This window comes from Vibrio sp. DNB22_10_4 (genome assembly GCF_052879755.1).
Map to the genome: position 1 here is coordinate 1 of NZ_JBNNXW010000012.1, position 112,534 is coordinate 112,534.

At 45.7% G+C, this 112,534-nt stretch carries 100 protein-coding genes and 1 pseudogene; 39 read left to right on the forward strand and 62 right to left on the reverse strand.

What is annotated here, in order from left to right:
* Nucleotides 1-335: 335 nt before the first annotated feature.
* Nucleotides 336-1,595: a malic enzyme-like NAD(P)-binding protein gene (locus tag ACVA6Q_RS19875; protein ID WP_446648675.1), complete on the reverse strand. Its 1,260-nt coding sequence runs from the start codon at nt 1,593-1,595 to the stop codon at nt 336-338.
* A 351-nt stretch (nt 1,596-1,946) separates the two neighbouring features.
* Nucleotides 1,947-2,165, reverse strand: a complete 219-nt coding sequence (rpmE, locus tag ACVA6Q_RS19880) for a 50S ribosomal protein L31 (RefSeq protein ID WP_006071169.1) — start codon at nt 2,163-2,165, stop codon at nt 1,947-1,949.
* A 283-nt stretch (nt 2,166-2,448) separates the two neighbouring features.
* Between rpmE and priA the strand changes: the two genes are divergently transcribed.
* The 5 genes from priA to hslU all read left to right on the forward strand — a co-directional run bounded on the left by priA (nt 2,449) and on the right by hslU (nt 8,832).
* Nucleotides 2,449-4,650, forward strand: a complete 2,202-nt coding sequence (priA, locus tag ACVA6Q_RS19885; protein ID WP_446648676.1) for a primosomal protein N' — start codon at nt 2,449-2,451, stop codon at nt 4,648-4,650.
* 292 nt (nt 4,651-4,942) lie between these two features.
* The gene (cytR, locus tag ACVA6Q_RS19890) at nt 4,943-5,950 is read left to right on the forward strand and encodes a DNA-binding transcriptional regulator CytR (RefSeq protein ID WP_112461353.1); all 1,008 of its coding nucleotides are present in this window, start codon (nt 4,943-4,945) and stop codon (nt 5,948-5,950) included.
* A gap of 81 nt (nt 5,951-6,031) precedes the next feature.
* Nucleotides 6,032-6,580, forward strand: a complete 549-nt coding sequence (locus ACVA6Q_RS19895) for an SPOR domain-containing protein (RefSeq protein ID WP_446648677.1) — start codon at nt 6,032-6,034, stop codon at nt 6,578-6,580.
* 158 nt (nt 6,581-6,738) lie between these two features.
* The gene (gene hslV, locus ACVA6Q_RS19900) at nt 6,739-7,281 is read left to right on the forward strand and encodes an ATP-dependent protease subunit HslV (RefSeq protein ID WP_446648678.1); all 543 of its coding nucleotides are present in this window, start codon (nt 6,739-6,741) and stop codon (nt 7,279-7,281) included.
* Between the two features lie 213 nt (nt 7,282-7,494).
* A complete protein-coding gene (gene hslU, locus ACVA6Q_RS19905; RefSeq protein WP_446648679.1) occupies nt 7,495-8,832 on the forward strand; it encodes an HslU--HslV peptidase ATPase subunit in 1,338 nt (445 codons plus the stop codon).
* 253 nt (nt 8,833-9,085) lie between these two features.
* Here hslU and ACVA6Q_RS19910 read toward each other — a convergent pair whose 3' ends face one another.
* Nucleotides 9,086-9,388, reverse strand: a complete 303-nt coding sequence (locus ACVA6Q_RS19910; protein WP_446648680.1) for a GIY-YIG nuclease family protein — start codon at nt 9,386-9,388, stop codon at nt 9,086-9,088.
* Nucleotides 9,389-9,578: 190 nt separating this feature from the next.
* On the opposite strand from ACVA6Q_RS19910, the gene ACVA6Q_RS19915 reads away from it, so the two are divergent.
* Nucleotides 9,579-10,496 (forward strand): 1,4-dihydroxy-2-naphthoate polyprenyltransferase, encoded by a 918-nt coding sequence (locus ACVA6Q_RS19915; protein ID WP_446648681.1) that lies wholly within the window; start codon nt 9,579-9,581, stop codon nt 10,494-10,496.
* Nucleotides 10,497-10,575: 79 nt separating this feature from the next.
* Complete coding sequence (rraA, locus tag ACVA6Q_RS19920) at nt 10,576-11,094, forward strand: ribonuclease E activity regulator RraA (protein WP_446648682.1); 519 nt, start codon at nt 10,576-10,578, stop codon at nt 11,092-11,094.
* 89 nt (nt 11,095-11,183) lie between these two features.
* Here the strand turns inward: rraA and ACVA6Q_RS19925 are convergent, their stop codons facing one another.
* The 20 genes from ACVA6Q_RS19925 to ACVA6Q_RS20020 form a co-directional block, all read right to left on the reverse strand.
* Nucleotides 11,184-12,350, reverse strand: coding sequence for a nucleotide sugar dehydrogenase (locus ACVA6Q_RS19925; protein ID WP_446648683.1), 1,167 nt, complete (start codon nt 12,348-12,350; stop codon nt 11,184-11,186).
* Nucleotides 12,351-12,361: 11 nt separating this feature from the next.
* Nucleotides 12,362-14,275: a polysaccharide biosynthesis protein gene (locus ACVA6Q_RS19930; protein WP_446648684.1), complete on the reverse strand. Its 1,914-nt coding sequence runs from the start codon at nt 14,273-14,275 to the stop codon at nt 12,362-12,364.
* A 77-nt stretch (nt 14,276-14,352) separates the two neighbouring features.
* Nucleotides 14,353-14,904 (reverse strand): sugar transferase, encoded by a 552-nt coding sequence (locus ACVA6Q_RS19935; RefSeq protein WP_446648685.1) that lies wholly within the window; start codon nt 14,902-14,904, stop codon nt 14,353-14,355.
* On the reverse strand, nt 14,901-15,809 hold the full coding sequence (locus ACVA6Q_RS19940) for an NAD-dependent epimerase/dehydratase family protein (RefSeq protein ID WP_446648686.1): 909 nt from the start codon (nt 15,807-15,809) through the stop codon (nt 14,901-14,903). Before ACVA6Q_RS19940 ends, ACVA6Q_RS19935 begins: the two co-directional genes overlap by 4 nt.
* A gap of 1 nt (nt 15,810) precedes the next feature.
* Complete coding sequence (locus ACVA6Q_RS19945; protein ID WP_446648687.1) at nt 15,811-16,656, reverse strand: glycosyltransferase; 846 nt, start codon at nt 16,654-16,656, stop codon at nt 15,811-15,813.
* The gene (locus ACVA6Q_RS19950) at nt 16,646-18,928 is read right to left on the reverse strand and encodes an NAD-dependent epimerase/dehydratase family protein (RefSeq protein WP_446648688.1); all 2,283 of its coding nucleotides are present in this window, start codon (nt 18,926-18,928) and stop codon (nt 16,646-16,648) included. Before ACVA6Q_RS19950 ends, ACVA6Q_RS19945 begins: the two co-directional genes overlap by 11 nt.
* A gap of 1 nt (nt 18,929) precedes the next feature.
* On the reverse strand, nt 18,930-20,045 hold the full coding sequence (locus ACVA6Q_RS19955; protein WP_446648689.1) for a hypothetical protein: 1,116 nt from the start codon (nt 20,043-20,045) through the stop codon (nt 18,930-18,932).
* 80 nt (nt 20,046-20,125) lie between these two features.
* Complete coding sequence (locus tag ACVA6Q_RS19960) at nt 20,126-20,776, reverse strand: hypothetical protein (protein ID WP_446648690.1); 651 nt, start codon at nt 20,774-20,776, stop codon at nt 20,126-20,128.
* A gap of 31 nt (nt 20,777-20,807) precedes the next feature.
* Nucleotides 20,808-22,013 (reverse strand): oligosaccharide flippase family protein, encoded by a 1,206-nt coding sequence (locus ACVA6Q_RS19965; protein ID WP_446648691.1) that lies wholly within the window; start codon nt 22,011-22,013, stop codon nt 20,808-20,810.
* The gene (locus tag ACVA6Q_RS19970; RefSeq protein ID WP_446648692.1) at nt 22,000-22,668 is read right to left on the reverse strand and encodes an SGNH/GDSL hydrolase family protein; all 669 of its coding nucleotides are present in this window, start codon (nt 22,666-22,668) and stop codon (nt 22,000-22,002) included. Before ACVA6Q_RS19970 ends, ACVA6Q_RS19965 begins: the two co-directional genes overlap by 14 nt.
* 14 nt (nt 22,669-22,682) lie before the next feature.
* Entirely contained in the window at nt 22,683-23,627 is a 945-nt protein-coding gene (locus ACVA6Q_RS19975) for a Gfo/Idh/MocA family oxidoreductase (RefSeq protein ID WP_446648693.1), read from the reverse strand.
* Between the two features lie 9 nt (nt 23,628-23,636).
* A complete protein-coding gene (locus tag ACVA6Q_RS19980; protein WP_446648694.1) occupies nt 23,637-24,599 on the reverse strand; it encodes a Gfo/Idh/MocA family oxidoreductase in 963 nt (320 codons plus the stop codon).
* The gene (locus tag ACVA6Q_RS19985; protein ID WP_446648695.1) at nt 24,592-25,293 is read right to left on the reverse strand and encodes an acylneuraminate cytidylyltransferase family protein; all 702 of its coding nucleotides are present in this window, start codon (nt 25,291-25,293) and stop codon (nt 24,592-24,594) included. The genes ACVA6Q_RS19980 and ACVA6Q_RS19985 overlap by 8 nt, the downstream gene beginning before the upstream one ends.
* Nucleotides 25,294-25,297: 4 nt before the next feature.
* The gene (locus tag ACVA6Q_RS19990; protein WP_446648696.1) at nt 25,298-26,344 is read right to left on the reverse strand and encodes a nucleotidyltransferase family protein; all 1,047 of its coding nucleotides are present in this window, start codon (nt 26,342-26,344) and stop codon (nt 25,298-25,300) included.
* Nucleotides 26,341-26,982, reverse strand: coding sequence for an acetyltransferase (locus ACVA6Q_RS19995; RefSeq protein ID WP_446648757.1), 642 nt, complete (start codon nt 26,980-26,982; stop codon nt 26,341-26,343). The genes ACVA6Q_RS19990 and ACVA6Q_RS19995 overlap by 4 nt, the downstream gene beginning before the upstream one ends.
* A gap of 22 nt (nt 26,983-27,004) precedes the next feature.
* Complete coding sequence (gene neuB / locus ACVA6Q_RS20000; RefSeq protein WP_446648697.1) at nt 27,005-28,078, reverse strand: N-acetylneuraminate synthase; 1,074 nt, start codon at nt 28,076-28,078, stop codon at nt 27,005-27,007.
* Between the two features lie 7 nt (nt 28,079-28,085).
* Complete coding sequence (neuC, locus tag ACVA6Q_RS20005; protein WP_446648698.1) at nt 28,086-29,279, reverse strand: UDP-N-acetylglucosamine 2-epimerase; 1,194 nt, start codon at nt 29,277-29,279, stop codon at nt 28,086-28,088.
* Between the two features lie 13 nt (nt 29,280-29,292).
* Nucleotides 29,293-30,444 carry a LegC family aminotransferase gene (locus ACVA6Q_RS20010; protein WP_446648699.1) on the reverse strand — a complete coding sequence of 384 codons (1,152 nt, stop codon included), beginning with the start codon at nt 30,442-30,444 and terminating at the stop codon, nt 29,293-29,295.
* A 12-nt stretch (nt 30,445-30,456) separates the two neighbouring features.
* The gene (locus ACVA6Q_RS20015; protein WP_446648700.1) at nt 30,457-31,647 is read right to left on the reverse strand and encodes a UDP-N-acetylglucosamine 4,6-dehydratase; all 1,191 of its coding nucleotides are present in this window, start codon (nt 31,645-31,647) and stop codon (nt 30,457-30,459) included.
* Between the two features lie 254 nt (nt 31,648-31,901).
* A complete protein-coding gene (locus ACVA6Q_RS20020; RefSeq protein ID WP_446648701.1) occupies nt 31,902-33,254 on the reverse strand; it encodes an MBL fold metallo-hydrolase in 1,353 nt (450 codons plus the stop codon).
* 324 nt (nt 33,255-33,578) lie between these two features.
* Between ACVA6Q_RS20020 and ACVA6Q_RS20025 the strand changes: the two genes are divergently transcribed.
* From ACVA6Q_RS20025 to wecA (ACVA6Q_RS20035), 3 genes are all read left to right on the forward strand, one after another.
* Nucleotides 33,579-33,803 (forward strand): hypothetical protein, encoded by a 225-nt coding sequence (locus ACVA6Q_RS20025; protein WP_446648702.1) that lies wholly within the window; start codon nt 33,579-33,581, stop codon nt 33,801-33,803.
* A 332-nt stretch (nt 33,804-34,135) separates the two neighbouring features.
* Complete coding sequence (gene wecA, locus ACVA6Q_RS20030; RefSeq protein ID WP_446648703.1) at nt 34,136-35,227, forward strand: UDP-N-acetylglucosamine--undecaprenyl-phosphate N-acetylglucosaminephosphotransferase; 1,092 nt, start codon at nt 34,136-34,138, stop codon at nt 35,225-35,227.
* A 218-nt stretch (nt 35,228-35,445) separates the two neighbouring features.
* Nucleotides 35,446-36,525: a UDP-N-acetylglucosamine--undecaprenyl-phosphate N-acetylglucosaminephosphotransferase gene (gene wecA, locus ACVA6Q_RS20035; protein WP_446648704.1), complete on the forward strand. Its 1,080-nt coding sequence runs from the start codon at nt 35,446-35,448 to the stop codon at nt 36,523-36,525.
* Nucleotides 36,526-36,586: 61 nt separating this feature from the next.
* Here wecA (ACVA6Q_RS20035) and ACVA6Q_RS20040 read toward each other — a convergent pair whose 3' ends face one another.
* The 27 genes and pseudogenes from ACVA6Q_RS20040 to ACVA6Q_RS20170 form a co-directional block, all read right to left on the reverse strand.
* The gene (locus tag ACVA6Q_RS20040; RefSeq protein ID WP_446648705.1) at nt 36,587-36,910 is read right to left on the reverse strand and encodes a nucleotidyltransferase family protein; all 324 of its coding nucleotides are present in this window, start codon (nt 36,908-36,910) and stop codon (nt 36,587-36,589) included.
* Nucleotides 36,900-37,310 (reverse strand): HI0074 family nucleotidyltransferase substrate-binding subunit, encoded by a 411-nt coding sequence (locus ACVA6Q_RS20045; RefSeq protein WP_446648758.1) that lies wholly within the window; start codon nt 37,308-37,310, stop codon nt 36,900-36,902. Before ACVA6Q_RS20045 ends, ACVA6Q_RS20040 begins: the two co-directional genes overlap by 11 nt.
* A 96-nt stretch (nt 37,311-37,406) precedes the next feature.
* The gene (locus ACVA6Q_RS20050) at nt 37,407-38,420 is read right to left on the reverse strand and encodes a transposase (protein ID WP_446648706.1); all 1,014 of its coding nucleotides are present in this window, start codon (nt 38,418-38,420) and stop codon (nt 37,407-37,409) included.
* 80 nt (nt 38,421-38,500) lie between these two features.
* On the reverse strand, nt 38,501-39,346 hold the full coding sequence (gene galU, locus ACVA6Q_RS20055) for a UTP--glucose-1-phosphate uridylyltransferase GalU (RefSeq protein WP_446648707.1): 846 nt from the start codon (nt 39,344-39,346) through the stop codon (nt 38,501-38,503).
* 145 nt (nt 39,347-39,491) lie between these two features.
* Nucleotides 39,492-40,661: a nucleotide sugar dehydrogenase gene (locus ACVA6Q_RS20060; RefSeq protein WP_446648708.1), complete on the reverse strand. Its 1,170-nt coding sequence runs from the start codon at nt 40,659-40,661 to the stop codon at nt 39,492-39,494.
* A 320-nt stretch (nt 40,662-40,981) separates the two neighbouring features.
* Nucleotides 40,982-42,898 carry an acyltransferase family protein gene (locus ACVA6Q_RS20065; protein WP_446648709.1) on the reverse strand — a complete coding sequence of 639 codons (1,917 nt, stop codon included), beginning with the start codon at nt 42,896-42,898 and terminating at the stop codon, nt 40,982-40,984.
* A 3-nt stretch (nt 42,899-42,901) separates the two neighbouring features.
* Nucleotides 42,902-43,639 (reverse strand): WecB/TagA/CpsF family glycosyltransferase, encoded by a 738-nt coding sequence (locus ACVA6Q_RS20070; protein WP_446648710.1) that lies wholly within the window; start codon nt 43,637-43,639, stop codon nt 42,902-42,904.
* Between the two features lie 13 nt (nt 43,640-43,652).
* A complete protein-coding gene (locus ACVA6Q_RS20075; protein WP_446648711.1) occupies nt 43,653-44,582 on the reverse strand; it encodes a glycosyltransferase family 2 protein in 930 nt (309 codons plus the stop codon).
* Nucleotides 44,545-45,471: a hypothetical protein gene (locus ACVA6Q_RS20080; RefSeq protein WP_446648712.1), complete on the reverse strand. Its 927-nt coding sequence runs from the start codon at nt 45,469-45,471 to the stop codon at nt 44,545-44,547. The genes ACVA6Q_RS20075 and ACVA6Q_RS20080 overlap by 38 nt, the downstream gene beginning before the upstream one ends.
* A 370-nt stretch (nt 45,472-45,841) precedes the next feature.
* Nucleotides 45,842-47,035 (reverse strand): glycosyltransferase family 4 protein, encoded by a 1,194-nt coding sequence (locus tag ACVA6Q_RS20085; protein WP_446648713.1) that lies wholly within the window; start codon nt 47,033-47,035, stop codon nt 45,842-45,844.
* A gap of 89 nt (nt 47,036-47,124) precedes the next feature.
* A pseudogene (locus tag ACVA6Q_RS20090) lies at nt 47,125-47,553 on the reverse strand (ISAs1 family transposase); the annotation flags it as partial.
* 17 nt (nt 47,554-47,570) lie between these two features.
* A complete protein-coding gene (locus ACVA6Q_RS20095) occupies nt 47,571-48,965 on the reverse strand; it encodes an oligosaccharide flippase family protein (protein WP_446648714.1) in 1,395 nt (464 codons plus the stop codon).
* Between the two features lie 17 nt (nt 48,966-48,982).
* The gene (gene rffA, locus ACVA6Q_RS20100) at nt 48,983-50,113 is read right to left on the reverse strand and encodes a dTDP-4-amino-4,6-dideoxygalactose transaminase (RefSeq protein ID WP_446648715.1); all 1,131 of its coding nucleotides are present in this window, start codon (nt 50,111-50,113) and stop codon (nt 48,983-48,985) included.
* On the reverse strand, nt 50,100-50,672 hold the full coding sequence (locus ACVA6Q_RS20105; protein ID WP_446648716.1) for an acyltransferase: 573 nt from the start codon (nt 50,670-50,672) through the stop codon (nt 50,100-50,102). The genes rffA and ACVA6Q_RS20105 overlap by 14 nt, the downstream gene beginning before the upstream one ends.
* Before the next feature lie 7 nt (nt 50,673-50,679).
* Nucleotides 50,680-51,762 carry a TDP-N-acetylfucosamine:lipid II N-acetylfucosaminyltransferase gene (locus ACVA6Q_RS20110; protein ID WP_446648717.1) on the reverse strand — a complete coding sequence of 361 codons (1,083 nt, stop codon included), beginning with the start codon at nt 51,760-51,762 and terminating at the stop codon, nt 50,680-50,682.
* 2 nt (nt 51,763-51,764) lie between these two features.
* Nucleotides 51,765-52,643 carry a glucose-1-phosphate thymidylyltransferase RfbA gene (gene rfbA / locus ACVA6Q_RS20115; RefSeq protein WP_446648718.1) on the reverse strand — a complete coding sequence of 293 codons (879 nt, stop codon included), beginning with the start codon at nt 52,641-52,643 and terminating at the stop codon, nt 51,765-51,767.
* Nucleotides 52,643-53,731 (reverse strand): dTDP-glucose 4,6-dehydratase, encoded by a 1,089-nt coding sequence (rfbB, locus tag ACVA6Q_RS20120; protein WP_446648719.1) that lies wholly within the window; start codon nt 53,729-53,731, stop codon nt 52,643-52,645. The genes rfbA and rfbB overlap by 1 nt, the downstream gene beginning before the upstream one ends.
* 376 nt (nt 53,732-54,107) lie before the next feature.
* Nucleotides 54,108-55,082: a Wzz/FepE/Etk N-terminal domain-containing protein gene (locus tag ACVA6Q_RS20125; protein ID WP_446648720.1), complete on the reverse strand. Its 975-nt coding sequence runs from the start codon at nt 55,080-55,082 to the stop codon at nt 54,108-54,110.
* A gap of 21 nt (nt 55,083-55,103) precedes the next feature.
* The gene (locus tag ACVA6Q_RS20130) at nt 55,104-57,734 is read right to left on the reverse strand and encodes an SLBB domain-containing protein (RefSeq protein ID WP_446648759.1); all 2,631 of its coding nucleotides are present in this window, start codon (nt 57,732-57,734) and stop codon (nt 55,104-55,106) included.
* A gap of 168 nt (nt 57,735-57,902) precedes the next feature.
* The gene (locus tag ACVA6Q_RS20135) at nt 57,903-58,421 is read right to left on the reverse strand and encodes a porin family protein (RefSeq protein WP_446648721.1); all 519 of its coding nucleotides are present in this window, start codon (nt 58,419-58,421) and stop codon (nt 57,903-57,905) included.
* A gap of 552 nt (nt 58,422-58,973) precedes the next feature.
* Nucleotides 58,974-61,142, reverse strand: coding sequence for a polysaccharide biosynthesis tyrosine autokinase (locus tag ACVA6Q_RS20140; RefSeq protein WP_446648722.1), 2,169 nt, complete (start codon nt 61,140-61,142; stop codon nt 58,974-58,976).
* 96 nt (nt 61,143-61,238) lie between these two features.
* Nucleotides 61,239-61,679, reverse strand: coding sequence for an arsenate reductase/protein-tyrosine-phosphatase family protein (locus ACVA6Q_RS20145; protein WP_446648723.1), 441 nt, complete (start codon nt 61,677-61,679; stop codon nt 61,239-61,241).
* A gap of 52 nt (nt 61,680-61,731) precedes the next feature.
* Complete coding sequence (locus tag ACVA6Q_RS20150; protein ID WP_446648724.1) at nt 61,732-62,847, reverse strand: polysaccharide export protein; 1,116 nt, start codon at nt 62,845-62,847, stop codon at nt 61,732-61,734.
* Nucleotides 62,848-63,225: 378 nt separating this feature from the next.
* Nucleotides 63,226-65,421: a YjbH domain-containing protein gene (locus ACVA6Q_RS20155; RefSeq protein WP_446648725.1), complete on the reverse strand. Its 2,196-nt coding sequence runs from the start codon at nt 65,419-65,421 to the stop codon at nt 63,226-63,228.
* The gene (locus tag ACVA6Q_RS20160) at nt 65,414-66,223 is read right to left on the reverse strand and encodes a capsule biosynthesis GfcC family protein (RefSeq protein WP_446648726.1); all 810 of its coding nucleotides are present in this window, start codon (nt 66,221-66,223) and stop codon (nt 65,414-65,416) included. Before ACVA6Q_RS20160 ends, ACVA6Q_RS20155 begins: the two co-directional genes overlap by 8 nt.
* A gap of 59 nt (nt 66,224-66,282) precedes the next feature.
* On the reverse strand, nt 66,283-66,924 hold the full coding sequence (locus ACVA6Q_RS20165; RefSeq protein ID WP_446648727.1) for a YjbF family lipoprotein: 642 nt from the start codon (nt 66,922-66,924) through the stop codon (nt 66,283-66,285).
* A gap of 150 nt (nt 66,925-67,074) precedes the next feature.
* Nucleotides 67,075-67,302 (reverse strand): hypothetical protein, encoded by a 228-nt coding sequence (locus tag ACVA6Q_RS20170; RefSeq protein ID WP_446648728.1) that lies wholly within the window; start codon nt 67,300-67,302, stop codon nt 67,075-67,077.
* A gap of 254 nt (nt 67,303-67,556) precedes the next feature.
* On the opposite strand from ACVA6Q_RS20170, the gene rfaD reads away from it, so the two are divergent.
* Nucleotides 67,557-68,498: an ADP-glyceromanno-heptose 6-epimerase gene (gene rfaD / locus ACVA6Q_RS20175; RefSeq protein ID WP_446648729.1), complete on the forward strand. Its 942-nt coding sequence runs from the start codon at nt 67,557-67,559 to the stop codon at nt 68,496-68,498.
* Between the two features lie 45 nt (nt 68,499-68,543).
* On the opposite strand, the gene ACVA6Q_RS20180 is transcribed toward rfaD, so the two are convergent.
* A complete protein-coding gene (locus ACVA6Q_RS20180) occupies nt 68,544-68,783 on the reverse strand; it encodes a hypothetical protein (protein ID WP_446648730.1) in 240 nt (79 codons plus the stop codon).
* 222 nt (nt 68,784-69,005) lie between these two features.
* Between ACVA6Q_RS20180 and ACVA6Q_RS20185 the strand changes: the two genes are divergently transcribed.
* The 8 genes from ACVA6Q_RS20185 (at nt 69,006) to ACVA6Q_RS20220 (ending at nt 78,098) form a co-directional block, all read left to right on the forward strand.
* Nucleotides 69,006-70,775, forward strand: a complete 1,770-nt coding sequence (locus ACVA6Q_RS20185) for a polysaccharide deacetylase family protein (protein WP_446648731.1) — start codon at nt 69,006-69,008, stop codon at nt 70,773-70,775.
* Nucleotides 70,772-71,785 carry a lipopolysaccharide heptosyltransferase II gene (gene waaF / locus ACVA6Q_RS20190; RefSeq protein ID WP_446648732.1) on the forward strand — a complete coding sequence of 338 codons (1,014 nt, stop codon included), beginning with the start codon at nt 70,772-70,774 and terminating at the stop codon, nt 71,783-71,785. The genes ACVA6Q_RS20185 and waaF overlap by 4 nt, the downstream gene beginning before the upstream one ends.
* A gap of 73 nt (nt 71,786-71,858) precedes the next feature.
* The gene (locus ACVA6Q_RS20195; RefSeq protein ID WP_446648733.1) at nt 71,859-72,704 is read left to right on the forward strand and encodes a glycosyltransferase; all 846 of its coding nucleotides are present in this window, start codon (nt 71,859-71,861) and stop codon (nt 72,702-72,704) included.
* Nucleotides 72,701-73,681, forward strand: a complete 981-nt coding sequence (locus tag ACVA6Q_RS20200; protein ID WP_446648734.1) for a glycosyltransferase family 2 protein — start codon at nt 72,701-72,703, stop codon at nt 73,679-73,681. The genes ACVA6Q_RS20195 and ACVA6Q_RS20200 overlap by 4 nt, the downstream gene beginning before the upstream one ends.
* Before the next feature lie 2 nt (nt 73,682-73,683).
* Nucleotides 73,684-74,088, forward strand: a complete 405-nt coding sequence (locus ACVA6Q_RS20205) for a GtrA family protein (RefSeq protein WP_446648735.1) — start codon at nt 73,684-73,686, stop codon at nt 74,086-74,088.
* A gap of 19 nt (nt 74,089-74,107) precedes the next feature.
* Entirely contained in the window at nt 74,108-75,526 is a 1,419-nt protein-coding gene (locus ACVA6Q_RS20210) for a 3-deoxy-D-manno-octulosonic acid transferase (protein WP_446648736.1), read from the forward strand.
* Nucleotides 75,526-76,803 (forward strand): lipid IV(A) 3-deoxy-D-manno-octulosonic acid transferase, encoded by a 1,278-nt coding sequence (waaA, locus tag ACVA6Q_RS20215; protein WP_446648737.1) that lies wholly within the window; start codon nt 75,526-75,528, stop codon nt 76,801-76,803. Before ACVA6Q_RS20210 ends, waaA begins: the two co-directional genes overlap by 1 nt.
* A 29-nt stretch (nt 76,804-76,832) precedes the next feature.
* Nucleotides 76,833-78,098: an O-antigen ligase family protein gene (locus ACVA6Q_RS20220; protein ID WP_446648738.1), complete on the forward strand. Its 1,266-nt coding sequence runs from the start codon at nt 76,833-76,835 to the stop codon at nt 78,096-78,098.
* A 3-nt stretch (nt 78,099-78,101) separates the two neighbouring features.
* Here ACVA6Q_RS20220 and ACVA6Q_RS20225 read toward each other — a convergent pair whose 3' ends face one another.
* From ACVA6Q_RS20225 to ACVA6Q_RS20235, 3 genes are read right to left on the reverse strand one after another with little or no spacing between them, the layout of a single operon-like run.
* The gene (locus ACVA6Q_RS20225; RefSeq protein WP_446648739.1) at nt 78,102-78,767 is read right to left on the reverse strand and encodes an acyltransferase; all 666 of its coding nucleotides are present in this window, start codon (nt 78,765-78,767) and stop codon (nt 78,102-78,104) included.
* Nucleotides 78,767-79,477 carry a 3-deoxy-D-manno-octulosonic acid kinase gene (locus tag ACVA6Q_RS20230; RefSeq protein WP_446648740.1) on the reverse strand — a complete coding sequence of 237 codons (711 nt, stop codon included), beginning with the start codon at nt 79,475-79,477 and terminating at the stop codon, nt 78,767-78,769. Before ACVA6Q_RS20230 ends, ACVA6Q_RS20225 begins: the two co-directional genes overlap by 1 nt.
* Before the next feature lie 40 nt (nt 79,478-79,517).
* On the reverse strand, nt 79,518-80,315 hold the full coding sequence (locus ACVA6Q_RS20235) for a glycosyltransferase (RefSeq protein ID WP_446648741.1): 798 nt from the start codon (nt 80,313-80,315) through the stop codon (nt 79,518-79,520).
* Nucleotides 80,316-80,501: 186 nt separating this feature from the next.
* On the opposite strand from ACVA6Q_RS20235, the gene ACVA6Q_RS20240 reads away from it, so the two are divergent.
* The gene (locus tag ACVA6Q_RS20240) at nt 80,502-81,554 is read left to right on the forward strand and encodes a glycosyltransferase family 9 protein (RefSeq protein WP_446648760.1); all 1,053 of its coding nucleotides are present in this window, start codon (nt 80,502-80,504) and stop codon (nt 81,552-81,554) included.
* Nucleotides 81,555-81,584: 30 nt separating this feature from the next.
* A complete protein-coding gene (locus ACVA6Q_RS20245; protein ID WP_446648761.1) occupies nt 81,585-82,370 on the forward strand; it encodes a glycosyltransferase family 2 protein in 786 nt (261 codons plus the stop codon).
* Here ACVA6Q_RS20245 and ACVA6Q_RS20250 read toward each other — a convergent pair.
* Nucleotides 82,339-83,373 (reverse strand): glycosyltransferase family 9 protein, encoded by a 1,035-nt coding sequence (locus tag ACVA6Q_RS20250; RefSeq protein ID WP_446648742.1) that lies wholly within the window; start codon nt 83,371-83,373, stop codon nt 82,339-82,341. The two genes, ACVA6Q_RS20245 and ACVA6Q_RS20250, sit on opposite strands and share 32 nt — an antisense overlap.
* Before the next feature lie 123 nt (nt 83,374-83,496).
* Between ACVA6Q_RS20250 and coaD the strand changes: the two genes are divergently transcribed.
* Nucleotides 83,497-83,991: a pantetheine-phosphate adenylyltransferase gene (gene coaD, locus ACVA6Q_RS20255; RefSeq protein WP_446648743.1), complete on the forward strand. Its 495-nt coding sequence runs from the start codon at nt 83,497-83,499 to the stop codon at nt 83,989-83,991.
* Between the two features lie 180 nt (nt 83,992-84,171).
* Nucleotides 84,172-85,578 carry an ArnT family glycosyltransferase gene (locus ACVA6Q_RS20260; protein WP_446648762.1) on the forward strand — a complete coding sequence of 469 codons (1,407 nt, stop codon included), beginning with the start codon at nt 84,172-84,174 and terminating at the stop codon, nt 85,576-85,578.
* An 88-nt stretch (nt 85,579-85,666) separates the two neighbouring features.
* Here ACVA6Q_RS20260 and pyrE read toward each other — a convergent pair whose 3' ends face one another.
* Both pyrE and rph read right to left on the reverse strand, forming a co-directional pair.
* Nucleotides 85,667-86,308, reverse strand: a complete 642-nt coding sequence (gene pyrE / locus ACVA6Q_RS20265; protein ID WP_353497612.1) for an orotate phosphoribosyltransferase — start codon at nt 86,306-86,308, stop codon at nt 85,667-85,669.
* A 250-nt stretch (nt 86,309-86,558) separates the two neighbouring features.
* Nucleotides 86,559-87,275: a ribonuclease PH gene (gene rph / locus ACVA6Q_RS20270; RefSeq protein ID WP_353497611.1), complete on the reverse strand. Its 717-nt coding sequence runs from the start codon at nt 87,273-87,275 to the stop codon at nt 86,559-86,561.
* A gap of 172 nt (nt 87,276-87,447) precedes the next feature.
* On the opposite strand from rph, the gene ACVA6Q_RS20275 reads away from it, so the two are divergent.
* Complete coding sequence (locus ACVA6Q_RS20275; protein WP_446648744.1) at nt 87,448-88,314, forward strand: YicC/YloC family endoribonuclease; 867 nt, start codon at nt 87,448-87,450, stop codon at nt 88,312-88,314.
* Nucleotides 88,315-88,499: 185 nt separating this feature from the next.
* On the opposite strand, the gene ACVA6Q_RS20280 is transcribed toward ACVA6Q_RS20275, so the two are convergent.
* Entirely contained in the window at nt 88,500-89,870 is a 1,371-nt protein-coding gene (locus tag ACVA6Q_RS20280; protein WP_446648745.1) for an NCS2 family permease, read from the reverse strand.
* 257 nt (nt 89,871-90,127) lie between these two features.
* On the opposite strand from ACVA6Q_RS20280, the gene ACVA6Q_RS20285 reads away from it, so the two are divergent.
* From ACVA6Q_RS20285 to recG, 7 genes are all read left to right on the forward strand, one after another.
* Entirely contained in the window at nt 90,128-92,914 is a 2,787-nt protein-coding gene (locus ACVA6Q_RS20285; RefSeq protein WP_446648746.1) for a response regulator, read from the forward strand.
* Nucleotides 92,915-93,079: 165 nt separating this feature from the next.
* Nucleotides 93,080-93,703 carry a guanylate kinase gene (gmk, locus tag ACVA6Q_RS20290; RefSeq protein ID WP_446648763.1) on the forward strand — a complete coding sequence of 208 codons (624 nt, stop codon included), beginning with the start codon at nt 93,080-93,082 and terminating at the stop codon, nt 93,701-93,703.
* 274 nt (nt 93,704-93,977) lie between these two features.
* Nucleotides 93,978-94,250 (forward strand): DNA-directed RNA polymerase subunit omega, encoded by a 273-nt coding sequence (rpoZ, locus tag ACVA6Q_RS20295; protein ID WP_006071268.1) that lies wholly within the window; start codon nt 93,978-93,980, stop codon nt 94,248-94,250.
* 45 nt (nt 94,251-94,295) lie between these two features.
* Nucleotides 94,296-96,413 carry a bifunctional GTP diphosphokinase/guanosine-3',5'-bis pyrophosphate 3'-pyrophosphohydrolase gene (gene spoT / locus ACVA6Q_RS20300; protein WP_353497607.1) on the forward strand — a complete coding sequence of 706 codons (2,118 nt, stop codon included), beginning with the start codon at nt 94,296-94,298 and terminating at the stop codon, nt 96,411-96,413.
* A 62-nt stretch (nt 96,414-96,475) separates the two neighbouring features.
* On the forward strand, nt 96,476-97,162 hold the full coding sequence (gene trmH, locus ACVA6Q_RS20305; RefSeq protein ID WP_446648747.1) for a tRNA (guanosine(18)-2'-O)-methyltransferase TrmH: 687 nt from the start codon (nt 96,476-96,478) through the stop codon (nt 97,160-97,162).
* Nucleotides 97,163-97,258: 96 nt separating this feature from the next.
* Nucleotides 97,259-97,543 carry a GIY-YIG nuclease family protein gene (locus tag ACVA6Q_RS20310; protein WP_418641865.1) on the forward strand — a complete coding sequence of 95 codons (285 nt, stop codon included), beginning with the start codon at nt 97,259-97,261 and terminating at the stop codon, nt 97,541-97,543.
* 844 nt (nt 97,544-98,387) lie between these two features.
* Complete coding sequence (gene recG, locus ACVA6Q_RS20315) at nt 98,388-100,466, forward strand: ATP-dependent DNA helicase RecG (RefSeq protein WP_446648748.1); 2,079 nt, start codon at nt 98,388-98,390, stop codon at nt 100,464-100,466.
* 12 nt (nt 100,467-100,478) lie between these two features.
* Here recG and envZ read toward each other — a convergent pair whose 3' ends face one another.
* Both envZ and ompR read right to left on the reverse strand, forming a co-directional pair.
* The gene (gene envZ, locus ACVA6Q_RS20320) at nt 100,479-101,813 is read right to left on the reverse strand and encodes a two-component system sensor histidine kinase EnvZ (protein ID WP_446648749.1); all 1,335 of its coding nucleotides are present in this window, start codon (nt 101,811-101,813) and stop codon (nt 100,479-100,481) included.
* Nucleotides 101,814-101,893: 80 nt separating this feature from the next.
* A complete protein-coding gene (gene ompR / locus ACVA6Q_RS20325; RefSeq protein WP_006071277.1) occupies nt 101,894-102,613 on the reverse strand; it encodes an osmolarity response regulator transcription factor OmpR in 720 nt (239 codons plus the stop codon).
* Between the two features lie 353 nt (nt 102,614-102,966).
* On the opposite strand from ompR, the gene ACVA6Q_RS20330 reads away from it, so the two are divergent.
* Complete coding sequence (locus tag ACVA6Q_RS20330; protein ID WP_446648750.1) at nt 102,967-103,830, forward strand: helix-turn-helix domain-containing protein; 864 nt, start codon at nt 102,967-102,969, stop codon at nt 103,828-103,830.
* 61 nt (nt 103,831-103,891) lie between these two features.
* On the opposite strand, the gene greB is transcribed toward ACVA6Q_RS20330, so the two are convergent.
* Nucleotides 103,892-104,377 carry a transcription elongation factor GreB gene (greB, locus tag ACVA6Q_RS20335; RefSeq protein ID WP_006071280.1) on the reverse strand — a complete coding sequence of 162 codons (486 nt, stop codon included), beginning with the start codon at nt 104,375-104,377 and terminating at the stop codon, nt 103,892-103,894.
* Nucleotides 104,378-104,659: 282 nt separating this feature from the next.
* On the opposite strand from greB, the gene ACVA6Q_RS20340 reads away from it, so the two are divergent.
* The 6 genes from ACVA6Q_RS20340 to ACVA6Q_RS20365 all read left to right on the forward strand — a co-directional run bounded on the left by ACVA6Q_RS20340 (nt 104,660) and on the right by ACVA6Q_RS20365 (nt 110,684).
* Nucleotides 104,660-105,193 carry a hypothetical protein gene (locus tag ACVA6Q_RS20340; protein ID WP_446648751.1) on the forward strand — a complete coding sequence of 178 codons (534 nt, stop codon included), beginning with the start codon at nt 104,660-104,662 and terminating at the stop codon, nt 105,191-105,193.
* Nucleotides 105,194-105,666: 473 nt separating this feature from the next.
* The gene (locus ACVA6Q_RS20345; RefSeq protein WP_446648752.1) at nt 105,667-106,401 is read left to right on the forward strand and encodes a hypothetical protein; all 735 of its coding nucleotides are present in this window, start codon (nt 105,667-105,669) and stop codon (nt 106,399-106,401) included.
* 60 nt (nt 106,402-106,461) lie between these two features.
* Nucleotides 106,462-107,121, forward strand: a complete 660-nt coding sequence (locus tag ACVA6Q_RS20350; RefSeq protein ID WP_418641860.1) for a fimbrial biogenesis chaperone — start codon at nt 106,462-106,464, stop codon at nt 107,119-107,121.
* A gap of 11 nt (nt 107,122-107,132) precedes the next feature.
* Nucleotides 107,133-109,463: a fimbria/pilus outer membrane usher protein gene (locus ACVA6Q_RS20355; protein ID WP_446648753.1), complete on the forward strand. Its 2,331-nt coding sequence runs from the start codon at nt 107,133-107,135 to the stop codon at nt 109,461-109,463.
* Between the two features lie 3 nt (nt 109,464-109,466).
* Nucleotides 109,467-110,168, forward strand: coding sequence for a winged helix-turn-helix domain-containing protein (locus tag ACVA6Q_RS20360; RefSeq protein WP_446648754.1), 702 nt, complete (start codon nt 109,467-109,469; stop codon nt 110,166-110,168).
* A 36-nt stretch (nt 110,169-110,204) separates the two neighbouring features.
* Complete coding sequence (locus ACVA6Q_RS20365; protein WP_446648755.1) at nt 110,205-110,684, forward strand: hypothetical protein; 480 nt, start codon at nt 110,205-110,207, stop codon at nt 110,682-110,684.
* A 91-nt stretch (nt 110,685-110,775) separates the two neighbouring features.
* Here the strand turns inward: ACVA6Q_RS20365 and ACVA6Q_RS20370 are convergent, their stop codons facing one another.
* A complete protein-coding gene (locus tag ACVA6Q_RS20370; protein ID WP_418641856.1) occupies nt 110,776-111,363 on the reverse strand; it encodes a YjaG family protein in 588 nt (195 codons plus the stop codon).
* Between the two features lie 65 nt (nt 111,364-111,428).
* Here ACVA6Q_RS20370 and ACVA6Q_RS20375 point away from each other — a divergent pair, with 65 nt between their 5' ends.
* Nucleotides 111,429-112,355 (forward strand): D-2-hydroxyacid dehydrogenase, encoded by a 927-nt coding sequence (locus tag ACVA6Q_RS20375; protein ID WP_446648756.1) that lies wholly within the window; start codon nt 111,429-111,431, stop codon nt 112,353-112,355.
* Nucleotides 112,356-112,534: the final 179 nt, after the last annotated feature.

Consider the following 112,534-nt stretch of genomic DNA (forward strand, 5'->3'; position numbering starts at 1 on the left):
GCGCGCCTGCGTAGGCAGGGGTCTACTCATAGCGCGCACCAAGCCTCAGGAAGATTCCTGCCTGCGCAGGAATGACGCACGCTATAGAGTCACCACGATCAAAATTATCGTCATCCCAAAGCTATCGTCACCCCACTAGCCGCGCGCCTGCGTAGGCAGGGGTCTACTCATAGCGCGCACCAAGCCTCAGGAAGATTCCTGCCTGCGCAGGAATGACGGGAGTGGTGGGCATATCACGTTAAAAATATTACAGTGTGTGATGCCATGACCGCCCAATAAAAAAGAGGGTCATCTAGACCCTCTTTCATTAAATACGTTTCGTGTTCGCCACAACCTTAAGCCATATAGCTATCAGGCAACTCAATGCGCGCCACACCCGACTCCACGGCCGCTTTCGCGACCGCTTTAGCTACGCGAGGTAACAAACGCGGATCCATCGGTTTTGGAATGATGTAGTCTTTACCAAACGTTAACGATTCAACGCCTGCAGCATCGAGTACGTCTTGTGGTACCGGCTCTTTCGCTAGCTCACGAATCGCATCTACCGCAGCCAGTTTCATCTCATCATTAATCTCACTCGCACGCACATCTAGCGCGCCACGGAAGATAAACGGGAAACACAGCACGTTGTTAACTTGGTTTGGATAGTCTGAACGACCCGTACCCATAATCAGGTCATCACGAACCAGGTGTGCAAGCTCCGGTTTAATTTCTGGATCAGGGTTTGAACAAGCAAACACAATTGGCTTGTCCGCCATCAGCTTAAGTGCTTCTGGTGGCAGCAAATCAGGACCCGATACACCAAGGAATAAATCCGCACCTTCAATTACATCTTCTAGCGTGCGCTTGTCGGTGTTATTGGCAAACAGCTCTTTATACTCGTTAAGATCATCACGACGCGTGTGGATCACACCTTTGCGATCCAGCATGTAGATCTTCTCACGCATTGCACCGCATTTGATCAAAAGCTCCATGCAAGCGATCGCCGCAGCACCAGCACCTAAGCAGACAATCGTCGCTTCCTTAAGATCTTTACCCTGCAGCTCAATCGCATTGAGCATACCTGCTGCGGTAACAATCGCAGTACCGTGTTGGTCATCGTGGAATACAGGCACATCACAACGCTCAATTAGGCGACGCTCAATTTCGAAACAGTCAGGCGCTTTAATATCTTCTAGGTTAATACCGCCAAACGTATCTGAGATGTTGGCAACCGTGTCGACGAACTCATCGATCGTGCGGTGTTTGACTTCGATATCAATAGAGTCCAAACCAGCAAAACGCTTAAACAGCAGGGCTTTGCCTTCCATTACGGGTTTAGAGGCCATTGGCCCTAGGTTACCAAGACCTAAAATAGCGGTGCCGTTAGAGATCACCGCAACCATATTGCCCTTTGCGGTGTACTTATAAACGTTCTCAGCATTTTGCGCGATTTCACGTACTGGCTCAGCCACACCTGGGCTATAGGCCAATGCTAGGTCGGCAGCAGAGTTAGCGGGTTTAGTTAACGCTATTTCAATTTTTCCAGGGACGGGGTTGGCATGGTAATCAAGCGCTTGTTGGCGAAATTCGTCGATTTGATGATCATCGGACATGGTTAGCGATCCTGCATTTTTGAGACTGAATGGTATTGTTTTTTATGAGTATAAACCCGTTAATTTTTATTAGCTTTGCTTCTAAAGGGTTACATACACAGAGTGGGTACATTTGAACGGAGAGGAGGTATCTCAGATGTTCAATACTCTGGCAAAGTTATACTTTACAAAAACAATACTACGCGACTTCATCACGGTTTTGAATGGATGGACGAAATGAAAGCAGGAAAAAATTGGAAGTGAGTGCCAAAATCACTGAACTAAGATTGACACACAAAATGGACGAAACTGTCGCCTCAGAAATGCAAAAAGGACGCCGAAGCGTCCTTTTTTAATCTGCAAAAGTAATAATTACTTCTTGCTAGATAGAGCACCGAAACGCTTGTTAAAGCGATCAACACGGCCGCCAGTATCAACGATACGTTGCTTACCAGTGTAGAATGGGTGGCACTTGTCACATACGTCTAGGTGGATAGAATCTTTACCTAGAGTAGAGTTGAATTCGAATGTGTTGCCGCAAGAGCAAGTTGCTGTTACAGCTTTGTATTCTGGGTGGATACCAGCTTTCATGGGAAACCTCAATAATTTAGGCCGTGTCGCCATCCGATTCTAAGCCGGACACCACACGTAGTTAATAGATAGTCGATACCATCGCTTTGCATTCCAATAAGAAAGCAAGAAGCCATGCCATCAAGGCGCAGTATAGTAAAGAATAGTGCCAAGGGAATCAACTAAAATTGCGACTTTTTTCGCCACCTTCGGTGAGTCTGCGCCGATAAATTGATTCCACAGTCTATACAAGGCAGCCTATACCGTTAGAATAGACCTCTTCTTTATCAATACCGACCTCATTATGCGCCCAAATGTCGCTCGCGTGGCTTTACCCGTACCACTCGACAAACAGTTTGACTACCTAGTTCCAGCCCACCTATTTCCTGTGGTCGGCGGACGTGTGTCTGTCCCTTTTGGACCAAAGACCCTGGTCGGTATTGTGATCGCGTTCAGCCACGAATCTGAATTCCCGATAGAAAAACTTAAGCCAATAAAAGCGGCACTCGACAGCTCACCTGTCTGGTCTAAACCGCTGTTCGAGCTTATCTCATGGTGTAGCCTTTATTACCAATATCCGCTTGGGGACACGTTAAGTAATGCCCTACCCGCAGCACTACGCAAAGGGAAGGCCGCAGAGTTTGCAGCGACTGTTGAATGGCACATCACAGAGTCGGGGAAAAATCAGCTCATCTCTGGTTTCGGTCGCGCAGTCAAGCAAGCCAAAGTCATGAGCATGCTCGAATCAGGTCCGTGCTCGCATCAAACTTTTGTCGATAGTGATGTGAGTACAAGTGTGCTTAAAACACTGACGGAAAAAGGCTGGATCGCATCAATCGAGAAACAGACAAAGTCCACCACTTGGCCTGAGGCGATCTGTAACGATCCGCTTGATCTTCGCTTAAATGCCGAACAAGCCGTGGCTATTGCTTCGGTCAATAGCCAGAACGAGTTTGGCTGCTATCTGCTTGAAGGGGTCACCGGTTCAGGCAAAACCGAAGTCTACCTGCAGATGATTAAGCCCGTGTTAGAGCGTGGCAAGCAAGCTTTGGTTCTCGTGCCGGAAATTGGTCTCACGCCACAGACTATCAACCGCTTTCGCAAACGCTTTAATGTGCCGATTGAAGTCATCCACTCCGGGCTCAATGACACCGAGCGCCTAAATGCTTGGTTAAGTGCACGCGATAAGGTCGCTGGCATTGTTATTGGCACCCGCTCGGCGCTGCTGACACCGTTTGCCGATCTCGGCATCATTATTGTCGATGAAGAGCACGACACGTCCTACAAACAACAAGATAGTCTTCGTTATCATGCTCGCGATGTGGCTGTGATGCGCGCTAACAAAGAGCAGATCCCAATCATCTTAGGATCCGCAACGCCATGTATCGAAACGCTGCAAAACGCACTCGCTGGAAAGTACCATCATTTGATCCTCAGTCAGCGCGCAGGACTCGCCGTTCCGACCACAAACAAGGTGATTGATGTCAAAGGTCAGTTTCTCGAAGCTGGACTCTCGGCACCACTTATCGCTGAGCTACGCCGCCATTTAGAGGCGGGCAACCAAGTCATGTTGTTCTTGAACCGACGAGGGTTTAGCCCAGCCCTAATGTGTCACGAATGTGGCTGGACCGCAGAGTGTCACCGATGCGATGCGTACTACACCTATCACCAATCAAGCAATGAAATTCGCTGCCACCACTGTGGCTCGCAGCGCCCGATTGTGCATCAGTGTGAGGGCTGTGGATCGCATCAACTGGTCACTGTAGGCGTGGGGACTGAGCAGTTAGAGGCTCAGCTTGAGAGCTTATTTCCCGAATACAATACCATTCGTATCGACCGCGATAGCACTAGGCGCAAAGGCAGCCTAGAAGCCGCATTGGACGCTATCAAGAAGAATGAATATCAAATATTGATTGGTACCCAAATGCTCGCCAAGGGGCACCACTTCCCCAATGTAACGCTTGTGGCGCTGTTGGATGTCGATGGTTCACTGTATAGCAGTGACTTTAGAGCCTCAGAAAGGCTCGCCCAGCTCTTCATCCAAGTCGCTGGTCGCGCAGGTCGTGCCAGTAAGCCAGGTGAAGTACTGCTACAAACTCACCACCCAGAACATCCATTGCTGCAAAGCTTGCTGCATAAAAACTATCGCCACTTTGCCGAAACAGTCATTGACGAGCGTAAGCTAGCCAAGTTGCCGCCATTTAGTTTTTTGACTTTGGTTCGCGCCGAAGCCAACAACAGCAATGAAGTCGAGAACTTCCTAAGGCAGGTACGTTACTCATTGGAAGCTCATCCACTCTTTGATAACGCTTGCATGGTACTGGGCCCAACCCCTGCGCCCATAGCGAAACGCGCAGGAAAAGCGCGATGGCAACTGGTGCTGCAAGTACCGAGTCGCCCACAAATGCAGAAGATCATCAGCGCGGCCAAACCTGTCATTGCTCAATTGCCTTTGGCAAAAAAAGTGCGCTGGTCACTGGATGTAGAGCCGCAAGACCTCAGCTAGATACCCATTGTTAACCTAAAACACCAAGCAAAATGGTTAATGACAAAACCATAAGCGGTGTTAGTTGTGATATGCTTCACAATTATTTTGCAAAATCTGTTAATCAGGCCGTAACTTTCATTCGAGAAATGAATAATATTTAGTATTGGTTCATGATTGTAAAAATAGATCTTATAAATCTATTTACTAGATAAATTAATCATTTAACACAGGAATAACCTACAGGGAAAGATAACAATAAATAATAGACCTTCCCTATTGGTTCAGACATACAGAGAGAGGACACACGTTTATGGCGACAATGAAGGATGTTGCCCAGCTTGCAGGCGTCTCAACGGCTACGGTTTCGAGAGCTTTGATGAACCCAGAAAAAGTGTCATCTTCTACGCGTAAACGTGTTGAAGATGCTGTTTTGGAAGCTGGATATTCTCCCAATTCACTCGCACGCAATCTTCGCAGAAATGAATCCAAAACCATAGTGACGATTGTTCCCGACATTTGCGACCCGTATTTTTCCGAGATCATTCGTGGTATTGAAGATGCCGCAATGGAACATGGTTACCTCGTGTTACTGGGTGATAGTGGTCAGTCGAAAAAACGTGAAACCTCTTTTGTAAATCTCGTGTTTACTAAACAGGCCGACGGTATGCTGCTACTCGGTACTGACCTGCCGTTTGATATCAGTAAGCCTGAGCAAAAAAACTTACCACCGATAGTCATGGCATGTGAATTTGCACCAGAGCTTGAGCTCCCAACAGTTCACATTGATAACCTCACCTCAGCGTTTGAGGCGGTTAACTACCTTTCGAATTTAGGCCATAAGCGCATCGCACAAATCGCCGGTCCTGACACCGCATTCCTGTGCCGCTTTAGACAGCAGGGCTACCAACAAGCGCTGCGCCGAGCTGGCCTGCCGATGAATCCAGCTTACACGGTTAAAGGTGACTTTACGTTTGAAGCTGGCGCGCGATTGGTTCGTACTCTACTTGCTCTACCTGAACCACCAACCGCAATATTCTGTCACAACGATGTGATGGCGATTGGCGCAATGCAGGAAGCGAAGAAGCTAGGTCTACGAGTTCCCCAAGACTTATCTGTAGTGGGCTTTGATGACATTCAATTTGCTCAATACTGCGATCCACCGCTAACCACCGTCTCTCAGCCACGATATGAGATTGGTCGCCAAGCGATGTATATGATGCTTGAAGTACTCAAAGGCGCAGACGTTCGCGCAGGCTCTCGCTTATTGGATACCGAACTTGTGATCCGCGACAGTGCGGCTCCTCCAAGAATCTTGTAGTTGGCACGATACTGACTTGCAACTTGACCTCGCGGTATTTACCATGAGGTCAGTGAGTTATTTCAATCAGAACCAATCTAAGTGGCAAACCGAGACTATGTAAGACGGGGCAAAGGCACCAGCCGTCGCCCTGCAAAAAAGAGAACTTCCGGTAAGAAACCCTGGCGCAGTGGCTTGCTAGCGATTTTGCTCGCCAGTGGGTTTGGTTACGGGTTGTACCTACTAAGTAACGACCCTGAGCCAGCCAAGCCCGCTCCTGTGATCACCAAACCAGCACCTAAGTCGAAACCAAAGCCGGCGAAACCAATCCCACCGCCACCTGAAGAAAAGTGGGACTATGTGGAAACCTTGCCAAAGCGTGAGGTTGAGGTAAAAGCCAAAGAGCAAGTGGTTTCTAAGATCCCTTACATCATGCAGTGCGGCGCGTACAAAACGCTAGCACAGGCAGAAGCTCGTAAGTTGGACATTGCCTTCCAAGGCATCTCAAGCCAAATTCGCAAGAAAGAAAACAGCAGCTGGTTTAGAGTCGTACTGGGTCCTTACAAGCTTAAACGCGATGCCGAGCGCGAAAAGCACAAGCTACAGCGCGCTAAAATTGAGCCTTGCGCTATTTGGAAAGAAGCGCAGTAAGCTCTGAAGCTCGCCAACAAAAAACAACCAATAGTCAGCCTCTCATAACAGGGGCTGATTTCGTTTACATTCCCGAAAAGCTCTTCCCCTTGAATTCCATTCCTCGCGTCCACATATCCATTCCATAACCAAATTAAAACCAATAAGAGGCAAACGTCGTGACTACCATTGTATCTGTACGTCGTAACAACAAAGTCGTGATCGCGGGTGATGGACAAGTATCCCTGGGCAACACCGTAATGAAAGGCAATGCCCGTAAGGTTCGTAGACTCTACAACAACCAAGTACTCGCAGGTTTTGCTGGCGGTACGGCTGACGCGTTTACTCTGTTTGAGCGTTTTGAAAGCAAGCTGCAAATGCACCAAGGCCACCTAACCAAAGCGGCGGTTGAGCTTGCGAAAGACTGGCGTAGCGACCGTGCACTTCGCAAACTAGAAGCGCTATTGGCAGTAGCGGATGAAACCGCTTCACTGATTATCACAGGCAACGGTGATGTGGTTCAGCCAGAGAATGACCTCATTGCGATTGGCTCTGGTGGTAACTTTGCTCAAGCGGCAGCGACGGCACTGCTTGAGAACACAGAATTAGATGCACGCGAGATCGCAGAGAAAGCACTTAAGATTGCTGGCGATATTTGTGTGTTCACCAACCATCACCACACTATTGAAGAACTAGAAAGCGACGCGACAGAAAGCAAGTAAGGTCGCCTCGGTAAATAAATGTCTCAGGCTGCTAACAAAGTGCGTCATCCCCGCGTAGGTGGGGATCTACTGTTAGCACGCACCAAGCCTTGAGTAGATTCCTGTCTGCACAGGAATGACGTGCTTTTAAGCATGACACTGACACTAACTAGGTCATGAGTCTAATTTCCAACTGGCACACAATGGTGCCAGAAGTTTTGTAAGGAATTAATTATGTCTGAGATGACTCCTCGCGAGATTGTTCATGAGTTAAACCGCCATATCATTGGCCAAGACAAAGCTAAGCGCTCTGTTGCTATCGCGCTGCGAAACCGCTGGCGCCGCATGCAGCTCGAAGAGAGCTTACGTGTAGAAGTTTCACCAAAGAACATCTTAATGATCGGTCCTACGGGTGTGGGTAAAACCGAGATCGCACGCCGCTTAGCGAAACTTGCTAATGCTCCGTTCATCAAGGTAGAAGCCACCAAGTTCACAGAGGTGGGATACGTAGGTAAAGAAGTAGAAACCATCATCCGTGATCTGACAGACGTTGCGATCAAGATGACCCACCAGCAAGCGATGGAAAAAGTGAAATTCCGCGCTGAAGAGCAAGCGGAAGAGCGCATTCTTGACGCTCTGCTTCCACCAGCACGTGATGCTTGGGGTCAAAACGAGCAGCCTACTGACGACGCTTCTTCCAATACTCGTCAAATCTTCCGTAAGAAACTGCGCGAAGGCAAACTTGATGACAAAGAGATCGACATCGAAACAGCAGCGCCTCAAATGGGCGTAGAAATCATGTCACCTCCTGGTATGGAAGAGATGACGAATCAGCTGCAAAGCATGTTCCAGAACCTTGGCGGTGACACCAAGAAGAAGCGCAAACTAAAAATCAAAGATGCTTTCAAAGCCCTTATAGAAGAAGAAGCGGCTAAGCTGGTTAATCAAGAAGAACTCAAAGAGCAAGCGATCTACAACGTTGAAAACAACGGCATCGTGTTTATCGATGAGATCGATAAAATCTGTAAGCGTGGTGAAGCATCGGGTCCTGATGTATCACGCGAAGGCGTACAGCGCGATCTTCTGCCACTGATTGAAGGCAGCACCGTCTCAACCAAGCATGGCATGGTAAAAACAGACCACATCCTGTTTATTACCTCTGGTGCGTTCCAAGTAGCGAAGCCATCGGATCTTATCCCTGAACTACAAGGCCGCCTACCAATTCGAGTTGAGCTAGAAGCCCTAAGCAGCGATGACTTTAAACGCATCCTAACCGAACCAAAAGCATCACTGACAGAGCAATACATCGCGCTGATGAAGACGGAAGAAGTCGATGTTGAATTCACCACCGACGGCATCCAACAAATCGCGGACGCTGCGTGGACAGTGAACGAAACTACCGAGAACATCGGTGCGCGTCGCCTTCATACTGTAATGGAGCGCCTAATGGATGAGATTTCATTTGAAGCGACTGACAAACCGGGTTCGAAGCTCGTGATTGACTCTGGCTATGTGAAGTCGAAGCTGGGTGAGTTTGTTGAAGATGAAGATTTGAGTCGCTTTATTCTTTAAAGAGTGCGCTCAAATTATCGTCATCCCTAAAATTACCGTCACCCCTAAAATTATCGTCACCCCTGCGCAGGCAGGGGTCTATTCAAAGCAAGCACCAAGCCTCAAACAGATTCCTGTCTACACAGGAATGACGAGCCCTTAACATCACCGCACTCAAAGTTACCGTCACCCCTGCGCAGGCAGGGGTCTACTCAAAGCACGCACCAAGCCTCTAGAAGATTCCTGTCTGCACAGGAATGACGAACCTTTAACATCACCACAATTCGTGACTTAAATCCTTCCAATAAGGGTTACTACTGGTCACCAACTCATTCTTCCAAGCCCGATCCCAATGGCGCAATTGCAGCTCTCTTGACGCAGCCTCTTCCATCGTTTCAAACCATTCGTAGTGAACCAGTTGATTGACGTTGTATTTCTTTACGATACCTTCGGTCACGCCATGTTTGTGTTTCCAAATTCGCTCAGAAAGGTTAGATGTGACACCGATATAGACCACGCCACGCCCTTTCGATGCAGCGATGTAGACGCACGGCTTTTTCGTTTTGTTTGGGTTCATTATGTTATCTCTTGTTTTCCCCTAGCCAGACGCCACATGCTATACCGCTTAACCGTGAAGAATTTCAGCGCACTTCACACATCCCCCAATATCATACTAATCCCATACTAAGACCATAAATCCCCTGTGTGTTTAGCCACTTCCCATTTTGCCGTATACTTACTTAAAACAGTTAATTCGTAGCGTAATCATGACTTCTTCTTTTCGCATTTGGCTCGATGCCGCAAGACCTAAAACATTGCCACTGGCACTGGTTTCTATCATCACCGGCAGTGCCCTCGCATTTTCCAAAGGCGAGATGTCATGGAGTGTGGCGCTGCTCGCGCTGCTGACGGCAACTTTGCTGCAAATCCTATCCAACCTTGCTAATGACTATGGCGATGCAGTAAAAGGCACCGACAATGAAAACAGGCTAGGCCCGATGCGCGCCATTCAGTCCGGAGAAGTCACGCAGCTAGAAATGAAAAAAGCCATCATTCTGAATGTGGTGTTGACTGTCGCTTCTGGTTTGTTCTTGGTACTACACGCCCTTGAATCGCTGCAAAACATCCTCGCCTTTATCGGCCTTGGCGTACTCGCTATCGCCGCCGCTATCGCCTACACCGTTGGCAATAAACCTTATGGCTATGTAGGACTTGGTGACATTTCAGTGTTTATCTTCTTTGGTTTGCTTGGCGTGTCTGGTACCTATTTCCTTCATACCGGCCACTTAGACACGCTGCTATTTTTGCCAGCGTTTGGTTGTGGCTTGCTCGCTGTTGCAGTACTCAACGTCAACAACATGCGCGACATCGAAAACGACAGCGCTTGCGGCAAACGTACCGTTGCGGTGCGTCTTGGTGAGCGCAAGGCCAAGTTGTATCACTTTGCCTTACTCGCCGTTGCAGTGAGCGCATTTGCGATATATTTGTCGGTGCAGCAATCACCGCTTTGGATAAGTCTGCCTTTTGTACTGAGCTTGGTGGTGGTCATCAAACATGGTACCGCGGTATGGCAAACCACACAGCCTGCACAAATCGCCCCGATGATGCCTATTGTGGTTAAGTGCTCACTAGTCACCAACATCTTGTTTTCTGGTGTGGTTATAGCTCAAACTCTGATCACTTAATTGAGCCTTGTCATTGCATTGACCTATTCAACCGATATACTCGATTTATCCCTTTTGAAAACTGCATAGAAGAGCCGCCATGGAATACAGTACTTCAGCCCTATGTGATATCTACCTAGATCAAGTAGATGTTGTCGAGCCAATGTTTAGCAATTTTGGCGGCAGAGCCTCATTTGCAGGTCAAGTGACCTCAGTAAAATGCTTTGAAGATAACGGTGTGATCCGCGACATTTTGGAGCAAGATGGCGTCGGTCGCATATTGTTGATTGATGGCGGGGGCTCACTGCGAAAAGCCCTTATTGATGCGGAGATCGCTCAATTGGCAGAGGACAACGAATGGGAAGGCATTATTGTCTACGGCTGCATTCGTGAAGTCGACGAGCTTGAAGACATGAATTTGGGCATTCAAGCGCTGGCCTCTATTCCTGTTGGTGCCGCGCAATCAGATGTCGGGGAAGTGGATGTGCCGGTCAACTTTGGCGGCGTGACTTTCTTGCCAGAAGATTATGTGTATGCCGACAACACAGGGATCATCTTGTCTCAAGAGCCACTTGATGTGAGTTTTGAGGACGAAGAGACTCAAGAAACCGAAGAGTGATTCAATCACCACGGTAAAAAAGACACGAACAAAAAACGGGAGCATCACTGCTCCCGTTTCTATATCTATCATTTTATTCAATAACGAATTTAGTCGTTACCAAACAAATCGCGAGTGTAAACCTTGTCCGCGACATCTTCTAACTCAGGCAACATGCGGTTAGAGATAATCAAGTCAGCTTCTTGTTTAAAGGCATCCACATCCTGGATAACGCGCGAATGGAAGAAGTGCTCTTCTTTGAGTACAGGTTCATACACAATGACCTCAATACCCTTGGCTTTCAAACGCTTCATGATGCCCTGAATGCTCGATGCGCGGAAGTTATCCGAGCCAGATTTCATGATCAAACGATACACACCGACAACCTTCGGGTTGCGTTTCATAATCGACTCTGCAATAAAGTCCTTGCGAGTGCGGTTCGCATCCACGATGGCACCGATGATGTTATTCGGCACTTCTTGATAGTTCGCCAGAAGCTGCTTAGTGTCTTTTGGTAGGCAGTAACCGCCATAGCCAAACGATGGGTTGCAGTAGTGACCACCGATACGAGGGTCTAGAGCCACACCTCCAATGATTTGACGCGTATCCAGACCCAAGGCTTCAGCATAAGAGTCTAACTCGTTAAAATACGCCACACGCATCGCTAGATAGGTGTTAGAGAACAGCTTCACCGCTTCCGCTTCGGTTGAGTCGGTATACAGTACGTCGATGTTTTGTTTCTGCGCGCCCTCTATCAGCAAATCACCAAACACCTTGGCACGCTCACTGCGCTCACCAATAATGATTCGAGATGGGTTAAGGTTGTCATACAGAGCACTGCCTTCACGCAAAAACTCTGGTGAGAAGAACACGTTCTCTGTACCAAGTTCTTCACGAACGCGAACCGTGTAGCCCACTGGAATGGTTGATTTGATGACGATCACCGCGTCAGGATTCACCGCAATAACATCTTTAATGACCGACTCAACAGAGCCTGTATTGAAATAGTTGGTCTGCGGGTCATAATCTGTCGGCGTAGCAACTATCACGTAGTTCGCACCGCGATACGCCAACTCTTTATCCAGCGTTGCAGTAAAGTTGAGATCATCACGCTTTAGAAACGCTTCAATTTCGCTATCGACAATCGGCGATTGCCCATTACATAGCATCTCTACTTTTTCTGCATTAATATCGACCGCGACTACCTCATGATTCTGAGCCAGAAGCATCGCATTCGATAGGCCTACATAGCCCGTTCCAGCAACTGCAATTTTCATAGTTCTGTCTTTTAATTTGTTTGTGATTTGTTGGCGTTAGATTGAGCCCAAACTAAGTCACCAATGCCATCAGTAGGCACAAAGCCAGTTGGCGCTTGTAACATGAGCTGTCGCAACGCTTGTTGATCATAATCTTGTGCCGCTTGCTGCAAATCGTCAAGTAACTGATTGTATTCAGCTTGCTCCATTGAGACTTCTTGGGCGGTCAAGATGCGATCATGAGATGTTTTTGACACACTATCGCCAATAAGAAGTTCTTCAAACAGCTTTTCACCTGGCCTTAGGCCAGTGTACAAAATCTCAATGTCACCCTCTGGGTTGTGATCATCTTTCACTTCCAGCCCCGACAGGTGGATGAGGTTTTTCGCCAAATCAGAAATACGTACTGGCTCCCCCATATCGAGCACAAATACATCGCCGCCTTTTGCCATCGCGCCCGCTTGAATTACCAACTGCGCGGCCTCTGGAATGGTCATGAAGTAACGAATAATGTCTTTATGCGTGACCGTCACCGGGCCGCCTTTGGCAATCTGTGCCTTGAAAAGCGGAATGACCGAACCTGAAGAGCCCAGCACATTCCCAAAGCGCACCATAGAAAACAGGGTTTGATGATCCTTCTGGTAGCCTTTAGCAAGCGCCTGTAAACCAAGTTCAGCAAGACGTTTCGTTGTTCCCATTACATTAGTTGGGCGTACCGCTTTATCCGTCGAAATCAGCACAAACGAAGAAACGCCCGCCTCAACCGCAGCACACGCAGCTCGATAGGTACCGAATACATTATTCTGAATGCCTTCAGCTACGTTGTATTCAACCAGCGGTACATGTTTGTATGCGGCAGCATGGTAAACGGTGTCGACACCGAAACCAGACATGGTATTAGCCAGTCTCTGTTGGTTTTGGACATTACCCATGATAGGCACAATCTCAATGCCTTGAGCTAATTGTCGCAGCTCTCTATCAATGCTGTACAAGGAAAACTCAGAGGCTTCAAAACACACGAGTCGACGAGGATGATACTTGATGATCTGCCTGCAAAGCTCAGAGCCGATAGAGCCACCAGCACCCGTTACCATAACGGTTTTGTCTTTGATGTTTTTTTCTAGCAAAGCCTGATCCGGTGCAACTGCATCGCGCCCAAGAAGATCATCAATAGCTACTTCTTTAAGTTGGTCCAGCTGAAACTCGCCACTGACAATGTCAGACAGATTAGGAATGGTTAGCACTTCCACTGGAAAGGCGGACAAATGCTCGACCACCGATTTTCTATCACTTCGGCTCGCAGCTGGCATAGCCAACAGCACCTTCTCTACCTGCCCTTTTTTAATCAACTTAGGCAGGTATTTACGTCGATATACCGTGACACCATGGATCATGGTTTTGTGCATGGCCCGATTGTCATCAATAAAGGCAACTACTCGATACTCGCCTGCTTGCGAAACCAAATTGTGTAGCTGACGACCAGCACTACCAGCACCATAAATCAACACCGGGACTCTATCGCCACTAAGTAAGTTGGCAACCAAATAACGCACCAATAATCGCGAACCACCACAAAGGGTCATCATAAATGTGGCATAAATAACCGGAACCGAACGAGGTAAGTGCAGCTGTAAGTAGTAAGAAACCAAAACGATTGTCAGAGAGGAAATTAGTGCTCCCGTGCCAATTGTCACAATAGCCTGCATACTAAGATATCGAAGGATAGCGCGATATAAACCAGTATAAGCAAACGTCAGAATCGTCACGACAATGACAATGCCGAGCAAAGACCAATACTCTTCATGCCCCCAATAGCGCTCTAGAGAGCCCATTCGAGAATAATAAGCGCCCCAAAAGGCAGCCGCAATAAACATAACATCTACAAGAATGCTCACCACACGCTTTAATGGTCGAGGCATTGCCCAGATAGGAGAGAGAGAAAGCACCAAATTACCTCTTTATTACGATGCACAACGCACTAATTGTTTTGCAAACAACACTCGTTATTTCACAAAAGCACTGACTACTTTGAAACGCGATCACCAGCACCTTTACCAGTTGCGGTAGCAATTATATAGCGGAAATAAAGCGACACTGTAAGTGTATCAATCATTTCTTTGTCAGTCTTAGCTAGTTTTTCAGGTGTCGACATGTCTATGTGATTAATCTGTGCCAGACCCGTAACACCAGGGAGCACCTCATAAATACCCAAACGTTCTCGCACTTCGATAAGCTCAGTTTGGTTAAACAAGTTAGGGCGTGGCCCAACAAGACTCATATCCCCCTTGAGAACATTAATAAGCTGAGGGAGTTCATCCAACTTCGTCTTTCTTAAGAATGCCCCAAGTTTAGTGATTGAGCTGCGACTGGCTAGGTGGCTCGCTACCGACTCAGTATCCACGGACATAGTTCGAAACTTGATGAGATTGAATGGTCTTTTGTTGCGGCCTACTCGCTCCTGAACAAAAACAGGAGAGCCCGTATCAAACAAACCTATTATGGTCACAATAAGTAACACCGGCCAAAGTAAAGCCAGTCCAATAAAAGCAATTAAGAAGTCTAAAAGTCGAATCATTCTCTAATCTCATTAAGTTTGGCCATACTCTGTGCCATTGACCACGGCGCATGCCATCCAAGAGTTGATGTCAAAGACGACGCATCAACCTGCATATCACCGAAAAGCTGCTCTATCATTGCAGACTTACCCGTTAGCTTCCCTAACAAACGAAATAACGACACTGGTATAGGCAGTTGCAGTACTTTCTTATTCAACCCTTTAGCGATAGCGTCTGTAAATTGACGTGTTGATACCGTTTCACTCTCAGTCGCCAAAATTATCTGGTTCGCAACTTTGTCATTGGTGACACAGAACGCTAATAAGTCTGCCAGGTTATACACCGAAATAAAGTCGCGCTGATTTGTTGCACAACCAAACGGCAAAATCGGGAGTTTTACCACCAAGGATTTTAACAAGTTAAAATTACCCGGAGCCTCAGCGCCATAGACTAACGTTGGTCTGACAATAACCACTTCTAGGCTGGTTTCCTTTGCTATCTCAAACAGAGCTTGCTCAGCTTCATACTTTGAACGAGCATAGTCGTTGTGCGGATTACACTCAGAGTTTGGACTCAGTGGGACACCTGTCGTAGCTAAACCATTAACGCCAATGGAGCTAACAAATACAAAACGCTTAACCCCAGCAAGTGCGGCGTCACGGGCAAGTTTAATCGTTCCGTCTCTATTGACCTCGTAAAACTCGTCTATATCGCTGGCTTTGTTGTGAGCCACTCCCGCTAAATGGATGATCGCCTCACACCCCTTTAGATGTGGTAACCAGTTTGTTTCTGAGCTCAAATTCGCAACAATGGCGCCTTGCATACTCGACTGAGGTGAACGCACGACATAGCGAAAGTCCAACTTTTCTTGAGCAACAAGTTCACGACCGATAAATCCCGTCGCTCCGGTTAGTAAAACTTTCACTCTACCTCCGGCTAAAACGATAGATAAGTGACAAAATTAATTTTGGCATAACTCTAGGTGTCGCACGCTGAACGAAGATAAGCAGTGCTGGAATCCAACCGACAAGACCAAGTTTCACTTTGTTTACCGTCATTTCCCACTCACTTTTGATATATATCCACCCAGCTCGACGAAGAATCATCTCTCGACCAGTGCGAGCATCTACTAAACAGTCATCAACATTCATACCATTATAACCATTCGCAATAACTCTAGACCATAGATACCAGTCCTCCATGAAGGGTAGATGCTTGTAGCCCCCAACACTTTGGATTACACGTTTACTGTAAATCACCGTCATATGGTTAAAGGGGTTCTTCTTTGGCACTGCTGAGCGAATATGCGACATTGAGAGAGGAACCCGACGGTGACTAATAGTCTCCAATGACTCAGCTTCAACCTCTCTTATCGCAGAGCCCAAAATAGCAAGCTCTGGCAACTCCTTCATAATTGACACTTGCTGAGCAAATCGAGTAGACACACACAAATCATCCGTATCCATACGCGCAACCATGTCATATTGGCATTGTTCTAAACCGTAGTTAAGCGCACGCCCAAGTCCTACATTTTCTTTTAGCGGGTACACATTAAGCGGAAGCTTATTCTTCCACTTAGTTACAACATCCTCAAGAGCATCGTCAATCGGGCCATCAATAACCAAGACAATTTCTGTAGCAGGTAGCGTCTGATTGAAGAGACTTTCAAAACATTCATCCAAGTAAAGAGGAGACTCTTTGTGATACAAGGACATCAGCACCGAAAAACCATCTCCTCTATCATTTCGATGCTTACTTTCGTTACAACTCATTCTTAATTTCATCTGCAAGGTAAAGTGACAGCGCAGCGATTTCTACACCCGTATTAGTGTAGCTATGCTCACTAAATACAGAAGGCGAACAAATGTGAACATTTCGAATATTTGGCAGCGAAAGCGCTCCGTCCAATGTAGAGAGACTCTCTCGTAAACTGCCCGAGAAATGAGCTGCCGACCAAAGCCAAGGGGCGGTTAGCTTTCTCTCGACGTTTACAGACTCGGTGTACGGGCCTAGCTTTTCTGCAACTTGAGCTAAATGCTGCCTAAACACATCGAGCTCATTCTCAGAGATAAGTAGACTTGCTTTTTTGTCTGTAACGACATTGGTCGACTCTCTTTGCTCAAAAACAGCCATCAATGTATAGGTTGATTTACTTAACTGCCAACCAAAGAGGTGATTAAGGATCACAGCCACCACATCTGGATCAAACATCTTCAAACTGAACATTTGTTTAATCCGATTTAGCCCTGACGATGCACCCAGCTTAGACTTGTAGCGATAAAGAGAGAGATCATTTTTCATTGAAAATGCAGAACCAACATAGAAGATAGCGCTATGTTCGCCAACCTTGGTCGTAAAGCCCGATTTAAAATATCCGTGCTTCAAAGGAGCGGTACAAAGTCTTGCGAAAGCGTCTCTATATTCCGGCTTTACTTTAATCTTTCCAATAAAGCCCATCGGGTGATCGATAAAACTTGTCGACGTCTGCACCGGCAGCTTAAGCGAATCAATCACTTCGTTAGTACCCAGCCCCCCCGCAGCGATAACGACGCGGTCTGCTTCTAGTTCAAACTTTGTGCCTTCTGAATCAAATTTGATGCGCTCAACAGAGCCATTATCTGATTGAATAGATTCAAGATTGCGCACAAGGCCATAAAACTCAACACGACTATCAAGCTTAATAACTCGTCGATGATTTGGATAATATATTGCATCTAAGTCAGGTAGCTCTGAAGAGGACAGTGCTCGCTGTTTCTCAGAATGTAGATCATGCGATTCATCGTAACCAAGCGCCCTTGCAGCCTTGTCCAGGTAAGGCTCAGTTCTAGCTAAAAGCTTCAGCATTTCGGGATCACTAATGTTAGAGCGCTCAAACGCAATCAAGCCATTATGCCAAAGATGACTTGTTCCTCCCTTGCCATAGCAATAAGTAGGAACAGAAGAAAGCGACTCCTCACGCTGATGGTCATAAGCAAAGCCTCTTCTAGGCCCCTTATCTAACATAATGACGCGATGTGTCTCTACAAGGTTGTTTGCCAATACATTGCCAGCAATACCTGAACCAATAACAATCACAGTTGGCTTTGACTGTTTATCACTGACTTGGGACTCTGGCACATCTACACCAGAAACAAGTGTGGATAGTTTTGTTGTTTCGACTCGAGACTCTAACATCATCTCTGCACGAGCAGACCCGTTGACATACATAGGATCCGCAGAAGGCGCGGGCTCACCGCCAGAACCACCACCGCCACCCTTCTTAATCGAAAAGAGAACCTTTAGTAACTTATTGAAAATGCCACCTAATGGCGTTTCATTCCAAGCTTTAAATACAAAGTTGATTTTCCCGTTGCGGTGATATCGATTTAGACAACCGTCATTGTGCTCATACTTCGCTCCATAGTCCGATAGGACCTGTTCCCACGTTTTTTCTGGAGCTTGCGTGACGATGAATCGATTTACCTGTTGACCGCCGAAACTTTCACATTGCAGTAACTTATCAAGAACTTCGCATAGATAACTAATGTGCACATAGTTACAAGCTCTATTCTCAGCAGGCAAAATTACTTTTGAGTGTGCTAAGCAACGTTGAATAAACTGCCCCCAGCTACCGCCACCCAACACTACTGTCGGCTGAATAATAGCCACATCGATTTTAGGATGTTTACTCGCTAGGGTCTCAATTAGGTGGGACACTGCCAGTTTTTCTTGAGTATAAATATCGCGTGATGGTGAGGGTGCAGTATCTTCATTAACGGTTTGGTTATTGATTCTGTCATACTCTACGATAGAGCCTAAAAAAACCAACTTACTGATGCCATTTGCGACTGCATAATCGAAGCAAGCTTCAATAATTTTGAAATTGTCTTGATAACGAGGATCAAAAGCAAAATTAACTAGCACATCATTGTTAGCACCGTGTTCAGTAGAAGCTCGGTGATTAGAAAACAGTGTATTACGAGACACTTCGACGATGTTATGTGCGGTGGAACGCTTGTACCAACTACCGATAAAACCATTGACACCAGTAATATGAATTTTCACTTTACTTCTCTTCTATAAGTGGTTGATAAAAAGAATTGAATCGAGACTGCCAGCTCGCGTTTCGGGCTAAGTTTAATTGCGCTTCTACATCATGGTTTAGTTCTTCATACTCTCCAGAAGAATCTACAACCGTTAAGACATGTCTATATGAATCAAATGCCGGTAACTTAGTTGCAATGACAGGCTTTCCAGTAGCCAAACACTCCATAAACTTGGCTGGCACAATACCATTAGTAAACTCATTGACCACGTAAGGCAAGACCAGTACATCAGCTTCGACTAGATGACTACACAGTTCACCGTACGCGACGGGCGGAAGAACACGAACATTACTCGATATTTTACCTACAACACTATCATCCACCTTACCAAGAACCGTCATCGTAGTACCCGGAGCATTGGACAAATTATTAATTAAATCAATATCATTATCTTGGCGAAGATGCCCATAAAAATAGAGTTTTTTTGATTCTTGCCACTCATCACCTCTATAACAGGTGTGAAAGTAATCAAAGTCGACACCAGGAGGGACTTGTATAGTATCAGCACGAGTTTGCCGATTCTTTTGATACAAAAATTCGGAATCGGCTATTGAAACGTCAACTGTCGTTAACAGCTCTTTTTCCAAAAGAATAGTCTCTTCTGTGCTTGCTGGGTGATGGTCGTAGTTTTGAACACAATCATAAACCACTTTTACCTTGGCGCAGCGAGCGCGAAGATACGACAATATGTCTCTCGTAAGAAACGTTGGCTGGTAAAGATGTACAATTACCTGCTCATTAGGTCCTGTGTACTTTTTAAAGAACCTTGGGATGAGAACGTGTTTGTTGAGCCAACTAGAACCAAGAATCTGTTCAGGTATAAAAAGAGCACCAACTACTTCTAGAGCATCACTCGTGTCATCGACTACAGGTTTATCTTTTCGAGAAAACAAGACTTGTAGAACACGATTGATAACATATGGAAGCTCTGACACCTTCGGCAAACGCATTCCAAACTTATTAAAGTACGTGGTGACATGTCCATTTTTAGAGTACTCTGTGGCAAATATTTGATGCCTTTGCCAAAGAAAGTCCCAATCTATTTCTGACAAAAATATCACTCGAGGCTTAGTCATTATTAACCTTTACATCTAATTTTAATTAGGCACTTCGAACATTAGCTGATAGCTAGTCAAAGCTGTATAATTACGATTTATTATTTCAAATCACTTGGCTTGAAAATGCCTTTAAAACGAAACTGTTTTAACACCTCTTTTGGAATGAGTGAAAATGATGTCAAAACGTCCTTTGTCCAACGACTTCGCCAATCCTCGCTAGCAACATCCAGCTCTTTGTTGTACTTGAGATCAAAGCCATAGACATTAATAAAAGAGTCCGTCAAAGCATATGTGACTGGGATACCAAACTCCAAGACAACGGTATTAGCACAATGTATTCTCGACCCTAGGGAGTAAGTAAACTCTTCCTCCACATTTACATATGTACTGTTGAAATTCAAAAGATAAAGCTTACTTCTGTGTGGCCACAACTCTCTTCTCTTAATAAAGCTTTGAAACGGAATAAAAAGCAAATCAACTTTCTCGATAACCTTTAAGACATAGTCGATATTTTCATCATTAAAGAAACTAGGATCTGATAGTAGGTAGTACTGACATTGAATTCTATCCCCATATTTTTTCAATAGCCAGTTACAGCCAACATTAACTTGGCTTAGTGATTCAATATAGTCATTAACACTATCACCAGTAGCGATTAAGTTAATCTCACCATTCACTCTTGGTAGCTTGCTTCTTTGAAGTAAACTATAAGTACCAAACAGAAAATCTTCAACTCGTCTTTTTAACACACACACTCCAAAAATAATGCTTTTAAGCTAGTTAAGATTTAACATAATAAAAATAGCCATAAGTAAGAAGGCTAACAGACAAAAAGCCATTAGAAGCAACAGAGACCCAAGAGAGATAGCTAATAGACATCTGTGCAAAATAAAACACCAAGACAACATGAAGTAAACTGCTGATCAGAGTAAAGGCGGTAAGTCGAGTGTTATCACCATGATACATCATTAAAGTCCCAACTACGTAATAAGGTATCATTATCATCATTGAAAGTACAAACGGTGGGAAGTACCTTTCTGCGCTGCCAAATCCCGTGCCCAGCACCCATGTATACACTTCATCAGGAACAAAAAACACAGGAAGTGCAATAACTATACTCGGTATAAGTAGCCACCAACCCCAAACTACCAATTGGGAGTTACTCAATTTATTGCGATTGAGGAATTCAAAAACATAAGGTGTGACGGCCTTATTTACCGCGAGCAGTACTACTTGAAAGACAAACGCTAGCTGCCAAGATGAAAAATACACCCCTAACTCAGCTTCACTGTACAAGTCATAGATAATCAATCGCTCAAAATGAACTTTCGCCACACCAAATAACTGATGAAATAGCAGCGGAAGACCTAATATAAACATGTACTTCCAAGCTGAAGATAGACTTCTAAGAGTTGGGAGTTTAAATCGTACACTCGTGACTAATAGATAAGCCACAAAAAAAATAGCCGCAAGATTACCAATCAATATTGAATAGATCCTAAAGTCTACGGTTTTGGAGAAGACTTCAAAAAACAATATTGTCAACAAAGTAATTGCCAAGCTAGATATAGCTTGGACAAGAACATAGGCTTTAGGCTTTTTTTGGCATTGAAATACAGTAACTAGAGTCAGCAATAAACCACTGAGAAAAGAAGTTGCAGAGATTAGCACTGCCTGTTCAAAGTTAATAAAACTGACGAGAACACAAAAAACAATTACCGACACCAATATCGAATGTAAGATACTAGACTGAATTAAAAGACCTACAGCATGATTACCTTTAGTATAATAAAAACGCATAATAGCGTTTCCAAAGCTAGAGGAGACTATAGTTTGCATTACAGCAATCATAGCTAAGAAGTAAGACAACTCCCCCATCCCTTCTGGCCCTAAACTTCTGCTTAGGTATGGAATAATAATAAAAGGTAGCGCTTTTGTGACTATCTCGCCGGATAAGTATATAACGGCGTCTTTAACTACGGGCATATTTCTCAATCTTATTCATTACAACTTCAAATAATGATTGGTTACCAGAGATGCTTAAATGATAGTGATCTGTCATGAAGCTATCACTACCAATATCATTCACAGAAATAAGTTCAAAAACATCGTCTATAACGTTATTGTATGCCACAATTTCTCGACTCAAATTAGGTGTCCTAAGTTCAGCATGTTCGACATTAGCAAGGATAGGCAGCGCGAGTATCTTACTTGAAGGAAATGCCTGCCTAACTCTATTTAAGTTAGCTCTAAATTGTTCGATATTCACATACTGCTTCAATCTCAGATTCAACAGCTCTCTTCGATATTTAGCGACCATTTTTTTTACTAGCTTATTCACAATAGGGATACGGCTCACTACCGAAAGCTCCATCAACGTCAGAGCTCTTGGAGTGCAGTCAACAATTCCTAATTGGACAATGATGATATCAGGCTCAAACGCCCCTAGTGTAACGTCTAATTCGTTTACGAGAGCCTGACTATGTAACCCTGGGCGACAATAGAAGTAGTAATCGACACAGTCACAATGGTTCGCAAGTAAGTAGGGCCAAGATTGTTCGCCGGTGACTCTCTCAGGAGTAGTTCGAGGGAGACCTAGCGAATCGGTGATGATCAGCGCCTTAGGTTTAGGATTTTTCATTTTATGAGCTAAATCTATGAAGTATAGCCTGCCATTCGACTATAAAGTTCAATATGCTTCTTTTGATCTGAGAGCGTACACAAACTACTCGTTTCACCATTGAGGAAAGCTTTAACCTGCCTGTACAAGCCAGGTTTATATTGACTATCCAACGGATCATCAATTTCGACAGGCTCTATCGCTACACTACCTAACCTCTGTATTTGAAGCTTCTCCATTGGTCGGAATATCAGCCTATGCTCAGAGGTCAATACCTCTACACTCCAGCGGCCTGGAGCACCCCAGTTCCCATGATAAGCGAACAATGCACCAGTTTCTGAAACTCCTGCACCCGAAAAATTATATGAACGCGAGTGCCATTCCTCTCCGCCGTTGGAGAAACAGCTAAGTTTTTTTGGGAAGCCGCCAAGATAGAAAGCCATATCAGTGACATGAGTCGTATTTGCAAAGAACCAATTCTCTTTTACGCCTTCAGCTTTCTCTAATTCAGAGATAATATGACCCCATTCTGTGAGTTCAAAATTAAAACTCTGAACCCCTCCGTCTTCCTCAATGATACTTTTCGCAGCAAGTAGAGAAGAGTAGAACCTTCGGTTGTAAGCCACATACACACTGCTGCTATGGCTTTGGGCATAACCAGCAAGCTCAGAGATATCTTGAGCATCAAGCCCGCCTGGCTTCTCAACCAAAATATTCTTTAAACCATGATCAATCAACGCAACAGTTGTCATCGCTATTTGCTCGACACCGGTGGTAACGATAGCAAACTTATATTGCTTAAGATCTTCTAATTCGCAAAACTTGCTAAGTCCGCCAACAAAAGGGGTAACACCTGTCGCTTCTTGGAAAACAGCAGCAGATGCTTCACTTCTCCCTACAACATCGAAGCGACACGCTAAGCCATTCAACACCTTTGCGTACTCTTGCGCCATCGGTCCGGCACCTATCATTAATATCATTATAAAGCCTTATGTAATTGGACAAATATCGAGATCGCGTTTGAGCATCCCGGACATATGCTGCAGCATCGCTGCAATAAAAGGTGTGTGAATAACACTCGACTCTTTATATGGTGTTAACGTGCACTGGTTGCTTTCAAGCAAGGCGTCAATACTTGGTGCGGTTAATTGACTTTGGTATAACGGTAAATGGGGATGCGATACCGTATTGTCAGGCGTTATATGATCCCACTTTCCTCCGACCTCATTAACCACATGTTTGTGCAAACCTTGTTTTACGACCAGCTCAAAAGAAAATGTCGCTTCTTTCCCGCTTTGAATACTAATAGTATGCTCTCCAGCACAGAACTCTATCTGGCCAGTAACTTCATAAAACCCCGCACGTTTACTCTCAATCAGTTTTTCATCAAGTTGTGAGGTCATTAACTTTAACTCTGGCTCGCCTGTTAGGTAGGCAAACAAATCTAGAAAATGAATACTATTACATGCCATTCCCCAAGCATGGCCGGATACCGTCATATGAATAGGTTCATTGCTTGCTAGTGTTTTCTTGAGTTCAGTATAAGTAGGATACATTCTTCTCGGACAATTAACCCAGCCTGTCGCCTTGCATTGCTCCAATAGTTCCTCAATAGCAGCATAATCCTCTAGCTTTTGGAAGAGCACCTTCTCAAAGATAATATTGGCTATTGAATTTACTGATAATAGAGACCTCGTTACGTCTGCACGAACCTGCGCAGAAGTAGCAATAATACACACATCGAAAGATTGTTCAGCAGGTAGCTCTGTTTGATAAGTGACTTGACTTTGGCTATTGCCTAGTTCGATTTGGCCAGCACGTTCGCGAGCTAGGTTGAGAGAATCCTCTGACGGGTCAACGACGGTCACTGTCAAAACATTCTTACTGGCTAAAGCCCCTTGCAAATGTCGACTACCGAGTTGACCAGCACCGACAATTAACACGTTATTCATAACTTTCCTTATATTTCAAAATCGTTTCCGCTAACAAAAAGTCCAACTCATGATCAATATCGACGGAGCTTTCTCCATTCATTACATAGGCATAGATATTAGATGGTAGGAATAAAGAATTTTCTTCAAAGAAACGAGAAACCTTTGTTAGGTATATAGCACCATTGAGACGAAAATAATCAGGGAGATCTTGGCTGCGTGTATTTTTTAGCTCTGGTCGAATAAAGCTCTCCATCGACAAGTCACTAGGCAAAGTATTTGACCAAAGAGGGGAATGATCACACTCACAAACCGAGACAACCGCATCAGCTTGTTTATCCTTCAGAAGCTCAATCGCGCCTTGTATATGGTTAGTATTGCGAATAGGTGACGTGGGCTGTAGTAACATAACGTAATCAAAGTGCTCTCCTTGACTCCTATAGAACTCAAGCGCATGCTTGATAACATCCGTACTAGAACTAGTGTCAGTGGACAGTTCTTCCGGCCTCATAAATGGCACTTCCGAACCAGATTTTACAGCAATATTCGCAATTTCAGGACAATCGGTTGAGACAATAACACGAGCAATATCTTTAACCCCTTGAGCCGAGTCGATACTCCACTGGATTAGAGGTTTACCGTGTAGGCGCTTTATATTTTTTCCCGGTAAGCGCTTACTGCCACCTCGAGCAGGAATAATCGCGAGTATTTTCATCTTGTCATAATCCTAAAGTTACAATATCAGTTTGTGCACGTCTGAAGTCATCCATACGTCCGATATCCAACCAATAGTCATGGAAAGGAAACACATAGGCTCCATTGCCAATCAGTGACTCAAACAAAGTTGGCATATCCAAGTACTCGCCTTTTTTAACTTTTGATATTTGTGACTTGTTGAGAACATAAATACCAGCATTTACATGAAAACGATACGTTGGTTTTTCGACGAGATTTGTAATTTTAAAACCATCCGCCTCGATCACTCCGAATGGTACTTGATACTCATACTCTCGGACACACATGGTCGCAGTGGACTGCTTACTATTATGAAACGCTAATACCTCTTCAAAATTTACCTTTGTCAGTACGTCGCCATTCATAACAATCACTGGTAAATCTGGCAAGTCAGGAGGGAGCAAACCTAACGCCCCCCCAGTCCCGAGAGGCTTTTCTTCATGAATGTATTGTACTTTTATACCCCAACGTGAACCATCTCCAATGACTTCTTTAATCATTTCAGGTAAATAATGGGTAGAGATATAAAAGTTGGTAAAACCCGCTCGAATAAAACTTAGAATGACCGTTTCAAGAATAGGTCGCTCTCCCACCTTTAATAATGGTTTGGGACAATTATCGGTTAGTGGTTTAAGTCGAGTGCCAAAGCCCCCAGCCATCAAAAAAACAGGGTTATCGTATTGAGGTTTATGTAATAGACCGTGCAAAGTCTCTAAACCAACGACCACTTGATTGCTTAAAATCGGGATGGCATGAAGCTCTTTTTTCTCCATCAACGATAAGATGCTCTCGCGAGTCATACTAACATCGCTTGTCGTAGGTTGAGTATTCATGATACTGGAGACTTCATCTTCCAGTGACGCGTCATTTAGTATGGCTCTACGAATATCGCCATCACTCACGGTTCCAAGAAGCCTGTTTTGATGATCAACGACAAGTGCAAGTTTAAGCGCTTGTTGATCGATGATTTTCAATACAGTACGAATGGACTCTGAGGGAGTGACTAGGATTTTTTTCCAGCTGTGACTCATTCTTTTCCTATTGAATTGTTGAGGGACTTAGATATCATTCTCGCTGGGTAAGCTATGGTATTTTTTTTCAATAATGCCGTAACAACAGCTCCTGCGCCGACAATGGCACCCTCACCGATGACTACCCCTTGAATAACAATTGAACCAGCGCCAACATAAACGTTTTCTTTAGTCTCGACTTGACCACAGAGCGTCGCTTTGGGAGCAATATGGTTATATTCCCCGATCTGGCAATCATGCTCTACCAGAGCTCCGGTATTAATGATGCTATGACAACCGACAGTAGCACCACTCTGAACGACTGCCATCGGCAGGATCTGGGCGCCTGATTCGATATCAGAAAAAGGAGAGACACTGGCGCTGTCCGCTACTACCGTCTCAAACTGATACCCTAGCGAAAGAAAATGCTGATTAACTCTCCGCTTTAGACTTGATCGAGGCATCACCCCAATGCCATTTACTAATAAGACTTGGTCTTTGTCATATCTCAACACATCTTTATCAAGGCTCAAATGTGGTATCCCATGAAAAACCGAACGTTGATAGATATCTTCCGGACTAATAACAGCAAGAATATCTCGACCTTGAGAAAGCAAAATATCAACAAGAACGGACGCGTGCCCCCCACCACCAATCATCACGATTGGCAATACACCTTTATCATTCAACGATCAACTCTCCGGCTCTGTAGTCTTTAGATGCATTGCTGCCAATAAAGTCCCAATATCGGTAGGGCGATAAGCCAGTGCCTGGTCGCTTAGTAGTTAGATTATGTTCTGTGATTTCTTCGCCCGCTTTAATATCTGTCGCCGCTACTAAGCTTTTACGAGCTACCGCTTTATTTTTTACTTCAGACACCGTGGGCGTTTTTACTCTTGAGCCAAGTGCCACTTCAATTTGACGAATAGCGGTGACCATAGCTTCAAGTTCTTGAGGTTCTAGAGAGGCTTTATGGTCAGGACCTTCCATGTTCTTATCGAGCGTAAAGTGTTTTTCGATCAACACCGCGCCGCGAGCAACCGCAGCAATAGGAATGGTGATCCCTTCACTGTGGTCAGAATAACCCGCTGCTAGATCAAAGGCTTGACCCAGAGTGTCCATCGCTCTGAGGTTTATCTCATCCATTGGAGCTGGATATTCGGTTGTGCAATGAAGAATCGTCACTTTTTCTTTCAGCGCTTTTTGTCCCGCTTCTGAGGCATAAGCTTCTTGGAAACTCTGAATAGAAGGCACCGCGTTCGCCTCTGCGGTATAGCCAAAAGCAATAATGCCAAGCGCCATTTCAATCTCTGACAATGTCGCCATACCCGTTGAGACAACCAGATCACATCCAGTACATGCATGAGCAAGTACCAAAGGAGCATTGGTTAACTCACCAGAAGGAAGCTTTAGTCGTGTTAAGCCTAGATCATTAACCAAAAAGTCTAAGCTCTCAAGATCGAAAGCTGTAGACAGAAACTCGATACCCAACGACTTACAGTACTTCACAAGCTCGTGGTGCACATCGTATGACAGCTCCAAACGACTTAACATCGCTAACTGAGACTCTTGCTTTTGAGTATTTGTTACTTGATATTCGGCTTGTTTAGCTTCTTCGGTAACGAGGTTCTTTGCTTTAAAAGTTTGGAACTTTACTATATCCGCTCCAGCCATGTGAGCAGCATCGACCAAAGCAAACGCTAATTCTTCTTGACCGTTATGGTTTACACCCGCTTCAGCAATAATCAAAGTCATTATTGTCTCACTCTGCTTTCTCGTTTAAGTCAGGTTCAATATTTACATCATAAAAAGACTTACAAAGTTCAAAATCGAACCCTTTAATCATCTCTATGACTTGCTTGCTGCTATCACCCTGACCATAAGGATTAACAATACGTTCATCTTCCGATTTATATTCTCGATTTACAGCGAGAGCAATCACGTTATTGATGGATTCTTTTGTGGCCATTGCGTTTAGAACACTTTTTGCAGCCAAACGACCCTTTTGTCTAGAGCCAATATTCACGGTAGGAACATCAAAGGCTGGCACTTCAATAATACCACTCGACGAATTACCAATAACTGCAGCCGCGTACTTCACCGAACTCAGATAACGAACTTGCCCTAGTGATGGGATTGCTAAAACACGTTTTGGTTGATTTGCCGCATAAGCCTCCAGCATCGGAATAATACGTCGACCGCCGTCATCTGCATTAGGGTAAGTCAATATAACTTGATACTCAGGGTATTCATCCAACGCATCTAAAAGTGCCTTAAAGCTTTCCTCTGGAGACTCATCACCCAAGGTAACGGGATGGTAAGTAACAACAAAATAAGGTGCCGTAAGTTCGAAACTTAGTGATTCACTCAATTCAGAAACCGTCATAAAAGACGCTCGATTTAGGTGATCTAAGCCAATCGCGCCAACATTCTTTACACGGGCTGGAGATTCACCGAGTTGAATAACTCGATTTCGATATTCGTCTGTTGATGTCCCATGAAGGTAACTCAACTTAGTAATCGCATGACGGATCGCATCGTCATAAGCGCCTTCCGTGATCTCTCCGCCATGAAGATGAATAATCGGAATGCGAAGTATCATAGCCGTTTGCGCTGCAGCTAGCGCTTCAAAGCGATCCCCTAGAATGACAAGAACATCTGGAGCTAGTCGTGACAAGGCGTCAGCAAACCCTAAGACACCCAGCCCCATACTTTTCGCGGTACCTACAGCTGAATCAGAAGACAACAAAATCTCTACTTTTTCATCGATATTAAAGCCATCTTTTTCAATTTGTTTGTAAGTATCACCAAACTCTGGTGATAGATGCATACCAGAAACGAGCAATTGAAGGGTTAGATCCGGGTCGCTTTGTATATCCTTTAAAAGCCAAAAGAGCAGACCATACTCTGCTCTTGTACCAGTAAAGACAGCAACCTTTCTGTGTGTCTGCTTCATGTATATCTTGAACCTACTTTTGGATGTCCACTGGAGTGCTTGGAAGGTTGACTAGGTGTGCCTCTATGTACTTAGAATAAGTTAGGTCATCACGTATAGCACTCTCAAACATTGGCAATCTGTGCATAAGCTGCCAAATAGGTCGAGTCATCACACCGGAACTATTTGTGCCTGCAAGCACCTCTTCACGGCTTTCTTTATCCGGGCAAATGACGGCATTCAGCCAGTAGTTTGAGCGAGCGTACTCTGGCTCAATGACAAACTTAAAATCAGTTCCGTTGAAGAAATCCTTGTAACTTTCTGCAAGCAGCCTCTTCTTTTTCAGATACTGCTCGATGACTTCCATCTGAGCACAACCTAGAGCCGCATTTAGGTTTGGCATACGGTAGTTGAAACCAGGCTCATCATGGAAGAATTCATAAGGATGAGGAACTTTAGCGGTCGTAGTGACATGCTTAGTGCGCGCCCCTAATTCTTGAGTCTTACATAACACCATGCCACCACCACCGGTGGTGATAATCTTGTTGCCGTTAAAACTGACAGCACCAAAGTCACCAATAGTGCCCGTATGTTTGCCCTTATAAAACGAACCTAGGCTTTCTGCGGCGTCCTCAACTAACGTGATGTTCCATTTCAAGCAAACGGCAACCAGCTCATCAAGCTCTACGGGATGACCGAACGTATGCATTGGCACGACGGCTTTGATTCTTCGACCTGTTTTTCTGTGGATGCATCCCGCGTCGGTAACGTCAGCGCCATCCTCTAAAAATGCATCCACAGCTTTAGGGCACAAACCTAAACTCACTGGAGACACATCTAGAAAAATGGGTTCAGCGCCCATATGATAAAGCGCATTGCAGGTTGCAACAAAAGTCAGAGCTTGCGTGATGACCAAGTCACCTCTTTGAACATCAGCCATATACAATGCAGCGTGCAATGCAGCTGTGCCATTAACTGTTGCTACAGCTTTAGTCGAACCAGTATACGCCTCGATTTTTCTTTCAAAATCATCAACAAACTTACCAACGCTAGACACAAATGTGCTGTCGATGGTTTCCATTACGTATGCTTTTTCATTGCCATCAAAGGTTGGCGCATGCAACGGAATAAACTCGTTGGTTTTGTAAGTATCTCTAACAAACTCAACAATTGTTGTCACTTTCATTGTTTGCTCCACTTACATCTTACTATCGAGGTATTTACCGGTTTCTTTGTGTCCAAAATCAGGGAGCATTGTAAAGAACAACTCCACAATCTGCTTTTTAGTCCAAGCTTGTTCACTTTTCAATTCAGAAATACGATTTTCAAATATAGTAAGAAGTTCTTGTTCGTAAACAGGTTCATTCTTAATGATGCCTAGATTTTCAAATCGAGACATATCCAATTCTTCTGTTTCAGTAAAAAACTCTTCAAAATCCTTCTCACCAGTGGTATCGCTCGTAGTAAATAGACATGGCCATTTACCTTGTTCTGGAAGCGTGGCAACAAGTTCGCGGGCTTCTTCTTCTGATTCACATAAGTAAGGTTCAAAACCAAGTTGCTCTAAGTATTTAACAGCAATATCTGCAAAAGAAATAAGGTGAAGAGCTTCACTCAGTTTCGGGAAGAAAATGTCACGATTTTCACCAAAAATACAAGACATTAAACATAGTTCACCCGACTCTTGTGGAGTAACGAAATACCGCTTTATATCGTTTGGCGCCACGATAGGCTGGCGCTTTTGAATACGTTGATTAAAACCATGTAGTAACGAGCCATCAGAGAATGCCACGTTGGCAAAACGCGCTGTAGATATATCTATTTGTTTACTTTTGCGCATTAGAAACATTTCCATAATACGCTTCGAGGCTCCCATCATATTGACGGGGTTTGCCGCCTTATCTGTGGACACACAGAAGTACTTTTTAGCACCTGCATCAATTGATTGTTGAATAGTCTTATCCGTATTAAACACATTGACATCTATCATTCGCATCAATGTATAAGGATCTTTCTCGCTTCTAACGTGCTTGAGAGCAGACAAGTTCAGTACATAGTCAAACCTACCATCCGCTTTGATAAAAGCATCGTATTCTAAAGAGCCAATATCTAGAGCAAAAGTTTGAAAGTCACCATCAATGTAACCAAACGAACTACGTATATCTCGAACCAGCTCAACCATGTTGTTTTCACTAATATCCACAACATGCAGCTTCTTCGGGTTGCGTTTGAAAATTTCTTTGGTCACAGCTTGCCCTATCGAGCCAGCGCCTCCTAAAACAAGAAAGCTAGACTCAGACACAACCTTTTTCAATTTTTCTTCATTGTTACTCACATCTGAGCAAAACAACTCTTTATTTCTTCCAATAAGAGGTAATACGTTGTTCATATCTGAAACCCAACTTAAATATCCATACAGTAGTTCATCATAGACTTGACTAGCTAAAGAGTAAGGTGCGCTTACATTTCTCCAAGCTACCGCCCTTAAGTCACACCCTTAAAAAGCAACCCTGTCATCAAAATTAAAGCATCAACATGTGGTAAAACTGGGTACCACACGCAAAAAACATGCGGAATTGTACCTGAGTTAACAAGGTGGCGCGACTCTTTCACCGATCCTTAAACAGCACTAAGTTATCACTTCTACTCTATCAACAATTTAGCACCCAAATCTTCGCGCAAAGTTTCGGTCAACCTTCGCTTAGAGTTGGCTTCTCCATGGATAAGGTGCACTTGCTTCACGGAACTTTCACACCCAACAACAAACGCCAACAAGTCACTCTTATCCGCATGCGCCGAATACCCCGACATCGAATGCACACAGGCGTTTATTTCGACTCGCTCATCATCAATTATAACGGAAGAACGCCCCGCCTGAATATCACGCCCCAACGTGCCACCAGCCTGATAACCACAAAACACCACATCGGTTCTCTCATCAGGCAATAGCGCTTTTAGGTAGTTCACAATACGCCCTCCCTGACACATACCAGAAGCGGCAATCACAATCGCAGGCTCACCGGTAGTCGCGAGGCGATTAACAAGCCTTGCATGCTCTCGGTGAGATTCCACCACAATACATTGATCAAAGCTGAGCGGGCGCTGCCCATGCAAGACCTTCGCTTTTGCTTCTCTACTCCAAAGCTTACGGTAACGCCGATAGGCATTGGTCACCTTTGCCGCGAGTGGTGAATCAACAATAATAGGTAAGCGCTCACTTAGCTGGTTTTGCGACAGCAGGGTTTCTATATCAAACAGCAGCTCTTGGGTTCGTCCAACGCTAAATGCAGGAATCAGAATGGCGCCGCCATCACTAAGGCTACGCTGAATAATCTCTAGTAATCGCTTAGAGCGGGATTCAACACTTTCATGACGCTTATCGCCATAAGTCGATTCCAAAAACAGATAGTCTGCTCGCTTAGGCGGCTTAGGATCGGGCAGCAATGGCGTGTGGCTGGGGCCAAGATCCCCGGAAAACACCACCACTTCTTTGTTGGGAAGCATGATTTCGACATAGGCGCTACCCAGTATATGACCTGCTGGCTGAAATCGAATGTGGGTAAAGTAGTCCTGTTTAGCGTTTTTCATAGGTACCCATTCATTGTAACCCACAGGCCTGAGCTTACGGTTAATGAGCTGCACAATATGCGCTCGCTGGGATTTGGTTAGCCCCAATTGGAGCGCCAGACCGTCTTCTAGCATCAGAGGCACCAAATGTGCGGTCGCGTGCGTACAATAGATAGGCTCTCGAAACCCTGCGGCAAATAGCCAAGGCAACCGCCCTATATGGTCAATATGAGCGTGAGTAAGTACTAACGCTCGTACAGCCGCCAAACTAAAATCGATATCCAACGATTTGGACTTCGCATCCCCACCCTGAAACAGTCCACAATCGATAAGGAGTGAGTCACTTCCAATCTTAAGTTCATGGCATGAACCAGTGACGGTATTTTTGCCACCGTGATGAGTGATAGAGACGTTATCTGTGATCTTCATATGAGTATTCCGAAGCGATTTACATTGAGTGCTCACAGTGTGATGACCGCTTGATATTCGCCAGCAAAATCATTCGTTATGAGACAGAGCACACATACTCAAGTCAACACTTATAAACCTTGCCTCACAAGGACTGAGCAGCATCACATAATCGGTATGCACTCGAGTTCACTTCAAATGTAGAACAGCATAAAAATCCCTCCTTCTATGGCTATTTTTATGCGTGTTCGCTTCCAATTAATATCACTTTATTAAATTCCGCTCTTTAAGGTGTCGTAATCTACTAGTATTAAAAAGCAATGGCATTCACAGAGGGCATTCGAAATGGAACTCACACTAAAATATGCTTTTTTCCGGCACCGCAACCAAAGCAAAGGACGCTTTATTGAAAGTGTTGTGATCGCACTGGCAATAATCTCAATGGGCATTCTTATGACCGCCAACCAACTTCTGCTTATCCTTCCAGCTCTATGCACAACCATGAGCTGTGTGGGAGCATTTTGGTTTTTCCGCAGAGCCGAAGCCATTCGCCGCAGCATGCCGAGCTAACTCATTTCAATCTCAAATTTCGTGATTATGATCACAATAGATGAAAATGCATGAGTCCGAGCTTTGTGGGTTCATGCGCCTCAAGTGACTAATATTCAATCAGTTAGCATTATTGCTTTCCCAATTTACTAATTTGCATAAATTTGCAATTTTCCCGCTTCGTCATAACCTGAAAACAGGATATGCGGCCAGAAAACACGCTCAATATGCAACTAAATTAACAATAATCCGGTGATATTGAGCGCTACGTAACGTGTTTAATTACAACGCAACAATAAACACAAACAATAAACTCTGACCGCAAATTAGCAGCACGGACAGTTGGTATAGATATGGCTTGGCAAATCATTAGCGTACTAATGGGCACGTTTGCAGCACTGCTCATTAGCCACAAACTCGCGCCCCAAATTGGCTTGGTAGATACACCCGATTCTCGTAAGCGACATCAAGGACAAGTGCCTTTAGTCGGTGGGCTTGCCATCGGCATAACACTGTTTGTCGCACTGATACAAACCGATGCCCCCATACCGCATCAATCATTATTCCTGTTTTCGATTGTGACGCTCGTAGCACTTGGTGTACTCGATGATAGGTTCGATTTGAGCTGTAAAAGCCGCTTGTTGGTACAAGCGTCTATCGCAACGCTCATTGCTTTGTTTGCAGATATTCAACTCGTCACCTTTGGCGATGCCTTTGGTTTTGGTTATGTCACCTTCCAGTGGCTCGCCATCCCCCTCACCGTTATTGCGGTGATTGGTGCGATCAATGCCTTCAACATGGTGGATGGCATAGATGGACTGCTAGGCGCTTTGGCAACAATTACTTTATTAGGACTAAGTGTGCTATTTGCCTTGCAGGGAGATACTGCACACATGCAGCTTTGTGTCATTCTGCTGTGTACTCTCGTCCCATACTTAACGTTCAACCTCGGATTGTGGGGAAGTAAATACCGACTATTTATGGGTGATGCGGGCAGTATGATGATAGGGTTTGTTGTGGTTTGGCTGCTATTTACCTTAACTCAGCCGGATACTGGCTCTGTGGTGTATCAATATGCCGCTGTACGTCCAGTGACAGCTCTTTGGCTGATTGCAGTCCCTCTTATGGACATGGTCGCAATTATGACGAGGCGCGTTCGCAAAGGCCAATCACCAATGACGCCAGACCGGGGTCACCTGCATCATATTTTCCAGCGTATTGGTTTTAACTCCATACAAACACTGTTTATCATATCGGCAATCGCGTTATGTTGCGCAGCCATTGGGGTGATAGGCGAAATGCTCGCTATTGAAGAGTCGACTATGTTTTACTTGTTTCTGATGCTGTTTGGCAGCTATTACTGGATACTCAGTAAAATATTTAGGTTTACCGCATACCTGCGACTTATTCGACGCGGTCAGCCTCAACAGGCATCCGCAGGTTAAGCTAAGTTAAAAACGAGCAAATGACATAGAAAACAGGTGAAATGCCCATGTACAATTTGTGACATATACCCTATTTAACTGAAAATATGAGCAATAAGAAACAAACATGAACTGAACCGACTTCATAAACCGCCCAAATTTGAGTAACATTGGGCTGAGGGTCACAAAAAAGAACCCAAACTCTTAAAAACAACAAATCTCAATCGTTAGTGGGTCACATGATTTTACTTCTCAGCTTTGCGGCAGTCACCGCGTTCATCACCTTGTTTTTTGCGCGGCGTGTGGCCAAAACCATCGGATTAGTCGACAAACCCAATGCAAGAAAACACCACCAAGGCGTGGTTCCTCTTGTCGGCGGCATCTCTATCTGCATCACCGTTTCTATCACGCTGCTGGCTTTCAATATCGAAATAGAACATCTTTGGCTATTCCTATTTTCAATCTGCACCTTGACCGTGCTGGGTGCCGTGGATGACAAATGCGATCTCAGCTTTAAATCTCGCATGCTATGCCAAGCGCTGCTCTCTCTGGCGATGATGCATTTTGCAGAACTAGAACTGCATACATTAGGCAACATGTTTGGTTTGGGTTACACAGAGCTGGGTGGATTTGCGGTACTGATTACCGTACTGGGCGTGATTGGTGCCATCAACGCATTTAACATGGTCGACGGTATTGATGGGCTACTGGGTGGGTTATCGATTGTATCTTTTGGTGCACTAGCCTACCTGCTTTATCAAGACGGGTACTCGGCTTTAGGCTTGCTCTGCCTTATCTTTATCGCCGCAGCCATTCCTTACATTGGCATGAATTTAGGTCTGCTTGGTAAAAAACGAAAAGTATTCATGGGCGATGCCGGCAGCATGATGATTGGCTTTACCATTATTTGGTTGCTGCTCAGCAGCAGCCAAGATGAATCAGGGGCTATAATGAGACCAGTGACCGCTCTATGGCTCATTGCCCTTCCACTCATGGATATGGCTGCCATTATGATCCGCCGAATTCGCCGCGGCGACTCGCCATTCAAACCAGACCGCGAGCACCTTCATCATATCTGTCAGCGCCTGGGCTTAAGCTCAAGACAAACCTTGTTTGCTATTTGCCTGCTGGCGTCTGCGCTGACTGGGTTTGGAATCTATGGTGAAATCGCGCAGATTCCTGAGCCAGTGATGTTCTATGGCTTTATCGCTTGTTTTGTGGGGTATGCGCTCTGCCTGTCTTATATTTGGCGTATCACGAGATTTGTGCGAGCAAAGCTTGGAAAAGAGGTTGAGCCTGAGACGGCTGAATCAAACTAGGCGGGAATCTGATAGTAACGATGCGCTATGAACACGGGCTTCATAGCGCTTAATTGATAGACTACTTGAGCTGTAGGCCATACTCGTTAATGTGATTGAGAAGTTCCTGGGACACGATTTTGTTTTTAACAACAAGATCAACCTTATAAGGAAGTGAAGACTTCTCTAGTGCCTCTAGTATATCTGCCAGTACCTTGATTGAGATCTCAGCCCCCTCCAATGCAATATCCACGTCAGAACTGTCTTTGTGGGTACCCAATGCTCTCGAGCCAAAAAGCCACGCATGTTTAACTGACTTCTGTTGATTTACGGCATCCAAGATTAACTGAAGTTGATGCGGTTTAAGGCTCAGTTTGCTTGGACTCAAGGCAATATTACAAGCCACATTTTGCCTCTAGATAATAAGTTACATCCCGAATGACAGGAGCATATGATTTAATGATTAGCTTTTGCGCCTCAAGTAAATTTTCCTCATCATATGTATGAGCAAGTAGCTTGCGTTTAACTAAAGCCTCCAACAGCGTTTCTGTTTGAGTGGATGTTAAGTGCTTGGCCTCTAACGCTGTACGAATGACACTGCGTGGAGAAGCCACATCAAACCCTTCAAACTTCAGCAAGTCTTTTAACGTTTTCCAAGTTAGCTCAAACGAAAATTCAAACGTCTGCACCAATCCTGCAAGCTCCAGTTCGTTGTAACTATCCTGAGAGCAGGCGCGACTCAATCTCGCTTGTGCTTTTTTTAAGTTTTGCAAACGCTGCTTCCAGCGTTCCGGGTTACCGTTCATCACTTTCACCAAAAACTCTTTCCATCTAAGGGACTAAGTTACTTAATCCTAGTGAAAATGTCATCCATTGCAGCAATGAGAACTAAAGTATAGTGCTTATTTGGAATAACAAACGTCTTCCATCAAGGACTTACCCGACACCCACGCTCGATTCGTATGCAGCGCGTAACGTTCGAGTTCTTGAGCCGAGCCCACCGCGCAGCGAAACTTACCCCCAAAACTTTCTGAAAGCCTGAGCCATTCTTCTGCATTCATCTCTAACCGCTCAAGAAGCGTGTTATTGCTGAAACGAACATAACCGCGCTTATTCGGCCTCATTACCCGCCCTAACGCTTCAACCAAAGTTAAGTAATCTAGCAGAGAACACTCTATACCAAAGCAAGGCTGCGCTTCACGCTCGTGACCTAAAAAACCAGCAAGCCCTTTGGTGGGAAGAGAGTCAATTTCACCTTTTCCTTTATCATGCTGACAAGCCACGGAATGAATTCGCTCATAAATCGAGGTAAATTCAGATTCTTCAAGTGACTGCGCCATATCGGCTCGAACCGGGTTCAAGTCCACATACGCCATACAGCTAAGCAGCGCCTTTTCATCGAGCAAGGCTTGAGATTTGAAACGGCCTTCCCAAAATCGACCTTTGCAGCCCTCTTCTTTGTTAGCCTCTCGGGCGACATACTCATTGAGGTTACGCATAAACCAAGAGATATCAGTCAATCGTTCACGCCATTCATCAATTAACTCAAGCGTTTTACGCGTTTCAGCTTTGGACTTTAACCCACCATTTAGCCAACGAGTGACTAGCAGCGGCGCTTTGTATAATGTTATCCAACGCTGAGCCACCTCTTCATCGCTCCAAGACCCCGCGGTAGCGGTATCAACATGCAGTACCAAGTGATAGTGATTGGACATAACGGCATACGCACACACATCAATGGCAAACACTTGGCTAAGCAGTCGCATACGTTCAACAATCCATACCCGGCGATGCTCAAAGTTTTGACCAGAATAGGCATCTTCGCCGCATAAAAAAGCACGGCGTACACACCGTGAAATACAGTGATAGTACGCCGTGTCTTGAAGAGAGATTTGAGTTGAACGCGCTTGAGTCATCAAGACCACCAGTGTGCAAAATCTAAGCAGATGGAGTAAGCCTAGTTGGTCACTGATGAAGCGTCAAATAGATGGGTGTCCTATATTCTTCTATATTCTTTTGGCTTTAAATAAACGTTGTTGTAGCAATAGTTAATTGCGTCCATATACCCTTCAACACTGCCACAATCGAATCGCTTACCTTTGAACTTGTAAGCCATCACACAGCCTTGCTTGGCCTGTTTAAGTAGAGCATCAGTAATTTGAATTTCACCGCCTTTGCCTGGCTCTGTGTTCTCAATATGCTCAAAGATATCTGGCGTTAAAATATAGCGGCCAATAATGGCTAGATTGCTTGGCGCTGTTCCGGCCTCAGGTTTTTCCACCATGTTATCCACACGGAACAAATCATCTTTTAGTTGTTCGCCAGCAATCACGCCATACTTGTGTGTTTCTGATTCTGGCACCTCTTGTACGGCAACAATGGTGCATCGAAACTTATTGTAGAGTTTTACCATCTGCGCCAATACGCCGTCTTCTTCGTTTACGCACAGGTCATCAGCCAGGACGACAGCAAACGGGTTGTCGCCAACCAATTCTTTACCAGTCAAAATTGCATGCCCTAGACCTTTCATCTCTCTTTGGCGGATATAGGTATAGGATGCGGAATCAATTAAGGTACGAATATCGGTTAATAGTGACTCTTTGGAACTGCCGCTGATTTGATGTTCCAGCTCGTAGTTTTTGTCGAAGTGATCCATTAACGTGTGTTTACCACGCCCGGTGACAATAGCCATGTGATTCATACCCGCCTGTATGGCTTCTTCCACTCCATATTCAATCAGTGGCTTGTTAACCACTGGCATCATTTCCTTGGGCATGGATTTGGTCGCAGGAAGAAAGCGAGTGCCGTAGCCTGCGGCAGGGAATAAGCAATGCTTAATCATAAAAGACGTTGTCCATAATTCTAAATAGGTCTTATTCATTGACCTTTGATTCATACAAAAAGAGCAACGGAGTAATACGCCGCCGCTCTTCCATTAATACGTTAAATTTTGTAATTTGATACTACAGCCGCAGCCAATGACCGTGTTACTTATCACCGTTAAACAAATCACGGGTATAAACTTTGCTTTCAACGTCAAGAAGCGCCTTGTCCATTCGATTAGAGACAATCACATCCGAGCGGGATTTAAACTCATCCAAATCCGTCAACACTTCTGAATGAAAGAATTCCGACTCTTTAAGTACGGGTTCATAGACCACCACTTCAATACCCTTCGCTTTAAGACGCTTCATAATGCCCTGAATGCTTGACGCTCGGAAGTTATCTGAACCAGACTTCATGATTAGACGATAAATACCGACGGTTTTAGGGTTACGTTTCAACACGCTATCAGCAATGAAATCTTTACGGGTTGTATTCGCATCCACGATGGCGCGAATAAGGTTATTCGGCACTTCTTGGTAATTGGCAAGCAATTGCTTGGTGTCCTTAGGTAGGCAGTAGCCACCATAACCAAACGATGGATTATTGTAATGACCACCAATACGAGGATCTAACCCGACGCCTTCTATAATTTGACGGCTATCTAAGCCGTGTGACTCTGCATAGGTATCCAACTCATTAAAGTATGCAACACGCATAGCAAGGTAGGTGTTTGAAAACAACTTAATGGCTTCGGCTTCTGTTGAATCCGTAAACAGTACGTCGATATTTTCTTTCTCTGCGCCTTGCACCAATAGGTTAGCGAACACTTCTGCTCGTTCACTACGCTCACCGACAATAATACGAGATGGGTGAAGATTATCGAAAAGCGCCGTACCTTCGCGCAAAAACTCTGGAGAGAAAATGATGTTCTGCGTATCAAACTTTTCACGTACTGATTGAGTAAAGCCGACAGGCACTGTCGATTTGATAATCATCGTCGCAGCTGGGTTCAACTCAAGTACATCAGCAATCACTGACTCTACGGACTTGGTGTTGAAATAGTTCGTTTCAGGATCGTAATCCGTTGGTGTCGCGATGATCACATAATCCGCATGATCGTATGCCTGTGCTTTATCGAGCGTGGCAGTAAAATTCAGCGTTTTTTCTGCTAAAAATGCTTCTATTTCTGCATCCACTATCGGTGACTGTTTATTGTTGAGCATCTCAACTTTTTCTGCGATCACATCCAGCGCCACCACTTCACAGTGCTGAGCAAGAAGCATCGCATTAGACAGGCCAACGTAGCCTGTCCCCGCAATGGTAATTTTCATTAATGAATTATCCAAATTGTTAAGGAATATAATTTGAAAAGAGAGTTTCGCTTAAAAATTGAGACGGCTGCATCTCAAAATAATGTCGCACACCTAAATTGAAAGGAGACATTTTACTTAGTAAAGCTATGTTATTTATTGAAAAATAGGCAACCAGTGAAATCGCACATTTCTTTGTACTCTATTGGCGTAGTTTAAGGACTCAATTGTCAAAGACACAATATTCTCTACTGAAGAAACCTTTCAAATACATCGGTGTCCTGTATTTTTTGTATTTTCTTTCTTTCAAAGATAGAAAGGCTACCCGAGAACGCAACGACTTATCTAAACTGTCTATCTTTCGTTAGGCTCTGCTCGAGATACGGCACTAAGTATTGCCCTCCCCACTCACTCAAATGGTTATCATCGTAATAAAGCGGGCGACTATCTAGCCAAATATCACACGTAGTATCATTACAGAGCGCTTGAGTTATATCGACAACCTGAATACCGCATTGTTGCGCCGATTCATTCAACCCCTCAGCTACCCAACCTGAACGCTGAACGACACGCTCTTTAGCTAATGTCGGCAACGGTCTATTTTCCCACAAAGAATGAGCAACGGCTTTAGGAACGCTGCTTTCAAACTCGGGGACAGGCGTAAGTGCAAATACCTTTCTCTGATTAGCAACGGGACACCACGTTCTAGCAAATGAATCTAAAAACCGCTCGGTCAAATCGCTTGGCAGAGTAGGTGACTCTTGTGCGACGGGCTTAACGCTACCTAAATAATAGTAAGGCCAACGACTGACTACCATTACTGGAACTTGAGGATAGTCGGCTTCTATAGCTTGCAACTGCTTATTCACAAACTCACGACACTCTCCACCATCTGGTTTGCGAATGTCCCCCTCAATCAGGCTGGGGCAGCCCGCTTTTGCAATAAAAAGCACAGAACCATAGGGCTTCACAGCATCACGTACAGCGCTTACCAAAGCACTGGCATGACTGTCACCAAATAAAATGAGCGCTATTGATGAATTTTCACCATAGATACAACGTTGAGAATGTGCACCGCTCAGTGCTAAGCACTTATTTTTTCTTGGTTCCCGATTTAGTTGCTCCAAATCAGCTTTCGCAACCTCCGGAGGCAATCGAAGTTGTACAGGATAGCCATTGGTCAGAAAAACAGACAACGCCAATACGCCAAGTCCACCAAACACCCCTGTCGACATAATAAGGCTTCGCTTGTTGATTTGTAGCCCTCGCGCAGGTGTTTCAACAAACCGGTAAGAAAGCCAAGCTAATAATAACGACAACACAAGCGCGACAATCGCATTGAACGCACTCGGTTCAGTGTTTTGATAGATGAGCACTACCGCTATTGGCCAGTGCCATAGGTAGAGCGAGTAAGAGACTTCCCCTAACCAGTTTATTGGTTTGAGTTGAAACGTCGCCAGTGATTGGTTTAACCATAGGATCGCCGCTACAGCGCATACGGGAATTAATGCTATAGGCGTTGGCCATAACGCTGAGTAGCCAATCAGCACCCCACTCAGTATAACCACGAAAAACAGTAGCCTTGCCAACCAGCGTTTAACCACTGCTGACCACGTTAATTGAGGTAAATAGAATACCATTCCACCGAGCAACATTTCCCAGGCTCTACAAAAGAGTGAAAAGTAAACGTGTGTAGAGGTGCCCCATGCAAGCATCAAACTAAACGAGCCAACAAAGATTGTAGCTAATAGCCACACCACATGGCGGGCGGTGATCAGTTTGTGAGCGGCAACCAGCAGGAAAGGATAAATAATGTAAAACTGCCACTCAGCAGAGAGTGACCATGTGTGCAGCAAGAGCTTTTGGGTTGATGCAACATCAAAGTAACCCGACTCCATGGCAAAAATAACGTTTGATAAAAACAACTGTGCGGAGACAAGGTGTTTCGCCAACTGCCTAAAATCAATAGGCAGCAAAAAGAACCAGCCATACACAAGGAGTGCCCCACACAAAACGAGTAAGGCTGGCACAATCCTTTTGGTTCGCGAGATAAAAAAGTGAACAAAACTGAATCGCTGATCGGCGATACCCTTGGCAATGATGGACGTCATCAAATACCCAGAGATCACGAAGAATATATCTACACCAATATAGCCAGAGCTGAAAGGCTCAATATTGAAGTGATAGAGCACTACCATAACCACGGCTATAGCGCGTAAGGCACTGATGTCGTGGCGAAACCCGCTAGGCTTTGTCATATACTATCCGCGAAAGTAATCATAAAAAACACAGAAAACAAACTGTGGATATTGAACCAGTACCCGCTTTAGCACATGCTGTTCATTGATAATTCGGTACAAGGCGCGTAATTGAAGTTTATTGACCCAGTCTGGGTAATATTGAACGTGATTGGCAGATTGGTGCAAAAATCCGCCACAGGTATACACTTGCTTAATCTTACTGGTTCTTGACTTAAGCAAAGCGCCAAAGCTCTCTTGATAGGGCGTGCCCATCCCACACACAACAAACTCCGCGCCCGAAGCTATGATGCTATCGATGACAGCAAGCTTGTCACTCTCAGAGTCAAAGTAACCATGTCGGTAGCCAACGATGTTCAGCTTAGGATAAGCCTCACGAAAAGAGGCCACGGTACCTTCTATCTCTTGTGGCTTCGCTCCAATAAAATACACTGGCGTAGCCGCTTCGCTTGTCGCTTTTAAAAAGTGTTTCGCAAATGAACCATAATCAAAACTGATACGGGGCACCTTCTTTCTACCAAGCAGCGACAGTAGCGCGCTCGATACGAGAGCATCACTATAATAATGATCGACTTGAGTATGCGCTTCTTTGTGCTTCTTCAGTACCATATAGGAGTATGGATTCACAAAACTCACCAACTCCGTCGACACGGCTTCTGGCCTGTCATGCGTCAAATGTTGCTCGAACCTTTGATAAATGCAGGGCGCATCGATCACTTTTTCACATAAAATCTTGGACATAATCTTACTTTAACTAACGAAACCGACGAATAAAACCAGCAAACAAAGAGATGACACCTCTCGGGATAACCAGTCCGAACAAGCCGAACAGGCGAAACCTATCCCACTGCACATACGGATGAGATAGCAACAATCGACGAGCTTGCTGCTTATCACCATGGAGTAAATTGTTTTTGGCGCAACTAAGCACTGTCAAGTGCATTAGATATTTAAGACTTGAGATCAAGCGACTAGGTACTTGACCGTCATCCAGCATGGACTGATACACCGCTAACTGAGGCGCTGGCTGCAACACTTTATGTGTACTGCAGGCACTGTCACTCACCCCCAAATCATAGTGAGCACTGAGTTCTGGGTGAAAATACACCGGCGACAGGCAGGCCGCTTTTGCCCACACTACCTGATCTTCCCCCATTGCCATCCCAACCGGAAACCCACCGATATCAGCAAGCAGCGACCTTTTAATACAAACCGACGAGGCGGTAATAGGTAAATCCGCATGGCAACAGGCCGCAAACAAATTTTCCAGCAACCCAGGCTTAGATGGCACATGACGCATCGCTGCAGCGGTTGCTCCTTGCTCACTACAAAAAGCATAATGAGTAAAATACATCCCACCGTCAGGGAAAGTCGTTTGCAGCTGTCGGACGTTGCTTAAAAAACTAGGCAACCAATAGTCATCAGCATCAAGAAAAGCAATATAGTTAGAAGACGCCGCTTGTATCCCTGTGTTCCTAGCCACCGAGACACCTTGATTGTCTTGGTCGATAACCGTCACATGAGGGTAATGCGCGCGCACCAGCTCCGCACTTTGATCGCTAGAGCCGTCGTTGACAACAATAATTTCATCGGCACTTTCGGTTTGTGCCAATACAGAATCCAGCGCGCGCCTAATATAATGCTGTTTATTGTAGAGTGGAATGACCACTGTGATCGTGTTCATGTTGAACCATGTTCCTTTTGTCTTGTCGTGGCCTATTCTGACTGACTATCGCCGCAAACACCAAGGCAAGCATAATGGACGATGTACCATTGAATACCACGTGCCCCGCAGTGATGGAGTGTAAGAAAATCAGTGAGAATAAAACAATATAGAAAAAACGTTTATAACAAAACGCTCTCACAATGGCATAAAAATAGAGCGCGACATACGCCACCGTCGCAAGGATCCCATAGCAAAAAAATAACTCGAACAAATCATTTTCTAGTAGCTTACGGATCGTCAGCACATTGGCGAGCGGATCCAAGTAGCCAAAATACGCACCAGCTCCGGTTAAAAATCGGACTGAATACCAATCGAACCAGGTGACCGCTTGAAATGCATCCAGAATAAATTGATCTCGGCTACTGGCGAGCAAAACCCACTTATTATCGATGTTATTAAACTTAAATATGATGTTTTCAAACACCGACCCTAAAATCTCTAACGCGGGAGCAACCAAATAGTAGGCGGCGATACACGCGACAATCGCTGAGAAAATTGGGTATCGAGCTGCGCCTTTGAAACTCAGATACAATAAGCCGGTTAAAAAGAAGATCAACCCACCTTTAGTACCAATAAGCGCGGTTGTGAACAGCAATAGAAACATATGTACCAATGTTTTGGGGCCAAAAGATTTCGCGCGGTGAATAAGCACAAGGGCACAACTGCCCATGACAACACCTAGGCCGTTGCCCGATACAAACAAACCTCGAGTTGCGATGCCTTTTGAGTAATTTGCGATATGAAAACCAGAGATATAAGCCAGCAAAACCAACACACTCACAATTGTGCCATAAATCACTATCCAGCGTTCAAAGCAGCCAAGTGTTAGCTTGCCTTTACTAGCCAAATCACAAAACAGTATCAAACAAAAACTGACATAAATTATTTTAGATGCGGTAACCACGCCATACAAAAAAGACCTGAGCTCCCAGTGCAACAACGCAGACGCCCATTCAACAAAAGTGAAATATAAGAACACACAAAACGCTACTTTTTGACTACGGTTTGAGCAAAACCTGGCAATCAAAAAAATAACTATCATCGTAGCGATTAGTCGGCCAAGCTGAGAGGGGGAGCCTATACTACCATCGCTGATAATATTCAACTTAAACAACGCGCCGGACATATTGTCGAACAACGGCAAAATCAGCACATTAAACCAAAAAAAGGTGTTAATGTAGGTTAGCGAAAAACGCCCATGGGTGCGTGCTGGTATACTACTCTCCATGCTCTAACCTATCGGCAAGCGCTCGCCATGAGAATCGAGAGACAGCAATATCCCGCGAGCGTAGCCCTAAAGTTTTGGCCTGCTCTGGAGAGTCTACCAAGCCCTGTATTGACTTTGCTAATGATGTGGCAGCTAACTCAGTTACGAACACAGCTTCTTGGTTGCCCAGTAGCTCTTTAGTCGCGGTGATCACTTGTTCGCTCGGTTCAAAGGCCACAATAGGCAGGGCTGTCGACATGGCCTCTAAAATAGTTTGCCCCAACGGCTCATAAGTTGACGACATAATAAAGCTATCCGAAGCTTGATAATACGGCGTCGGATCCTGCTGCAGCCCGGCAAATGTCACCCGAGCCTGCAACGCATGCTGGGCTACAAACCGATGATACGTCGACGCCTCTTCTCCGCCACCTACCATCACCAAGTGTGCTCCCTGCGTCTGCTTGAGGGCATTTAATGCCAGCATAAACCCTTTGGCAGCGACAAATCGGCCAATACACAAGAAAATGTGCTCTGATTGCGGCAGCCCTAGCTGATCACGCAATACCACTTTCGATTGAGGCTCTAAGGGCGAGAAGCGAGCGTGGTCAACACCCGGTTTAGTCATGTGAATCTGTCTTGCTGATTTAGTGACGGTTCTTACTTGCTCTTGCATATTTTGACTAAAGACAAACAACTTATCGGCGCAGCTTAGCGCGCGATTTTGTAACCAAACATGATAGTAATACCTCAAATACTGCTTGGCTTTTGCGACACCAGCCTCGCTCGAGAGACGATTTGGGTGGTTTTGATACTTAACCACACCAGGGAGCAGATACACCACATTTTTAAGCCCAGCTAATTTGGCTAGCCAAGTCGTTGTATGGAAACGGCTGACGGTCAGATCGGGAGCATGCTCTTTACCAACTTGTTGTAGTGTTTTGAAAAGTGCACGTAATGAGTACAAACCAGAAAACGGACGAAGCCAGGCGGGCAGTGTATGGGTGGTCGAATAACGATGCACGTGGACACCATCTAGACACTCGTACCCCACCAACACTTCGTCACTAACGGTATTGACATTACTTACCACCACATCGACACGATACCCTTTATCGCGGTACGCCTCGGCCAAGTAGCGAAGAGAGTTCTCAATGCCGCCTATATTGGGAAAATACGCATTACTTGTAATAAGGATAGACTTCATAATTATCAGATTTGACTCGCTCTACGATCAATAACCAAAGCTGCTCAGCTTACTGTTTAAATAGCACGAAAACCGCATAAACATCACCTTCACGTAAGGCTTTCAAGAACCTTACTCAGGTAGTTTTCGTCCATTGCGCAGTTCATGAGCTTACGTTTAATACCACCTTTAAAGGTGGTTTCGTTCTTTAATAGGTTCAAACACATCTGTCTTATCCTTGCAAAAGCCTCTGCCCGATCGTCCGCTCAAATACGCGAATTGTCCTCACAAAATGCGGTATCAAGCGACCAGTGCATGACCTCTACATCCCAGTGAGAACGAATCGCTTCAAGTAACGTTTGAGCTCCTAATTCTTTTGAGCATATGTAGTATCGAATACTTACATCTTACTCTGGTGCTACTGCCGATTCTTGTCGAATTGAAGCCACTATACCCATCGCTTTTAACTCAGGCCATTCATGTTCAATATCACCCAAAACCGACAAATCACGACTCACTAAAGCTACTCTTGCTTCCATTCCGCATCAAAGCCGATTTAACTATTGAGCTTCTTGATAAGAAATTGGTAGGCAGATGCCATCTGAGCTTTTGATAAAAAAGATATCAATATCAAAACCACGAGCCAATACAAAGCAAAATGAAAATTCGCCGAATTACCTAACAGAGCCATTACTACGGAAGAAGCCACAAAGAAGAACGTGGTTATATAAGCCTTTGTTCTTTTTATTGGCCTCCACAAGAGGGATGAAAATTCTGTCCTGAGTATAAAAAACAAATAAAACGCTAAACAGGTACTTATAGTCGCCCCTTTTGCTCCTAACTCTGGCACCAATAGATAGTTACCTAATAGGTTTACCAAGAACGCTAGTACCGACGCCAACATTGAAAAACTGGATTTTCGCGATATACCAATACCTACTACTGTTGTTTCTGATAATGTGTAAAGTAAGGGAGCACCCATGCAAGCTACAAGCAGCCATTGTACTTCTGCATATTGCTCTGGTAGAACAAAGGTTACCAACCATGAAAACATACCTGCCAACGAAAATAGAATGGCAATAGCAAAAAGCATGTAATTAGTCACATCTTGAAGCTTTTCTAGATTTTCGCCTTTGCTTGCCCATTTGTATACCGTTGGTGCCCAGATGGTAGAGAATACTGATTGCAGAATGGTGGCTACACCAGAAAAGCTAATGGCAACAGAATAAAGACCTAGCTCTTCATAAGTGGACAGTGAGCGCAACATGATTTTATCTGTTGCGGTAAGACCCCAGTAAGCGGCCGCACCAAACACCAGAGGCAGTCCAAAGGAGAGCATCTCCTTGAGACGTTCGAAGTCTATCTTTTCTAATAAAGCTTGCTTTAGCGTATCTTTAGTATTCCAGGCTAACACTAACAATATGGTTACACCCCCCATCACATTAGCGTAAAGCAAGCGACTAAATGTTTTTTCAGTTTCTGTTAACACGTATATTGCAATTACTGAAAGAACCATTATTTTGGGTAATATTTGGCTTAACGAATAAGCAAAGCCGCGCTCATTCATTCGCAGGATCAAAGAAAGGAACCTTGACGAGAAGGCTGCGAGCATCATCACGCCTGTTGCAAGTGACAGTGCAAATGAGTCAACTTCAAAAAGCCAGCGTGAGAGCCCAGTATTTGATAGTAGTAGGACTATGGACAACACTAAAGTTAAAGCTAGAGAGCCTGGTAACCAAGCGGTACGAAACAATCGAGCTTTGTTATCGAATTCGTGGTATTCCCTTACATAGCTTTGATCTAAACCCAAACAGAACATCATCGTTGTAAAGCTGACCACAACATGAAGCATGGATATTTTGCCAACATCTTCTTGGCTAAAAAACCATGTGATCAGTGGCAGCGTCACAAGGCCAAGCAGCGCACTGGCTACTGGACCTATCGCAAACATCAAGATCGACTTTACTCTCATGAATAGAAATCTAACACGGCTTTGGTTACTTGATTGATCTCATTGTCTTCGATCCCAAACCACAGAGGAAGCCTTATAAGGCGCTCACTTTCTTGAGTCGTAAAGTCATCACTGCCATTCATACAACCAAACCGCTTGCCCGCTATTGAAGAGTGAAGTGGTACATAATGAAATACAGCTAAAACGCCATTTTCTTTCATGAAATCAAGCAAACGGGTCCTTTCATCTAGATTTGCAACTTTAAGATAAAACATATGAGCATTGTGAACACAAGCTTCTGGCACGATAGGTAAGTCAACCACGCCTTTTTCAGCCAACGCACTGAATGCCTGTTTATACTTACCCCATGCAAGTAACCTAGAGTCATTAATCTTTTCGGCGTTTTCAAGTTGTGCCCAAAGGTAAGCCGATTGAAGCTCAGATGGAAGGTAACTACTTCCGATATCTACCCATGAGTACTTATCAACCATCCCTCGGAAGAATTGACTTCTGTTTGTGCCCTTCTCTCGAATTACTTCCGCTCTTTCTATGAAGTTCTCATCATTTATAAGGAGTAAACCACCTTCGCCACCGCTGGTGTAGTTTTTTGTTTCATGAAAACTATAGGCTCCAAGGTGCCCAATTGTACCTAGAGCTTTGCCTTTATAAGTAGACATTACACCTTGAGCCGCATCTTCGATAACAAAAAGGCTATAACGCTCAGCAATTTCCATTATCTTATCCATTTCACAAGCTACACCCGCATAGTGAACTGGAACAATCACTTTAGTCTTTGCGGTTATTGCTGCTTCAATTTTATCTTCATCGATATTCATAGTGTCTGAACGAATATCAACAAAAACAATCTGGGCTCCCCTAAGAACAAATGCATTAGCTGTACTTACAAAAGTATAGCTAGGAACAATCACCTCATCACCGGGTTGAATACCTATCAAAATAGCCGCAAGCTCTAGCGCTGCTGTACAAGATGGCATTAATAACGTTTTTTTTGCTTTAAACTCTCTTTCAAACCAATTTTCACATTGCCGAGAAAGCCTGCCATCTCCACTTAGTTTTTTAGACTGAAGAACATCGCCGATATACTTACTTTCATCTCCGGTGACTGGCGGAACATTAAACGGAATCATTATTTAACTCTCTCATGTAATCTTTTTCAAATGCTAGTAGTTTCTTACTTCTTTTCTTAAGAAATTTAACAGGCACACCAATATAAATTGACCAAGGCTTCGTTGATTTGTTAACTAAACTATTTGCCCCTATGGACGTACCTTCAGCTAGGCTCACTCCCGGCAAAATTGAACTACCAGCCCCGATAATGGAATGTTTCCCAATCACTATTCTTTCAATTATTTCATTCTTATATTTTTTAGGAACTGTTGAATTGGTCATGGACTCACCGGTGTAATCATCAGATTGGCTGAATACTTTACATTGATATGCTAACGCAACAAAATCGCCAATTTCAATGCCTTTTTCACCGCCTGCTACTAAACATTGTGGTGTGATATGTACATTCCTGCCTATATTTAATTTTCCCGAGATTACGCAAAAATCGTCGATTCTGGAGTAGTCGCCAATCTCGATAAGTTCTGGGTTGTACACACTTGCTTTATCGCTTATTTTTACACCAACCCCTAGACTTTTAAAACCCATCGAGGCTAGTTCTCTATCTGATAAGTAGGCCATATTTTAGTTATTCTTTAATTAAAATAATCTTGCTTAATTGCTCTTTAAGATTCTTCTTAGAAAAGTAATTTCTCACTATTTCTTGATTTCTATCAATAAGATTGATATTGCTTGACAAATTATCCAAGTCCACAATATCTTCAATATTAAAAACTGACACAGCTAGTGTTTTGAATAGTTCCCACTGTGAAGTCCCTTTTTTAATATACACTTTCTTTCCCATGCCAACTAAAGAAATTGTATTACCCATCGCTTGTTGTCTATCATGGTTAAATATTGCAACGTCTATAGTCTCTAGTAAATTCAGGTAATCACTGTAAGGCATAAAATCCACAAGAAACCTCACTTTATCCCCAAACATATCTTGTGCACATTGCATCACAATGTCAGCATTGTCTTTATTGCCATAGGATAAAGGAATAATAATCTTGATGTTCTCATTCTTTATAGGCAGTAACTTTTTTAGTGCGTCTAAATGATTGTTAGTTGGGTCTGCGGAGTTTCCAAGTAATATTTTTATGTCGCCAGAATCACAATCAAACTCTTTGTTTGCATATTTTTCTGTAAAAACATTACTTAAGTACATAATACACTCTATATGTTCACCTTTGGCACCATATACTTTTCTAGCTATTTCGACATCACCACTTAAGTAGGTTACGAGATATCCTAGCCTACTAATGACACTTTTCCTAAAAAACTCTTTTAACTTAAAGAACTTAGTATTTAGGTATAATTCTCTATTGAATTTATAGAGATCTCCGCCCCAGATAATCCAATAACACTTGTTCAATAGCCAAGGGTTTAAGAAAAGCACAAATACTAGATAGTTATCAAACAACCCGTGCAGAATGATCTTATCGCTGCGATTCATCTCGCCTAAGATCCTAGCGTACCTACTAAAAAACCTAGCTATTTTATTTCCTTTCCTGTCCAGGTGGACTGAGTCTTCGCCCAATTCATACTTATACTTTTCGATATCACCATAAGTAATAACCTTTTGACCACTATTTGGAAATTCTTTACGAATGAAATCAATAAATGGAGGTATGAATTTTTCAAGAGGAGCTATATGTAATACATTGGTCATTATTAATATATACCTGACAAAGACGCTAAATATTGACCATACGAATTTTTAGCCATTTTTTTCGCACTTATGGCTACCGACTCGTTAGTCAACCATCCGTGATTCAAAGCTATCTCTTCTAAGCACGCTATTTTATAGCCTTGTCTATGCTCTATCGTAGCAACAAACTGTCCTGCTTCTAATAAGCTATCAAATGTACCAGTATCGAGCCATGCAAACCCACGGCCTAGTAATTCTACATTTAAAGAGCCATGTTCAAGATACATCTGATTTATTGATGTGATTTCCAGCTCCCCCCTCAAAGATGGCTTCACATTTTTTGCAAATTCTACAACCCGATTATCATAAAAGTATAAGCCAGTAACCGCAAAACTCGACTTTGCCTTTGTTGGCTTTTCTTCTATGGACAGTGCTTTCATACCCTGATCAAATTCAACTACTCCAAATCTCTCAGGATCTTTCACTCTATATCCAAAAACAGATGCCATCTCGTCTTGTTCTGCACGGCGAACCGATGCTTTTAACTTAGATGGTAATGAATCACCCCAAAAAATGTTATCACCTAGAACCAAGCATACCGAGTCATCACCGATGAATTCTTCACCAATAATGAATGCTTGAGCTAAGCCGTCTGGTGTTGGCTGAATCGCATATTCAAGGTTAATGCCGAAGTCAGAACCATCACCGAGTAATCGTTTAAAGCTCTCGTTATCTTCTGGTGTTGTGATGATTAAAATATCTCGAATACCCGCTAACATCAACGTCGATATTGGATAATAGATCATCGGTTTGTCATAAACAGGAAGCAGCTGTTTTGAGGTTCCACGAGTTAATGGGTAAAGGCGAGTACCTGAACCACCTGCTAGAACAATCCCTTTCATTATTTTTCTACTCCTGCCACAACGCCTAGGCGCTCTCGTTGATAACTGCCATTTTGTACGTTCTGACACCAAGTTGAATTGCCTAGATACCACTCAACCGTTTTGCGTAGGCCCGTTTCAAACGTCTCTTCTGGTGTCCAACTAAGCTCACATTGCATTTTGCTTGAGTCTATCGCATAGCGGCGATCATGACCTGGACGATCTTGCACGTACGTGATTTGTTCGGCATAAGGTGTCGCCTTCGGCACCAACGTATCCAAAATGTTGCAAATGGTGTAAACCACTTCGATGTTTTTCTTTTCGTTGTGACCGCCAATGTTATAGGTTTCACCCACTTTACCTTCGGTCACAACTTTGTAGAGTGCGCGAGCGTGGTCTTCGACAAACAGCCAATCACGGATCTGATCCCCTTTACCGTAGATTGGTAAATTTTTGCCTTCTAACGCATTCAGGATAACCAAAGGAATCAACTTCTCCGGAAAGTGGTATGGCCCATAGTTATTAGAACAGTTGGTAACAATAGTGGGTAAGCCATATGTACGAAGCCAAGCGCGAACGAGGTGATCACTTGACGCTTTGGACGCCGAGTACGGACTTGAAGGCGCGTACGGTGTCGTTTCCAAAAACATCGGAAGCTCTGCATTTTCGCTAACCTCATCGGGATGCGGTAGGTCGCCATACACTTCATCTGTTGAAATATGGTGGAATCGAAAAGCTTGTTTCGCATTGGAATCCAACGTATTCCAATATGCTCGCGTTGCCTCTAGTAGGGTGTAAGTACCTACTACATTCGTTTCAATGAAGGCTGCTGAGCCAGTAATCGAACGGTCTACGTGGCTTTCCGCTGCAAGGTGCATTACTGCATCAGGCTTGTGCTCTGTGAAAACGCGGTCTAGCTCTTGACGATCGCAAATATTTACCTGTTCGAATACGTAACATTCGTTTGATTCAACAGTTGCTAAAGACTCTAGATTGCCTGCATAGGTCAAACAATCCACGTTAACAACATTGTCCGTTGTGTTCTCTATGATGTGGCGCACGACTGCTGAGCCGATAAAACCTGCGCCTCCGGTGACTAGGATTTTCACTGAGTTAAGCCTACTTTGAAATGTTGATTGGTGCGTAAACGAGATGGGTTTGCGCAAATTGAATTTTTTGTTTCTGTTTTTTTGCAGAATTTGGTCTCTGTTATGTTTAACTACTGAGATACTATTTGTTCATTTTGAGACAGTCAATTTGGCCTATCTCATTGTAGTGCCTTGAATTAAATAATTTCTCTAGCTCGCCCCTACAGATTCCCTTTTTTTTGTTAGTCGCTCGCTTTGGGAGATCCTCACTTTCGTGAGGATGACGCGGAAAATGAGGATAACGACCAAGGTCAGGTCAGGTCAGGTCAGGTCAGGTCAGGTCAGGTCAAGATTACCAAACCCTCGGTTGTTCAAAAGGGCAGGAGTTGAAAGTGCCTTAAGACTCTTGATCTTCAACCTCTTCCTTTCTAAAAGCAAAGCGAACCAAAACAATAGCGACACCTAACATCCCACCAAGCAGGGTACCCAGCACACAAATAAGCGCACGTTTGGGTCCAGTTTTAAGCTCAGGTACCACAGCAGGGTCAACTACTTTGAAGATAAACTCTTCCTGCACTTCCGCCAGCATTAAGCTCTTGGTTTGCTCTTCAATAATTTGATAAAACGCGCTTTGCATCTCTGCGACCGATGTTTTGTTTAGCTGCTCTGCTAAATAGTCCAAGTTTTGAGTGCTCTCAGCAATCACACGCTCGCGCATCACTTTGTTAATATCTTGTACTAACCAAGTCGTCCACTGCTGGGCAAGGTACGGTGAAAAGTGCTCAATACTCACCGTGTATAAGCCGCTCTCTTTATCTTGGCTTACACTGAACATCTCTTTAATGAAGACATCATACGCTTCTTGCGAGCTTGGCTCTGCGCCACGCAGACCTTTAGGCTCACGTAACCATTTACCTGTCGCTGGGTCATAAGCCTCTTCATTTAAAACCAGCGTATTGCTATTCGCATCCCACTCTTTCGCCGCCATAATTGGCACTAACAAATCGTGCTTTTGAATAAAGTGGTCAACAAATTGGCGTGATTTCATTACCTGCACCGCAAGGTCGGTCTGGCTGCTTTCACCGCCACCTAGATTCACCCCAGCAAGCGCGGCTAAGCCACCAAGTTGCCCGGCCATTTTAGCGAGCCCGCCTTGCCCCGAGTTTTCTGCTGGGGCTAAGAGCGTGTCTGCTTTGTACGTGTTCGGTTGGCTTATGGCAAATAGCACTGCGCCTACTGCAAACACAAACGTAGTGGCAACAATGATCCATTTTCCTTTCCAAAGTGCTAGAAACAGCTCTTTTAGATCAATTTCATCATCGTGCTGAGCAAACTGCGGTGGCAGTTGATTCGGATAGTTATTCTGAGTCATGACGTCTTCATCCCTATCCGGTTACTTATTGATCGCGTTAAATGCGACACCAATTTGGTACAAGATCTGCGTTGTTGCAGTCCAAGTACTCAATGCATCACGGTAATCGGTATCAATTGGCACCACTATGGTATCACCCGGTTTTAGTTGCTCGTTCTTATTGCCAAACCAGTAACCTGAGTTTGGTTTGTAAACAGAGCCGTCTGCTCGGACAACAAAGATACGGTCTTCATCCGCTTGCTTTTTAATACCGCCGGCTTTGTTTAGGTAGTCTTTTACATCCAGCTTATTGTCTAGCAAGTAGGTAATCGAGACTTGCACTTCACCCATAATCGAGATGGAGTTACGGAAGGTAGGGACAAACAAGAAGTCGCCATCTTCCAGCATAAAGTCTGCCGACTCATTGCCTTGAGTGATTTGATCAAGTTGCACTACCATGCGGCCAAGCGCTTTGCTTTTGCTGGCTTCCTCCACAAATGACAAGGTTTTGTCTGGGTCAGTAATGGTGGAGCCAAGGTTGTTATCTACACGGAAGGTCTTTTTCGCGGTTTCTTTACGAATGTCTGCCGCGTATTGGTTTAGCTGCTTCTCTTCTTGTAGGCGAAGCGCTTCACGCGTAAAGATGGCACCTTGTGGGTGAGCAAAACCGGTTAAACCGCCAGCTCGCTCAATCAGCTCATGCATGGTTTCGCCTTGGCGTACGCTGTAAGTACCAGGGAAGCGAACTTCACCTTGCAGTGTCACGGTGCGTCGTAGGTTGGCGTTTGGCTGCTCTAACACGTTCAGCCTATCGCGCGGGCCTACTTTCGCGTTTTCTGCGACATCACCTAGTAGTGCGTTACCAAGGTTGATGCGTGAAATATCCAGCACCGAGCGCTGCGCTGCGTTATCAAACGTGTTACGTGACAATTCAGCATTCATGATGAAAGCATCTGGCGTCAGGCCGCCAGCGGCTTCGACAAGATCTTTTACCGTGGTATTGCTAGCAATTGGGTAACTGCCTGGGTGTTTAACTTCGCCGCCCACTTCAGCAATCAGAGGGGGGTGACCGTATACGGCTTGTTGGTGAAGCTGCATAAGGATTGGTGCAAGCAACGCTTGACGAGTAGATTGCTTAACTCGGTCAATCTGCTCTTGGTCAACCTCTTGCCCTTGATATATCAACTGAATCTGTTGATTGTCGACACGTTCAAGTGCAGCGTTATGGTTTTGCTGATCTTTGAGTTCTTGTTCAAACGATTGCTGCTGAGCTTGCTCAAATGTTTTCGCTGTCGCCGCTTCATTTACGGATTGCGAAAGCGCCTCTAACTCTTCTAGGTTAAAACGGTTGAACACCAGGACTCTATCACGTGAGCTAAGTAGCAGGTTGTCCTTGCTACTTGGTGACATAATGGCGTTGGCCAAATCGACTTGAAACACTTTAATGTCACGTTGTGGGTTGATCTCTCGAACCACCAATGCGTAGTGCACATCAGCCGTTGAGTTAAACGCCGTATCCACGCCAGAGAATAGGTGTGAAAGCTTGGTACCGCTGCGCCACTGGTAGTAGCCAGGGTGCTGCACGTCCCCTTCTACCTGCACGTAGTTGGTCAACTCATCACTTCGTTTACCTACCGTGATTTTATCGCCGTTTTTCGCTTTGGTGTTTAGGCCAGCGTTACTATTGAGCGCCAAAGTCAGCACTTCTCGAATGCCATTTTTAGCAGAGCGCTTTACTTGTACCTGAGCTGCATAGGCGTTAGCGGTCAGACCCGCCGCCATTTTCACAATGTGCGCATAGCTCTCGCCAGGCTTAATTTCATAAATCGCCGGGCGGTTTACTTCGCCGTCAATTTCAATGGTTTGCTTAACTGGGCCAATAAATACCACATCACCCGGCATTAAGCGTACATCGTTACGAGTATCGCCTTTTAGCAATAGGTCGTACATATCTAGGCGACGAACCAACTTGCCATTGCGCTTTAGCTGAATGTCACGCAGCGCACCACTGTCACTAAAGCCACCGCTGTAGTATATGGCTTGCGAGATAGTCGTTAGGCCACTTACCGTATAAGCACCAGGTTTAAACGCATCACCCATTACAAAAATCTGCATGCTTCGTAGCTCGCCCATGGTCACATCACTACGAACGCCAATCATTTGTTCACGCACTCGCTGCTGCAATGATTCACGCACGTTCGAGAAGCTCATGCCGCCCACTTGCACCGGCCCCAAGGTCGGGAAGTTAATCACACCTTCACGGTTAACACGTAGGCGGTGGGTTTGGTTTTCTTTACCAAACAGTTGCACCACGATTTCGTCTCCAGGCCCTACTTGGTATTCGGCTGGGACTGGCACATCGCTGATCGGTGCGAAGGTCGATGGGGAAGAGGCAAATAACTCAATACCAAATCGAGTCAACTCGTCTTGCTGGTTTTCTGTTGTTTTCGGCGCTTTTGGCTGCTCAGCATCAACTGGCTGTGGCGGGCGTTCATTCATCACCTGAGGGTTTTGATAGCCTTCAGTCACACCGCCGCTGCTTGGCAATGGGATACCATATTGCGCGGCTAGTGCCTGCTGCTGACTTGCTGGCAACTGTTTAAACATCTCAATTTGCTGTGGCGTTGGGGTTTGTGCGCTCGCAGTGCCCGAAAACGCCACCATGCTAATCATACTTGCAGCACACAGGCCACTGCGCAGCCATTTTTTCACCTTCATTGAAAGGCTTGAGCTCAAAATGGTTGGGATACTATTCATTAATAAATTCTCTTACATTAACCCTTAGCTTCAGCTCAATAGAGCGCTAAACCTGAGAGCGGAAAGTTCACGATTTACGCTCTACTAAAAGCGATATTGAAAGCCTAACGTCAATCCATTAAGGCGTGCGTTGTCGCTGTTTAGGTTATTAAGAAATTCAAATGTTAATGCGGTATCACTACTTAGCGCGTAGTGCATACCAAGGCCAAAGCTTGCGCCGCCATGAGTCCCTGATCCCACATTTTGCTGGTCGATCGTCACAGAGGAATAGCCAAGTAAGCCGTACATCGAAAGCTGGTCTGTAACAGGCACATTACCTTTGAGTAATGCCGACGCTAGGCTATCGACATTCAATCCGCCGGAGCGCTGGATTGAGGTGCCATAGCGCCCTTCTACGGCAAAATAATCATTAAAAAAGTAGCCAAGCTGCGCTTGTATTATCAAAGGTGATGCATCGGCAGAAGAGGCTTGTTCTGAATGTTGATATTCGGCGCCAGCGTAGGTGAAAGCCGCCCCGGCATACAAATTGGCAAATGCAGAGTGAGCACAAAGGCTCGAACCCAACAAAGCAGCTACCAAGGTTAATTTGGTTCTTTTATTCAAGGTGATATTCCCCAAGCTCGGGTATTCCCGATTAACGGATTAATTGCTTAGGGCAAATGCGAGGAATAAGATGGATAATGAAGGGAGGATTACGCGGGGTAAACGCTTAGATTCATACGAGTAGCCGAAAAACAGGCTTAAACCGCAAGCCCTGACTTCTATCGCGTTCGTATGATGGGTAATACCGTAGCCGCAGCTGCGCAGACAACCTAACCTTCCATTTTGAGTGCTTTCTATTGGTGCACTTTTCCTTTTTATATTGTGGCACGCTACCGCCCGTTGGTAGTGCGTCAACCACATTGCGCATTTGCCAGCTTTACTCTGTGCATGAGTCTTGTCGACTATACATTAACTTTACAGACGTTTAAGCCTTCGTCCGTGTCACTCCTGTGACTAATTGTAACGCCACACCACGCTGAAAACATGTTGCATAACACATCTCAAGGTATGGTACAGCGCTTTATTATCCATATTCAGTATCACTGAGCAAGGGAGTTATCGTGCTTTATAAAGCTTTATAGATTCGAGTCATAGTTTGACGGTTTTCTTTGTCTACGAGCGATTGTCATACGCGTATTGATAGTAGCCATAACTGTTTGAGGCTTTTTTCTCAATCGCATTGAGGATCACACCTTTAACCTCGATACCCGCTTTTTTGAATCTATCATTGGCGATTTCTATTTCTTTGACGCTATTTTGTCCAAAGCGTGTCACCATTAATGTGGTGCCTGCTTGTGCGCCAACAATGCTTGGGTCTGTTACCGCCAGTACTGGCGGGGTATCGACTAACACCAAGTCATACTGGGTACTCGCCCAATCTAGAAGGTCTCTAAATCTTTGGTGCATCAATAGCTCAGACGGGTTGGGGGGCACCATACCGCGAGTAATCACATCTAGCCCATCGATGCCACTGGCTTTAACGACTTGTTCTTTGGTGTTTTTATCGGCAAGTAGATCCGACAAACCGTTATCCCATTTAAGGCCAAAGCTGCGCTGCAAGTAACCCTTGCGCATATCCGCATCAATCAGTAACACTTTCTGTCCGGCACCGGCTGCAACCGCTGCAAAGTTAGTGGCAATGAACGACTTACCTACACCCGGGGCTGGGCCTGAAATCATTACAATATTGTTTTTCGCTTCTAGCATGGCAAAGTGCAAACTGGTTCGAAGGCCGCGAAGCGCTTCAATGGATAAGTCTGCCGGGTTGACCTTAGCAAGCAAGCCGGTGTTTTCATTCTTCTTACGGCGACTAAGCGCGCCCTTTTTTGTTGCAGTCGCGAAGCTTACTTGCATTTCAGATTTTGGTACGCTGGTGTAAACCGGAACGCCAATCGCTTCAATTTCATCCGGGCTGGTAACGCCCTGATGGAAAGCTGCTTTCACCAGCACAACCGCAACACTGAGCATGCCGCCCAACAGCGTTGCCAACACTACAATCAGTGATTTTTTGGGTTTGATTGGGTGTGCGTAAACCTGGGCTGTATCGAGAATACGGACATTACCTACCGCGCTAGCTTTCATGATGTTCAGCTCTTGAACTTTGTTCAGTAACTGAATGTAGATCTGTTGGTTTACTTCCACGTCGCGCGTCATTCGTAATACTTCACGCTGCGTTTTTGGTAGTTTCTGTATTTGTCTATTTAGGCGTTCGCGCTCTTGAAGTAGGGTGTCGCGCTTATCGAGTAATGACTTATACGATGGGTGGTCTTTGGTAAAGCGCTGACTAATATCGCTTTCTTTAAAAGTGAGCTCATTGAGCTGCGCTTCAAGATCCACGACCACTTTAAGTGCAGACTGCGCCTCTAACCCTAAATCCACCGATTCATTTTGCTGCCTAAAATGGTTTAATCGGTCTTCCGATTGGTTCAGCGACGCTTTAATTTGCGGTAGGTTTTTTTGCAAGAAAGTCAGGCTTTTTTCAGCTTCCGCCGATTGGCGAGCAACATTTTGCATAAAGTAGTTCATGCTAATGTCATCAAGAATGGCCTGTATCTGCTGTTTGCTTTCTCCTTCAAAGGCAAGCTGCAAGATCCCTGTTTGCTTGCTTCGCTCTATAATAGAAAGGGTTTGTTGCAGCCACTGAATGGCATCCAAACGGGAGCGTTGTGCCAATACAAATTCATCGCCGGTTTGTGCATCAATATCACGAACAAACAGTCGCCAGTCACCACGCTCGGCCAATTCACCGACAAAACCTGTTAACACTGCTTTGCCGTTACTGTCGATGAGTTGATATTCGCCAGTGTCTTGATTTGAGAACTGCAGAGTTACGGCTCCAACGCCAGTCAGGTAATCTGGCATTTCAAATCGCGCTACATTAATACTATTCTGCTCACCCAATAATCGATTTAACCCTTTACCAATGACGGGTAACGATTTTGGGGCGGCAATCGTAGTCAGGTTAAGCTTATCAACCGTTTCACCTAACACCATGCGAGACTTGATGATCTCGATTTCCGTGGTTGCCGATGATTCCTGAGTGAACATCTCACCCAAGCCTTCATTAATCAGGCTAGATACCCCAGAATTTTTGCTTTCAACCTGAATAAGCGCATCCGCTTTATAAATGGGCGTAGACAGCAGCGCATACACCACGCCCATCAATGCAAACACAAATGTGACCGTGATAATCAGCCATTTTGCCTCTAGCAATAGGTTGAACAGCTTACCAAGATCGATTTCGTCGGCAGCATTATTGTATTTTTGAGTTTCTGATTGCATATCGCTTTTCATTACTGTCGGCGTAGCTCATTGCTACCACGTCTGATTATCGGGAACTTAAATGGTAAAGGGGTGAACGAAACTTGCTACTACCGCCTAGAGCTTTTTAGACCATTGCTGCACTGACTGTTCAATCAGCGTGAACACATGCTCGAACGCCTCTTCGCTTTGGCGGTACGGGTCTGGAATCTCGATTTGATTTAACCATTGCCCCAAGAGCATGGTTTTTCCTCTCGCCGCAGGGGCAATATCGCCAACGGCGTCGATGTGTTTTCTTTCCATCACTAGGATAAGGTCATTATCACGGCACATCTCTTGGGTTAACTGTCTGGCACTGTGACCGGAGACATCCAACTGATTGCGACCTGCAATTTCGATGGCCATTTTATCGGCACTGTTGCCAACAAGACGACTCTTCTCAGCCGCAATCCCTGCGGATGTCACTTTTTTACCTGGAATGAGCTTTTGCAGTGCGCGCTCGGCGGTAGGTGAGCGACAAATGTTGCCCACACAGACGACAAGAATGTTATTAAACATAGCGATGCTCCAACTGCTCAATCTGTTCGGTTGCAGTCAATTGACAAACCATTTAGTTATCCCAAGCCCGATACGAGTTACCCGCATCAGCAATATTCTTAATGCCTGTAAGTGTCGGTAGTAGCTGCGTCATCAAACGGTTCCAACGAGAAATAGGCTGTGCGGTCACGTAAACCACGTCGTAAGGTTCAAGACTAAACTCGGTGCCGATGACCAGCGCAGTCGCATCTTTAATGTTTAGCTGATAAATATCTGCCACTTGGTCTGGTTTGCTGCTATTGCGAATGACAAACACCCCAGAAGCATCGGCCGCGACCTCATTGATGCCACCCACTGAGCTAAGCGCCTCTGTTAAGCTCATGCCTGCACGATCAATCTTCAGCATCTGTGGGCTAGAGACTTCACCCAGCACAAACACTTTTTGGTTGTCATTACGTGGCACATGAACAATATCGCCTGGCTCAAGTAGTAGGTTTTGCGTGAGATCGCCACGCTGCATCAATGCATACAAAGAGAAAGACTGCTCTTGGCCATCTCGCGTTAGCGTGACATTGCGCCAGTCGGCATCGTCTGCAAGGCCGCCCGCACGGTTAATGGCGTCTAGCAGCGTCAAGGGAATATTGGTAATAGGCTGCTGCCCCGGCTTTTGCACTTCACCGGTGATATAGGTTTTTTGCGAGCGAAAAGCGGCGATATTCACGTCAACTTGCGGACTTTCAATGTATTTAGAGAGTCGCTTGGCAATATCAATACGGATCTCGGTAACGCTTTTACCCACCACGTTCACTTTACCAATATAGGGATAGAAGATGGAGCCATCGGCATGAACCCAGTTACCCGCTTCTTCGGAGCTACGATACGAACCGGCAGGAATGGTCAGCTCTGGGTGGTCCCAAATGGTGATATTGAGGACATCGCCCACACCGACTCGATATTCGTATTTGGCAATCGCTAAATCGAGAGCTGGATTGGGCGTGGCTTGTGGTATCTGTTGCTTGAATTGGACGACTTGCTGCGCCGTCAGGGGATAGATAGAGACTTGCTGATCGAGCGAGCTATCTTGTGTGGTTTCTGTTTCTTTATTACTGGTTGGTAAATGACTTCCTGGCAAACTACACCCTGCCAGCAATACCATGGCCAACATACCAGCAATGCTGTTCTTACTCATTCCTTAGCGCCCTAACCCACCTAAAGCGGTACTCAAGTCCCTTGCGGCGACTCAAACTTGGTGTTGTATTTAGTGCTTGCCACGCCTAATTTCTTCTTTTCACGCACGCTACCGCCACCACTCATTTACAAAAAATAGCGCTCAGAAGATATGCACAATAAGGCAGTAAAACAAACTGTATTAAAACTAGCTGAGTAATATACTGATTTTTCGGTAAACTTACATAAAAACATGATGTTGATTCATTTATTAAACCAACAAAACTGGATAAGTGTGATGAAAATCACTAAATGTATAGGGATTTTAAATGGAAGAATTTCGTTTTTTTACTACACCTTTAGCTAATATAACGAAACTCTTCCATTTAGAGGGGAGGGCTTACTCGACCTGACTTGGCCTTTGTAACCATGGTGAACGTGCATCTGTGACACTGAACAGCTCGTATTTACGTCCTAGCATCTGTCCGCCGTCTCGTGTGAGCGGCTGCCAGTTGAAGAAAGCACGATTCGCGCTCGGTTTCACCGTCATGATGTCGAATGGAATCGAAACATAAAAACCTTTGGTAAAGCTGCCCTCACCAAACTCTTCTGAGCTTAAGTTAGTAAAGCTCGCGTAAGCACCAGCAATCACACCGCTTTTAAACTGTTTTGAGAAGTCTAAACGAGTACCCACATCGCCAGCGAGGAACTGACCAAACCCAACCTTAAATAGCGTGCTATCCAGGAAAGGCCATTGCGGCATATAGTAGCCGGTGACAAAACCGGTGGTTTGATTGACAGCGGCCTTAAATGGTCGGCCTAATTCAGGGATGTTTTGGTCTTCTTGGTCGAACACCCCAAAAGCACTTCTTGGGTCACGCTGCGATACTAAGTTGATGTCGGCACTGATCGCCCAATTTTTATTAAGTGGGCGATAGAGTAGCTCACCACCAGCACCAGCAAACATGGTTTCTAAGTAGCCGCCATAGACTTGGCCATAAAATCCATTACCGAATTCTTGAAAGTAAGTCGCCTGTAGGTTTTTTACCCACAAGGTGTTGTCTGACACATAGGCTCTAAATAGGGTTCTTACTCGCGGTACATCTGTTCCATCCGGTGGGACGATGTAATTAAACTTGTCATAGTTATCGACAACATTGAGGTGCAAGGTGCCAGATAGGTTAAGGTTTTTCGTAGCCCACACATCCGCTGTGCCATCGATACCCAGCTCATACAGATAGAAGTTCTCGGCTGAGCCTATCGACTGCGCTAGCGTTGGCCTAAACGAGTATTGGAAACGGTCAAAGCCGTCAAACTCTGTTTCTGCGTTGGTTTTACCCTCTACCTCTTTTTCTAAAATAGCATCAGTCAACTCACGGTCTAACGGCTGTTGCTGCGCAATTTGCTTGAATGAGTCCGCATTAATTTCAGTTTCGGTTTGCGGCAAATTAAGATTGGTTTCGATGATGTTGTAAGTGGTGATCTCCGCTGGAAGGTGGTTCGCTAAAATGCGCGCCGCACGCTCGCGTGCCTCATCTCGATTGCGGTACTTTTTCTGCTTACCGACAATCGTTACGGTATCGCCGCTGCGCTGAATCGCGACATCATCATAACCAGCAATAGCATTTAGCTCGCCGGCCAGTTTGTCCCAGTCAACCTCATCAACACTGTTAGCAGCTTGCGCTGGGCGTGGTTCTGGGGTGGGCTCATCCAACCAATAGGCTTTGGTATCGTTAAAGTTGGTGCGCAGCGTCACGCCTAGGGCAACGGCATTGCCACGCTGATAGCTGGCACGAATATCGCCCCAGTCTCCTACTCGATAAAGTGCACCTACGTTCCACGGTGTTGAGGGTGTCATGTTGACGCCGGCACGCACTACAGGAAAATCTTGGGAGTAGTTATTTGAATCATACTCAAACTTAAAACGCAGCGGCTGCCAGGGAGTTTGGTATTCGATGCCGCCAAAAAGAGCTGCAGGTCCTTTAAACCAACGATCATAGTCGACCATGCCCCCAGAGCCTTTGTAATCTGAAGGTCGAGTGCAATAGCCATCACTGACTTTACAAAACGGATTGGCGATATTGTCGCGAGTGCCAAGGTAGCCCCAACCCATCCCTAATGTGAAATCAAAATTGCCAAAGCGCTTTGTCGCGGCGATAAACTCACCATCAAACAGCCCGGTACCGCCAAAATCTCTAAAACCCACCGATGTTTCTGGCAGGTAATCGCCCTCTTCCAACAAACGGATCTTAAAATCAATCCCTTTATCTGTGTACTTAGTATCGCCACTAAAACTAGGATCGTTACTGTAGAGTAAATCCTGAACCAAAGTGTAGCGAATCGTAGTTTCAAACCAAGGCATCAACTGCAAGCTAACATTGTATTTATGGTAATGCTCGGTCCAGTCACCATTAATACTAAATTCCCCTTCAGCCGCCATGCGCCCAGTTGGCATTTGCATAAGGCCCACGCCGCCAAAATCCGATTGGGATGGCGTTAATGTCGCAGGTTTAAACGCATCACCATGGGATGCTGTACTTAGTACGGTGGCTATTGCCGCGGATAATATTGAAGGCGTTAATCGCTTATTATTCATTGTGATTCACCTTATGACGCAGCAGATCAGCAATCTCTTGATTTAGGGTTGAAAACTCTGATGGAAGGGATTTAAAAGGCACGTAGACTATTGCTCCAGGCGCCAGAAAGTGAGGTTGGAAGTTCCATATACCATAGGCCATCTCCATGACTTTGCCGTCTGGCTGAATCACTAATGCAGTACTGCGACTAGCGCTATCTAAACGAATATCGCCGAGAGCATTGAAGTAATCGGCTAGGAACCACTGCGCCTGATGCGGAACACGCTCCGGCTGCTTTACTGCCCCCAGAAAGCTTACTTTGTTATGACGAGCGCCGATGTTGAGTTGATAGTTGCCGACCAGTTGCGGGTTGCCATCTCGTAGTGATTGCACCAGGTCATAATCGAGAGAGGTGAACTCGCGGTAGTGAAATTGAACACTGTCAAGCTGCGCTAAGACACTGTTTGCACCCACGCTTGGGTCTTGCGCTTGAAGCGCTTTGAGCTGAGCGGCCACTTGGGCTTTTTTACTGTCAATACTGGCTTGTTTGTCTGAGGAAAACAGCTGAGCTTGCACATAATCCAGCTGCACGCTCGCAAGCTGTGCTTGGTTATTGGCATCTTTTAAAACCCTATCCAATCGCGCAGGCTGGGGATACTCCAATCTAACCGACTGCTGTGGCAGCATGACTGATAGCTCGGCACTGCTCGCAGGGGAAACGGTAACAGCAATCGCTGAAGCCATAAAAAGAGGACAAGCCATTAGCAGTGACAGACAACGTCTTTTTAGACATTCTTTATTTCGCCATCCGTGATAGAACATGTGGTTTCCTTAATCGATACCAACGCCCAAAACCTAGTGGAGGCGCTGCCATCAAATGATTACATCGAGGGTTGTTTTAATACGGTAAATTCGACTTTGGCCATTTGCGGGCCAATGTACTCTATCGAGCGCACGGTGTTGCCCGTTTCACTGTCTTGCCAATATTCATTGATTAGCGGATGGTCTAGCGCATCAAACTGCACACGTTCGCTGTATTTTTCTGTTTGGTAGCTGGCGACAGCGGTATTGATGGTTTCACTGCCATCTGCCCATCGATTGGCAATACCTTGATATCCGTAGCGGTAGTCTGGCATCCAATCATAATTCACTTGCCAAGAGTTGGCGGTTTGCTCTGTTCGGGTAACGCCTTGGAGGTTATCACCATAGAGACCTATGGTTTTCACTAATCTGCCCTTTTCGTACACGAACAAGGCACGGTCTGAAGACATCCATTTATACTGAGTCACACCCGTGGCTGTGTTTGGCTCAGCAAAGGCCAGAACAACAAAGATTTGGGCACCATCGTTGATTCGAATGTAGGCGCTGGCGTATGGGAGTGCCTGAATTTGTTCAGCGGTCATGACCACATCATCGGCACCTAAAAAGGCCTCAGATAAGGTTGCGTTTACGTCTTGGAAGCGTTGGGAGCAAGCCGTCAACGTCAGTACCGAGCACATAATGAGCGTGGATTTAAACTTCAATACATCATCCCGCAGTAGAATGAGCGCATACTAAAGGCGCTACATAAGATGTGATAATTGCTCAACTCGACAGAGTGGAGAAAAAACTGTTAAGGGAAAATAACGCTCTCTCTACATGCAATATGCAAAGAGAGCGTGCATCAACAACAATTACTGAGTGTTAGTTACTGTTGTTGTTGTCGCGTTGTTGTCATCAGCCGATGCAACTGCAACCACTGCTACTGCAGCTGCAGTACCAATAACAATACCGCCAGTCAAAGCTGAACCTGCTGCTGCACCACCTGCGCCAGCGCCTGCTGCGGCGCCGCCTTCAGCTTCTGCAAATGCTGGGCTAGCCATACCTGCTGCAATCGCCATGATTAATGCGATTTTTTTCATGGTTATTTCCTTTTACTCAATTATCGATAATTCAGTGCACCTAATTGAACACACTGACTTTCAATGTTAGTCCATTGTATAAAGCATTGTAAACGGTATTATTTTTACAGTTTGCTGACAAATGATATTTTTTGAGCGATGAGTCACAGTTTGTCAAGCTGAGTTCTCGGAGCTTGTCGCCAAGGAACTCCTTTGAACCCCTTGGTAAATCTTATATACTTCAAGTCATTACCCCACTTAAATTGGAACGTTTTATGATCATTGTAACCGGTGGTGCTGGCATGATTGGCAGCAATATTATCAAGGCACTTAACGAGGCTGGCTTGAATGATATTTTGGTTGTCGATAACCTAAAAAATGGACGTAAGTTCAAAAACTTAGTTGACCTAGACATCACAGATTACATGGATCGTGATGACTTCCTTACTCAAGTTATGGCAGGCGATGACTTCGGCCCGATTGAAGCGGTCTTCCATGAAGGTGCTTGCTCTGCAACGACAGAGTGGGATGGCAAGTATGTGATGCTTAATAACTATGAGTACTCAAAAGAGCTGCTGCATTACTGCTTAGATCGTGAAATTCCATTCTTGTATGCTTCTTCTGCTGCGACTTATGGTGAAACAACTGTATTTAAAGAAGAGCGCCAATATGAAGGAGCGCTTAATGTCTATGGTTATTCAAAGCAGCAGTTTGATAACTATGTTCGTCGCCTGTGGGCGGATGCAGAAGCTCATGGTGAGACATTATCTCAAGTCACTGGTTTCCGTTATTTCAATGTTTACGGCCCTCGCGAGCAGCATAAAGGCAGCATGGCATCGGTGGCGTTCCATCTGAACAATCAAATGAATGCGGGTGAGAATCCAAAACTGTTTGAAGGCAGTGCGCACTTTAAGCGTGACTTTGTTTACGTTGGCGATGTAGCGAAAGTAAACCTTTGGTTCATGGAAAATGGTGAGTCTGGTATCTATAACTGCGGTACTGGTAATGCAGAGACATTTGAAGCGATTGCACAGGCTGCGATTACGCATCATGGTAAGGGTGAGATTGAAAATATTCCGTTCCCGGATCATTTGAAGGGTGCTTATCAGGAGTTTACTCAGGCGGATTTGACGAACTTGCGTGCTGCGGGTTGTGATGTTGAGTTTAAGACGGTTGCTGAGGGTGTGGCTGAGTATTTGGCGATTGTGAATAAGTAGGATCGCTGAGGTCGCCATTTAAGTGGCGTTAGACACCCAGTGTCGTCAAACACGCAGCGCCGTCATTCCTGTGCAGACAGGAATCTTGGTTGAGGCTTGGTGCGCGCTGGTGGTAGATCCCTGCCTGCGCAGGCGCGCGGCTAGTGGGATGACGATATCTGCTGGTAGTACGAAACACACAACGCTGTCATTCCTGCGTAGACAGGAATCTTGGTTGAGGCTTGGTGTGCGTTGATGGTAGATCCCTGCCTGCGCAGGCGCGCGGCTAGTGGGATGACGATCCATTGGATGATAGTATCGTTGGAATGTGAGCCTAACAACTTGCGTCATTCCTGTGCAGACAGGAATCTTGGTTAAGGCTTGGTGCGCGCTGGTGGTAGATCCCTGCCTGCGCAGGGATGACGATACTAACATGGATGACAATATTGGCAGGGATGACGATATCATTTGAATGACGATATCACTGAGATAGCGACACAATAGAGAACAATCTAAAAGAGTTTATTAATGAACATTCTTATGGCTCTGTCCCAGCTCGAAGTAACTGGGGCTGAGGTTTACGCTACTACGGTAGGTAATGAACTGACTGCTCGGGGCCATAACGTGTTTTATGTCTCTGACACTTTGACCAAGCCACACAAAGGCGATTTTTTCTCACTGCGTTTCAATAAGCGCAGTGTGCCGCGTCGTTTCTGGCATGTAGGTTATCTAATTTATCTCATCAAAAAGCACAACATTCAGTTAGTTCATGCTCACTCGCGAGCATCGAGCTGGAGCTGTCACGTCGCGTGTAAAATCACTAGCACCCCGATGGTCACAACCGTGCACGGTCGCCAACCTGTGCATGCCTCACGCAAGAAGTTTCATGCTATGGGCGATAAGGCTCTACCAGTTTGTGAGGCGATTCGTGACCAACTCCATAACGACTTAGCAGTGCCGATGGAACAAATGGAAGTGAGCCGTAACGGCATTGAAACGTCAAGCTTCCAGTGGCTAAATGCACCAAACAACACTAAACCTGTCGTCACTATTGTTGGCCGTTTGAGCGGCCCAAAAGGTGAGCTCTGTTATCGTCTACTCGATGAGTGTTTGGATGCTGAAAAGTACGATATTCGCGTGGTGACAGGTTCTAAGTTTGAGTCACGGTTCGAAAAATTTTCATCAAGCGTCAACTTTGTGGGCTACACCGATGATGTGCCTGCCATGCTTAGTGAGGCGGATTTAGTGATCGGCGCAGGCCGCGTCGCGATGGAAGCGCTGCTTTGCGGCAGGCCGACGCTTGCTATTGGTGAAGCGACTTGCATTGGCATTGTCGATGAAAACAATGTCGATGAGGCCATGGCGACGAACTTTGGTGATATTGGTCCGGTGGACCTCGATATCGACTTTACCCAAATTGCCGCTCTGGTCGAAAAAGGACTAAGTAGTTCGCATTGCTCTCAAGCCACCAGCGATACCATACGCGCCAATTATAGTCTGACCAATATCGTCGATGATATTGAGCGTATTTACCAAGACGTGTACGTCACCACGCTAAGGCGTGAAATGCCGGTCATCATGTACCATCGCTTCATCAAAGATGACAGTGGCAAAGGTGTTCACGGTACGTATCTGCATATTGATATGTTCGATAAGCATATGGCGCTGCTAAAAAAAATGGGCTTTGAAACCTTAACGTTTGAAGACTTGCAAGATGGTCGTCTCATCCGACGCCTAGATGCCAACAAGCGTTATATCATGTTGACGGTCGATGATGGTTACGTTGATAACCTAGAGCTCATGCTTCCCGTTCTGCAAAAATATGACTTTAAGGCCATAGTGTATGTGGTCACTGGTGAGACCTTTAATCGTTGGGATGTTGAAAATCCATCAAACCCAGAGAAATCCGTGCCCCTGATGAACGCTGAGCAAGTCAAACAATTGGCAGAGTCTGGACATATCGAGATTGGTGGTCACACTCTCACCCACCCGAAACTCGATACTTTGACCGATGAACAGCAGCGTTTCGAAATTATCGAAAACAAGAAGGCGCTTGAGGCGACACTAGGTAAATCACTCACGTCGTTTGCCTACCCATTTGGTGAGCACAATAAAGCGTCTAAGCAAATCGCTAAAGAAGCAGGCTACCAATACGCGGTCGCGACCAACTCTGGTCCTTTAGCGTTTCATCAAGACCCTTACCAAGTTCGCCGTATCGCTATTTTCCCAAAAACTGATGTATTTGGGCTCTGGCGCAAAGTGCGCGGCAATTACCTATTTAGAAAAGTGAAATCATGAAGATCCTAGTCATAGGCCCCTCATGGGTCGGCGATATGGTGATGTCGCAAAGCCTCTATATTGAGCTAAAAAATCGCTATCCAGAAGCGACCATTGATGTGCTTGCACCCGCTTGGTGTGAGCCAATTCTCGGGCGAATGCCACAAGTCAATCGCTCGATTGAAATGCCTATCGGGCATGGTGCATTCGATTTAAAAGGGCGCTGGCGCATTGGCCGACAACTCAAGCAGCAAGGTTATACGCATGCCTACGTGCTACCTAATTCTGCAAAATCAGCATTAATACCGCTATTTGCTGGGATCCCTAACCGTATTGGCTGGAAAGGTGAAACTCGTTATGGCCTGCTCACCGATTTGCGCCCGAACAAGCGTATTTTTCAATATTATGTGGAACGATTTGTCGCTTTGGCGAGTCCAAAAGACGCTATGTTGGATGAAGTACGCTTGGAGAGCTGTCCGAGGCCTAAACTTACCGTGGATGAACTTGTTCAAAAACAAACGCTGTCCAAGTTCTCGCTAACCAACGACAGAGTAGCGATTGGCATGTGTCCTGGCGCTGAGTTTGGTCCGGCGAAACGCTGGCCAGATGCGCACTACGCTAAGGTTGCACAACACGTAATCGATGGTGGTCAGCAAGTTTGGCTGTTCGGCTCGGCCAAAGATCGCGAAGTCACGGAAAAAATTCGCAATGCTCTGACGCCAGAGGCTCAGCAACATTGCTATAACGTGGCAGGTAGTACCTCGCTGATTGAAGCGGTGGACTTACTCGCAGCTTGCGACACCGTGATCAGTAATGATTCGGGGTTGATGCATGTCTCGGCGGCGGTTGGCTGCAATATTGTCGCGATTTATGGCTCGAGCTCACCGGACTACACGCCACCACTTGGTGAGCGTGTACAGATCGTCAATACTGATATAGAGTGTCGGCCATGTTTTAAGCGTGAGTGTCCTTTGGGGCATATGAATTGCCTAAAACAACTCGAGCCCGATATGGTTATCGCTAAGTTGTAAAACCATTTGCTCTAACGGCTAAACCAAAGCCATAGAGTCGCCAGTTTTCAAGAATCAGGATTATTAAGCGGTTATGTCTGCTAAGCATTACGACAACACGGACAACGGCGCGACCATTGAAGTCATCATGGCCGCCTACAACAATGTGCGAGATATGCGATTGGTGTTCGAGGGGTACCTACGCCAAACCGATCGCAACTTTTCCCTTTGCGTTACTGATGATGGTTCAGGCCCAGAGGTGAAAGCGCTTGTCGATGTCTATCGTGCTCTTGGTTTGAATATTCGCCACCTTTGGCAACAAGACAAAGGTTATCGACGCGCACTAGCGTTAAACAAAGCGATTGCCAGTTCGCTATGTGATTTTATTATCATGACGGACAACGATTGCATCCCTTCACAGTACTTTATCGAGGATTATCGACAAAGGCTGCGCAGCGACACTATGCTATTTGGTCGTCGAGTAGATTTATACCAAGGGGCAAGCCAGTTAATCCGTGAGCATAAAGTCGCTTTAAAGCAGACCGAGTCTGTATTTTGGTTATTAAGCCAAGCGCTAAAAAAAGGCTTAAAGCGACCTGAAATGGCGATCCGCTTTCCTGAGCCTATCCTTAGATATTGGAATCGAAAGCCACGAGGCGCTATTGGCGCCAATCTAGCGGTTCCGCGTCATGCACTACTTGAAGTGAATGGCTTTGACGCAGATTACGAAGGCTACGGCATGGAAGAAACCGATCTCGTGTGGCGCTTAGAAAAGTGGGGGCTCACGCCTCAAACCGTTCTCGGGTGCTGTGCGCTATTTCACCTGTATCATAAAGAGAAACAGCAAGGCTCTGAAGCCATGCAAATGTTCGAGCAAAAGAAAAAGCTAAATTTAACGCGCTGCTTAAACGGCATTGATCAAATTAGAGAAATCGAATGACAGAACAAAAACCGACCATCTCCATCATCTGCCCATGCTACAACGAAGAGCAAGTGGTGAGCTTGTTTATGGAGCGTATCACTACGGTTTTACAGCAAACCGAGTATGACTACGAAGTAATACTGATCAACGATGGCAGTAAAGACAATACGTTATCGGTGATCAAGCAGCTACAGCAGCAAGATGCTCATATCCGTGTCGTCAATTTATCAAGAAACTTTGGCAAAGAAGCTGCACTGACCGCTGGTATTGATCTTGCTCGTGGCGAAGTGCTGATCCCGATCGATGCTGATCTGCAAGATCCACCTGAGCTTATTCACGATTTTCTCGAAAAATGGCGAGAAGGTTATGACGTGGTTGTGGCAAAACGTGCCGATCGCAGCACCGACTCGTGGGCAAAAAAATTCTCTGCTGAGATGTTCTATAAATTTCACAATGCTGTGGCGCAAGTGGATATCCCAGAAAACGTCGGGGATTTTCGTCTAATCAACCGCCGTGTAGTGAATGCCATTCAACTGTTGCCTGAAAACCAGCGTTTTATGAAAGGCATCTTCTCTTGGGTTGGCTTTAAGACTGCGGTGGTGGAATACAAACGTGAAGCGCGTGAAGCGGGTGAAACCAGCTTTAACGGCTGGAAGCTGTGGAATTTTGCTCTTGATGGCATTACCAGCTTTAGTACTGCGCCACTTCGTATTTGGCTCTATATTGGCTCGTTTATCTCGGCTCTTGCTTTTATTTATGGCAGCTTCACCGTGGTAAAAACCCTAATCTACGGTATTGATGCTCCTGGTTATGCCTCAACCATCACCATCATGCTATTCCTTGGTGGTGTGCAGTTAATTGGCATCGGTGTTATGGGGGAGTATATCGGGCGCCTGTATATGGAATCCAAACGCAGACCAACCTATATCATTGAAGAAGATAGCATTGGCTCACCTTCAATCGTCAAGTCACAAGACGATAACTCGAGCCAGTAACGATGCGAGTGCTGCTTGACCGACTGCTTCAGTATCGCCTTGTCCGTTTCGGCCTCACGGGCGGAATGGCGACCGCAATTCACATTGCTGTCGCCTTTAGCTTTATTCACCTAGTCAAGGACAGTGTGCTGTACGCCAATATTGTTGGCTTCTCAATCGCGTTTGTCTTTTCTTATTTTGCTCAAACGGTATTGGTGTTTAGACACAAGGTCAATCTGAGTAATGCGCTGCGCTTTTTTATGGTGCAGTTTGGCGCTTTAATGATTTCACAAGCGATAAGTGAACTGTTCTCTGACTGGAATAGCTACATTCGTATACTGATGGTCGTCGTTATATTGCCCATCATCACCTATCTTATTCACAAAGTGTGGACCTATTCCGGCTCCTCAGAGTCCACACCTCACTAACCGCTCTAAAGAGTCTTATATGAACCAACATTCCATCGCAGAACGACATTTTCATTGGCTGTACGCTTTGGGCTTTACTATTGGGCTAGTGTTTACTTTTCTCTACGCTCAAAACCAAATCCTGACTGGCGATCAAACTCAAATGCTCTACAAAGGATATTTAGGCGCCTACCAAGATACCTGGTTAAGCTATGGTAATGCCGCGAGCGCCGTTGGTAATGTCCCAGGTTCACTATCGACTTGGCTTATCGGTGTGCCACTGCTCGTGTGGGATTCTCCCTGGTCGCCAATGGTGCTGTTAGTATTGCTGCGCATCGTCTCGCTAGTGCTGCTCGATAATGTCATTAAAACTATGCTGCCAGAGAAAGATAACGCTCTGATGCGCTTACTGTTTCTTGCGCTTTATTGGCTCAATCCTTGGTTTTTATACGACAGCCTACTCTACAATCCATCGTATTTGTGTCTATTTGCTGCCATGCATCTCTGGTCGGCATCTAAGATGCGTCTTGGTAAGTCCTTTGGTTATACCTTCGTTCACGTGTTGTCGATTGGATTGGCGATGCAGCTTCACTATTCATGGCCTATTTTGGCGGTAATTTCAGTGTATCTGTTCTATCGTCAAATGGGGCACGTCTCTTGGCTTGGTGCCCTCGCCGCTGTAGCGGCTCTGCTACTTTCATTGGTGCCTTACTTCCAAGAGTATGCCGTTAATGAGAATTTGACTCGTGAGAGCGACCGTTATATTGGTTACGGCTTGGTGCATGTGTATCCGGTGCTAAAAGCGCTGCTTTACTGGCTGCGATATGGCTCTATGTTGTTTTCCAATAAGGTCATTGCTTACGGTGAGTTTGATTGGCTAACACAAATTGAGTGGTTAAAGCTTTCCGCACTCGCGCTTTGGAAAACACTGGTGTTTGTGGTTGGTGCGGTAACGGTTGTCGTGTCAGCGAGGCTGAACTGGCTTTGGTGGAAACGTGTCAAACCACTTTGCCTACGTGGTCGTGGCAATGTAGATGGCCAACAATGGGTCGAGTTGTATGCGTTTGGCGCCGTTATCGGTGTCCTGATTAGCGCAGCCTTGTCTCCAATTACGTTCTCATACTGGCACTTGATCATGGTGTACCCGTTCGCTATTTTGCCTATCCTTATCGGTATTCACGCTATATTGGTTTCCAAAGAACCTGCAGCGAGCAACTCTACACCCTCTAAATTCAACCAATTTGTACAGCGCTATCGCTTTACCTCGTTTGTCGCGACTTGGTTTACTGTCGGTGAAAAGCGCTTGCTACTGATTAAACTGGCGTTTGGTTACTTACTGGTTCTTAACTTACTTGCCTCGCACGATAGTATTAAATACTCCTACGAGGCGGATTATGTACAGCAAACCGAGCAGTATTTGCAGCAGCAATCGCTCATTAGCCCAAGTGTGAAGCCGTAATGATAGTTCGCTTTGTCTACACTGTACTGCTTGCCGTCGTCGCGCCGATTTTTCTGTATGGTCTATTTAAAGCTAAACCGGGAAAGCCGAGTGTGGGGAAGCGTTGGCGTGAACATTTTGGCTTTACGCCACGTTTAGCCGCCACTGAAAAACCTGTAGTGTGGTTTCATGCTGTCTCTGTAGGTGAGACACTGGCGGTGACACCGCTTATTAAGCAGTTTGCCGCCGAAAATCCAAATACAGAAATCCTGATCACAACAACGACCCCAACCGGTGCCGAGCAAGCCGCCAAGCTAAGTGAAATCGCCCAACACCGTTATATGCCGCTTGATTTTGGCTTTGCGGTTAAGCGCTTCTTACGTGTAATTAAGCCGTCACACATGATCATTGTAGAGACAGAGCTATGGCCTAACACTTTACATTGTGTCGCTAACGCAGGCGTGCCAATTACGGTAGTGAATGCTCGTTTATCAGAGCGTTCCTGTGCTCGATATCAAAAGGTGCAACCACTGTTTGATGTTATTGCACCCACTATTACCAATTTATGCTGTCAGTTTGACGATGATGCACACCGCTTTGAGCGTTTGGGGATTGCCACTGAACGCATTCAAGTTACTGGCTCAGTTAAATTCGACATTCAAGTGACTGAACAGCAAATAGAACAAGGCCGCGCACTGCGAGCGAAACTTGGTCAAGACCGTCCTGTTTGGATCGCTGCCAGTACGCACCAAGGTGAAGATGAGCAGCTATTAGCGGTTCACAAGCAGCTCCTAAGCACACACCCAACGTTGCTACTCGTTATTGTGCCTAGGCACCCAGAGCGCTTCAACGATGTAGCTAAACTTTGCAAATCTCAAGGTTTTACTCGCGCAAAACGCTCTAAACTAATATCGGCACTTCCAAGCGAAACATCCGTCGTCGTTGGCGATACCATGGGAGAAATGATGAGCTACCTCGCAGCAAGCGATGTTTGCTTTATGGGTGGGAGCTTACTCGGCAATAAAGTGGGGGGGCACAATTTACTTGAACCCGCCGCTCTCGGTATTCCCTCACTAACAGGCCCAAGCTACTTCAACTTTGCTGATATTACCGAGCAGTTGGTGAACAACAAAGGGACGATGGTTTGCGAGAGTACAGAGCAAATTGTCAGTGCTGTATCTAAGCTTATCACTGAGCCCTCACTGGCTATCGCCATGGGGGACGCCAACAAACACACTGTTAGTCAAAATCAAGGGGCTTTACGGCGCACATTAGATAGCCTCGCCACTTCCCTTTAACTTGCTGAAGAACTAGACGTAAAATCATTATGACGACCCATCACTCTATCACCCCTGACTGGCTCAACAAACTTAGTGCCGCGCTAGTCGCACTGTTTTTTGCGACTTACTTTAACGGTGGCTATAACATTGCCTCGGCTCTATTGGCCTTGGTGACTATTATTGTCTTAGTTTACCAATGCAAGGACACGACCCGTTCTGCTTTTAAAGAAATGCAGCTTCTAAATTGGACGTTTGCCTTGTTTGGCCTTCACTTGTTTATTATTGCGTTAAGCGCCTACTTAGACCTCGATACGCGAAGTGTTGGGCGATCCATTGAATATCCGGCTAAAGCACTCTTGCTGTGCATTGTCAGTTATTTGGTGATCTTCACTCGAGTCTCTGCGGCTTCGCTGTGCTACGGTCTAGTCGCAGGGGGATTGTTGGGCGCGCTGATTTCAGGCTATGACGTCTATATTAAGGAGTGGCGAGGCTTTGATGCACTAATGCCGATTCAAAAAGGCAATGCCGCTATTTTATTTTCCACACTGCTATTTACGCTTTCGCTTTATTGGCATAAATCCAATCAAAAGCTAGCTTGGCTGTGTCTAATTGGAGCTAATTTAGCGCTCGCCGCCAGTGTGATGTCGCTGACGCGAGGTGGGTGGATCTTAGCTCCCTTTACCTACTTAATTGCCACTGTCGTCTTTTTTAAACAAACAGCACGTAGCTATTCAGTGATTGCACTGCTTTCATTGGTTGCGACTGTCGCTATAGTAGTAACGACTTCATCTGTCGGCATTGGAAATCACGTCGCAGTCGTGACAGAACAAACACAATCTGAACATGGTTCAGTGGGCGTGCGTGTGGAAATGTGGAAGTTTGCTTGGCAGCTTTTCTCAGAAAAGCCCCTGCTTGGCTGGGGAGAGCATGCACTTCAACCCCGCCTCGATCTTGCACTCGCCAACAGAGAACTTTCCGAGTATGCACGAACGTTTAATGGCAATGCTCACAGCGCCTACTTTAATGCTCTGTCACAACGTGGGGTGATTGGCTTTATCGGATTGATGGGCTTTCTTGGTATCCCTGGTATTCTCTATTTAGTGAGCCTAGTTCGAGCGAAGAGCGAAGAGGTTAAGCTATGGGCAACCCTTGCTGGGCTGCACATTCTTTCTACGGCAGGGTTCTGTGTCTCTCAAGACCACTTCCTACACAATGAGGGCGTAGTGCTCTATGCGACTACTAACGCTATTTTGTTGGGGTTCTTAATTCGAGCTAAACGTGCCGAAAGTAATTTGCCTTCAATTCAAACATAGCTCTTAATGCACAAACCGCTTCCCTGCCATAGAGCCTATAATCTTGGCAGGGTTGCCGCCAATAATGGCGTCTTTTTTAAACTCCCCAATCACCAACGCCGCCGCTGATACAATAGAGTTGTCACTGACCACACTGCCTTTAAGAACTGTCGAACGCGCGCAAACCCAAACATCTGAGCCTACGAGCACTTCTTTATCTGAGTTTATGCTCACGCCACTTTCTCGCTCCACCGCGTGCATATCTGTATCCATAAACAGGGTTTGCCAAGAGATTAAAGCCCTATCACCAAAACGTATCGCTTTTTGACACACTATCGTCGTTTCACCGGAAAAATTAACGCCATCACCAATGGTTAAATCACCAGAGATATGAAGGCGACTGCCAGTGCCGATTTTATTGCCTCGACCGAAGTTCACCGTACCACCCTTTTTAAGCGACCAAATAAACCGTGAGTACTTACCGTCAGCGATTTGCACCTCTCCAAAGCCGAGTTTAATTTTCCCGAACTTGGCATCATTTGGTACCGTTACATTACCGCGTAAATCTCTGAAATAGGTGCGGTGACAAACGAGCACTGGAAAACGCAGCGCCGTTGCCAGTGGAAAATAGCGAAAGTTAAACCACAATGTTTTGGGGATGCACCTTAAGTAGAAATAGAGTTTTCTCATCACTTACCCTGTTCGTACCCTGCCAATAACGCATCAAAGTCATGGGGCTGCCAGTGGATTTGGAAACGCCCTAACTCTTTTTCAAAAGAACGCTTTAGACGACTGAGGTTATCTTGCTTCCAGCTCTCACCGGGCTGCTCAGCGCATTTATCAAAATCGATAATCCAAACTTTGTTTTGATCATCAATGAGTAGGTTATGAATATTGAGATCGGTATGGTTGACACCCACATCATGCATTGCTCGTATTTCTGCACCGATTCGACGATACGCCTGTTTCTCTAGCGCGCCTGATTGCAAAATAGCGACAAGATCTTGTGCATTGGCAATCTTTTCACTCAAAAGATCAGCGCGATAATACAGTCCGCTGCGCACAGCCATTGCCGCGAGCGGGCGTGGGACATTGACGTTTGCCGCAATCAGCTTGCTCAGCAATGAGAACTCCCGAAAACTACGCGTATTGTGCCAACCACTAAACCAATATTGGTCACGCACTAGCTTGCCAAATAGTCCACCGCGGCGATAGTGCCGTAACGCCGCCGGTAAATGTTCGGTCTCCACAAACCAAGTCGTGCCACGACCTTGAGCACTACCGAGTACCTTGTCGTGTTTCTGCCAGTAATCAGAGCAAAAAAGCTGCTCATCTGGAGCAGAAATAAAGGCGCTGTCATACCAGATCATGGTATCGGGATTGGGGGATACTTGTTGCACTGGGTCTCCGAAGCCAAGTAGATAATAGGTTGTTAGATGCCTAATCTAACCATTTATTCATGCCATTGCGACAATAAGCAGCGGTGGTATTCAGTTTTTGCTGTTTAAGCTGGGTCAGCGTTTCATCACCATCGTCTGCCTCTCGGATCGGATGATCAAGATGGTAAACCACGGCTCGTCCTAGAGAGCTATACGCCGTCACACCAACCAAGGATAAACGATGACTGAGATCAACGTCTTCCCCACCCCAACCTAAGAAGTCCTCATCAAAACCATTGACCAACAGAAGGTCTTGGCGATCAACAGCAAAATTGGCGCCATAAGGCCATACTGTTTTCATTCGATTGAAGAAAGGCAGTAACCATGCAGGATAACGGATTGCTTGCTCGATTTTCGACAGTTGCTTACGTATGGAGAGCCAAATCAACAACGAGGTTCTGTTTAACTCGATTATCGACGAGTCTCCATTTTTTAACCACTGGGTAATATCGGGGCCTAAATACACTCTTGGGCCTGTTACCAGTCTTTTGGGACGACTAGCCGCCTTATGATCGGCAATAAAACAGGGGTGTGGTATGCAATCACTGTCGGTGAAAATAATTCTCTCCGCTTGTGAGTTCGCCACAGCTTTATTGAGAATAACCGTTCGCCGAAAACCTTTATCTTCATGCCAGATATGACGAATTTTCAGCCCCTTCCGCTGAAACTCCTCAACAAGCTGCTTGATATCAGGTCCGGAACCGTCGTCCGCCACACAAATACCAAAGTCCTTATCTACCTGGTTGAGATAACCAGATAAAGTAAGCTGTAGGACATCAGCGTCGTTATAGGCCGACATAATCACTTCATACCGCATGGTAATAGAACATTATCCTTTAGAATCACTATTCAAAGAGTGACAGAGTTTAACAATTTGTAAAGTCTATCGTTTTGGGGCGGCGATTCTAGCACTATGGCGAAATTTTACATTCTATTTTCTTCGCTGCATAATCGTTGCCAATCTATGACTGAATGCGCTGGCACTATGGCACTGTTTACCTCTCCACCACAATCGATTTGCATTCTGCGCCTGTCCGCCATTGGCGACGTGTGCAACACCATCGCTGCGGTACAAGCGATCCAAGCTCACTGGCCTAAGACTCAAATCACCTGGGTAACTGGCTCATTAGAAGCCAAGCTGCTGGAAAGTATTCAAGACATCAATATTGTCGTATTTGACAAAAAAGCAGGCTGGCGTGGCTATCGCGATTTGTGGCGCCAGCTCCATGGTCAACAATTTGATGCTCTACTTCACATGCAATACGCACTGCGCGCGAGCATCGCAACTTTGGGTATTAAAGCCAAATACAAATTAGGTTTTGATACAGATCGAGCGCAAGATTTTCAGCAGCTCTTCACCAACGTTAAAGTGCCTTCTCCGCCCAAAATGCATGTATTGGATGGCTTACTCGCTTTCAATGATACCCTCGGCATTCCTGCTGAATTTCCCAGTTGGCAGCTAAACTACAGTCAGCAGCACGCTGATTGGGCAAAACCGCTTTTAGTGGGACAGCGAAATCTCGTCATTGTTCCTGCCGCCAGCAAAGGCTATAAAAACTGGACGGCGGAAGGTTATGTTGCTGTGATTAATCATGCCGTTAAGAAGGGATGGAAGGTCATCTTGGCAGGTAGCCCTGCCGCGATTGAAGTGGAGCTTGGCGCGCACATTGAAGCTTTGTGCCCTCACACAATCACCAACGTCATTGGTCAAAGTAGCCTGATGCAGATGCTGGCTCTGCTTGATATGGGCGATTTGGTGATTGCACCAGATACTGGACCAACCCACATGGCTAATGCAATGCAGACACCGGTTATCGGTTTGTATGCTCACCATAATCCACAGCGCACTGGCCCGTATCGTTATTTGGATTATGTAGTATCGGCTTATGAAGAAGCGATTGTCGCTGAAACGGGGAAAGCCAGCAGTGAGCTTGAATGGCGCGCACGGGTTAAAGACAAGCAGGCGATGCAGCGGATTAAGGCTGATAGCGTGATTGCGATGTTTGACCATGTGGTACCATCAGAAGCGCTCAATTAGGGCGGCGATACCATCAATCAACCAAGGATCATAACAGTGACCAAACCAACACTTGCTGTCGCGCTGATAGTAAAAAATGAATCAAAGCATCTACGCGCTTGCCTAGAGACAGTACAAGGCTGGGTGGATGAAATTGTTATCTTAGACTCAGGCAGCAGCGATGATACAAAGGCTATTGCTGAAGAGATGGGCGCTAAGTTCTATACCAACAGTGATTGGCCTGGGTTTGGCCGTCAAAGGCAGATCGCACAAAGCCACGTTAAATCGGACTTCGTATTTTGGCTTGATGCCGACGAGCGCGTCACACCAGAGCTCAAAGCCAGCATATTAGATGCAGTCAGTAAAAACGCCCCAACCACTATTTATCAGTTTGCCCGACTAAGCTGGGTGTTCGGCCGCTTCATCAAGCACTGTGGTTGGTACCCAGACAAAGTTCTGCGCCTCTACCCAACTAAACTCACGCAATACAACGACTCCTTAGTGCACGAGAAAGTCGAAACCGACAAGTCAATGACGGTTGAAACCCTACAGGGCGACCTTATCCATTACACCTATGATGACATTCACCACTACTTAGTGAAGTCTGCGGGTTACGCCAAGGCATGGGCTGAGCAAAGAGAAAAGCGTGGTAAGAAATCGAGCATTTCACAAGGTATTTTGCATGCCGTGGCGTGCTTTGTGAAAATGTACATCGTCAAAGCTGGCTTTTTGGATGGCAAACAAGGTCTGCTACTGTGTTTGTTGTCAGCGCACTCCACTTTCGTGAAGTACGCTGACCTCTGGGTTAGGACAAGTACTGAGCCGCCCAAGGGTTAAGCTCTTGCGTCACCTTGGCAATATCAATGCGAGTCATGTTCTCTTGGCTCGCTTTATCCTCAGCTAGAGGCGGTGCAAACGCCAAGTGACGTCCTTCTGAATTGAGCGGTTTCCAGCGCAGCGGTGTAGCAGAGCGTTTAGCTGGGAAAAAACCTACGGTTGGCACATCAAGCGCAGCGGCGATATGCAAAGGCCCAGTTGAACCTGCGATAAACAGACTGGCGCAGGCAAGCGAACAGGAAAAATCCACCAACCCATCATTTTTGTCATACACCACACTGTTTATCTGCTTCTCTGCCAACAGAACCTGCAGCTCCCTCGCCTTCTCTTCTTCGCCAGGACCGGCAGTTAATACCACATTGAAACTGCCATCGATTCCAGCAACCAGATCAGAATACTGCTCAAGAGTCAGATTGTTTGCTGAACCTCCACTACCGGCATGCACGTATACCCAAGGCAGTACTTTGTTTAGGTCAAGTTCACTCGCTAATTTCTCTTTTTGCTTTGCTAGCGCATCAAGGGAGAAAGAGAAATACGGTGCGCGCGGTTCCACAATCTCAATCGATTGGTCGGTTAAAAACGCTCGAACGAGATCGAGGTTGTATTCATACTCGGGTTTGGCGCTTTGTGAACGCTTTTGTTTGATGCGTCGATTATAGAAAAGCTGAGCAAATTTGGTCGCAGGTGCCAATCGGTAAGGAATTTTCGCCTTCCACACTAACAGAGCGTTGTAGGTGGTAGAGAACAGGTTGATGGAAGCATCAAACTTCGCGCTCTTTAGGGTTTGAACTAAATGTTTCTGAGTGTGCTTATCGGCATTTTTACCGCAATCAACAATCACTTCATCAATCCACGGACAGGCTCTTGCTAGCGCCACCGTATAGCTAGGAACCAAGGCAGTGACTCGACAATTCGGCATCGACGCTTTGAGCATCGCAAAACTTGGCCATGCCAACATAAAATCGCCTATCTTGTCGTTGCGAACCACCAATATGTTTTTCATCTTTATTCTCTTGTCACCTAGCTGTTTGAGGATAATAGCAATTCATTGGCTTCTGGCAACCTCATTCCTAATAAACCCAGGAAAGTGCTACACTGACGCAAACTATGAACAAGAGCTAATACCGTGACGAAAAAACGCCTATCTCGTGTGATTTATCCCGGCACCTTTGATCCCATTACCAATGGTCATTTAGACCTGATTGAACGTGCATCGACCATGTTTGATGAAGTCATCATCGCTATTGCTGCAAGCCCAAGCAAAAACACTATGTTTACTCTTGATGAGCGCGTGCAGTTCACCACTGAGGTCACTAAGCACTTAGATAACGTGACAGCGAAAGGATTTTCTGGCCTGTTGGTTAATTTTGCTGAAGAGGAAAAGGCCAATGTATTGATCCGTGGCCTGCGCACCACAGTCGACTTCGAGTACGAGTTTGGTCTGACGAACATGTACCGCAGGCTACTGCCCGGGTTAGAAAGTGTGTTCCTCACCCCAGCTGAAGAGCACGCATTTATCTCTTCCACTTTGGTTCGAGAGGTCGCTATTCACGGAGGGGATGTTAGTCAGTTTGTACCACCACTGATTGAGCAAGCTCTACAAACGAAGAAGATTGTGTAAGGTCATCAGGTATACACAAATTAACAATAGTTTGATTGCTATTTTATTGACCTACACTTGAAGAATGTGTGAGACTTCGAACGTTTTTTTGTTCGGCAAGATGATATAGCGTCGTCTTGCTCAGCATCGGCCTTAACGTCTATCTCGGCCGCAGTCCCGCTTTTGGAGCATATGAAAATGATAAATAAACAGCGAACGCTGTGGTTCCTACTCATTGCCGCGTTGTTGATCCGCCTACTCTCACTTGGATTCTATCCGTTAATGGACACAACTGAATCACGCTATGGTGAGATGGCGCGAATGATGGTGGAAACTGGTAACTGGCTAACACCGTTATTTGACTATGGCGTTCCGTTCTGGGGCAAACCGCCACTGTTCACTTGGATGAGTGCTGCTAGCGTTGAGATCTTTGGGTTGTCAGAATTTACCTTGCGCTTACCACACTGGCTTGCTGGCGTTATTGTGGTCGCTGGTGCTGCATGGTTTGCGAAGAAGAATGGCTATAACCCGTTGGTTGCCGCTGTCGTACTATCGACTACGCTCGTATTCTCAATCTCAGCAGGCGCTGTGATGACCGACATGGCGCTTACCTTAGGTCTGGCACTTTCTATGATTGGTTTCTACCAATGCTGGCGCGGTGAAACGCTGTGGGGCTATGTAGGCTTCATTGGTTTGGCTATCGGCCTACTCGCCAAAGGGCCAGTGGCGATTGTGCTATTTGGTTTGGCGGTCTTCCCGTGGATGGTCATTCAACACGGCCTAATTGGCGCGTTTGTTGAGCTATGGCGCCGATTCCCGCTTATTAAGGGAACCTTGCTCATGCTGGCGATTGCACTGCCTTGGTATATCATGGCAGAGCGCGCCACACCTGGATTTATCGATTACTTCATTGTGGGCGAGCACTACAAGCGCTTTGTCGAGCCAGGCTGGACGGGTGATCTTTATGGCTCGGGTCACGAGGAGCCGAAAGGTAAAATCTGGTTCTTCTGGTTACTGGCGGTATTACCGTGGTCACTCATTCTACCGGTACTCATGTTGGTACGCGCTAAGTTTGGCCTTGAGCAAGCAAAACAAAACCACGGTTTCACGAGCTTTGCGATCTGGTGGGCATTGTCACCGCTTATCTTGTTCACGGTTTCAAGCAATATTCTACCGACCTACGTACTACCAGGTACACCGGCGATTGGTCTATTGATTGCGATTTTCTGGAAGAATAAAGATACCATTTGGTTGACGATTGCTGCGCTTATCGTGCCTATTGCGCTGATTGCGGCTACCTACATGCTGTCCACGGGCAAAATTGCCGACAACAGTGATAAGCATCTAATTCGCAGTTTGGATCCAGAAGTTAAAACCTTCTACATGTATCCACGATCATACTCGGGTCAATACTACAGTAATGGTCAGGCGAAGGTTCTGCGCACAGAGGAGCAACTTGAAGGGTTAGAGCAGTTCTATTTGATTACCTTCAAAGACAGAATGACCCATGACTTCCCACGTTACCAAGAGCAATTTGATTGCAGTGATGTGATTGCTGAAAGCCACAACCGCGGCGCTATTCTGTGTAAAGTCAAACCGCAGCAATAAACCTCAATGACAAAAGTAAAAAAGGCCTGAATATTCAGGCCTTTTTTGTATTCAAACGCAGTTTGTTTCAATCAACTTTTACGAGTTATTAAATACCAAACTCCGCACGGTACGCTTTTACCGCTTCTAGATGCTCAGCGTTGCCGCCTTGCTCTTCTAGATAAGTAATTAGGTCTGTCAGACTTACGATTGAAATCACCGCACAGCCAAAGTCACGCTCAACTTCTTGAATCGCGGATAGCTCACCCTTGCCTTTTTCTTGGCGGTCAATCGCGACCAATACGCCCGCTAGGTCAGCACCGTTAGCTTTGATGATTTCCATCGACTCACGAATCGCAGTGCCTGCGGTGATCACGTCGTCCACCAGCATAATACGGCCTTCGAGTGCACTACCTACGAGGTTGCCGCCTTCACCGTGATTTTTCGCTTCCTTACGGTTAAAACAGTAAGGCGTGTCGATATCGTGGTGATCAGCAAGTGCTACCGCTGTTGTTGTTGCGATTGGGATGCCTTTGTAAGCTGGGCCAAATAGCACGTCAAACTCAATGCCTGAGTCAGCCAGTGCTGCTGCGTAGAAGCGACCTAGACGAGCAAGGTCACGACCAGTATTGAAAAGCCCAGCGTTGAAGAAGTAAGGGCTTTTACGACCAGATTTAAGGGTAAACTCGCCAAATTTTAGGACTTCTTTCTCTAATGCAAATTCAATAAATTCACGCTGGTATGCTTTCATTTTATCTCTCTCGGTTGTTGTTTTAGGTATGTCGTTGCCATACCCCATTTAGACATAATGCCTCATGTCTTTTAAGTCGTGGGATCATCTAACTCAAAATAATCGTCACCCCACTAGCCGCGCGCCTGTGTAGACAGGGGTCTACTCAACGCGCCCACCAAGCCTTAAGTAGATTCCTGCCTGCGCAGGAATGACGGCCGTGGTGTATCTGTATTACACAAAAAAATAGCCCCCTTACGGGAGCTATCAATCAATCTTCTAAAGCCAGCTTCTGAGCTGCTACGATCTCGGCAATGCCTTTGTTTGCTGACGCCAGTAGCGCCATCAACTCATCATGGCTGAACGGTTCGCCTTCTGCAGTGCCTTGGATTTCGATCATGCGACCATCTTCCGTCATGACCACATTCATATCCGTATCGGCTGCAGAATCTTCTGTGTACTCAAGGTCACACAAAATATCTTCACCAAGAATACCCACAGAGACAGCGGCAACGTGGCCTTTCATTGGGTTCGCTTTTAGCTTGCCTTTCGCAACAAGGTGAGCAAACGCATCAGCCATTGCCACACTAGCGCCAGAAATAGAGGCAGTACGCGTGCCACCATCTGCTTGGATAACATCACAATCTACCGTTACCATGACTTCACCCATGGCTTCTAGATCAACTACCGCGCGCAGACTGCGAGCGATTAGACGTTGGATTTCCATCGTACGGCCGCCTTGCTTACCGCTTGCTGCTTCACGACGCATTCTTGAGTGCGTCGAGCGTGGTAGCATGCCGTATTCTGCTGTCACCCAGCCTTTACCTTGGCCTTTTAGCCAGCGAGGCACATTCTCTTCCACAGTGGCGTTACACAACACTTTGGTATTGCCGAACTCCACCAATACAGAACCTTCTGCATAAGCGGTGTAGTTGCGAGTAATTTTTATTGGGCGCACTTGGTCTGCTGCGCGATCATTTGGACGCATGGGCATTACCTTAATTAGGGAAGGAGTTAGGTTGGGCGAAGATTATAGCGGAGAACTGAAAAGGGGTCTAGGTTCTCTACTCTGCCCCCAATCACCAGATTACTTCTCTTCCCCCGCTGTGCTAACATGAGAACAGTTTGAACACATTTATTGAATCCAAGGGAATCATTTCATGATCTACAGCATGACCGCGTACGCGCGCAAAGAGGTCAAAGGTGACTGGGGTAGCGCAGTATGGGAAATCCGCTCTGTAAACCAACGTTATCTCGAAACATACTTCCGTCTTCCAGAGCAGTTCCGTGGTCTAGAGCCTGTACTTCGTGAGCGTTTTCGTAAGCGCCTGGCGCGCGGTAAAGTTGAATGTCATCTGCGTTTTGAAGCAAACCCAGCCGCGAAAGGTGAACTCAACATCAATGAGACACTGGCTAAGCAAGTGATTGGCGCAGCAAATCAAGTCATGACGCTGACTGGCGAAGACAGCCGCATCAACCCATTCCAAGTAATGCAGTGGCCAGGTGTGATGGAAACACCAGAGCAAGATATGGACACCATCAACAAAGCACTATTAGATGGTTTTGAAGGCGCACTAACGGATTTCATTGAAGCGCGTGGTCGTGAAGGCGACAACATGAAAGCGTTGATCGTACAGCGTCTTGATGCAATTACTGAAGAAGTGGTGAAAGTTCGTGCCCGTATGCCAGAAATCATTGAATGGCAACGTGAACGTCTACTAGGCAAATTTGAAGAAGCTAAAATCGAGCTAGATGCTTCTCGAGTGGAGCAAGAGCTGATTCTTCTGGCGCAAAAATCTGACGTAGCAGAAGAACTAGACCGCCTAGACTCTCACGTAAAAGAAACCAAAAGCATTATGAAAAAAGGTGGCGCCGTTGGCCGTCGTCTTGATTTTATGATGCAAGAGTTTAACCGCGAGTCTAACACCCTAGCGTCTAAGTCTATTAGTACCGACATCACCGCATCGGGTGTAGAGCTTAAAGTGCTGATTGAGCAAATGCGTGAGCAAATTCAGAATATTGAATAATTCTGTTGAATGATAAAAAAGCAGGCTGATGCCTGCTTTTTTATTGCTTGAATATTTCCCGCACTAAAATAGCTGTCACTCCTGCGCAAGCAGGGGTCTACTCAACACGCACACCAAGCCTCAATTAGATTTCTGCCTACGCAGGAATGACGGCGCTGTGGGGGTAGTATTCCGATTATTAGTGACTACAACAACACCAAGTAAGTCATAAACAGCGCCGACAACACATAGATCACCGGGTGAACCTCTTTGCCCTTACCTGCCACAACCATACTAAACGCATAGCTAATAAAGCCCATTGCCATGCCGTTTGCAGGAGAGAAGCTCAGCACGGTAAACATGATGGTAAAGAAGGCAGCAATGCGAGACTCTTTTTTATCCCACTTGATATCCCCTAAGCGGCCAATCATGTAAATACCTACCACCACCATTGCTGGCGCCACCATGGCCGCTGAGAACAAGGAGAATAACGGGTAAAGGAACAGTGACACAAAGAACAAGCCTGCTACCACAACCGCCGCGAGACCAGTTCTCGCACCTTGAGAAGAGGCGATGCCCGATTCAGAGAATGCCGTTACCGACGTTGTGCCAAGCAGCGAACCCATCACAGTACCACCTGCGTCAGCGACGAGTGCTGAACGCGCATTTGGCACCTTGCCATCTTTGTCGATGATGCCTGCATCGCGGCCCACGCCCACTATCGTGCTCAATCCATCAAAGAAGTCGACAATCAAGAAGATAATAACGATAAACAGCAAGTCGAACATCTTCTCTGCCGTTAGGCCAGAAAAATCAAAGATCGCACCAAAGCTACCAGCCATGCTTGGTGGCATTGCCACAAGCTGTTCTGGAAGTGGTGCGTTTGCCGTGCCCATAAACGTGTCGGCAAGGATAGTCAAAATAATAGCGGAGATGAATGAGATAAATGTCGCCAGCTTGATATCGCGAACCATACAACCAAGCGCAATAAAAATACTGATGTAAGCGATCATGACCTGAGGGTTTAGAATATCGCCCATACTCACCAAAATGATTGGGTTTGAAACGATGATACCTGCGTTCTTAAGACCCAAGAACGCAATAAACAAACCGAGTGAAACCGTAATCGCCAGCTTGAGGTCTTCTGGAATCGACTCAATCATCGCTTTACGGATCTTACTCATCGATAAAATCAAATAGATGATGCCTGAGAAAAAGATGCCAAGCAGTGCCTCATGCCAAACCAGCGCTACCGAACCACTTAACAGCATGCCTTTGAAAAAGCCGTTCATGCTCATACCAGGGGCAAGCATCACAGGATAGTTGCCAAACACACCCATAATCAGCGTCGCAAATGCGGCCGCCAGCGCCGTTGCGGTAAATACTGCGCCGCGATCCATACCAGGAATATCGCCCAAAATAGCCGGATTGACCGCCAAGATGTAGCTCATTGCTAGAAAGGTAATAAAGCCTGCGTACACCTCAGTGCCAATCGTAGACTTGCGCTCACTCACCTTGAAGGTCGCTTCGATAAAGGAAGGGTTGGTCTGTCTCTGACCCGCTAATTCTGCACTCACAGTGGTACCTTTTAAGATAGAAAACACGTCGACGCAAACGTATGCGCGACAGCAATATTGGCGCGAATTCTAATTGCTGACAGGAATAAATCAACACTTTTCGAGTCAGTTTCAAAGCCTTATAAAACAACATCTTGATAAATAAGCAAACGTTTGCTCGCCTTTACTCTATGGAATTCATAAAAAGCGCAAACATCGGAACCTGGCTATTCGTCTCCTATACTGCTGAAATACGCCAAGATATAGGATGGGCATCCATGTCAGCCGCAATACGTAATTTAACCTTGAGAACCAAAACATCATTGATTGTATTGGGGTTACTCGTTGTTGTTCTGACCATGAGCTATCAAGTGATCCAATCACTCATGGACAGAAATGCGGAGGCAAAAGAAACCATCGAACTGCTCAACGTGGCTCATTCGCTCGACAACATTGCGCACTATTTTGCAGTCGAGCGCGGGCTCTCTGAAGGGTATAAATCCAATCTAGATAAAGCCACCAAACAAAAACTCATTACAGCAAGAGAACAAGCCGATAAAGCCAGCGAGCAATGGCGGAACTTATCCATTGAGCACCCAGACATCGAGCTCATTTTCAGTGAACAGAAACAGTCGCTGGCTCGAGCCATTGAACATACCGTCATGGTGAGAGAGTTCGTTGATCATGGTATAGGCGAGTATTCCTTCAAACACTACTCTGGACTCATCGAGCAAGCATTGACTATCTATGATGGCACCATCAGCACCATTGAATCCCCTGACTTAGTCGATGATTTATTGCATCACGTCCACTTGCTTTGGCTCAAAGAACGCGCTGGGCAATCCCGAGGCATTCTCAATGGTATTTTTGCAGCACCTGGGCAAACTATCTCGAACGATAAGATGATAGATACTGGCTTTTACATCCGAAGCTTCGACTGGAATTTGCGACTGCTGAAGCAGCGCGCTCCAGAGTCGCTCTATAGTCCCATTATCAACTGGGACGTTCATCAGAACATCAATAAGATTGAATCTGAGTTTGTTACTGAAGGTAAGCTCACTAAAGCGCTCAGCGCTATCACATCTGAATACTGGTTTCCTCTCGCGACAGAGCGTATTAACCGCATCAAAGCCATTCTGGAGCAGCAAAACCAGCAAATATTTCAAAGGGCGACCCGCACAGTGCTCGATACCAATCGGAACTTAGTGATTGGTGCAATTGGTCTTGCGTTTGCTATTACGTTTTTGGTGATATTACTCCTGATGTCTAGGCAGCTTGTGCAGAGGTTAGAAACGCTTTTAGACGCGACCAAACATGTGGGTCAAGGCGACTACAAAATATCACTCCCGCAGCGCTACTCTAACCAAAATGATGAAATCAGCCGTCTGAGTAACGGCTTTATCAATATGGCGAACTCCCTAGCGCTCAAAGAGCAGCAGATGCTCAAGCACAACCAGCAACTGCAACAAGCAACCGAACAAGCACGCTCGGCGGCGCGCGCAAAAAGTGAGTTTCTCTCTACCATGAGTCATGAAATCCGCACTCCAATGAATGGGGTGATTGGTATGACTGATCTGCTGCTCGATACCGAACTTGATGAGCAACAGTTCAAGCTTGCCCGAACTTCAAGAGATAGCGCTGAGTCTCTGTTGGCAATCATCAATGACATTCTGGATTTTTCTAAATTTGAAGCAGGCAAAATCGACCTAGAGCAGCTCGAGTTTAACCTCGTTGAACTTATCGAAGACATCGGCGCAACGCTCTACCTCGGTGCCTCTCAAAAGAAACTGGAGTTAATCTGCCCTGCTAACCCAGTACTGTCCCAATGGCATATTGGCGACCCGGGACGCATTAGACAAATCCTCGTCAACCTTATTGGTAACGCAGTGAAATTCACCGAGCAAGGTCAAGTAGCCGTTTATGTCTCTGTCCAACCAAAAGATGAGCAAATCGACAGCGTGAAATTCTCTGTGGTCGATTCAGGGATTGGTATCGAGAAAGCGCATCAAGACAAGCTGTTTGATAAGTTTACCCAAGCTGACAGTTCGACTACCCGAAAATATGGCGGTACAGGTTTAGGGTTATCAATAAGCAAAAAGCTGGTCGAACTTATGGGGGGTGACATTGGCGTTCACAGCGAATTCGGCAAAGGGTCAACCTTCTGGTTTGAAGTGCCGCTGCCCCATCTCGCCGACAAAGATGTCCACTATGCTCCTATGGGAGATCTCAAGCAGCAACGTATCTTAGTAGTGGATGACAACCCGATTAATCGGCAACTGATGGGGCAACTGCTTTCCAACTGGTCTATCGAATATCAGCAAGCCAGCTCTGCTCATCAAGCGATGTCAAAGCTTTCTGAGGCGTATGACAACGGCGCTCCCTACTCTATTGCCATCCTTGACTATGAGATGCCACAGATTAACGGCATCCAATTGGCGCGCAGCATCAAAGCCGACCACAATCTGCGTTCAACCAGGCTGGTGATGCTCTCTTCTGTAGTACAGCGAGGGGATATGAAACTGGTCAAGGACAACGGATTCAGCGCTTATCTCACCAAACCAACACAACAAGCAGAGCTGTTCGATATTTTGTCTCGCGTGGCCGCGCTTGATGGTATCGATGATCAAAGTATGCTGTTTATTACCAAGCACTCGCCGACGCAAGCACCTGAGTTTCATGCCCACGTGTTGGTTGTCGATGATATGAAGACCAACCAAGTGGTGGTCAAATCGCTACTGTCTAAATTTAAGGTCAGCGTCGACGTGGTAGAAAATGGTCAGCAAGCTCTCGATATCCTCCGTGAGCGCAGCTTTGACATTGTTTTTATGGACTGCCAAATGCCTGTAATGGATGGTTTTGAAGCCACCACTATGATTCGCAAGCCCGAGAGCAAAGTAGTTGACCCCAATGTCACCATCATCGCCATGACTGCCAATGCTATGCAAGGGGATCGCGAGCGCTGCTTGGAAGTGGGGATGGATGACTACGTCACCAAACCCATCAACTCAAAAATGCTTCTCGCGACACTGGAGAAATGGCTCACTACCGCACGGCAATCTGCTTAGCAAGTTATCCACAAGACAGTTGAGTCTGCATCTAGGTTTATGATACTCTTCGCCTCCATTTTTCTGGCCGAAATTTCAGCACTTCGGACAGTGTGTTATCTAAAATAGAAGAAGGTACTGACCGGCTTCTATTCCTTCAACCCAGAATGCGGACACTGACAAATGATTGGTAAAGGCACCCTTTATATCGTATCGGCTCCTAGCGGCGCTGGTAAATCGAGCCTAATTTCGGCGATGTTGGAAAAAAACCCAACCTACGCAATGAAGGTTTCAGTTTCTCACACCACTCGTGGCATGCGCCCAGGTGAAGAAGACGGTGTGCACTACCACTTTGTTGAAAAATCAGAGTTTGAATCACTGATCGAGCAAGGTGCTTTCCTAGAGTATGCCGAAGTATTCGGTAACTACTACGGCACGTCTCGCCTGTGGATTGAAGAAACCCTAGATAAAGGCATCGATGTTTTCCTAGATATCGACTGGCAAGGTGCACGCCAAATCCGCGAGCAAATGCCTCAAGCGAAAAGCGTATTTATTCTACCGCCTTCAAACAGCGAACTTGAGCGCCGTTTAAACGTGCGTGGCCAAGACAGCGATGAAGTGATTGCCAAGCGCATGAGCGAAGCAAAATCAGAAATGTCACACTACAGCGAGTACGATTATGTTATCGTCAACGATGACTTTGATGGCGCACTGGTTGATTTTAAAGCCATTTTGCGTGCTGAGCGTTTGAAGGAAGATAAGCAAGCGGTGAAATATAAAGGCATGCTGGATGCGTTACTAGCAGAGTAATGACTCCTCTAGCAAAAACCAAATTCAAAAAATAAAACGTCATCCTCACGAAAGTGAGGATCTTTGCCCGCGAGTATTCCGCTCAAGTAATGCGAGTCACTTGCCGCACGAGATCCCCTTTTTCAAAGGGATGACGAGTGTGCTACTTCGAAGATAGCGCGCAATTAAAACCCAAGTAACAGTAGCTAAACGGATCATTTGTGATCTAGAATCTAAATGTAATAGCCTGTATACTTTCTCGTCATCAAAAATTTAGTTAACTATTGGAGTTCTTATGGCACGCGTAACTGTTCAAGACGCTGTTGAAAAAGTTGGTAACCGTTTCGACCTAGTTCTTATTTCGGCTCGCCGCGCACGTCAGATGCAAATCGGTGGTAAAGATGCACTAGTGCCAGAAGAAAATGATAAGCCAACGGTTATCGCTCTACGCGAAATCGAAGAAGGTTTGATCACAAAAGAAGTACTAGACGCACGCGAGCGTCAAGAGCAGCAAGAGCAAGAAGCTGCAGAACTAGCGGCAGTAAGCAGCATCGCTCACAACCGTTAATTCGACCTATCCAACCAGAGTTCCATCGACGTTCGGGCCTATAATTTGTACCTATTCGATAGCCTTAAAGACGTTGCCCAAGAATACCTAACAGAGCCTCAAATTGAGGCTCTGCGTCAATCTTATGTGGTAGCAAGAGATGCCCATGAAGGGCAGACCCGCTCTAGCGGTGAACCTTACATCATCCACCCGGTTGCGGTTGCTCGTATCCTCGCAGAAATGCGTCTGGATATTGAAACGCTTCAAGCAGCTCTGTTGCATGATGTTATTGAAGATACGGAAGTCACCAAAGAAGAGCTAGAAGAACAGTTTGGCAACACCGTCGCGGAACTCGTGGACGGCGTCTCTAAGCTCGACAAGCTAAAATTCCGAGATCGCAAAGAAGCTCAAGCGGAGAACTTCCGCAAGATGGTGCTTGCCATGGTGCAAGACATCCGCGTGATCTTGATTAAGCTCAGTGACCGTACTCATAACATGCGTACATTGGGTGCGCTTCGTCCTGACAAGAAACGTCGTATCGCTCGTGAAACCCTAGAGATCTATGCGCCGCTTGCGCACCGTCTAGGTATTCACAACATCAAGACCGAGCTTGAAGAGCTGGGTTTTGAAGCGCTCTATCCAAACCGTTATCGCGTTCTAAAAGAAGTGGTGAAAGCTGCTCGTGGTAACCGTAAAGAAATGATCCAACGTATCCACAGCGAAATTGAAGGTCGTCTTGAAGAAGTCGGTCTGAACTGTCGCGTTTTGGGTCGTGAAAAGAACCTGTTCTCCATCTACAACAAGATGAAAACCAAAGAGCAGCGTTTCCACACCATCATGGATATCTATGCCTTCCGCGTTATCGTGGACACGGCAGACACTTGTTATCGCGTACTTGGTCAAGTCCACAGCCTGTACAAGCCTCGTCCTGGCCGCATGAAAGATTACATCGCGGTACCAAAAGCGAACGGCTACCAATCCCTGCACACCTCAATGGTTGGCCCTCACGGCGTACCGGTTGAAGTGCAAATCCGTACTGAAGATATGGATCAAATGGCGGATAAAGGTGTCGCGGCGCACTGGGCATACAAAGGCAATGGCGATCGCACTGGCACAACGGCGCAAATTAAAGCGCAGCGCTGGATGCAAAGCCTGCTTGAGCTACAGCAAAGTGCCGGTAACTCATTTGAATTTATTGAAAACGTAAAATCCGATCTGTTCCCAGATGAGATTTACGTGTTCACACCAAAAGGTCGTATTGTTGAGCTGCCACTTGGCGCAACCGCGGTCGACTTTGCTTACGCAGTTCATACCGATGTGGGTAATACCTGCGTTGGTGCTCGTGTTGACCGTAATCCTTACCCGCTAAGTAAAGCGCTTAAGAACGGCCAAACAGTTGAGATCATCAGTGCACCGGGCGCTCGTCCAAATGCTGCATGGCTAAACTATGTTGTGACATCCCGTGCTCGCACTAAGATCCGCCAGGTCCTTAAGACGATGCGCCGTGAAGAGTCCATCGTGCTGGGTCGCCGCTTACTCAACCATGCGTTGGGTCGTCATTCTATTGATACCATCTACCCAGATAACATCAATGAAGTGCTGACTGATCTTAAGCTCGACTCTGTGGATGACTTGCTGGCTGATATCGGCTTGGGCGAGTTAATGAGCATCGTCATTGCGCGTCGCCTGTTAGGTGATACCGATGAACTGACGCAAACCAGCTCGGTACCAACGACAGGCAAAAAGCTACCAATCCGCGGCGCGGAAGGTATTTTGCTGACGTTCGCCAACTGCTGTCACCCGATCCCAGACGATCACATTATTGCGCATGTGTCACCAGGTCGTGGCCTTGTGGTTCACCGCGAGACGTGTCCAAACGTTCGTGGTCACCAAAAAGAGCCGGATAAGTACATGGCTGTTGAGTGGAGCGACAACTTCGAGCAGGAGTTTACTGCTGAGCTGAAAGTCGATCTACAAAACCACCAAGGTGCGCTGGCTGAGCTGACCAATGTGATTGCCAAAACAGGGTCTAACATTCACGGTATCTCAACCGAGGAGCGTGATGGCCGTTTGTATACGGTGACCGTGTTGCTAACGACTAAAGATCGCGTACACCTTGCTGGCATTATGAAGCGTATTCGCGTGATGCCACACGCGCTTCGCGTCCGACGTCGCAAGAACTAGCACAGCCTTTGATTTAATACGGGTTCGATGAATATCGAGCCCGTTTTATTTGGAACATCCCAATGAATTTAGAACGCTACAATCGAATTCAGGAAGTGCTCAAGGCACGCCAACCCGACCTTACTTTACTGCTCGAGCAAGTACACAAGCCAAACAATGTCTCTGCGGTGATTCGCACTGCCGACGCGGCCGGCGTCCACAAAGTCCATGCTGTTTGGCCAGATGAGAAGATGCGCACCTTAAGCCATACCTCAGCCGGCGCACGAAACTGGGTGGAAGTAGAGACGCACGATACGGTAACCGGTGCGATTCGTGAGCTCAAATCACAAGGCATGCAAGTTCTTGCGACCAACCTGTCCGATTCTGCAGTCGATTTTCGCGACATCGATTACACCAAACCTACCGCAATCATCCTTGGTGGCGAGAAGAACGGTATTACTCAAAGTGCGCTCGGTGAAGCGGATCAGGACATCATTATTCCCATGGTCGGTATGGTGCAGTCGCTCAATGTCTCGGTTGCTAGCGCACTCATTCTGTTCGAAGCACAACGACAGCGTCAACTCGCAGGTATGTACGATCGCGATACCAGTGTTCTGCCAGAAGAAACCATCCATCGTATCTTATTCGAACGCGGCCACCCGGTTCTCGCCAAAGTCGCTAAGAAGAAGAACATGCCTTACCCACCGCTGGATGATGAAGGTCAGATTGTGGCGGATGAGTCATGGTGGAAAGAGATGCAGAAGAAGTAGCAAAGTTTGAGTTAAGACTGGTTTTCTCACCCGTTTGAAGTTACTCGCAATCCGAAAATACTCAAGTGGTAAGCTTCTGCTATTTGAGCAACTTCTATGAAGCGAGCATGTGTCTACATATTGTCTTCCAACAACCATAAAGTTTTGTATGTTGGTGTCACCTCTCAACTCGAGCAAAGAGTTTGGCAACACAAAATCGGTGTTGTTGATGGTTTTACTAAAAAGTACCACGTTCACAAGTTGGTCTTTTTTGAACTTCATCAATCAATGTATTCTGCAATTGAACGAGAAAAGCAGGTAAAGAAGTGGAAGCGTGAATGGAAAGAGAATCTTATTAAGAGTATCAATCCTGATTGGGCGGACTTGTATGATTCTTTATAATTGACACATGTACCGTGAAGACCCCACATCCAAAATGATCGTCACCCTTGCGCAGGCAGGGGCCTACTCAAAACGCGCACCAAGCCTCAGCAAGATTCCTGCCTACGTAGGCGCACGGCCAGTGGAATGACGAACCTATAGAGTCATCACACCCAAAATGATCGTCACCCCTGCGCAAGCAGGGGCCTACTCAAAACGCGCACCAAGCCTCAGCAAGATTCCTGCCTGCGTAGGCGCACGGCCAGTGGAATGACGAACCTTTAGAACCACCGCATTCAAATTAGCCGTCACCCCTGCGTAGACAGGGGTCTACTAAAAGCGCGCACCAAGCCTCAGCTAGATTCCTGCCTACGTAGGCGCACGGCCAGTGGAATGACGAACCTTTAGAACCACCGCAATCAAATTAGCCGTCACCCCTGCGTAGGCAGAGGTCTACTCAAAGCGCGCACCAAGCCTCAGCTAGATTCCTGCCTGCGTAGGCGCACGGCCAGTGGAATGACGAACCTATAGAACCACCGCATTCAAATTAATCGTCACCCCTGCGCAGGCAGGGGTCTACTAAAAGCGCGCACCAAGCCTCAGCAAGATTCCTGCCTGCGCAGGAATGACGAACCTTTAACATCACCGCATTCAAATTAGCCGTCACCCCTGCGCAGGCAGGGGTCTACTCAAAGCGCGCACCAAGCCTCAGCTAGATTCCTGCCTACGTAGGCGCACGGCCAGTAGAATGACGAACCTTTAGAACCACCGCATTCAAATTAGCCGTCACCCCTTGTATAAAACTGTACAAAAAGACAGTTAAATGCTTGAATATTCCCATCTAACACTCTGATGGATGGTGAATATGGCTCAGTTACTGTCGGCAATTCCTTTAACTTCGCTTACTGGCGTAGGGGCAAAAGTCGCAGAGAAACTTGAAAAGGTAGGATTGCACACGGTGCAAGATCTGCTGTTTCACTTGCCTCATCGCTATGAAGACCGCACACGTATCTACCCTATCGTCAAACTGCACCCGGGTCTTTGGGGGTCAGTGCAGGGTAAAGTGATGAGTAGTGATGTCGCCTTTGGCCGTCGTAAAATGCTGACTGTGAAAGTCAGTGATGGCAATGGCACCATTACCCTACGCTTTTTCAACTTCACAGCGGCGATGAAGAATAACTTCTCCGAGGGGCGTGTTGTTGTTGCCTATGGTGAAGTGAAGCGCGGCAATCACGGCCTTGAAATCATCCATCCTGAATACAAGTTTCATGCAGAGGGGAAAACGCCAAAGCTCGAGCAAACTCTGACGCCCGTCTACCCGACAACTGAAGGCTTGAGACAACTGACTCTGAAGAGTTTAACCGACCAAGCGCTAGAGCTCATGGATGGTGCCGCTGTTGATGAGCTACTGCCAAGTGGCTTGTACAACCAGCAAATGACGCTTAGCCAAGCGCTACACATTATTCACCGCCCGCCGCCGAACATTAACCTCGACGATTTTGATGAAGGCAAACACCCGGCTCAGCAGCGCTTGATCATTGAAGAGCTCATGGCGCAGAACTTGTCGATGCTCGCCGTGCGCAGTAAAGGTCAGCAAGATGCTGCGATTGCACTAGATCCGGTACAAACGCTTAAACAAAAGCTTTTGGAGCAACTCCCTTTCTCACCAACGGGCGCTCAATCTCGCGTGGTTCAAGAAATTGAAACCGACCTGCAAAAACCTATCCCTATGATGCGCTTAGTACAGGGAGATGTGGGATCGGGTAAAACCCTAGTCGCAGCCTTGGCTGCGGTGCGCGCGATTGAGCATGGCTATCAAGTGGCCATGATGGCACCTACCGAATTGCTCGCTGAGCAGCATGCGATTAACTTTGCTGGCTGGTTTGAGTCGATGGGCATTCAAGTAGGCTGGCTGTCTGGTAAGCAGAAAGGCAAAGCGAAAGAAGCTGAGCTCGCACGCATTGCCAGTGGTGAAGCACAAATGGTTGTCGGCACCCATGCGCTGTTTCAGGAATCGGTCGAGTTTAACAACTTGGCACTCGTTATCATTGATGAGCAGCACCGCTTTGGTGTCCACCAGCGACTCGAGCTGCGTGCGAAAGGCGCTAAGCAAGGCTTCTACCCGCACCAGTTGATCATGACGGCCACGCCGATTCCTAGAACGCTGGCGATGACCGCCTATGCAGATTTAGAAACCTCAGTCATTGACGAACTGCCGCCGGGGCGAACCCCGATTCAAACGGTCGCTATTCCCGATACCAAGCGTGATGATGTGATTGAACGCGTCAAAAATGCCTGCCTTCATGAAGGCAAACAGGCATATTGGGTGTGCACCTTGATTGATGAGTCTGAAGTGCTTGAAGCGCAAGCCGCCGCGGATACCGCCGAAGACCTACAACGCAAACTCCCCGATCTTAAGATTGGCTTGGTACATGGCCGCATGAAGCCGGCGGAGAAACAAGATGTGATGCAGCGTTTTAAAAACAACGAGCTGCATCTTTTGGTTGCTACCACAGTGATTGAGGTCGGGGTGGATGTGCCTAACTCCAGCTTGATGATCATCGAAAACCCAGAGCGCCTTGGTTTGGCACAGCTACACCAGCTGCGCGGCCGTGTGGGACGTGGCAGCGTTGCAAGTCACTGTGTGCTGTTGTATCACTCTCCACTGTCTAAAACCGCTCAGAAGCGCTTAGGCGTGCTAAGAGAAAGCAATGACGGCTTTGTCATTGCTCAGAAAGATTTAGAGATTCGAGGCCCTGGCGAGTTGCTTGGTACCAAACAAACCGGCTTGGCTGACTTTAAGATCGCCGACTTAGTTCGTGACCAGCGCTTAGTACCAGAGGTGCAGCGCATTGCCCGTCATGTTCATGAACAATATCCGGACAACGCTAAGAAGATTATCGACCGCTGGTTAGGTGATAGAGAGTTTTACGCCAAAGCGTAATGAAAGCGGTTCCTAGACTCTAGGAACCATACCCTTCCCATTCTTCACCGCAGGAAAACTCACCTGCGCCTTCAAGCCGCCTTCACTGCGATTCGAGATACTCACCGAGCCGTGATGCTGGCTAATAATGCGCTTAACAATCGCCAGCCCCAGCCCTGTACCTTCACTGCCTCGAGCAGTGTCACCACGTGTAAAAGGTTCGAATAGACGGCTGATTTGATCTGGCTCGATACCCGGACCATTATCTTCCACCGTCACCCACGCCAGTTTGTTATCAGCGGTCATACCTGTCGTCACCTTCACCCAGCCATTCCCGTAACGCACGGCATTCACCACCAGGTTAGTAATGGCACGTTTGATGGCGATAGGACTCCCTTCGATGTCTTTGATACGCGCCATAGGATCAAAATCGATTTGGATCTCATACCCCCCTTCAGACGAGACAATATCCGACGAAATATCATTCAGGCTAAGCGGTTCGAACGACTGAGTGTTAACGGGTTTCAGATAGTCCATAAACTGGCTGATGATTTCGTTACATTCTTCAGTATCACTGATAATGCCTTCCGCCAAGTAGCTGTCTTCTGGCGACATCATCTCTGTAGCAAGGCGAATACGTGTCAGCGGCGTACGGATATCATGACTGATACCGGCCATTAATAGCGTGCGATCTTGCTCAAGCTCTTGAATGCCTTTCGCCATTTGGTTAAAGGCTCGAGTGACTGAGCGGATCTCCGACGCCCCTTTTTCTGGCAGTGGCGGTGGGATTTCTCCTTGCCCTACTAGCTTCGCCGCATTTTCCAGAGCCGTCAGTGGCCGGTTTTGCAAGCGAATAAACAGCCAGCCACCAGCAAGGACAAGCAGCGCCATAATTAAGCTATTGCGAAACAGCGGTGCAAAGTCTTCTTCTTGCAGCTCAGAGAGCGGGATACGGATCAGGGAGTTTGGTAGCGCGGCGATTTGCATCCATAGAATATAGCTCTCCTCACCAAGTATCAGACGAACCTCAGTCTCGGTTTGTAGCTCGTCGCTCATCTCTTCGCTCATCAAGTCGATAGGCAACGCATGGTTAAACTCACTTGCCATAGGACCATCATCCGCATGAATGGTCACGCCCAACTGAGCTAACACCTGCCTACGCAAAGGCGCATCCATTTCAATTTGCCCATCGACATCTTCCGTATCTTCTAAGAAAAACACCAACTCGTGAGCCAAGATCTTGTTGAACTGCTGCAAGCTCGGCAGCAACGCATAGTTGTACACGGCGTAGTATGAGAAAACTTGGCTGGCAACTAACAGAGAGAAAAACAACAGGATAGATTGGGTGAAGGAGCTACGAAAGCGCATAAGGTTTCCTTTGGAGCGAAGATCGAGACAGGATAATAAACAAAAAAGGCTCTGAATCCATCCAGAGCCTTATCAATCAATTATGCTTCTTTACCGTCCGGCACGAAGACATAACCTAGACCCCACACAGTTTGAATGTAGCGAGGCTTACTCGGGTCGATTTCTAACATACGACGCAAGCGAGAAATTTGCACGTCAATGGAACGCTCCATCGCTGAGTACTCACGGCCACGAGCCATGTTCATCAGCTTATCACGCGACATTGGCTCACGTGCGTTGGTGACCAATGCTTTAAGCACTGCAAACTCACCAGACGTCAGAGGCATAGCCTCTTCACCACGGAACATCTCACGAGTACCAAGGTTTAGTCGGAAGTCACCGAATTCGACCACAGACTCTTCTTGACTTGGCGCACCTGGCGCTTCGATGGTTTGGCGGCGCAACACCGCTTTAATACGAGCTAATAGCTCACGCGGGTTAAACGGTTTTGGTAAGTAGTCATCCGCACCGACCTCAAGGCCAACGATACGGTCTACTTCATCGCCTTTCGCTGTCAGCATTAGAATCGGCAACATGTTGTTGGCGTTACGTAAACGACGACAAATCGACAGGCCATCTTCACCTGGTAGCATTAAATCCAATACCATCAAATGAAAGTTTTCTCGGGTTAACAGGCGGTCCATCTGCTCACTGTTAGCAACACTGCGTACTTGGAATCCTTGCTCTGATAAGTAACGCTCTAGCAATGCACGGAGACGTGCATCGTCATCAACAACTAAAATCTTGTGATTTTCTTGCATATTCGATTCCACCACTAAAAAGCAATTCACACCCTCAACTTGCTATTTTATGAAGCAAACCAAAGGTTCAGCGGTAAATGTAACATTCCTTGGACAAAAGTTGTGCAGAGAATTGTTAGCGTTTATTAATTATGGTCTATATTAGCTGCCTTCGATACCATTCTGTGTGATATGAATGGTGTTTATTGTATGTTGCCAGACTTTTTGTTCTGAAACATGATTAACCAAAGCGTCATAATTCTCGCGTTCGCTAACGCTTTGTAACGCTTCGTAATAGGGTTTTCACAGCCCAAAGCGCCGCTCTCATATACCCTAAGTAACGTCTCTGGTCTCGATACATCAAGGAGAGGGTTATGACCATATCGTCCCAATGGGAGCCACAATTTTCCCGTGACAATTTTGCCACCGCACTTAAGTACTGGCGCAGCGTCAATGGCCTGTCTCAACTAGAACTCGTTGAAGCGCTCAGCTTGTCTCATCGGGCTTTTCAAGGGGTCAACCAACCTATGCTCAGTAAATGGGAGCACGGCAATGGACAGCCCTCTCTAATGCGTCGCGCTGGTGTGGCTGCCTTTTTCCAACTGCCCTATCGCTACAGCCAAGAAGAGCGGCGACTCATACAAGGCGTAGCAAAGTACGATGAGTTCTTTATCGGCAATGAACCCGTCTATCCCTGCTCAATCGAAAAGTTCGTCAGCTACTCTTGGACGCAACTGCCTACTCTCTATCGCGAACAAATAGAGTACGCCCAGCAGCACTACCGCAATATCAGTTTTCAAGACCTAATCAGTGCTATGTCGGTAAAAGAAGTGAATGTGGTGGTCGCTTTGCATCAACAGGCGATGGTCGGTCATATTGTCTATGGCAAAGATTCCAGCGGCCAAGGCTGCTTGCTTAGCTACTTAGCCCAGGACAAACCACTTCATCGCCAGATTCATCGACATGCTTGCCAGTTATTTGAAGGGAAAAAAATCTTCGTTACCGCCATCAAGCCTTACGCGAAAACCTTGATGTCTGATATTTATATTCCTGAGAAACGCCAAGTTGGTGAGCTAAGTATCTTTGAATGTGATTTAACCGCACTCGATGCCAACCCATTCTTTGAACAAATACACGATGAAGGGCGAGTGTTATCGTTACTAAGCCATCATCAAAAAGTGCAACGAGACCGCCGCTCAGCTCCCACACACAAAACGGACGAGTTAGCTCTGTTATAAATCACAGCACGCAATTTGAGCTCTCAAAGACATACCACTTTAGGAGCTCAAGTCGCTCTATTTATTCAGAATGCTGTTGGTAAGTGATGGAGTTAATAAACCACTCCTTATCTCCTTGAGGAGTCTTCACCACTACCTCATCATCCACTTGTTTTTTTAGCAGCGCCCTCGCCATCGGAGAATCAATCGATATATAGCCTTTTGCATCACCGTAAATCTCTTCGGGACCTACAATCCGAAAATGCATGGTTTCACCTTCTTCATTCTCAATCTCCACCCAGGCACCGAAAAAGACCTTCCCTTCTTGTTGAGGTGAATAATCAACGATGGTGACCTCAGGTAAGAACTTGCGCAGAAAGCGAACACGGCGATCGATTTGGCGAAGCAAACGCTTATTGAAGGTATAGTCTGCGTTTTCAGAGCGATCACCTAAACTCGCCGCCCACGTCACTATCTTAGTGACTTCAGGACGTCGCTCGTTCCAGAGGTAATCATGTTCTTGTTTCAGTTTGTTGTAGCCTTCACGCGTGATCAATTTGGTCTTCATTTTGCTCTCTATTAATAGCAACTGCTGCTGAGAGATTATAACGAACTATTTGACTTTGTATGAACCCAAAATCCTCCCACCTTGTACACCAACGAATTGCTGAAATGATAGTAAACCGTCAAAACACCGTTTTAAACTACCTAATTATCAATATGGTTACCCAATGATTTATATCGTTTTTATTTTTTATTAGGACTTATTCTTTTACTTACCCCCTTAACTAATACCAATAATGAATTCTCAACGCATCACTTTCGAACATTCACTGTTAAGGAAAACATCATGTTTAGAAATAAAGCCTCTTTTCTACCTCCACTTAAACTTACCAAAAGAGATCTTCAATTAGAGGATATGGAGCAATTAGGCGTACATTTTGTTCATGGCACTAATTCAAGCGCTTTAGAAGGGTTGGTAAAATTCCAAGCGTTATTATCGGCTGAGGATATAGACTGTACCCCTTGGTTCCATCGAGCCGACGGATTAAAATCTGGAGAAAGGGGTAATACATTTAACAACTTGTATCGCAATCAACCCATAAGCCAAGGGGTTAGCCTTCATTACACTCGCAACTACCACGAATGTCTTAATCATTATGCCAAACTCGGGTTACTCAGCGAGGACAACTATGAAGTACTAATCGGTTTAGACTCATTTGTCCCGCTGCGTGCTAAGTTTACCTCACATCCCGTTAGTATCGGTGGTATTAGCATAATGCGAATCTGCGCAATTTATGTTCCTGCACAATATGTTTCAGACGTAAGAGAGATGTTCCAAACAATTCCCTCTTTAGTCACCAAAGTACGAAGTTTTAGATAGTTGACCAACACTTTCGTGAAGATAAACCCCATAGAGTGCTGAAGAAACACTTCGCTTAGCACTCTTTCTTAAAAAGTCATTGACTTCTTTTTATTTATCAACTTTAGAAGCATCTTTCAAATAAATCCGCCAACCAACAACTAATCCAATTGTTGAAAAACCTCTCATATCAAACCACAAACTAATACCAAATCCTAATATTTAACTTTCAGTAGTTTCTCTCTCAAGTTTGTTTATTTTAGTGCAATAGGCTCTACAGCTGGCGAAAAGCTCAACATCAACAAGAATTAGTGCTGTATAAAAATACAATAGAAATTATAAACAACTGATATAGCTAGCTTTTTATTTTTTATAATCATTTATTAGTTAACTGGGTTCCAAAAAAACAATAAATTCCATCTCGAATCAGAACACACTGACATTCATATTTAACTCATCTCAATTAACAAACTATTTAATCTGGAAAATAACTTATGACTTTCAACCTAAAAAAACAAACTCTAGCTAGCAGTGTTGGCCTTGTACTAGTGCTAAGTACATCATCAGCAATGGCTGTAGACCAATATGCGTTCAAAGAAGATTTATATGGTTCTCACGACAAAATAAATACTCGAAACGAGGAAAGTAAAGACATTGAATTAAACATCACTGCAAATGTTCAGTATGAAGGAGCTATTTGTTCATTTGATTTTGATAGTGGTTCCGGATTTGATGTTAATTTTGGCGATGTGACACTCAATAACGGAGAAGACAATACTATTGATACTCGAGAAACAGGATTACAATTAACTGGTAATGGCTGTGAAATGGCGTTTTTTAATATTGAAAATACATCAATGAAAGGAAAAAGTGCAGAAGAAGGGAAATTCGCCTGGCCCGTTGAAAATGCCTATTGGAAAGAAAATGGTCAGACTTGGTATGCACTAGGGGACGATATTGGTGTCTGGTTTACAACGGTTATCAAGAAACAAGACAGCGAGATTACAGCATCTATTGATGGCAATAAAAAAGTCAAGATTGAGAATGGCTATAAGATTGTAAAAGCAGGAGAAAAATCAGAATGGCACCGACTGAAAGACTTTGCTAAAGATAACACTCTTACATTAACAACGATTATGCATATTGACCATAGAAAGTACGCTATTTGGAATCACACGGCAGATAAAAAAGTCGATAAAGTGATGTCTTTTACTGCAAAGATTCAATAAAACTTATTTAATTCCTATCTTTGGAGTATTTATATACTCCAAAGATATAGAGATGTGAAAATGAAAAAATACATATTACTTATGTTGATACTACCAAGTATTTGCTATGCCATTGCTATTCCCGGAGCTAGGGTTGTTTATATTGAAGGGAATAAACACTTTCAAGGTGAAATCGTTAACAACTCAGATTCTGCCACGTTAGTACAGCTTTCCATATTAAATGACAATTTTGATGAAGAGAGGCTGCCAATAATAACACCAAATATCATTTTATCTAAATCAGATAGTCGTTCAGGATTCAGAATCTATAATTTAGAATCAGTAATGGACTCTAATGAAGTAGAAACATATCGGACTCTTAGTGCTGTCTCTATAAAAGAGCAGTCAGACACTCCATCAGATGTCGTTGCTGGCATGGATATGCATTACAAGTTATTTATCAGACCGAAATCTATTGCAACTCTAACCATGGCAGACGCAGTAAAGAAACTCGTAATTAACAAACAAGGTGATGATTTTGCAGTAAAAAACGAGTCTCCATTACACATCACGCTCATCTCTATTGAACAAAGAAAAGAAGAGACGATGGTAGTACAAATGATCGCCCCTTATCAGGAGATTACATTTACTAAACGTAGCAATTTTAACCCCAACAATTCTTTTGAATTAAATTACATCGACGACATTGGGTTACTTGCTAAAGATAAACGCTCGCTATAGATATATTACCCATGTTACGTTCCTTAATTCTGTTCATTCTGACTGCTCCCTTACTATCTTTTGCGGGAGGTTTTGATCTTTCTCTCCTTAATGGCATCTCTAAAGATGCCTCTCTCGGCAGCTTGGTTAATCACATCCCTGATGGTAACTACGACTTTAAAATTACCGTCAATAAAAGGCGAACGTATTTTGAATCCATTCTCTTCTACAGCAATGAGCAAGGAGAAAGCACGCCATGCTTCTCAGAACAACAATTAAGTGAGTTCGGCATTAAACCGGATATCAACTTAACACAAGGCGCATGTGTGCTAAGCAGCGAAATTGGCTTGGATATTGATTTTGGCAGTTTCGAAATAGCCATGAACATTCCTTCCAGATTTTTGCTGTCAGAAAAACAGTATGCTCTGACTCATTATGATGATGGTATCACAGCATTAATGTTGCCATATTCGGCTGGAATGACGACTAAGTTTGACGATAACTACAGAGCTTACGGTTCAGCAAGCCCACAATTCAATGTGGGACGGTTTCGCTTCAAGAGCAGCCTCTCGGCTTCTATGATGAATCAAGAGACGACAGTGTCCAATGGATATCTCTATGGATATACCAACATTCCTTCACTACGCAGCAAGTTTATGTTTGGTGAACTAAGTCAAAGCACAGCAGTCATGGGGGCGGTCGATATGCAAGGCGTTAGCTTGAGCAGTAATAGCCGTTTGTATCAATCAGGGCAAATGACGGACACCACAACCATTCGTGCCAATGCAGAAACGAATGCCGAAGTGCGTGTTTATCAAGACAACGAACTGATTCACACTGAATACGTGGCGGCCGGCGAATTTACTATTAACGATATGAACATTCGCTCCAATAGTGATTTCGTGGTCAGCATTAAAGAAGAAGATGGACGTGAAGCGGTTTTTTCAGTTCCTAGTCAATTGGTACTCAGTGTCCTAAAGCAAGGCACTAGCGAACATAGCTTATTTACAGGGCTACAACGAACCAACTCACACGCCTTTTTAGGAGGAGAGTTGGTCTATGGTCTGACGGATACTCAATCTTTAACTACTGGGCTTTTCGTCGAGCGCGACTATAGCAACCTATCTGTGGCTAGTACGATGAATTTCGACCTATTGGGTGGTGTTCGCCTATCGGCTGCACATTCTACTTACCTACCAACGGGTCAGTCGGGAACTAAAATCAATTCAAGCTTAACCAAAAGCTTGCCATTCTGGTCGCTGAATTTTCAGACCTCTCTGAGTCATTTTTTGGGAAATGGGTACCGAGATATCAATAGTAGTCATATTGCCGATATGGTTAGAAAAGGCTATCAGTTTTCTACGTCAGCGAGTAGCGGCCTGCCCTTTCAACTTGGAAGCGTCAGTCTGTTTCAGTCTCTGGGAGGATCAGACAAAGCACAATTCCAAAGCTTTGGCTTAGGATACTCATTTGGTAATGAACACTATCGATACTCCGTTAGCGCACTAAAAGCCTATTCTAAAGAGAGTAATCAGAATGACTTTGCCGTCGACAATCGCCTCTCGATGAATTTTTCGATGCCGCTCAACTGGGGAAAATCGCGCGTAAGCTTATCTCGCTCACACAGCAGTGGTCGCCCTGCCAGTACCTCGTTGTCTAGTGGTATGCGGTTCGGCGACAGTAGCTCCGTATCAGGCTCTCTGCGTTTCGATGATGAGAAGGGCATTGTTGGGCATGGTTTGTCTTTATCAAGCAATAGTGAATATAACGATTATTCTCTGCAATACTCAAACTCTCAATCGGGTTCACAGGTTAGAGGCACCGTAAAAGGTGGCTTGGTCGTTGCTGAAAATACCGTGCTTCCAACTCGGCGTCTCTCCGACACCAATATATTGGTCAGAGTTGACGATGTGGAAGGGTTAAAAATAAGAAATGCCGGTAAAACAAACGCGGATGGCTTTGCGCTCATCCCTTCAGCCTATTCGTACAGTCAAAATCGAGTTTCAGTAGAATCCAAGTCGATTCCTGATGGAGTCTACCTTGACAATACCGTCGCAAATACGATTCCAAGTGAAGGCGCTCTCACCTTAGTCACTTATCACGTTAAAAAAGGGCGCGACACCATGCTTAAGCTGAGGCAAGAGGTTTCATTAGGAACTAAGCTTTATAGTAATGATGCCCCGATTAGTAGCTACTTTGACAGTGATGGCCGTGTATTTATTGCGGCATTTGACAAAAATGAGGAACACCTAAGTGTTCCTATGCTCAGCTGTGACGTAAACATTATTGAAGACAGCTATATCGATATGTCGGGCTTAGATTATTATGAAGCCGAGTGTCTGTCCCCAAGTAAAAGAAGCTAAATCATGACACCAACCACAAATATAACCTTGAACCCGAATAGTGGTCACCTGGCGGAAGATGGGCTTACTATCGCCAAATTAAACAACAGTGAGCGACTTATCCTAGAAGCTCTTTGCAATGCTCAAGGGCACCCATTAACCAAGCAACAGTTATTGGACGTTGGCTGGCCTGGCAAGATTGTTGTCGCTAATTCGCTCAATGTCGCCATCCGAAATATTCGGACAGCGTTGGATAAAGTTGGCTTAGTGATGTGCTTAGAAACCGTTCCAACTATTGGTTTTCGGTTAGACCCTAATGTCATTTTGATCACCAATGACGTGCCTTTTGTCAGCGTGAACGTAAGTTCAGCCAGCGCTAGTGACAATGACGCCAGCTCTTCTGAACTAACCGCTCAGCCAGTCGAAGAATGCCCTTCACCCAATGACACAGTTGCGACACCAACTCGGTTTAAGTTAGTAAAAAAGGTGCCTTTAATGGCACTTTATGCCGCCTTGTTGTTTTGTGCTTTAGTGATTTTTTACGTGTCATCGATAAAGCCAAGTATGCACACCTATAAGCGTGGCAACACCACTTTAGTCGGCTCATTCTCTCTGCCAGATAACACGGTACACGCCCTCTCTAAAGAGACGGAGGGTCATGTGGTGTATTTTCGGGATACTTCTGATGAAGATGGCATTATTCGCTTGGTCCCAATTGAGCACTGAACCGAGATTTTAGCTTCGAATAGTAAGGAATACTGAATGCGCCCTACCAATGCTATGGCAAACCTGCGAACAATAGCGACATCAAAATGCTCCGTTGCTTTGCTGCTAATGGTTTCTGTTGTTTGGCTATTGTACCCCTTCGTTAATGGCTTGGGATGTAGCTATAGGTTTACTCATGATGGTGAGCTCAACTTGCAAAAAGGCAAATGCCGCTCGGGCGTGTTGTCTGTGTATATCGAAAATAAAGCCAGCGGGAGGGTCATTAATAAGACCATGCTTTGGGGTAAACGAGGATCGGAGATTTACACGCTATTTATTAGTCAGAGAGAGGTAAAACCTGCAGTGGCCACCGATAATCAAGCACTGTATGCCGATACGTTTTATGATAATCAGCTGTTAATAGTCGGGCTGCTGCTAGAGACAAAACAGCCTAATCAGTACATCTCTGTGTTTGATTACCCTTTTGATATCGGCTACGACATCACCTTGTTTGGCAAGACCAGTTTTTTTGATTAAGACGAGAAGGTATTGAGTTTAGTTTGGTCGTTCTCAGGCTGGTCGTGGAAAACTTACCTGAGAACGCACTTTTCTATCCTGAAGGCGTACGCTAGATACTTACACCAATGTTACTGACTCCCTCTTCCTTAAGCTCAAGGCGAAGATCTTTAATCAGCTCTATATCACGCTCAGTGCAATCACGTAGTGGACGGAAAATAGCCCACTGAACATCCCACTCTTCACACACAGCTTCGTTTTCTTTTTGGTTCTCATTGGTGATTTCCACACCGGTTTCTGCTTGCTCAAGCTGAGCCACAGTCGCGACAGACTGTTGACTGATCTTAAGCGTTGATTCCAGTAAGTAATCGCGATCGAGCAAACCATGCAGTAGAGTCGACAAGGCAAAGCATGCATCAATTGCTGGATAGACGCCGTAGATATCGAAATCTTCCGAGTTTGGAATGACCTCTTCTAGCTTCTCAAGCTGCTTTTCGAAGTTGATTTTAGCGGTTTTCACCGTCAGCAGTTCCCATACCGCATCCAAAATATTGCGGTATACGCGTGCTTCAGCAAACTCGGTCTGCTCACAGAACATAGCGTAGTTGGGGTACATACGCTCGCACAAACAGGTCATAAAAGTGATATGCTGCCAAGGCTCAAATTTTTCGATACGTACCTGAATAGGGTTCTTTAACATGGTCGCTCTGCCGTAGTGAATATAGTCTGCGGAAGTGTAACCAAACGGATAGGGAATAGCCAGAAATGACGACGCAAAAGCATCGCTTAGCACTTGTGACGGACAACAATGACCACTACCGAAAGCTCCTTGAAAGCAAACAGTTGCCAGACTTAACGTTCACTAGCCAACTTGACGAGGCTACCATCTTGCTCGCCGCCCCACCGAAGTTGGCAACGAAACTCGATGAAGCCAACAAGATAGAGTGGGTTCAGTCGACCTATGCAGGTATCGATGCATTGCTCGGCGAGTCGCTTCGTAAAGACTACAAGCTGACCAATGTTAAAGGGATTTTCGGCCAACAGATCAGCGAGTACGTACTTGGTTATTCAATTGGCTATTTTCGTCATTTCGACCTTTACAAGCAGCAGCAACAAAAACGTGATTGGCAGCCTCACACTTATCAGTCCATGATCGGCAAGCGCATGGTCATTTTTGGCACAGGTGCCATTGGTAGCCACTTGGCCAATACAGTGAAAGCACTTGGCATTGTTCCTATTGGTGTTAATCGTACCGGCATTCCGCCTAGACAAAGTGCGTTTGCCGAAACCTACCATATCAATGAAGCGGCGAAAGCCCTTGAAAGCGCAGACATTATTGTCAATACACTTCCGAATACGCCAACCACCGATGGTCTATTTGATGAGCGTTTGTTCTCTGCCTGTCGCCATGCACTGTTTTTCAATGTCGGGCGAGGTCAAACCGTGGACGGTAATGCTCTGCTCCAAGCGCTGGAGCGCGGCCATCTGGTTCATGCCTTTTTGGATGTGTTTATCGATGAGCCCATCTCACAAGAGTGCCCTTACTGGAGCAACCCAAATGTGACCGTCACTCCTCATATCGCGGCCATTAGTTTCCCTGAGCAGGTGGTGGATATTTTCGCTGAGAACTATCTGCGTTGGCGAGATGGGTTTCAATTGCAGAACGTGATTGATTTTGAGCGTGGGTATTAGAGGGAATATTTTACTAACCATCGTGTTCAAAATGGTCGTCACTCCACTAGCCGCGCGCCTGCGTAGGCAGGGGTCTTCTCAAAGCGCGTACCAAGCCTCAAGTAGATTCCTGCCTGCGCAGGAATGACAAGCCTTTAGAATCACCGCACTCAAATTAATCGTCACCCCACTAGCCGCGC

What these genes read in the sequence shown, in the direction of transcription:
- trmH (WP_446648747.1), top strand. Translation starts at nt 96,476, where the DNA reads ATGAATTTAGAACGCTACAATCGAATTCAGGAAGTGCTCAAGGCACGC.
- ACVA6Q_RS20105 (WP_446648716.1), bottom strand. Translation starts at nt 50,672, where the DNA reads ATGGCCTACTTATCAGATAGAGAACTAGCCTCGATGGGTTTTAAAAGT.
- ACVA6Q_RS20340 (WP_446648751.1), top strand. Translation starts at nt 104,660, where the DNA reads ATGTTTAGAAATAAAGCCTCTTTTCTACCTCCACTTAAACTTACCAAA.
- ACVA6Q_RS20150 (WP_446648724.1), bottom strand. Translation starts at nt 62,847, where the DNA reads ATGAGTAAGAACAGCATTGCTGGTATGTTGGCCATGGTATTGCTGGCA.
- ACVA6Q_RS20275 (WP_446648744.1), top strand. Translation starts at nt 87,448, where the DNA reads ATGATCTACAGCATGACCGCGTACGCGCGCAAAGAGGTCAAAGGTGAC.
- ACVA6Q_RS20145 (WP_446648723.1), bottom strand. Translation starts at nt 61,679, where the DNA reads ATGTTTAATAACATTCTTGTCGTCTGTGTGGGCAACATTTGTCGCTCA.
- waaA (WP_446648737.1), top strand. Translation starts at nt 75,526, where the DNA reads ATGATAGTTCGCTTTGTCTACACTGTACTGCTTGCCGTCGTCGCGCCG.
- ACVA6Q_RS20240 (WP_446648760.1), top strand. Translation starts at nt 80,502, where the DNA reads ATGGCACTGTTTACCTCTCCACCACAATCGATTTGCATTCTGCGCCTG.
- ACVA6Q_RS19915 (WP_446648681.1), top strand. Translation starts at nt 9,579, where the DNA reads ATGACTTCTTCTTTTCGCATTTGGCTCGATGCCGCAAGACCTAAAACA.
- envZ (WP_446648749.1), bottom strand. Translation starts at nt 101,813, where the DNA reads ATGCGCTTTCGTAGCTCCTTCACCCAATCTATCCTGTTGTTTTTCTCT.
- neuC (WP_446648698.1), bottom strand. Translation starts at nt 29,279, where the DNA reads ATGAAGCAGACACACAGAAAGGTTGCTGTCTTTACTGGTACAAGAGCA.
- ACVA6Q_RS20045 (WP_446648758.1), bottom strand. Translation starts at nt 37,310, where the DNA reads ATGAACGGTAACCCGGAACGCTGGAAGCAGCGTTTGCAAAACTTAAAA.
- ACVA6Q_RS19980 (WP_446648694.1), bottom strand. Translation starts at nt 24,599, where the DNA reads ATGAATAACGTGTTAATTGTCGGTGCTGGTCAACTCGGTAGTCGACAT.
- ACVA6Q_RS20140 (WP_446648722.1), bottom strand. Translation starts at nt 61,142, where the DNA reads ATGCAATCAGAAACTCAAAAATACAATAATGCTGCCGACGAAATCGAT.
- ACVA6Q_RS20185 (WP_446648731.1), top strand. Translation starts at nt 69,006, where the DNA reads ATGAACATTCTTATGGCTCTGTCCCAGCTCGAAGTAACTGGGGCTGAG.
- ACVA6Q_RS20195 (WP_446648733.1), top strand. Translation starts at nt 71,859, where the DNA reads ATGTCTGCTAAGCATTACGACAACACGGACAACGGCGCGACCATTGAA.
- galU (WP_446648707.1), bottom strand. Translation starts at nt 39,346, where the DNA reads ATGATTAAGCATTGCTTATTCCCTGCCGCAGGCTACGGCACTCGCTTT.
- ACVA6Q_RS19955 (WP_446648689.1), bottom strand. Translation starts at nt 20,045, where the DNA reads ATGACTAAGCCTCGAGTGATATTTTTGTCAGAAATAGATTGGGACTTT.
- ACVA6Q_RS20155 (WP_446648725.1), bottom strand. Translation starts at nt 65,421, where the DNA reads ATGAATAATAAGCGATTAACGCCTTCAATATTATCCGCGGCAATAGCC.
- ACVA6Q_RS20025 (WP_446648702.1), top strand. Translation starts at nt 33,579, where the DNA reads ATGGAACTCACACTAAAATATGCTTTTTTCCGGCACCGCAACCAAAGC.
- ACVA6Q_RS20365 (WP_446648755.1), top strand. Translation starts at nt 110,205, where the DNA reads ATGCGCCCTACCAATGCTATGGCAAACCTGCGAACAATAGCGACATCA.
- ACVA6Q_RS20085 (WP_446648713.1), bottom strand. Translation starts at nt 47,035, where the DNA reads ATGAAGTCTATCCTTATTACAAGTAATGCGTATTTTCCCAATATAGGC.
- ACVA6Q_RS20375 (WP_446648756.1), top strand. Translation starts at nt 111,429, where the DNA reads ATGACGACGCAAAAGCATCGCTTAGCACTTGTGACGGACAACAATGAC.
- ACVA6Q_RS20235 (WP_446648741.1), bottom strand. Translation starts at nt 80,315, where the DNA reads ATGTCGGCCTATAACGACGCTGATGTCCTACAGCTTACTTTATCTGGT.
- waaF (WP_446648732.1), top strand. Translation starts at nt 70,772, where the DNA reads ATGAAGATCCTAGTCATAGGCCCCTCATGGGTCGGCGATATGGTGATG.
- rpmE (WP_006071169.1), bottom strand. Translation starts at nt 2,165, where the DNA reads ATGAAAGCTGGTATCCACCCAGAATACAAAGCTGTAACAGCAACTTGC.
- ACVA6Q_RS20095 (WP_446648714.1), bottom strand. Translation starts at nt 48,965, where the DNA reads ATGTTTGCGATAGGTCCAGTAGCCAGTGCGCTGCTTGGCCTTGTGACG.
- ACVA6Q_RS20250 (WP_446648742.1), bottom strand. Translation starts at nt 83,373, where the DNA reads ATGAAAAACATATTGGTGGTTCGCAACGACAAGATAGGCGATTTTATG.
- ACVA6Q_RS20110 (WP_446648717.1), bottom strand. Translation starts at nt 51,762, where the DNA reads ATGACCAATGTATTACATATAGCTCCTCTTGAAAAATTCATACCTCCA.
- recG (WP_446648748.1), top strand. Translation starts at nt 98,388, where the DNA reads ATGGCTCAGTTACTGTCGGCAATTCCTTTAACTTCGCTTACTGGCGTA.
- ACVA6Q_RS20200 (WP_446648734.1), top strand. Translation starts at nt 72,701, where the DNA reads ATGACAGAACAAAAACCGACCATCTCCATCATCTGCCCATGCTACAAC.
- rfbA (WP_446648718.1), bottom strand. Translation starts at nt 52,643, where the DNA reads ATGAAAGGGATTGTTCTAGCAGGTGGTTCAGGTACTCGCCTTTACCCA.
- ACVA6Q_RS20050 (WP_446648706.1), bottom strand. Translation starts at nt 38,420, where the DNA reads ATGACTCAAGCGCGTTCAACTCAAATCTCTCTTCAAGACACGGCGTAC.
- ACVA6Q_RS20360 (WP_446648754.1), top strand. Translation starts at nt 109,467, where the DNA reads ATGACACCAACCACAAATATAACCTTGAACCCGAATAGTGGTCACCTG.
- ACVA6Q_RS20205 (WP_446648735.1), top strand. Translation starts at nt 73,684, where the DNA reads ATGCGAGTGCTGCTTGACCGACTGCTTCAGTATCGCCTTGTCCGTTTC.
- ACVA6Q_RS20065 (WP_446648709.1), bottom strand. Translation starts at nt 42,898, where the DNA reads ATGACAAAGCCTAGCGGGTTTCGCCACGACATCAGTGCCTTACGCGCT.
- pyrE (WP_353497612.1), bottom strand. Translation starts at nt 86,308, where the DNA reads ATGAAAGCATACCAGCGTGAATTTATTGAATTTGCATTAGAGAAAGAA.
- ompR (WP_006071277.1), bottom strand. Translation starts at nt 102,613, where the DNA reads ATGCAAGAAAATCACAAGATTTTAGTTGTTGATGACGATGCACGTCTC.
- ACVA6Q_RS20180 (WP_446648730.1), bottom strand. Translation starts at nt 68,783, where the DNA reads ATGGATCGTCATCCCACTAGCCGCGCGCCTGCGCAGGCAGGGATCTAC.
- ACVA6Q_RS20370 (WP_418641856.1), bottom strand. Translation starts at nt 111,363, where the DNA reads ATGTTAAAGAACCCTATTCAGGTACGTATCGAAAAATTTGAGCCTTGG.
- ACVA6Q_RS20310 (WP_418641865.1), top strand. Translation starts at nt 97,259, where the DNA reads ATGAAGCGAGCATGTGTCTACATATTGTCTTCCAACAACCATAAAGTT.
- ACVA6Q_RS19945 (WP_446648687.1), bottom strand. Translation starts at nt 16,656, where the DNA reads ATGAGTTGTAACGAAAGTAAGCATCGAAATGATAGAGGAGATGGTTTT.
- ACVA6Q_RS20210 (WP_446648736.1), top strand. Translation starts at nt 74,108, where the DNA reads ATGAACCAACATTCCATCGCAGAACGACATTTTCATTGGCTGTACGCT.
- ACVA6Q_RS20285 (WP_446648746.1), top strand. Translation starts at nt 90,128, where the DNA reads ATGTCAGCCGCAATACGTAATTTAACCTTGAGAACCAAAACATCATTG.
- ACVA6Q_RS19965 (WP_446648691.1), bottom strand. Translation starts at nt 22,013, where the DNA reads ATGCCCGTAGTTAAAGACGCCGTTATATACTTATCCGGCGAGATAGTC.
- wecA (WP_446648704.1), top strand. Translation starts at nt 35,446, where the DNA reads ATGATTTTACTTCTCAGCTTTGCGGCAGTCACCGCGTTCATCACCTTG.
- greB (WP_006071280.1), bottom strand. Translation starts at nt 104,377, where the DNA reads ATGAAGACCAAATTGATCACGCGTGAAGGCTACAACAAACTGAAACAA.
- priA (WP_446648676.1), top strand. Translation starts at nt 2,449, where the DNA reads ATGCGCCCAAATGTCGCTCGCGTGGCTTTACCCGTACCACTCGACAAA.
- ACVA6Q_RS19975 (WP_446648693.1), bottom strand. Translation starts at nt 23,627, where the DNA reads ATGATATTAATGATAGGTGCCGGACCGATGGCGCAAGAGTACGCAAAG.
- ACVA6Q_RS19985 (WP_446648695.1), bottom strand. Translation starts at nt 25,293, where the DNA reads ATGAAAATACTCGCGATTATTCCTGCTCGAGGTGGCAGTAAGCGCTTA.
- neuB (WP_446648697.1), bottom strand. Translation starts at nt 28,078, where the DNA reads ATGACTTTGATTATTGCTGAAGCGGGTGTAAACCATAACGGTCAAGAA.
- ACVA6Q_RS20010 (WP_446648699.1), bottom strand. Translation starts at nt 30,444, where the DNA reads ATGAAAGTGACAACAATTGTTGAGTTTGTTAGAGATACTTACAAAACC.
- hslU (WP_446648679.1), top strand. Translation starts at nt 7,495, where the DNA reads ATGTCTGAGATGACTCCTCGCGAGATTGTTCATGAGTTAAACCGCCAT.
- rfaD (WP_446648729.1), top strand. Translation starts at nt 67,557, where the DNA reads ATGATCATTGTAACCGGTGGTGCTGGCATGATTGGCAGCAATATTATC.
- ACVA6Q_RS20160 (WP_446648726.1), bottom strand. Translation starts at nt 66,223, where the DNA reads ATGTTCTATCACGGATGGCGAAATAAAGAATGTCTAAAAAGACGTTGT.
- ACVA6Q_RS20355 (WP_446648753.1), top strand. Translation starts at nt 107,133, where the DNA reads ATGTTACGTTCCTTAATTCTGTTCATTCTGACTGCTCCCTTACTATCT.
- ACVA6Q_RS20070 (WP_446648710.1), bottom strand. Translation starts at nt 43,639, where the DNA reads ATGTCCAAGATTTTATGTGAAAAAGTGATCGATGCGCCCTGCATTTAT.
- ACVA6Q_RS19990 (WP_446648696.1), bottom strand. Translation starts at nt 26,344, where the DNA reads ATGAGTCACAGCTGGAAAAAAATCCTAGTCACTCCCTCAGAGTCCATT.
- ACVA6Q_RS19875 (WP_446648675.1), bottom strand. Translation starts at nt 1,595, where the DNA reads ATGTCCGATGATCATCAAATCGACGAATTTCGCCAACAAGCGCTTGAT.
- ACVA6Q_RS20225 (WP_446648739.1), bottom strand. Translation starts at nt 78,767, where the DNA reads ATGAGAAAACTCTATTTCTACTTAAGGTGCATCCCCAAAACATTGTGG.
- ACVA6Q_RS20170 (WP_446648728.1), bottom strand. Translation starts at nt 67,302, where the DNA reads ATGAAAAAAATCGCATTAATCATGGCGATTGCAGCAGGTATGGCTAGC.
- ACVA6Q_RS20015 (WP_446648700.1), bottom strand. Translation starts at nt 31,647, where the DNA reads ATGAACAACGTATTACCTCTTATTGGAAGAAATAAAGAGTTGTTTTGC.
- rpoZ (WP_006071268.1), top strand. Translation starts at nt 93,978, where the DNA reads ATGGCACGCGTAACTGTTCAAGACGCTGTTGAAAAAGTTGGTAACCGT.
- ACVA6Q_RS20075 (WP_446648711.1), bottom strand. Translation starts at nt 44,582, where the DNA reads ATGAACACGATCACAGTGGTCATTCCACTCTACAATAAACAGCATTAT.
- ACVA6Q_RS19970 (WP_446648692.1), bottom strand. Translation starts at nt 22,668, where the DNA reads ATGAAAAATCCTAAACCTAAGGCGCTGATCATCACCGATTCGCTAGGT.
- ACVA6Q_RS19995 (WP_446648757.1), bottom strand. Translation starts at nt 26,982, where the DNA reads ATGATTGGTGGTGGGGGGCACGCGTCCGTTCTTGTTGATATTTTGCTT.
- cytR (WP_112461353.1), top strand. Translation starts at nt 4,943, where the DNA reads ATGGCGACAATGAAGGATGTTGCCCAGCTTGCAGGCGTCTCAACGGCT.
- rffA (WP_446648715.1), bottom strand. Translation starts at nt 50,113, where the DNA reads ATGATTCCGTTTAATGTTCCGCCAGTCACCGGAGATGAAAGTAAGTAT.
- ACVA6Q_RS20020 (WP_446648701.1), bottom strand. Translation starts at nt 33,254, where the DNA reads ATGAAGATCACAGATAACGTCTCTATCACTCATCACGGTGGCAAAAAT.
- ACVA6Q_RS19935 (WP_446648685.1), bottom strand. Translation starts at nt 14,904, where the DNA reads ATGATTCGACTTTTAGACTTCTTAATTGCTTTTATTGGACTGGCTTTA.
- wecA (WP_446648703.1), top strand. Translation starts at nt 34,136, where the DNA reads ATGGCTTGGCAAATCATTAGCGTACTAATGGGCACGTTTGCAGCACTG.
- ACVA6Q_RS20060 (WP_446648708.1), bottom strand. Translation starts at nt 40,661, where the DNA reads ATGAAAATTACCATTGCGGGGACAGGCTACGTTGGCCTGTCTAATGCG.
- ACVA6Q_RS20330 (WP_446648750.1), top strand. Translation starts at nt 102,967, where the DNA reads ATGACCATATCGTCCCAATGGGAGCCACAATTTTCCCGTGACAATTTT.
- ACVA6Q_RS19910 (WP_446648680.1), bottom strand. Translation starts at nt 9,388, where the DNA reads ATGAACCCAAACAAAACGAAAAAGCCGTGCGTCTACATCGCTGCATCG.
- rph (WP_353497611.1), bottom strand. Translation starts at nt 87,275, where the DNA reads ATGCGTCCAAATGATCGCGCAGCAGACCAAGTGCGCCCAATAAAAATT.
- ACVA6Q_RS19925 (WP_446648683.1), bottom strand. Translation starts at nt 12,350, where the DNA reads ATGAAAATTGCAGTTGCTGGAACGGGCTATGTAGGCCTATCGAATGCG.
- ACVA6Q_RS20125 (WP_446648720.1), bottom strand. Translation starts at nt 55,082, where the DNA reads ATGACTCAGAATAACTATCCGAATCAACTGCCACCGCAGTTTGCTCAG.
- rraA (WP_446648682.1), top strand. Translation starts at nt 10,576, where the DNA reads ATGGAATACAGTACTTCAGCCCTATGTGATATCTACCTAGATCAAGTA.
- ACVA6Q_RS20345 (WP_446648752.1), top strand. Translation starts at nt 105,667, where the DNA reads ATGACTTTCAACCTAAAAAAACAAACTCTAGCTAGCAGTGTTGGCCTT.
- ACVA6Q_RS20220 (WP_446648738.1), top strand. Translation starts at nt 76,833, where the DNA reads ATGACGACCCATCACTCTATCACCCCTGACTGGCTCAACAAACTTAGT.
- ACVA6Q_RS20350 (WP_418641860.1), top strand. Translation starts at nt 106,462, where the DNA reads ATGAAAAAATACATATTACTTATGTTGATACTACCAAGTATTTGCTAT.
- ACVA6Q_RS20130 (WP_446648759.1), bottom strand. Translation starts at nt 57,734, where the DNA reads ATGATTAGCATGGTGGCGTTTTCGGGCACTGCGAGCGCACAAACCCCA.